Source organism: Enterobacter genomosp. O, from assembly GCF_001022965.1.
Classification (GTDB): Bacteria; Pseudomonadota; Gammaproteobacteria; order Enterobacterales; family Enterobacteriaceae; genus Enterobacter; species Enterobacter cloacae_L.
Window position 1 is genome coordinate 457,692 of record NZ_LECZ01000027.1, and the last position, 115,343, is coordinate 573,034.

The 115,343-nt window shown below is 57.5% G+C and carries 93 protein-coding genes and 3 pseudogenes (1 of these 96 only partly in view); 51 read left to right on the plus strand and 45 right to left on the minus strand.

The window, feature by feature from the left end; genetic code table 11:
* Positions 1-59: 59 nt before the first annotated feature.
* On the minus strand, positions 60-587 hold the full coding sequence (locus ABR39_RS21000; RefSeq protein ID WP_047348554.1) for a helix-turn-helix domain-containing protein: 528 nt from the start codon (positions 585-587) through the stop codon (positions 60-62).
* A gap of 14 nt (positions 588-601) precedes the next feature.
* Here ABR39_RS21000 and ABR39_RS21005 point away from each other — a divergent pair, with 14 nt between their 5' ends.
* Positions 602-1,846 (plus strand): benzoate/H(+) symporter BenE family transporter, encoded by a 1,245-nt coding sequence (locus ABR39_RS21005; RefSeq protein ID WP_072059269.1) that lies wholly within the window; start codon positions 602-604, stop codon positions 1,844-1,846.
* Here the strand turns inward: ABR39_RS21005 and ABR39_RS21010 are convergent.
* A complete protein-coding gene (locus ABR39_RS21010) occupies positions 1,826-2,698 on the minus strand; it encodes a helix-turn-helix transcriptional regulator (RefSeq protein WP_047348556.1) in 873 nt (290 codons plus the stop codon). The genes ABR39_RS21005 and ABR39_RS21010 overlap by 21 nt on opposite strands.
* A 173-nt stretch (positions 2,699-2,871) precedes the next feature.
* Here ABR39_RS21010 and ABR39_RS21015 point away from each other — a divergent pair, with 173 nt between their 5' ends.
* On the plus strand, positions 2,872-3,768 hold the full coding sequence (locus ABR39_RS21015; RefSeq protein WP_047348557.1) for a DMT family transporter: 897 nt from the start codon (positions 2,872-2,874) through the stop codon (positions 3,766-3,768).
* 34 nt (positions 3,769-3,802) lie between these two features.
* Here the strand turns inward: ABR39_RS21015 and ABR39_RS21020 are convergent, their stop codons facing one another.
* Both ABR39_RS21020 and ABR39_RS21025 read right to left on the minus strand, forming a co-directional pair.
* A complete protein-coding gene (locus tag ABR39_RS21020) occupies positions 3,803-4,477 on the minus strand; it encodes a DUF3313 domain-containing protein (RefSeq protein WP_047348558.1) in 675 nt (224 codons plus the stop codon).
* A gap of 135 nt (positions 4,478-4,612) precedes the next feature.
* Positions 4,613-6,208 carry an ABC transporter substrate-binding protein gene (locus tag ABR39_RS21025; protein ID WP_047348559.1) on the minus strand — a complete coding sequence of 532 codons (1,596 nt, stop codon included), beginning with the start codon at positions 6,206-6,208 and terminating at the stop codon, positions 4,613-4,615.
* A 111-nt stretch (positions 6,209-6,319) separates the two neighbouring features.
* Here ABR39_RS21025 and pepT point away from each other — a divergent pair, with 111 nt between their 5' ends.
* Entirely contained in the window at positions 6,320-7,549 is a 1,230-nt protein-coding gene (gene pepT / locus ABR39_RS21030) for a peptidase T (protein WP_047348560.1), read from the plus strand.
* On the opposite strand, the gene tehB is transcribed toward pepT, so the two are convergent.
* Positions 7,546-8,139, minus strand: a complete 594-nt coding sequence (gene tehB / locus ABR39_RS21035) for a tellurite resistance methyltransferase TehB (protein WP_082132665.1) — start codon at positions 8,137-8,139, stop codon at positions 7,546-7,548. The two genes, pepT and tehB, sit on opposite strands and share 4 nt — an antisense overlap.
* Positions 8,139-9,140: a dicarboxylate transporter/tellurite-resistance protein TehA gene (gene tehA, locus ABR39_RS21040; protein ID WP_047348562.1), complete on the minus strand. Its 1,002-nt coding sequence runs from the start codon at positions 9,138-9,140 to the stop codon at positions 8,139-8,141. The genes tehB and tehA overlap by 1 nt, the downstream gene beginning before the upstream one ends.
* A 122-nt stretch (positions 9,141-9,262) precedes the next feature.
* Between tehA and ydcK the strand changes: the two genes are divergently transcribed.
* Positions 9,263-10,243, plus strand: coding sequence for a YdcK family protein (ydcK, locus tag ABR39_RS21045; protein ID WP_047348563.1), 981 nt, complete (start codon positions 9,263-9,265; stop codon positions 10,241-10,243).
* Here ydcK and rimL read toward each other — a convergent pair.
* The 4 genes from rimL to ABR39_RS21065 all read right to left on the minus strand — a co-directional run bounded on the left by rimL (position 10,238) and on the right by ABR39_RS21065 (position 14,683).
* Positions 10,238-10,786 (minus strand): 50S ribosomal protein L7/L12-serine acetyltransferase, encoded by a 549-nt coding sequence (gene rimL / locus ABR39_RS21050; RefSeq protein WP_047348564.1) that lies wholly within the window; start codon positions 10,784-10,786, stop codon positions 10,238-10,240. The two genes, ydcK and rimL, sit on opposite strands and share 6 nt — an antisense overlap.
* A gap of 45 nt (positions 10,787-10,831) precedes the next feature.
* Positions 10,832-12,487 (minus strand): glucan biosynthesis protein D, encoded by a 1,656-nt coding sequence (locus ABR39_RS21055; RefSeq protein WP_047348565.1) that lies wholly within the window; start codon positions 12,485-12,487, stop codon positions 10,832-10,834.
* A 242-nt stretch (positions 12,488-12,729) separates the two neighbouring features.
* On the minus strand, positions 12,730-13,503 hold the full coding sequence (locus ABR39_RS21060; RefSeq protein ID WP_047348566.1) for a transporter substrate-binding domain-containing protein: 774 nt from the start codon (positions 13,501-13,503) through the stop codon (positions 12,730-12,732).
* A 10-nt stretch (positions 13,504-13,513) separates the two neighbouring features.
* Positions 13,514-14,683, minus strand: coding sequence for a pyridoxal phosphate-dependent aminotransferase (locus ABR39_RS21065; RefSeq protein WP_047348567.1), 1,170 nt, complete (start codon positions 14,681-14,683; stop codon positions 13,514-13,516).
* A gap of 114 nt (positions 14,684-14,797) precedes the next feature.
* Here ABR39_RS21065 and ABR39_RS21070 point away from each other — a divergent pair, with 114 nt between their 5' ends.
* Positions 14,798-15,640, plus strand: a complete 843-nt coding sequence (locus ABR39_RS21070) for a LysR family transcriptional regulator (protein ID WP_047348568.1) — start codon at positions 14,798-14,800, stop codon at positions 15,638-15,640.
* Here ABR39_RS21070 and ABR39_RS21075 read toward each other — a convergent pair.
* Together ABR39_RS21075 and hglS are read right to left on the minus strand one after the other, a co-directional pair.
* Positions 15,627-17,132, minus strand: a complete 1,506-nt coding sequence (locus tag ABR39_RS21075) for a carboxylesterase/lipase family protein (RefSeq protein WP_047348569.1) — start codon at positions 17,130-17,132, stop codon at positions 15,627-15,629. The two genes, ABR39_RS21070 and ABR39_RS21075, sit on opposite strands and share 14 nt — an antisense overlap.
* Before the next feature lie 43 nt (positions 17,133-17,175).
* The gene (hglS, locus tag ABR39_RS21080) at positions 17,176-18,519 is read right to left on the minus strand and encodes a 2-oxoadipate dioxygenase/decarboxylase HglS (RefSeq protein WP_047348570.1); all 1,344 of its coding nucleotides are present in this window, start codon (positions 18,517-18,519) and stop codon (positions 17,176-17,178) included.
* Between the two features lie 524 nt (positions 18,520-19,043).
* On the opposite strand from hglS, the gene ABR39_RS21085 reads away from it, so the two are divergent.
* The 8 genes from ABR39_RS21085 (at position 19,044) to ABR39_RS21120 (ending at position 25,584) form a co-directional block, all read left to right on the plus strand.
* Positions 19,044-19,229, plus strand: coding sequence for a general stress protein (locus tag ABR39_RS21085; RefSeq protein WP_004150795.1), 186 nt, complete (start codon positions 19,044-19,046; stop codon positions 19,227-19,229).
* Positions 19,230-19,324: 95 nt separating this feature from the next.
* Positions 19,325-19,819, plus strand: coding sequence for a ferritin-like domain-containing protein (locus ABR39_RS21090; RefSeq protein ID WP_023311678.1), 495 nt, complete (start codon positions 19,325-19,327; stop codon positions 19,817-19,819).
* Positions 19,820-19,842: 23 nt separating this feature from the next.
* Positions 19,843-20,046, plus strand: a complete 204-nt coding sequence (locus ABR39_RS21095; RefSeq protein WP_013096662.1) for a hypothetical protein — start codon at positions 19,843-19,845, stop codon at positions 20,044-20,046.
* Between the two features lie 25 nt (positions 20,047-20,071).
* Complete coding sequence (locus ABR39_RS21100; protein WP_047348571.1) at positions 20,072-20,578, plus strand: ferritin-like domain-containing protein; 507 nt, start codon at positions 20,072-20,074, stop codon at positions 20,576-20,578.
* A 17-nt stretch (positions 20,579-20,595) separates the two neighbouring features.
* The gene (locus ABR39_RS21105; RefSeq protein ID WP_047348572.1) at positions 20,596-21,468 is read left to right on the plus strand and encodes a manganese catalase family protein; all 873 of its coding nucleotides are present in this window, start codon (positions 20,596-20,598) and stop codon (positions 21,466-21,468) included.
* Between the two features lie 68 nt (positions 21,469-21,536).
* Positions 21,537-22,940, plus strand: a complete 1,404-nt coding sequence (locus tag ABR39_RS21110) for a cytochrome ubiquinol oxidase subunit I (RefSeq protein WP_047348573.1) — start codon at positions 21,537-21,539, stop codon at positions 22,938-22,940.
* Positions 22,940-23,950, plus strand: coding sequence for a cytochrome d ubiquinol oxidase subunit II (cydB, locus tag ABR39_RS21115; RefSeq protein WP_047348574.1), 1,011 nt, complete (start codon positions 22,940-22,942; stop codon positions 23,948-23,950). The genes ABR39_RS21110 and cydB overlap by 1 nt, the downstream gene beginning before the upstream one ends.
* Positions 23,951-23,958: 8 nt before the next feature.
* A complete protein-coding gene (locus ABR39_RS21120; RefSeq protein WP_047348575.1) occupies positions 23,959-25,584 on the plus strand; it encodes an alpha-amylase family protein in 1,626 nt (541 codons plus the stop codon).
* On the opposite strand, the gene ABR39_RS21125 is transcribed toward ABR39_RS21120, so the two are convergent.
* Genes ABR39_RS21125 through ABR39_RS21140 form a run of 4 tightly spaced genes read right to left on the minus strand, consistent with a single transcriptional unit; the run spans position 25,585 to position 28,075 of the window.
* The gene (locus ABR39_RS21125; RefSeq protein WP_047348576.1) at positions 25,585-26,568 is read right to left on the minus strand and encodes an SDR family oxidoreductase; all 984 of its coding nucleotides are present in this window, start codon (positions 26,566-26,568) and stop codon (positions 25,585-25,587) included. It abuts the gene before it with no gap.
* Positions 26,569-26,585: 17 nt separating this feature from the next.
* The gene (locus tag ABR39_RS21130) at positions 26,586-27,104 is read right to left on the minus strand and encodes a 2-oxo-tetronate isomerase (RefSeq protein ID WP_047348577.1); all 519 of its coding nucleotides are present in this window, start codon (positions 27,102-27,104) and stop codon (positions 26,586-26,588) included.
* An 11-nt stretch (positions 27,105-27,115) separates the two neighbouring features.
* On the minus strand, positions 27,116-27,562 hold the full coding sequence (locus ABR39_RS21135; protein ID WP_047348578.1) for a DUF421 domain-containing protein: 447 nt from the start codon (positions 27,560-27,562) through the stop codon (positions 27,116-27,118).
* Between the two features lie 9 nt (positions 27,563-27,571).
* The gene (locus tag ABR39_RS21140; protein WP_047348579.1) at positions 27,572-28,075 is read right to left on the minus strand and encodes a hypothetical protein; all 504 of its coding nucleotides are present in this window, start codon (positions 28,073-28,075) and stop codon (positions 27,572-27,574) included.
* 138 nt (positions 28,076-28,213) lie between these two features.
* Here ABR39_RS21140 and ABR39_RS21145 point away from each other — a divergent pair, with 138 nt between their 5' ends.
* The 4 genes from ABR39_RS21145 (at position 28,214) to ABR39_RS21160 (ending at position 33,753) form a co-directional block, all read left to right on the plus strand.
* Positions 28,214-28,603: a YdeI family stress tolerance OB fold protein gene (locus ABR39_RS21145; RefSeq protein ID WP_008502282.1), complete on the plus strand. Its 390-nt coding sequence runs from the start codon at positions 28,214-28,216 to the stop codon at positions 28,601-28,603.
* Positions 28,604-28,667: 64 nt separating this feature from the next.
* Entirely contained in the window at positions 28,668-29,549 is an 882-nt protein-coding gene (locus tag ABR39_RS21150; protein ID WP_047348580.1) for an SDR family oxidoreductase, read from the plus strand.
* A gap of 181 nt (positions 29,550-29,730) precedes the next feature.
* Positions 29,731-30,654 (plus strand): LysR substrate-binding domain-containing protein, encoded by a 924-nt coding sequence (locus ABR39_RS21155; protein ID WP_047348581.1) that lies wholly within the window; start codon positions 29,731-29,733, stop codon positions 30,652-30,654.
* A 714-nt stretch (positions 30,655-31,368) separates the two neighbouring features.
* Positions 31,369-33,753 carry a glucose/quinate/shikimate family membrane-bound PQQ-dependent dehydrogenase gene (locus ABR39_RS21160; protein ID WP_047348582.1) on the plus strand — a complete coding sequence of 795 codons (2,385 nt, stop codon included), beginning with the start codon at positions 31,369-31,371 and terminating at the stop codon, positions 33,751-33,753.
* A 119-nt stretch (positions 33,754-33,872) separates the two neighbouring features.
* On the opposite strand, the gene ABR39_RS21165 is transcribed toward ABR39_RS21160, so the two are convergent.
* From ABR39_RS21165 to ABR39_RS21175, 3 genes are all read right to left on the minus strand, one after another.
* Positions 33,873-35,564 (minus strand): methyl-accepting chemotaxis protein, encoded by a 1,692-nt coding sequence (locus ABR39_RS21165; protein WP_047348583.1) that lies wholly within the window; start codon positions 35,562-35,564, stop codon positions 33,873-33,875.
* 160 nt (positions 35,565-35,724) lie between these two features.
* Positions 35,725-36,843, minus strand: coding sequence for an S-(hydroxymethyl)glutathione dehydrogenase/class III alcohol dehydrogenase (locus tag ABR39_RS21170; protein WP_047348584.1), 1,119 nt, complete (start codon positions 36,841-36,843; stop codon positions 35,725-35,727).
* 31 nt (positions 36,844-36,874) lie between these two features.
* Positions 36,875-37,150, minus strand: coding sequence for a metal/formaldehyde-sensitive transcriptional repressor (locus ABR39_RS21175; RefSeq protein ID WP_003857256.1), 276 nt, complete (start codon positions 37,148-37,150; stop codon positions 36,875-36,877).
* Positions 37,151-37,346: 196 nt separating this feature from the next.
* Between ABR39_RS21175 and ABR39_RS21180 the strand changes: the two genes are divergently transcribed.
* Positions 37,347-38,213, plus strand: coding sequence for an AraC family transcriptional regulator (locus tag ABR39_RS21180; RefSeq protein WP_047348585.1), 867 nt, complete (start codon positions 37,347-37,349; stop codon positions 38,211-38,213).
* 566 nt (positions 38,214-38,779) lie between these two features.
* Positions 38,780-39,148, plus strand: coding sequence for an anti-adapter protein IraM (gene iraM, locus ABR39_RS25155; RefSeq protein WP_072059282.1), 369 nt, complete (start codon positions 38,780-38,782; stop codon positions 39,146-39,148).
* Positions 39,149-39,238: 90 nt separating this feature from the next.
* On the opposite strand, the gene ABR39_RS21185 is transcribed toward iraM, so the two are convergent.
* A complete protein-coding gene (locus ABR39_RS21185) occupies positions 39,239-40,162 on the minus strand; it encodes a LysR family transcriptional regulator (RefSeq protein ID WP_047348586.1) in 924 nt (307 codons plus the stop codon).
* Positions 40,163-40,251: 89 nt separating this feature from the next.
* Here ABR39_RS21185 and ABR39_RS21190 point away from each other — a divergent pair, with 89 nt between their 5' ends.
* The 3 genes from ABR39_RS21190 (at position 40,252) to ABR39_RS21200 (ending at position 41,919) form a co-directional block, all read left to right on the plus strand.
* Entirely contained in the window at positions 40,252-40,728 is a 477-nt protein-coding gene (locus tag ABR39_RS21190; RefSeq protein WP_047348587.1) for a GNAT family N-acetyltransferase, read from the plus strand.
* 130 nt (positions 40,729-40,858) lie between these two features.
* Positions 40,859-41,527 (plus strand): epoxyqueuosine reductase QueH, encoded by a 669-nt coding sequence (locus tag ABR39_RS21195; RefSeq protein WP_047348588.1) that lies wholly within the window; start codon positions 40,859-40,861, stop codon positions 41,525-41,527.
* A gap of 119 nt (positions 41,528-41,646) precedes the next feature.
* Entirely contained in the window at positions 41,647-41,919 is a 273-nt protein-coding gene (locus ABR39_RS21200) for a DUF883 family protein (RefSeq protein ID WP_047348589.1), read from the plus strand.
* A 29-nt stretch (positions 41,920-41,948) separates the two neighbouring features.
* Here the strand turns inward: ABR39_RS21200 and ABR39_RS21205 are convergent, their stop codons facing one another.
* The gene (locus ABR39_RS21205; protein WP_047348590.1) at positions 41,949-43,412 is read right to left on the minus strand and encodes an EAL domain-containing protein; all 1,464 of its coding nucleotides are present in this window, start codon (positions 43,410-43,412) and stop codon (positions 41,949-41,951) included.
* 277 nt (positions 43,413-43,689) lie between these two features.
* On the opposite strand from ABR39_RS21205, the gene ABR39_RS21210 reads away from it, so the two are divergent.
* Positions 43,690-44,574 carry a hypothetical protein gene (locus ABR39_RS21210; RefSeq protein ID WP_047348591.1) on the plus strand — a complete coding sequence of 295 codons (885 nt, stop codon included), beginning with the start codon at positions 43,690-43,692 and terminating at the stop codon, positions 44,572-44,574.
* 34 nt (positions 44,575-44,608) lie between these two features.
* Here ABR39_RS21210 and ABR39_RS21215 read toward each other — a convergent pair whose 3' ends face one another.
* The 4 genes from ABR39_RS21215 to ABR39_RS21230 all read right to left on the minus strand — a co-directional run bounded on the left by ABR39_RS21215 (position 44,609) and on the right by ABR39_RS21230 (position 67,498).
* A complete protein-coding gene (locus ABR39_RS21215; RefSeq protein ID WP_047348592.1) occupies positions 44,609-45,784 on the minus strand; it encodes an HlyD family type I secretion periplasmic adaptor subunit in 1,176 nt (391 codons plus the stop codon).
* Positions 45,781-47,961 (minus strand): type I secretion system permease/ATPase, encoded by a 2,181-nt coding sequence (locus tag ABR39_RS21220; protein ID WP_047348593.1) that lies wholly within the window; start codon positions 47,959-47,961, stop codon positions 45,781-45,783. Before ABR39_RS21220 ends, ABR39_RS21215 begins: the two co-directional genes overlap by 4 nt.
* A 73-nt stretch (positions 47,962-48,034) precedes the next feature.
* Positions 48,035-66,040 (minus strand): Ig-like domain-containing protein, encoded by an 18,006-nt coding sequence (locus ABR39_RS21225; protein WP_047348594.1) that lies wholly within the window; start codon positions 66,038-66,040, stop codon positions 48,035-48,037.
* A gap of 120 nt (positions 66,041-66,160) precedes the next feature.
* Positions 66,161-67,498, minus strand: coding sequence for a TolC family outer membrane protein (locus ABR39_RS21230; protein WP_047348595.1), 1,338 nt, complete (start codon positions 67,496-67,498; stop codon positions 66,161-66,163).
* A gap of 742 nt (positions 67,499-68,240) precedes the next feature.
* Here ABR39_RS21230 and ABR39_RS21235 point away from each other — a divergent pair.
* Positions 68,241-68,984, plus strand: a complete 744-nt coding sequence (locus tag ABR39_RS21235; protein ID WP_047348596.1) for a DeoR/GlpR family DNA-binding transcription regulator — start codon at positions 68,241-68,243, stop codon at positions 68,982-68,984.
* 13 nt (positions 68,985-68,997) lie between these two features.
* Positions 68,998-70,065, plus strand: coding sequence for an oxidoreductase (locus ABR39_RS21240; RefSeq protein WP_047348597.1), 1,068 nt, complete (start codon positions 68,998-69,000; stop codon positions 70,063-70,065).
* Between the two features lie 74 nt (positions 70,066-70,139).
* Here ABR39_RS21240 and cybB read toward each other — a convergent pair whose 3' ends face one another.
* Positions 70,140-70,670 carry a cytochrome b561 gene (gene cybB / locus ABR39_RS21245; RefSeq protein ID WP_047348598.1) on the minus strand — a complete coding sequence of 177 codons (531 nt, stop codon included), beginning with the start codon at positions 70,668-70,670 and terminating at the stop codon, positions 70,140-70,142.
* Positions 70,671-70,860: 190 nt separating this feature from the next.
* Here cybB and gap point away from each other — a divergent pair, with 190 nt between their 5' ends.
* The 3 genes from gap to ABR39_RS21260 all read left to right on the plus strand — a co-directional run bounded on the left by gap (position 70,861) and on the right by ABR39_RS21260 (position 73,764).
* Positions 70,861-71,862 (plus strand): type I glyceraldehyde-3-phosphate dehydrogenase, encoded by a 1,002-nt coding sequence (gene gap / locus ABR39_RS21250; RefSeq protein ID WP_047348599.1) that lies wholly within the window; start codon positions 70,861-70,863, stop codon positions 71,860-71,862.
* 261 nt (positions 71,863-72,123) lie between these two features.
* The gene (locus ABR39_RS21255) at positions 72,124-72,786 is read left to right on the plus strand and encodes a DUF1120 domain-containing protein (protein WP_047348600.1); all 663 of its coding nucleotides are present in this window, start codon (positions 72,124-72,126) and stop codon (positions 72,784-72,786) included.
* Positions 72,787-73,101: 315 nt separating this feature from the next.
* The gene (locus tag ABR39_RS21260; protein WP_047348601.1) at positions 73,102-73,764 is read left to right on the plus strand and encodes a DUF1120 domain-containing protein; all 663 of its coding nucleotides are present in this window, start codon (positions 73,102-73,104) and stop codon (positions 73,762-73,764) included.
* 64 nt (positions 73,765-73,828) lie between these two features.
* Here ABR39_RS21260 and ABR39_RS21265 read toward each other — a convergent pair whose 3' ends face one another.
* On the minus strand, positions 73,829-74,620 hold the full coding sequence (locus tag ABR39_RS21265; RefSeq protein WP_047348602.1) for a YdcF family protein: 792 nt from the start codon (positions 74,618-74,620) through the stop codon (positions 73,829-73,831).
* A 392-nt stretch (positions 74,621-75,012) separates the two neighbouring features.
* On the opposite strand from ABR39_RS21265, the gene ABR39_RS21270 reads away from it, so the two are divergent.
* The 5 genes and pseudogenes from ABR39_RS21270 to ABR39_RS21290 all read left to right on the plus strand — a co-directional run bounded on the left by ABR39_RS21270 (position 75,013) and on the right by ABR39_RS21290 (position 81,381).
* Positions 75,013-76,332, plus strand: a complete 1,320-nt coding sequence (locus ABR39_RS21270) for an MFS transporter (protein WP_047348603.1) — start codon at positions 75,013-75,015, stop codon at positions 76,330-76,332.
* 157 nt (positions 76,333-76,489) lie between these two features.
* Positions 76,490-78,142: an MFS transporter gene (locus ABR39_RS21275; RefSeq protein WP_047348604.1), complete on the plus strand. Its 1,653-nt coding sequence runs from the start codon at positions 76,490-76,492 to the stop codon at positions 78,140-78,142.
* A gap of 22 nt (positions 78,143-78,164) precedes the next feature.
* Positions 78,165-79,247 (plus strand): HlyD family secretion protein, encoded by a 1,083-nt coding sequence (locus tag ABR39_RS21280; RefSeq protein ID WP_047348605.1) that lies wholly within the window; start codon positions 78,165-78,167, stop codon positions 79,245-79,247.
* On the plus strand, positions 79,244-80,623 hold the full coding sequence (locus ABR39_RS21285) for an efflux transporter outer membrane subunit (RefSeq protein ID WP_047348606.1): 1,380 nt from the start codon (positions 79,244-79,246) through the stop codon (positions 80,621-80,623). The genes ABR39_RS21280 and ABR39_RS21285 overlap by 4 nt, the downstream gene beginning before the upstream one ends.
* A gap of 98 nt (positions 80,624-80,721) precedes the next feature.
* Positions 80,722-81,381, plus strand: a pseudogene (locus ABR39_RS21290) (O-methyltransferase).
* Between the two features lie 70 nt (positions 81,382-81,451).
* Here ABR39_RS21290 and hrpA read toward each other — a convergent pair.
* A complete protein-coding gene (gene hrpA / locus ABR39_RS21295) occupies positions 81,452-85,351 on the minus strand; it encodes an ATP-dependent RNA helicase HrpA (protein ID WP_047348607.1) in 3,900 nt (1,299 codons plus the stop codon).
* A 205-nt stretch (positions 85,352-85,556) separates the two neighbouring features.
* Between hrpA and azoR the strand changes: the two genes are divergently transcribed.
* Together azoR and ABR39_RS21305 are read left to right on the plus strand one after the other, a co-directional pair.
* Positions 85,557-86,162, plus strand: coding sequence for an FMN-dependent NADH-azoreductase (gene azoR / locus ABR39_RS21300; protein WP_008502313.1), 606 nt, complete (start codon positions 85,557-85,559; stop codon positions 86,160-86,162).
* Between the two features lie 90 nt (positions 86,163-86,252).
* Positions 86,253-86,939, plus strand: coding sequence for an RluA family pseudouridine synthase (locus ABR39_RS21305; RefSeq protein ID WP_047348608.1), 687 nt, complete (start codon positions 86,253-86,255; stop codon positions 86,937-86,939).
* A gap of 7 nt (positions 86,940-86,946) precedes the next feature.
* Here the strand turns inward: ABR39_RS21305 and ABR39_RS21310 are convergent, their stop codons facing one another.
* The gene (locus tag ABR39_RS21310) at positions 86,947-87,486 is read right to left on the minus strand and encodes a DUF2058 domain-containing protein (protein ID WP_023327414.1); all 540 of its coding nucleotides are present in this window, start codon (positions 87,484-87,486) and stop codon (positions 86,947-86,949) included.
* 354 nt (positions 87,487-87,840) lie between these two features.
* Between ABR39_RS21310 and ABR39_RS21315 the strand changes: the two genes are divergently transcribed.
* Together ABR39_RS21315 and ABR39_RS21320 are read left to right on the plus strand one after the other, a co-directional pair.
* Positions 87,841-88,815 carry a DUF1852 domain-containing protein gene (locus ABR39_RS21315; RefSeq protein ID WP_047348609.1) on the plus strand — a complete coding sequence of 325 codons (975 nt, stop codon included), beginning with the start codon at positions 87,841-87,843 and terminating at the stop codon, positions 88,813-88,815.
* 23 nt (positions 88,816-88,838) lie between these two features.
* Positions 88,839-89,870, plus strand: a complete 1,032-nt coding sequence (locus ABR39_RS21320; RefSeq protein WP_047348610.1) for a methionine synthase — start codon at positions 88,839-88,841, stop codon at positions 89,868-89,870.
* A 47-nt stretch (positions 89,871-89,917) separates the two neighbouring features.
* Here ABR39_RS21320 and ABR39_RS21325 read toward each other — a convergent pair whose 3' ends face one another.
* The 3 genes from ABR39_RS21325 to ABR39_RS21335 are packed head-to-tail and all read right to left on the minus strand — an operon-like array spanning position 89,918 to position 94,037.
* Positions 89,918-91,705 carry an aryl-sulfate sulfotransferase gene (locus tag ABR39_RS21325; protein ID WP_047348611.1) on the minus strand — a complete coding sequence of 596 codons (1,788 nt, stop codon included), beginning with the start codon at positions 91,703-91,705 and terminating at the stop codon, positions 89,918-89,920.
* Between the two features lie 23 nt (positions 91,706-91,728).
* Positions 91,729-92,472 (minus strand): ABC transporter ATP-binding protein, encoded by a 744-nt coding sequence (locus ABR39_RS21330; protein WP_047348612.1) that lies wholly within the window; start codon positions 92,470-92,472, stop codon positions 91,729-91,731.
* A complete protein-coding gene (locus ABR39_RS21335) occupies positions 92,469-94,037 on the minus strand; it encodes an ABC transporter permease (protein ID WP_047348613.1) in 1,569 nt (522 codons plus the stop codon). Before ABR39_RS21335 ends, ABR39_RS21330 begins: the two co-directional genes overlap by 4 nt.
* 221 nt (positions 94,038-94,258) lie before the next feature.
* Between ABR39_RS21335 and ABR39_RS21340 the strand changes: the two genes are divergently transcribed.
* A complete protein-coding gene (locus ABR39_RS21340) occupies positions 94,259-95,317 on the plus strand; it encodes an ABC transporter substrate-binding protein (RefSeq protein WP_047348614.1) in 1,059 nt (352 codons plus the stop codon).
* Here the strand turns inward: ABR39_RS21340 and ABR39_RS21345 are convergent.
* Both ABR39_RS21345 and ABR39_RS21350 read right to left on the minus strand, forming a co-directional pair.
* Positions 95,314-96,255 carry a LysR family transcriptional regulator gene (locus ABR39_RS21345; protein ID WP_047348615.1) on the minus strand — a complete coding sequence of 314 codons (942 nt, stop codon included), beginning with the start codon at positions 96,253-96,255 and terminating at the stop codon, positions 95,314-95,316. The genes ABR39_RS21340 and ABR39_RS21345 overlap by 4 nt on opposite strands.
* A gap of 52 nt (positions 96,256-96,307) precedes the next feature.
* Positions 96,308-97,249 carry a LysR family transcriptional regulator gene (locus ABR39_RS21350; protein ID WP_047348616.1) on the minus strand — a complete coding sequence of 314 codons (942 nt, stop codon included), beginning with the start codon at positions 97,247-97,249 and terminating at the stop codon, positions 96,308-96,310.
* A gap of 95 nt (positions 97,250-97,344) precedes the next feature.
* Here ABR39_RS21350 and ABR39_RS21355 point away from each other — a divergent pair, with 95 nt between their 5' ends.
* Positions 97,345-97,779, plus strand: a complete 435-nt coding sequence (locus tag ABR39_RS21355; RefSeq protein ID WP_047348617.1) for a DMT family transporter — start codon at positions 97,345-97,347, stop codon at positions 97,777-97,779.
* 3 nt (positions 97,780-97,782) lie between these two features.
* Positions 97,783-98,271: a DMT family transporter gene (locus ABR39_RS21360; protein ID WP_047348618.1), complete on the plus strand. Its 489-nt coding sequence runs from the start codon at positions 97,783-97,785 to the stop codon at positions 98,269-98,271.
* Between the two features lie 41 nt (positions 98,272-98,312).
* On the opposite strand, the gene ABR39_RS21365 is transcribed toward ABR39_RS21360, so the two are convergent.
* The 8 genes and pseudogenes from ABR39_RS21365 to ABR39_RS21400 all read right to left on the minus strand — a co-directional run bounded on the left by ABR39_RS21365 (position 98,313) and on the right by ABR39_RS21400 (position 104,193).
* Positions 98,313-98,846 (minus strand): DUF3833 domain-containing protein, encoded by a 534-nt coding sequence (locus tag ABR39_RS21365; protein WP_047348619.1) that lies wholly within the window; start codon positions 98,844-98,846, stop codon positions 98,313-98,315.
* Positions 98,843-99,367, minus strand: a pseudogene (locus ABR39_RS21370) (hypothetical protein). Before ABR39_RS21370 ends, ABR39_RS21365 begins: the two are co-directional and overlap by 4 nt.
* Entirely contained in the window at positions 99,364-99,849 is a 486-nt protein-coding gene (locus ABR39_RS21375; protein ID WP_047348620.1) for a DUF2878 domain-containing protein, read from the minus strand. The pseudogene ABR39_RS21370 and the gene ABR39_RS21375 overlap by 4 nt, the downstream one beginning before the upstream one ends.
* On the minus strand, positions 99,846-101,066 hold the full coding sequence (locus tag ABR39_RS21380) for an SAM-dependent methyltransferase (protein WP_047348621.1): 1,221 nt from the start codon (positions 101,064-101,066) through the stop codon (positions 99,846-99,848). Before ABR39_RS21380 ends, ABR39_RS21375 begins: the two co-directional genes overlap by 4 nt.
* On the minus strand, positions 101,063-101,785 hold the full coding sequence (locus tag ABR39_RS21385) for a DUF1365 domain-containing protein (RefSeq protein ID WP_047348622.1): 723 nt from the start codon (positions 101,783-101,785) through the stop codon (positions 101,063-101,065). The genes ABR39_RS21380 and ABR39_RS21385 overlap by 4 nt, the downstream gene beginning before the upstream one ends.
* A 1-nt stretch (position 101,786) precedes the next feature.
* Positions 101,787-103,046, minus strand: a complete 1,260-nt coding sequence (locus ABR39_RS21390; protein ID WP_047348623.1) for an NAD(P)/FAD-dependent oxidoreductase — start codon at positions 103,044-103,046, stop codon at positions 101,787-101,789.
* Complete coding sequence (locus ABR39_RS21395; RefSeq protein ID WP_047348624.1) at positions 103,043-103,762, minus strand: SDR family NAD(P)-dependent oxidoreductase; 720 nt, start codon at positions 103,760-103,762, stop codon at positions 103,043-103,045. Before ABR39_RS21395 ends, ABR39_RS21390 begins: the two co-directional genes overlap by 4 nt.
* Entirely contained in the window at positions 103,759-104,193 is a 435-nt protein-coding gene (locus ABR39_RS21400) for a nuclear transport factor 2 family protein (RefSeq protein WP_047348625.1), read from the minus strand. The genes ABR39_RS21395 and ABR39_RS21400 overlap by 4 nt, the downstream gene beginning before the upstream one ends.
* Positions 104,194-104,452: 259 nt before the next feature.
* Here ABR39_RS21400 and ABR39_RS21405 point away from each other — a divergent pair, with 259 nt between their 5' ends.
* Entirely contained in the window at positions 104,453-104,650 is a 198-nt protein-coding gene (locus ABR39_RS21405; RefSeq protein WP_023335609.1) for a hypothetical protein, read from the plus strand.
* Position 104,651: 1 nt separating this feature from the next.
* Positions 104,652-105,434: a hypothetical protein gene (locus tag ABR39_RS21410; protein ID WP_047348626.1), complete on the plus strand. Its 783-nt coding sequence runs from the start codon at positions 104,652-104,654 to the stop codon at positions 105,432-105,434.
* On the opposite strand, the gene ABR39_RS21415 is transcribed toward ABR39_RS21410, so the two are convergent.
* Both ABR39_RS21415 and ABR39_RS21420 read right to left on the minus strand, forming a co-directional pair.
* Complete coding sequence (locus ABR39_RS21415; protein WP_047348627.1) at positions 105,415-105,927, minus strand: GNAT family N-acetyltransferase; 513 nt, start codon at positions 105,925-105,927, stop codon at positions 105,415-105,417. The genes ABR39_RS21410 and ABR39_RS21415 overlap by 20 nt on opposite strands.
* A 36-nt stretch (positions 105,928-105,963) precedes the next feature.
* Entirely contained in the window at positions 105,964-106,302 is a 339-nt protein-coding gene (locus ABR39_RS21420; protein ID WP_047348628.1) for a winged helix-turn-helix transcriptional regulator, read from the minus strand.
* 90 nt (positions 106,303-106,392) lie between these two features.
* On the opposite strand from ABR39_RS21420, the gene ABR39_RS21425 reads away from it, so the two are divergent.
* Positions 106,393-107,172 carry an SDR family oxidoreductase gene (locus ABR39_RS21425; protein ID WP_047348629.1) on the plus strand — a complete coding sequence of 260 codons (780 nt, stop codon included), beginning with the start codon at positions 106,393-106,395 and terminating at the stop codon, positions 107,170-107,172.
* Positions 107,173-107,223: 51 nt separating this feature from the next.
* Here the strand turns inward: ABR39_RS21425 and ABR39_RS21430 are convergent, their stop codons facing one another.
* The gene (locus ABR39_RS21430; protein WP_047348630.1) at positions 107,224-107,787 is read right to left on the minus strand and encodes a TetR/AcrR family transcriptional regulator; all 564 of its coding nucleotides are present in this window, start codon (positions 107,785-107,787) and stop codon (positions 107,224-107,226) included.
* A gap of 119 nt (positions 107,788-107,906) precedes the next feature.
* Between ABR39_RS21430 and ABR39_RS21435 the strand changes: the two genes are divergently transcribed.
* From ABR39_RS21435 to ABR39_RS25160, 8 genes and pseudogenes are all read left to right on the plus strand, one after another.
* On the plus strand, positions 107,907-108,374 hold the full coding sequence (locus tag ABR39_RS21435) for a DUF1348 family protein (RefSeq protein ID WP_047348631.1): 468 nt from the start codon (positions 107,907-107,909) through the stop codon (positions 108,372-108,374).
* An 84-nt stretch (positions 108,375-108,458) separates the two neighbouring features.
* Positions 108,459-108,773: a PTS sugar transporter subunit IIB gene (locus ABR39_RS21440; RefSeq protein ID WP_047349060.1), complete on the plus strand. Its 315-nt coding sequence runs from the start codon at positions 108,459-108,461 to the stop codon at positions 108,771-108,773.
* A 196-nt stretch (positions 108,774-108,969) separates the two neighbouring features.
* Positions 108,970-109,584, plus strand: a complete 615-nt coding sequence (locus ABR39_RS21445; protein ID WP_047348632.1) for a TetR/AcrR family transcriptional regulator — start codon at positions 108,970-108,972, stop codon at positions 109,582-109,584.
* A 75-nt stretch (positions 109,585-109,659) separates the two neighbouring features.
* Positions 109,660-110,769: an efflux RND transporter periplasmic adaptor subunit gene (locus ABR39_RS21450; RefSeq protein ID WP_047348633.1), complete on the plus strand. Its 1,110-nt coding sequence runs from the start codon at positions 109,660-109,662 to the stop codon at positions 110,767-110,769.
* Positions 110,766-113,855: an efflux RND transporter permease subunit gene (locus ABR39_RS21455; RefSeq protein ID WP_047348634.1), complete on the plus strand. Its 3,090-nt coding sequence runs from the start codon at positions 110,766-110,768 to the stop codon at positions 113,853-113,855. Before ABR39_RS21450 ends, ABR39_RS21455 begins: the two co-directional genes overlap by 4 nt.
* Before the next feature lie 34 nt (positions 113,856-113,889).
* Complete coding sequence (locus ABR39_RS21460; protein WP_047348635.1) at positions 113,890-114,483, plus strand: TetR/AcrR family transcriptional regulator; 594 nt, start codon at positions 113,890-113,892, stop codon at positions 114,481-114,483.
* 74 nt (positions 114,484-114,557) lie between these two features.
* The gene (locus tag ABR39_RS21465) at positions 114,558-115,157 is read left to right on the plus strand and encodes an NAD(P)H-dependent oxidoreductase (protein ID WP_047348636.1); all 600 of its coding nucleotides are present in this window, start codon (positions 114,558-114,560) and stop codon (positions 115,155-115,157) included.
* 120 nt (positions 115,158-115,277) lie between these two features.
* Positions 115,278-115,343: pseudogene (locus ABR39_RS25160) on the plus strand (helix-turn-helix domain-containing protein) (its annotated part continues 183 nt past the right edge of the window); the annotation flags it as partial.

The window sequence follows — 115,343 nt, forward strand, 5'->3', positions numbered from 1 at the left end:
GTCAAAATGGCGGCTATTGTAGTCAGAAGTATGCGTCAGCGAAACAGTTTTGCGTAGCCTCAGCGGGGATAATGAATCAGGGAGTGAAAATGCACCGTCCGGTCGCTGCTGTTGCGGTAGGCATGCGGTTTATCGCCGGCAAAACGGACGCCCGAATCGGCGGAAATTGACTGCCATTCGCCGTCAATTTTCATCTCCAGTTCGCCGCTGATGACCACCACGTGTTCGATCACTCCCGCCTCGTGCGGCGTGGACTCGCTCAGGGCACCGGGTGCCAGCGTGATGGAGAAATGATCGAACCGGAGCGTCTCATCCCACGGGAAAAGCGGTTTAACCACCATCGCCTGCTGCTGCGGGTCAAACACCGCCTGGCGGTCCGCCTCCGGCGTGATGAACGTGGAAAACGGGACGTTCAGCCCCGTGGCGATTTTCCACAGCGTCGACACCGTCGGGCTGGATTCATTGCGCTCAATTTGCCCGAGCATGGCTTTGGAAACGCCGGTTTCGTCCGCCAGCTTCGACAAACTCCAGCCGCGCGCCTGACGCAGCGTTTTCAGCGTTGTTGCAAGATGTAGTGTGATGTCCATGTTCCCTCCTGGTGATGCGTAGCATACCACTTGTACGCTATAGCGCACAGTGTTACCTTATCGCGGACGCTATAACGCACAACGGAGTTTTCATGCGCTCTTCATCACATTTTGTTCCCACCGTACTGGCTGGGTTTGTCGCCGTTCTGGTGGGTTACGCCAGTTCGGCAGCCATCATCTGGCAGGCCGCGGCTGCGGCAGGTGCCAGCGCGCAGCAGATCGCGGGCTGGATGACCGCGCTGGGTATTGGAATGGGCGTCAGCACGCTAGCGCTTTCATGGTGGTATAAGGCGCCCGTGCTGACCGCCTGGTCGACGCCCGGCGCGGCGCTGCTCGCCACCAGCCTGCACGGCGTGACGCTGGCTGAAACGATCGGCGTCTTCATCTTTGCCAATGCGCTCATTTTACTTTGCGGCATCACCGGCTTATTCGCCCGGCTGATGAAGCTGATCCCCCATTCTCTGGCCGCCGCCATGCTGGCAGGCGTGCTGCTGCAGTTTGGCCTGCACGCGTTTGCGCACTTGGAGGGACACTTTCTGCTGTGCGGCAGCATGATTGCTGCATGGCTGATAGCAAAAGCGCTGGCTCCGCGCTATGCCATCGTGGTCACGCTGCTGGTGGGCGGTATCGTGGCATGGGCAGGCGGTGACGTTGTCACCGATAAGCTTACCCTCTCTCTGGTAATGCCTGAATTTATTGCCCCCTCCTTCACCTTTACCAGCCTGGTGAGCGTTGGCGTGCCCTTCTTCCTGGTGACCATGGCTTCGCAAAATGCGCCGGGCTTCGCCACGATGAAAGCCTCGGGTTACCCGCTGGCAGTCTCGCCGCTCATTATCGTTACCGGTGGGCTGGCGCTGCTGCTTTCGCCCTTTGGCGTCTTTTCCATCTGCATTGCGGCGATCACCGCCGCCATTTGTCAAAGCCCGGACGCGCACCCGGATCCCGCCAAACGCTGGCTGGCGGCCATTGCTGCCGGCGGGTTCTATCTGCTGGCGGGGATTTTCGGCGGCTCGATTACCGGGCTGATGGCCGCCCTGCCGCTCAGCTGGATCCAGACGCTGGCCGGTCTGGCGCTGCTGGGAACCATCAGCGGGAGCTTATATCAGGCGCTGAATCACGAAGCGGAGCGCGACGCGGCCATCGTCACGTTTCTGATGACCGCAAGCGGCGTCACGATCCTGGGGATTGGCTCGGCATTCTGGGGGCTGGTGCTGGGCGGCGTATGCTATGCCCTGTTTTCACGCGCTCGCCGCGCGTAGCTGCGACGGCGTCATGCCCGTCACGCTGCGAAAGCGGTTGCTAAAGTGGCTGGCGGAGTTAAACCCGCAGGCAAGGGCGATATCCGTCAGCGGCGTTGAGGTGTGCTGCACCAGGGCTTTCGCTTTTTCCATTCTCCTTTGCATCACGTACTGATGCGGCGCCAGCCCCGTCGACTGGCGGAACATGCGGGCAAAATGGTATTCGCTGAGGGCAGCCTGGGCCGCCAGTTCGGCCAGCGTCAGGGGCTGGCCCAGGTTCTCTTCAATAAAGGCCAGCACGTTGCGCAGCACAAACGGCGATAGCCCACCGGTGACGACCGGCAGCTTCCACTGCACGTTTGAGTAGTTTTGCAGCAGATGGGTCAGGAGTAGCGTAGAGGCCGTGCTCAGGGTGAGCTGGTTGGCGTGCTGCTGCCAGTCGCAGCCAAGCAAAAACTGGCGATACAGCGCGGTGATCTTCGGATCGCTGCCGAAAATACGTTCGTCCAGGGTCAGCGAAAGCGGCCGCTTGTCCCAGATTTTTTCGCCCACGTCGCGCAGGTGTTCATCGGTACAGTAGAGATGCACAAACGACAGATCGTCCCGGATATCCCACGTCGATTCGCTCTCTTTGGGCATCAAACAGAAACGGTCCGGCCCCCCGCCGTTCTTCCAGCCGCCCGGCGTTTTTTGGTAGCTTTCGTAACCGTCTGCCACGTACAGGCTAAGGGTGTGATGGTTACTTTTTACCGTTATCGTATCGTGCTTGTTGTACCACGCTGCCAGCTGAATACCCGAATTCAGAGAGACGGTTTCCCGCAGGACTGCATTCTGTTGGCAAAGCGTTTCAAAGGTATCGTAAGCGTGAGACATAACCGTTAGCGCGTGATGGACTGGAATGTCAGTCTAAGAAGAGTTGTCTTTCGTTGCCAGTCCCCGGGAAAGAAAAAAGCGCAAGATTTTGCAAGTCTGCCGCAAGCTGGTGAAAGCCCTTTATAAAATGCAGCGCCATACTGCGGGCTTCGGTGGTTTGAGAAGAGAACAATATGAACGCATTACTATACGGACTGGTGGTCATTATCTGGGGAACCACCTGGATTGCCATTTTCCTGCAGCAGGGCCCCGTGGCGGCGCCCGTCTCTATTTTCTGGCGCTTCGCCGTCGCGAGCCTCACGATGATGGTGGTATTACTCGCCCTGCGCCGCCTGCGCAAGCTGGCGCTGCGGGATCATCTTTTTTGCATGCTCCAGGGATGCTGCGTTTTCTGCTTTAACTTCTGGTGTTTTTACACCGCGGCCTCGCACATCAATACCGGGCTGGAGTCGGTGATCTTCTCCATGGCCGTGCTCTATAACGCCATTAACAGCTTTATTTTCTTCGGGCAGCGCCCACCCGCCCGTTTCTGGACGGCGGCGGCACTGGGCCTGGTCGGGATCGTCACCCTCTTCTGGGACGATCTGCTGGCCAGCGGCTGGAGCGCGTCGCTTCTGACGGGCATTGGTCTTTCCGCACTCGGTACCTACGGCTTCTCGCTGGGCAATATGATCAGCATGCGCCATCAGCGCAGAGGCCTTGAAACCATGACCACCAACGCCTGGGCGATGCTCTACGGCACGCTGGTGATGGGCTGCATTGCGCTCTTCAGAGGCGACAGCTTCACGCCGGAGTGGACCACCAGCTACATTGGCGCGCTGCTCTATCTGGCCCTGTTTGGTTCGGTGATTGCCTTTGGCGCGTACTTCACGCTGGTGGGACGCATTGGCCCGGGCAAAGCAGCCTACAGTACGCTGCTCTTCCCGCTGGTGGCGCTCTCCATCTCCACGGTGTATGAAGGCTACGTCTGGCATTTCAACGGAATTATTGGACTCTTGCTGATTCTGGGGGGAAATATGGTGATGTTTACCAAACCCGAAACCTGGTTCAGACGCCTGCGCACGGCGTAAATAAAACGGCCTGCATTACGCAGGCCGTTTTACGTTATTTTGCGGTCTTTTTCACATCAAACATGGTGGCGTCGGTCGCCATATCATCAACAACCTGCTTCAGCGTCGCAAAGGTCATCGGCGTATTTGCGTTATTCAGCTCTTTACCTTCACCTTTACGCACCACCTTCATGACCGGCTTGTTGGTAGCCGCATCGATCAGCTCACCTTCAAAGTAAAGGTGGGTATCCATGGTGCGATGTCCGGTTGCCATCTGCGTACCGGCAACCACCAGCGCAACAGGCACCACTTCATAGAACTGCAGTCCCTCTTTCTGCGAACTCACCCCGGTAATGGCACCGCGGAAAATCAGGCTATGTTTACCCGGCGTGGTGACAATCGGCTTACGGGTACCAATAGCGGTTTTCATTTTGTTATTGGTGTAATTCAACAGCTCATCAAGCGTTTTTTGACCAATCTGTGTTGTCGGTTTAGGCGCAGGATAATAAGTAATCGGCGTCCAGATAATACTGTCGTAATTAGCTTCGTTATAGGAAGGATCAACCCAACGCAGCGTTGGTTTACCCGTCGCAGACGTCGTCTGCTGTAATCCTGAATAGTCTTTTAAAAAGCCAGAATATTGTTCGGGAGCGGCGACTTTAGAAGAACAGCCCGCCAACGCCAACAGACCAGTAAGCACTGCAACTTTAAAAAAAGTTTGAGTACGCATGATAGTTTTCCATGTTATCTGCAAGTATGCATTTGAAGTTATAGCAAAAGACTGGTGGGTTTGTTGTGACAAAAAATGATGCGGGGAGCACAAATTGCGAAAAGACTGCCCGGACGCGTGCCGGGCAGTGAAAAATTACTGATTTATATCCAGCTGCCAGAACAGATGTTTGCCAAACGGGTCGATTTCATAGCCCTTCACTTCCTTGCGCACCGGTTCGAAAATCGTCGAATGCGCAATCATCACCGCGGGCATCTGGTCATGCATGATCTGCTGAGCCTGTTTATACAGCGCCACGCGTTTATCATGATCGGTTATCGATTTCGCCTCGGCGATAATGTTATCAAACGGCTTGTAGCACCATTTCGCCGAATTTGACCCGCCGTTTGCCGAGGTGCAGGTAAACAGCGGGCCAAAGAAGTTATCGGGATCGCCCGTAGCGGTCGTCCAGCCCATCAGCGCGGCCTGATGCTCTCCGCCCTTCACGCGTTTTAAATATTCGCCCCATTCGTAGGTGACGATTTTGGTCTGTACGCCGACCTTCGCCCAGTCCGCCTGAATCATCTCCGCCATGCGTTTCGCATTCGGGTTATAGGGCCGCTGGACGGGCATTGCCCATAAATCGATGCTCATGCCGTTGGCAAAACCCGCCTCTTTCAGCAGCGCTTTGGCTTTTTCTGGATCGTACTCGTAGTCTTTAAGCTCGCTGTCGGCGCTCCAGACGCCCGGCGGCAGCAGGTTCTTCGCCGCGGTGCCGGTACCGTGGAACACCGCGTCAATAATGGCCGGTTTATTGATGGCCATCGCCAGCGCCTGGCGAACTTTCACGTTATCCAGCGGCGGCTTTTGGGTATTGAACGCCAGGAAGCCGGTATTCAGCCCGGGTTTGCTCATCAGAGTGATATCTTTGTTGGCCTTCATACGCGGCAGGTCGGCCGGGTTCGGGAACGGCATCACCTGACATTCGTTCTTCTCAATTTTGGCAAACCGCACGGAGGCATCCGGCGTGATGGTAAACACCAGCCTGTCCAGCTTCGATTTCCCCTGCCAGTAGTCAGCAAACGCCGTGAACAGGATGCGGGAATCTTTCTGATACTGCGCCAGCTTAAACGGCCCGGTGCCGATCGGCGCCATATCCACCTTCTCTGGCGTGCCCGCTTTCAGCATCGCGTCGGCATACTCCGCTGAAAGGATCGAGGCAAAATACCAGGCCAGATCGGCGACAAACGGCGCCTCCGGGTGTGCCAGGGTAAAGCGTACGGTGTGGTCATCCACTTTATCAATGGCGGTGATCAGGCTGCCAAACTCCAGGCTTTCGAAGTTGGAGTAGCTGCCGTTCGAGACGTTGTGGTACGGATGGTTGACGTCTTTCTGGCGCATAAACGAGAAAATGACGTCATCGGCGTTAAAGTCGCGGGTCGGCGTGAAGGATTTGTTGCTCTGGAACTTAACGCCTTTGCGCAGATGAAAGGTGTAAACCTTGCCGTCGTCGCTCACCTCCCAGCGCTCTGCCAGGCTCGGCACCAGCTCCGTGGTGCCGGGTTTGAAATCGACCAGCCGGTTATAGACCGGCACGGCGCTGGCGTCCACGCTGGTTCCCGAAGTGTACAGCTGAGGATTGAAGTTTTCCGGCGATCCTTCGGAGCAATACACCAGCGTTTTTGCGGCGACAGCGGAACTGACCGTGAGTGCAGCAAGCGCCAGCGTGAAAGTTGCGAGTTTGCTTGTCATCATTTATTCCTGTCTTTTTAATTCGACGGCTAATTAATTCTTTTGCCATTTCATAAATAACATTAAAGTGAGATGGCAAACACCCGAAAAATAAATAAGGAACAAATCACTATGGGCTCGCCGCTTTCCAGACAATTAACGCACCGTTTTTTCCGCTATCTCGCCATCACCAGCCAGAGCGATCCTAAAGTGAAAACGCTGCCCTCATCGCCGGGCCAGCACGACATGGCGCGGGAACTGGCGCAGGAGCTGGCACGGCTGGGTTTAGACGACATTGTGATTGATGAATTCGCCACGGTGACGGCGGTCAAAAAAGGCAACGTGCCCGGCGCACCGCGCATCGGCTTTATTACCCATATTGATACCGTCGACGTGGGATTATCACCGGATATTCATCCACAAATATTAACGTTTACCGGTGAAGATCTCTGTCTGAATAAAGAAAAAGAGATCTGGCTGCGGGTGAAAGAGCACCCTGAAATTCTGGCTTACCCGAACGAGGAGATTATTTTCAGCGACGGGACCAGCGTATTAGGCGCCGATAATAAATCTGCGGTCACGGTGGTGATGACGGTGCTGGAAAACCTGACGGCGGAGCATCAGCATGGCGATATCGTCGTGGCGTTTGTGCCTGACGAAGAGATCGGCCTGAACGGCGCCAAGGCGCTGGACCTTAAGCGCTTCGACGTCGACTTCGCCTGGACCATCGACTGCTGCGAGCTGGGCGAAATTGTCTACGAGAATTTTAATGCGGCAGCCGCTGAGATCCGCTTTACCGGCGTGACGGCGCACCCGATGTCCGCCAAAGGCGTGCTGGTGAATCCGTTATTAATGGCAACCGACTTTATCAGCCACTTCGACCGCCAGCAGACGCCGGAGTGCACCGAGGGGCGTGAAGGCTATATCTGGTTTAACGGCATTCAGGCCGGGCAGAACGAGGCCGTTCTTAAGGCCAATATCCGGGACTTCGACAAGGACAACTTTGCTGCCCGCAAGCAGCAGATTGCCGACGTCGCCGCGCGGATTGCCGCCCAACACCCGACGGCCAGCGTGGAGTATCGCATTGAAGATACCTACAGCAATATCAGCAATGCGATTGGCGAAGACAGGCGCGCTATCGACCTGATGTTTGAGGCGATGGAATCGCTCGGCATCACGCCGAAACCGACGCCCATGCGCGGCGGTACCGACGGCGCGGCGCTCTCGGCAAAAGGGTTACTCACGCCGAACTTCTTTACCGGCGCGCATAACTTCCACTCGAAATTTGAATTCCTGCCGCTGTCGTCGTTCGAGGCGTCTTACCGCACCGCCCTGCAGCTCTGCCTGCTGGCCGCCCGTTAAGCGGGCTTGCGCGTCAGCATCGTGGCAAAGCGCAGTTTGATGCGGTTTCCGTTTTCGTCGGTGCGATGCAGTTCGCCGGGCTCTTCGTTGTACTTGATGAGGTCCCAGCCTTCATAGTAATTGCTCAGCTCACCGCTTTTGAACGCAAACGGGAAGCCGACGGTGCATGGGTAATCCACCGTATCCATGGCGGCGACAATCAGGTTGTAGCCGCCCGGCCGGGTGCAGCGCTGCATATTGGCGATAAGGCCCGGGATGGTACTGGCTTCCAGGAACATCAGCACCACGGTGGAGAGAATAAAATCGTACTCGCCGTCAAAGCTCAGACTGTTGAGATCTTTAATTGCGGTCTGAAGATTCTTAATCCCTTCTGCCGCCTTGATGCGCTCAATATTGTCGATGCTCATCGGGTTCTTGTCCCACGCGGTCACGTCGTAACCGTTGGCCGCAAGGTACAGGCTGTTGCGGCCGTTGCCGCAGCCCAGGTCCAGCGTTTTGCCCGGTTTAACCTTTTCCGCACTGAACAGCACTTCTGAGTGCGTACGGGTTAAGCCATATTTCTCTGTGAAGTAATTCTCATCAACGGTCATCATTTTTCCTCAGATTGCATAAGCAGTGCTTTATCAGTGCGAACCAGCAGTTTGCCCTGAAGCAGCAGAATCAATGTACGCACCAACAGCCAGCCAATAATGGCGTTGGTGAAGATAAACAGCGGCACGGCGATGGCGTGGAAAAAGCCCGCCGGACTGCTTTGTCCCAGATGCAAACCCGTGGTTGCCAGGGCCGATACACCAAAGGAGAAGCTCCAGAATGAGGCATTGAACGGCTGGGACAGGGTCCATGGGATCAGGCGCAACATGAACAGCAGCTGCAGCAGGCCATAGCCGAACAGCATTTTCGCAAACGTATCCGCCTGACCGCCATTCACGCTGAACCAGGCGCTACAGGCCACCAGCGCGGGCGCCAGCTGAATCCCGAGAGACGTACGCAGCGCGGCGGGAAGCTCTCCGGCGCTGCGAAGACGCTGCAGTATGACCGGCTCAAGGCTGAGCCAGGAAAAGACGCCCGCGCCGAGGAAGACCAGCCCTGCATCCTGAAACCCGAGGGCGCCGCACCCCATCGCGCTGATAAAATTGTTCGCCACCGTGGGCAGATATAATCCAGGCGTGGTCGCTTCTTGCGGATGTTTCCCGCGCCATAGCCCGGCGCTTTGCCAGGCGGAATACGCAAGTTGCACCACCACGCCAATGCCGAACAACGCCAGCGAAACCGGACGGAACCAGGGTACGAAACCGATGGCGACCAGCATCGTCGTGGCCGGGAAAAGGCTGACAAAACTGCTCGTCACCGGGTGCCGCATCTCTGCCAGCACGCTGCGCGGGAAACGGATCGCGCGCGTCAAAAACGCGACCGTTAACAGAAACCAGCACACCACCGCAAGGGCAACCAGGCTCTCCCCCGGCCAGCGCGTCACCGGCCAGAGGGTGCTGGCGTAGCGCCAGGCAAAGCCCATACCGATGATGCCAAGCACCATGCCAAAATACCCGGCGGGCAAGTTAAGCGCCTGTTGGGGAGTGTTAAATTTGCTCATTAATTTTAATTTTTAAAATGTATTTTAAATGCCATTTTAAGGGGTTTCTGCAGCGGATGCCAGCACAACGAAAGGCCAAAAGTTTGCTACGTTTAGTTGAGACGCCTATCAGAGACCGCACGATGAAAAAGTACCGACTCAGCGATGAAACCCGCCTCTGGCAGTGGAAAAACGGCGAGACCTCGCATTCCACCACGCTGCGGCAGATTATCGCCACGGCCGATTTTAACGACATCGTGGCCGGCACGAAGGGCGGCTGGATTGACGACGAGCGCGCCCTCTCGCAGGACGGCAATTGCTGGATCTACGATGAAAACAGCGTGGTATTCGCCGGCGCAGCCGTATCCGGCAACGCGCGTCTTACCCTGCCTTGCATCATTAGCCATGATGCGCATATCGGCGGCAGCTGCTGGCTGGATGGCGTGGAGGTGAGCCACGGCGCACGAATAAGTGACAACGTCACCATTCAGCAATCCTGCGTGCGCGGCGAGTGCCATATTTACGGTGAGGCTCGCGTACTGCATCACAGCGTGGTTATCGCTGCCAAAGGGCTGACGCCGGACCATGAACAGATCCTGCAAATCTACGATAAGGCGACCGTCAGCCAGTCGCGCATTGTGCACCAGGCGCAAATCTACGGCGAGGCGATGGTCAATTTTGCTTTCGTTGAGCATCGCGCTGAAATATTCGACAACGCCATCCTCGAGGGTAACGACCTGAATAACGTCTGGGTGTGCGACTGCGCAAAAGTCTACGGCAACGCCCGCGTGATAGCCGGTTTTGACGACGATGCCATCCCGACGGTGCGCTACAGCTCGCAGATTGCGGAGAATGCCGTTGTGGAAGGCAACTGCGTCATCAAGCACCACGTCCTGATTGGCGGTCAGGCCTGGCTGCGCGGCGGGCCGATCATGCTGGACGATAAAGTAGTGATTCAGGGACGCGCGCGGATCAGCGGCGATGTGCTCATCGAGCACCGGGTTGAAATCACCGACGATGCGGTGATTGAAGCCTTTGCCGGCGAGAGCATTCACCTGCGCGGCGAAAAAGTGGTTAACGGCGATCAGCGCATCACCCGCACGCCGCTGCTGGGCGCGTTATAGGGTATAAATTTTCCCGTAGAGGTTCACGTCGTCAAAGCGGCCGTTCAGGTATTCCGCTTCCCGCAGGCACCCTTCCAGAGTAAAACCGTTGCGCAGGGCAACGCTGTTGCTGCTCTGATTCGCGACTCGACACTTAATCACAAAACGGCGGATCTCCCCGCGCTCAGCGTAGTAGCGCATAAACGCCTGCAGTGACCGAGAAAGAATGCCCTGCCCCTGGTGGTCTTCATCCAGCCAGTAGCCGATGTACCCGGCTTTGTTGGTCGGTTCAATCGTATTGAAGGACAGCACGCCGACCAGCGCGTCATCCTTGAAGATTAAAAACATCTTGGCGTAGCCGCGCTGGTGCAGCATCTGGTTACTCTGCACGTTACGGCGGGTATCCTCTTCGCTGCCCGCGTGCTGCGCCCAGTCAAAGGCGGTTTGCAGAAAGGTTTTGTTTTTAACGACGAGGTTGTGCAGGTCGGCGGTGTAGCGCTCTTCGACGGCGCGAAGTTCGATAGCGTCAGATACCGGGATAATTTCGGATTTTGCTGCGGTCATTGCCCCTCACCCTAACCCTCTCCCACAGGGAGAGGGAATCGATCGTTAACGCATTACCCGGTCATCAACGTACTGACGTTTGTCCGGCGCTGGCGGGAAATACTGGTACAGCCAGGTTTCACTGATGGCATCGCCCTGGCAGCGCAGGAACAGGCGCATATCCACCGGCTCCGTCGAATCCGACGTCGGGTACCAGTCAAACAGAATTCGGTATCCGTCAAACGGCTCGACGTAGAGGATCTCAACCTGCTTCGCTTCACCGCTGGAGAGCGTAATCACCGGCTCGATACCTTTTGGCGCTGCGGCCTTCAGGTCGCCGCCGACGAAGTCGATGGCAAAGCGGCGGGCCCACACTTTCGGGTAATTCTCGCCCGGCGCCCAGCCTTCCGGGAACCCGCCCATACCGGTGCGGGTGGCAAAGACGTTGGCCAGCGGAGAACGCACCGGCGGCATGGCGCTCCAGTACAGGCGATATTTGAAGTCCAGCTCGTCGCCCGCCTTGACGGCTTTTTCCGGCTGCCAGAAGCAGACTACGTTATCCAGCGTTTCACCCGTCGTCGGGATCTCCATCAGGCCAACCGAGCCTTTCCCCCAGTCGTTGCGCGGTTCAACCCACAGGCTCGGACGCTTGTTATACCAGCCCATCACGTCCTGATAGTGCGAGAAATCGCGATCGAGCTGCAGCAGGCCGAACCCTTTCGGGTTTTTATCCATGTAGGCATTAAACTGCAGCTTCTGCGGGTTGTTCAGCGGACGACAGATCCACTCCCCGTTGCCGCGCCACATCGCCAGGCGATCGGAGTCATGGATTTGCGGGTGAATGGTGTCACACATGCGGCGTTCGTTATTGCCGCAGCTGAACATGCTGGTCATCGGCGCGATGCCGAGCTGCTTAATGTCCTTACGCGCGTAGAGGTGATTTTCGACCTCCATGATCACCTGGCTCTTCTCGCAGTGGATCACAAACTTATAGGCACCGGTGATGCTTGGGCTGTCGAGCAGCGTATAGACGGTAAACGTGGTATCACCCGGCTTGACGGTTTCAAACCAGAAAGAGGTAAAGTCCGGGAACTCTTCCGGCGTGTCGGTAAAGGTATCAACCGCCAGACCGCGGGCAGACAGGCCGTACTGATAGGTGTCGTCCACCGCGCGGAAGTAGCTCGCCCCCAGGAAAGAGACGATATCGCGACGCGCCAGTTCAGGGGCCTTAAAGGCGCGGAAGCCCGCAAAGCCGAGATCGCTTTGCCCTTCCAGCTGCTTTGTATCCACACCCGTTTCGCCGTAGCTGAACAGCTCCGGGCGGAAGTGGATCTCGCGCGCCATCGAGGTGGACTGGTCCAGCGAGAACATCCGCACGCGGCGGCGGAACCCCATCCCCATATGGAAGAACTGCACGTCCAGCTGACGCCCTTCAACGTTGTTCCACAGAGACTGTTTTTCATCGTACCGGATGGCGTTGTACGCCTGCGGCGTCATGGTTGCCAGCGTGTCCGGCAGCGGGCGCGGCGCGCCACCCCATGGGGTTTTCGCCAGGTCATGCGCCATGGATTGCAGTACGGAGAAGTCAAAACGACGGCTCTGACCGTCAGCGATGTCAGAGTCAGCAGCGTATGCCGCTTTGGAAAACAGGTAAGCAAGGCCGGATGTGCCGCTCAGGGCTGCCACTGCCAGCGAGCCTTTTAGAAAACGTCTGCGATTCATGCCTGGAAAAACGTCCTTATGGTCGTGTGAATGTGTTTCGCGCGCGGCGAAATGACGGCAAGAAAGAACGCACAGCCTAAACAAAAATGGTTAAGAATCCAATTGTTGGCCGGTGATTATCTGAACAAAGTGAGAAATATTTTCTGTCGACCAGAACGGCCCGAAAGTGGTGTAAAGAAAGCCTGGAAAATGTGTATAAAAATGCCCCGTCAGGACATCAGCTGACGGGGCCAATGAGGCGGTTATTTTACGCTGACATCGATACCCGGGAAGTACTTATCAGCGAGTTTAGCGATCGTGCCGTCGGCACGTACTTTATCAATCGCGGCATCAAGCTGCTTTTTGGTGGCCTCGTCCCCTTTACGCAGCCCAAAACCGATCCCACTGCCGAGGATAGTGTCGTCTGACACCGGTTTGCCGATAAAGCCAAACCCTTTACCCTGCGGCTTGCTGAGGAAACCTGCCTGCCCGGCCGCGGACATCACCAGCGAGGCGTCGATACGGCCATTCAGCAGATCGCCCCAGGCCATATTCTGATCTTTATAAGACACCACGGTGACACCCTGCTTTTCCCAGTGCTCTTTGGCATAGGTTTCCTGGATGGATCCCTGCAGCACGCCGATGGTTTTACCCTTCAGCCCTTCTGGCGTCGCCTCGACAGCCGTGCCGGACTTGCCGACGAGCTGCGACGGAATGCGGTAAATCGGCTGGGTAAAATCAATGCTCTTGCGGCGCTGCTCGGTGATGTTCATCGCCGAGTTGATGGCGTCAAATTTCTTCGCCACCAGCCCCGGGATCAGCGCATCAAATGAGGTTTCCACCCAGCTGCACTTCAGCGCAGCCGCTTTGCAAATGGCATTCCCCAGCTCAACGTCAAATCCTTGCAGTTCGCCCGCCGCATTGCGGCTCTCAAACGGTGGGTATTCCGCTTCCAGACCGTAACGCAGCTCGGTGGCCGCGAAGGAGGAAAAAGTACACAGCAATCCCATGCCGACAACTAACGCGCGTAATTTCATCTACAACTCCTCAGCGTGGTTTAACCCGACACAGGGCCTGGGCACCTGCCCGTAACGTCGCCTCATCTTTCGCAAAAGAGAGACGAATCAATTTATTGTCCGTACCGTCCGCATAAAACGCCGACAGCGGGATGGTGGCAACGCCGTACTCAACGATCAGCCGTTTCACCAGCTCGCTGTCGCGCTCGTCGCTGAACTGGCTGTAGTCCGCCAGCATGAAGAACGAACCGGCACTCGGCAACAGCGTAAACGGCGAATCGGCCAGCAGACCGTGCAGCAGATCGCGCTTGCGCTGGTAAAACGCCGACAGCGACAGCCAGGTTTGCGGGTCGACCATATGTTCCGCAAACGCGTGCTGCATTGGCGTATCGGCAGAAAACATTAAAAATTGATGGACTTTACAAATCTCGTCCATCAGCACCGCCGGGGCAACACAGTAACCCACGCGCCACCCGGTGACGTGATAGGTTTTTCCGAAAGATGAGATAATCACGCTGCGCTCCGCCAGCTGCGGGTGCGTGGCCATCCCGTGGTGCGGCTCACCGTCAAACACCACGTGTTCGTACACTTCGTCAGACAAAATAATAATGTCGGTGTTGCGCGTCAGCGCCGCCAGCTGCTGTAGATCGTCGGCGGAGAAGACCTGACCGCTCGGGTTGTGCGGCGTATTGATGATGATCATGCGCGTGCGCGGGGTGATCGCGGCGCGAACCTCGTCCCAGTTGACGGCAAAATCCGGCACCGTGAGCCTGATGGCGATCGGGGTTGCCCCCTGCAGGCGGACAATCGGCGCATAGCTGTCAAATGACGGCTCAAAGTAAATCACCTCATCGCCCGGATGCACCAGCCCGCTAATCGCCGAATAGAGCCCTTCGCTGGCGCTGGCGGTGACCAGCACCTCGCTGGCAGGGTCATATCGCGTACCGTAGAGCGTGGCAATTTTATCGGCAATGCGCTCTTTGAGCGGCTGCAGGCCGGTCATCGCCGCGTACTGGTTATGCCCCGCCTCCATTGCGCGAGTGACGCCCGCGACAAGCTTCGGGTCGCAGGAAAAATTCGGTGCGCCCTGAGAAAGGTTAATGGCGTTATGCTGCGCCGAGAGCTGGCCGATAACGGTAAAAATGGTGGTTCCCACATCTGGCAGTTTGGAGCGTGTTTGCACCGGCGTTCGTAAAGTCATCCTGTTACCCTTCTCATGGTCTTTGCATAACTATTCAAACAACAAGTTCGTTGTCGGGACAATCGAATTGTTGTCATAATAGCCATGAGAAAAATGCATAGCTGAGGGTTTTCCATGTCGCGCCGTTCGCTCCCGCTCAATGCCATCGACGCATTTTTAGTCACCGCGCGTCACCTGAATCTTACCCATGCTGCCGCCGAGCTTTGTCTGACGCAGGGCGCCGTGAGCCGCAAAATTGCCTCCCTTGAGGCGTGGTTTGGCTTTCCGCTTTTTGAACGCCACGCGCGCGGCTTACGCCTCTCTTCGCAGGGCAGCGCCCTGCTGCCGGAACTGCAGTCTGCTTTCGAACGCCTGCTGACCGTGGCCGATCAGGCCCGCAGCCAGCAAACCGTGATCCGGCTCAAGGCCCCCACCTGCGCGATGCGCTGGCTGGTGCCGCGCCTGCTGGAGGTGGAGCGCGAGCAGCCGGAACTGCAGATTGCGCTGACCACCACCACCGATCATAACGTCAATTTCAAAACCGAATCCTACGACGCGGCCATCGTGTTCGGCACGCACATGAGCGCAGGCGATCTGCTGTTCGAAGAGTCGCTTACCCCGGTGATAAGCCCGGTGCGGGAAGGTGCAGCGCTGGGATCGCTGACGTTTCTTCACCCGACCAGAGATAAGACAGACTGGTCGCTGTGGCTGACGAAACAGGAAGGCCCCGGCTTTGTCATGCACAAAAATCAACACTTCGACACGATGGATCTGGCGATCACGGCCGCCATTCAGGGGCTCGGCGTCGCCATTGCCGACGAAACGCTGGTGGCGGAAGATGTCCGCGCCGGAAGGCTGATGCGGCCCTTTGAGACAAGCATAAAAACCGGCGCAAGCTACCGGCTGGTGCTGCGCGAAACGCCTGGCGAGGAAAACGGGCTGGCGGCGTTTCGCGCGTGTTTGCTTAATCGAGGCTGACGTGGTGCTTCATCACCCGTTTAAAGAGGCTCATGCGGGCGCGCATAAAGCGGTTTTCAAGCCTGAAACCTGCATGTTTATTCACACCAATGCGTAGCAGAACGTCCCGTCCTTTGCGACACGCGGGCCAGTGCGTCGGCCCTGACAGGCTGTCGCGACGACCGGCGTCGCGCGCAAAGCTCACCCAGTAATCGGCCACCTGGGCAGCAAACTGCAGATCCCGCGCATTGACATACTGGCGCGAGGGTTCCACCTGGCCAAGCGTGTCGAAGACGTAGGGAATCTCGTTGCCGTGCCAGGCGCCGTTGACATAGGTGGCGTGCTCCGCTTCAGCGACATAGTCAAACCAGTAGCGCCAGCACAACCCGCCGACGCGCTGCTGGGCCTGCATCACCACATAGCCCATCGTCGTAAACGCCATGTCGCGGCACACCTGCCTGCCCAGCTCTTCATCGCCCTTCACGCCCGGATAGAGCAACTTAATCAGCCCTAGCCCGAAGCGGCGCTCCCGGCGCAGCTTCTGAATTTGCCCCGCGAGATCGATGCCAAACACCGCCATCACGCTGGCTTCATCGCTGTTAGAGCCAATCATCACCGGCACGGGGTGCTGGCGGGCGGCAAAAAAGACGTCCAGCATGGCCTCCGGCAGAACGCAATCTCCGGCGATGGGCGCCGGGGCCACGTTCAGCGGCGCGGTTAACGGCCAGAACGCGTCGGGTGGAATGGCGCGCAGCTCCTCGGCCGTTGCGTTCTCCAGGCCGAAATGGACGGCCAGGGCCTCTCCTTTCCGTAGCGCCTGCTCGCGCGGCGTGTCCGGCAAGGTATAGCCGCTTTGCACAATCGCCTTATGGAACAACCCTTCTGCCAGGGGCGATGCCAGCAGCGACAGCACGCTGCGCGCGCCGGCGGATTCGCCAAACAGGGTGATATTGGCAGGATCGCCACCAAACGCGGCGATATTGTCGCGCACCCATTCGAGGGCGGCGATCTGATCCAGCAGGGCAAAATTATGCACCACGCGATCTTCTTCCCCTTCCAGCGCCGGATGGGCGAAAAAGCCGAGGTGGCCGAGACGGTAATTGAGGGTTACGACAACCGCGCCGCGCGTGGCCAGCGCTTTGCCGTTATACGGCGGCAGGCCACCGGCGCCCAGGGTAAACCCGCCCCCGTGCAGCCAGACCATAACCGGAAGCGGCTCTGCCCGGTCGACAGGAGACCAGACGTTAAGATAAAGACAATCTTCAGAAAACTGGCCCGGATCGCCGCCGCCCAGCTCCTGACAATACTCGCTGCTTTGCCAGCTTGAGGGCGAAAAAGCCGTGGCCTCGCGAAGCCCCTCCCAGCGCGCAGGCGGCCGGGGCGAGCGCCAGCGCCACTCACCCACGGGCGGCTCGGCGTAGGGAATACCGCACCAGCGGTGGACGTGTTCATCGGTTAAACCAGACAGTGCGCCCTGGCGCGTTTCAACCACAGGGGCGGAAGGATTTTGCATAACGACCTTATTTTTTCCATCACACCCCAGCAGAGTAACGATTTCAGAGCAAACCGCAACGCTGTTTGCTGCGCGTTTCAGCCTCCTCATAGAGGGTAAACTCGTTATACACCGGGCAGCCGAGCGCCGCTTCAAACGCATCGCGGCTGGCATTGCCGTGGCTGCGCGCCTGGGTTTCATTCCCGAGATTGGACTGGAATATCCCGGCGGCGCTGACCGGCAGGAAATCTTCATAGGTGATCGGCTGGGCAATCACCCATCCGCGCTCGATCAGCGGCTGCGGATCGTCGCCGGGACGGAACGCATGACGATGGGCTTCTCCGGCAGGCGTCAGACGGTAGCGGAAATAGGCCAGCTCCTGGCGGCGCATTAACAGCTCGCTGTCCGGGAAGGCGCTAAACATCTCCCGCAGGTGCAGCTGGTGCGTCAGGTTATCTTTACCGGTGCCGGCCTGGGCGAGCAGGCTATCGTACAGCTCGCGGCCTTTCGGGGTCAGCGCCACGCCGCGCTGCTCAATCTCACCGAAGCGCGCGGTGTGGGTACCCTGATGTTCACCGGCAAACAGCACCGGCTCTTCCAGCGCCTTGAAGCTGGTTTGACGCAATAAAACGGGAACCTCGCGACGAGGCGGCCCTTCAATCAGAACTTTAGGTTCAATGCCGTACTTCGGCATCAACTCCTGCACCCGGTCAATATCCAGCGTGCGCGGCGTGAGGTGGTTAATGTGGCAACCCGGGAAGCAGACCACATCGGCAATCAGGCGGTGCTCGTTGTGCAGCGCCTGATAGGTTTCCCGATCGACGGTCGCATGACGGTGCCAGCGGAAGGTTTCCAGCGCTTCCTGCACAAACTCGTGCGCCTGCGCGTCAGTGAACTGCCCTTCTGCTTCATACAGGTCGAGAAGCGCCAGACAGCGCGGGGTAAAGATGTTCCGGTGAGACAGGATCTCCGCGGCACGCTCGCGCAGCGCGACGTTATCAATCAGTTCGAGGCGCAGCAGCGAGGTAAAGATACGAAACGGGTTACGGCACAGCGCGGCATCATCAATCGGGCGAAACGCCGTGGAGTGAACCGGCACCCCCGCCTGAGAGAGATCGTAATAGCTGACCGGGTACATGCCCATAATGGCAAATATACGTCTCAGGGTGGAAAGTTCCTGCGCCGTGCCCACGCGGATCGCCCCGTGACGCTCCACGTTCAGGCGTGCAAGCTCATCGGCATTTGCCAGATGTTCATGTAATAGTGGGTTGTTTTCCAGAATCGCCAGGTTGACGTCCGCAACCAGTTCAAGCAAGGTGCCGTACTGTGGAACTTCCTGCTGGTACATCGCCGACATAGCCTGCGAAAAGTGTTCCCGAATGTCATCAGCCGTGATGGTGTTCGCCATGATGTCATGCCTCCAGTGAATATTACCTGGAGTGTAGAGAAACCCGTTCCTTCCGGGGGGAAGAATTTCTGAATTGTGATCTTAAGACGACAGTGGTCAAACCGTGTGCTATGGGCACTCAGAACGGGTCGTACCGGAACCGCACTTTCGTCTCGTTCGCTTCTCCCGCTTTTTTATAATTACTTAGGGTTTCGCTTTCTAGCTAAAAAGGAGTAATTTCTGACTGCGCACTGTCTAAAAAATAATCGGAATGAGTGCCCCTTAATTTTTATCTTCATCTTTCAGCTTTTTAGCGACAACTTAGGATTAATCTGAGCATTTGTTTACAAGTCCTTCCCGCTCATCCATATTTCCGCCCGAAGCGAAGCGCAAATTTACAAATATTTAAAAATAACGCAGCCGTGAATGACGAATTGCATTTGACGCACACCGCACAGCGACTAGAGTTATTACTCGAACGACGAGTGATACGGAATATTTTCGTATCGAACTGACATAACCAATATATTACTGTGAGGTTTAATATGGCAGAGCATCGTGGTGGTTCCGGTAATTTCGCTGAAGACCGTGAAAAAGCATCAGAAGCTGGACGTAAAGGTGGCCAGCATAGCGGTGGTAATTTTAAAAACGATCCGCAACGCGCATCTGAAGCGGGTAAGAAAGGGGGACAGAACAGTCACGGCGGAGGCCGTAAATCTGATAACTCCTGATCTTATTTAAAACTCTTTTAATAAAACCAGAGAGCATGCTGCGGGCTGAAAAGCTCGCAGTACCCTTTCACTATTTTACCGGAGCGTAATATATTATGAATATGAAAAGCGTCGAGGATGTCTTTATTCATCTTCTGTCGGATACCTACAGTGCGGAAAAACAGCTTACCCGCGCGCTGAGCAAGCTTGCCCGCGCCGCGTCGAGCGAGAAGCTCAGCGCAGCCTTTACCGCACACCTTGAAGAGACGCAGGGCCAAATTGAACGTATTGACCAGATCGTTGAACAGGAAGACGGTATCAAGATCAAGCGTATGAAATGCGTAGCGATGGAAGGCTTAATAGAGGAAGCCAATGAAGTCATTGAAAGTACGGAAAAGAATGAAGTACGTGATGCCGCGTTAATTGCCGCTGCGCAAAAAGTGGAGCATTACGAAATAGCCAGCTACGGTACCCTTGCCACACTCGCTGAACAACTGGGCTATAAAAAAGCCGTTAAACTTCTCGCCGAAACGCTGGAAGAAGAAAAAGAAACCGATCTTAAACTCACCGACCTGGCCGTTGGAAATATTAACCAAAAAGCGCAAAAATGACGCTATAACACAGGTTAAATAAAATGAGCATCAGTCCCAGGACAATTAAACGGTGCCATTTAACGGCAGCTATAATATGGTTCATTCTCGCCATCCCCTCCGTAATATGGTGGAAGAACAGCGTGCTATGGGTCATTATTATCAGTATTTACGCTAATATTGTCGGCCACTTATCTGGCTACAGTGCCGCGCGTGCTGATCAGGCTGCTGAAAGTGAGACCAAATAAGCGAACCCATTATGAGGATACAATGATGAATCACGTAGAACACTACCATGACTGGCTACGCGATGCCCATGCGATGGAAAAGCAAGCCGAATCTATGCTGGAATCCATGGCCAGCCGTATCGATAATTATCCTGATGTTCGCGCCAGAATTGAGCAACATATTAATGAGACAAAACGGCAAATTACATTGCTGGAGGAAATCCTCGACCGTAATGATATTTCTCGTTCGGTTTTAAAAGACTCGATGAGCAAAATGGCGGCGCTGGGTCAATCCATCGGCGGCATGTTCCCTTCTGACGAAATCGTGAAGGGTTCGATCAGCGGCTACGTGTTCGAGCAGTTTGAAATCGCCTGCTATACCTCCCTGCTGGCGGCGGCCAAAAAAGCGGGCGATCTCGCTTCGGTGCCTGCTATCGAGACCATTCTGGCGGAAGAGCGTGAAATGGCCGACTGGCTGATCCGTCATATCCCGGAAACGACGGAACAGTTCCTGCTGCGTTCAGACGCATCGGGTGTCGAAGCGAAAAAATAACCCACAGGAGAGTGAGCATGTTTCGACACGTCAAACAATTGCAATACACGGTTCGCGTTGCTGAACCCAACCCTGGCCTGGCCAATCTTTTACTGGAACAGTTTGGCGGGCCGCAGGGCGAGCTGGCCGCTGCCTGCCGCTACTTTACGCAAGGCCTGAGCGATGACGATCCGGGCCGTAAAGATATGCTGATGGATATCGCGACCGAGGAGCTAAGCCACCTCGAAATCATCGGTACCCTGGTCGGTATGCTGAATAAAGGCGCGAAAGGCGCGCTGGCGGAAGGGGTGGAAAATGAGGCCGAGCTGTACCGGTCGATGACCGAAAACGGCAACGACAGCCACATTACCTCCCTGCTTTACGGTGGCGGCACCCCGCTGACCAACTCTGCGGGCGTGCCGTGGACGGCGGCCTACGTCGACACCATCGGCGAGCCGACGGCGGATTTGCGCTCTAACGTGGCCGCCGAGGCCCGGGCAAAGATCATTTATGAACGGCTGATCAACGTGACCGACGATCCCGGCGTCAAGGATGCGCTGGCGTTTCTGATGACGCGTGAGGCGGCGCATCAGCTCTCCTTTGAGAAGGCGTTGCAGTCCATTCGTAATAACTTCCCACCGGGAAAACTGCCGCCAATCGAGGAATTCACCAACAAGTACTACAATATGTCAGAAGGTGGAGAGGTTCGCGGAAGCTGGAACAGCGATAAACATTTCGATTACGTTGAGTCCCCTCAGCCTGCCGTTGATGGCGGAGACGGCAGCGCAAGCGTGACGCTGACGACCGAACAGGCAACCCTGGTCAAGGCGATGTCTGCCCGCACGAAGTCCGATCCACACGCCGACCCGCTGACCGGTGCCGAGCTGGGCGCAGGTAAGCAAAAACCGTAATCGGTTTTGCCGGGCAGCCCTAAGCTGCCTGGCAATTCTCGTGCCCCATCGTTTCAGAGGTACGGACCATGTTCGAACTCGATGCATTTCATCTGGCCAGAATTCAGTTCGCTTTTACCGTCTCGTTCCATATCCTGTTTCCCGCCATCACTATCGGGCTCGCCAGCTATCTGGTGGTGCTGGAAGGCATGTGGCTGCGCACCAGAAACGACGTCTGGCGATCGCTGTACCACTTCTGGCTAAAGATATTCGCCGTTAACTTCGGTATGGGCGTCGTGTCCGGGCTGGTGATGGCGTACCAGTTTGGCACCAACTGGAGCGGATTCTCCCAGTTCGCGGGCAGTATTACCGGTCCCCTGCTGACGTATGAAGTGTTAACCGCCTTCTTCCTGGAAGCGGGCTTCCTCGGCGTGATGATGTTCGGCTGGAATAAGGTTGGTCCGGGCCTGCATTTCTTCTCGACCTGCATGGTGGCGCTCGGCACGCTGATGTCGACCTTCTGGATCCTTGCCTCCAACAGCTGGATGCACACGCCGCAGGGCTTCACCATTCAGAACGGCCAGGTTATCCCTGAAGACTGGCTGGCAATCGTTTTCAACCCCTCCTTCCCGTACCGTCTGATCCATATGGCTATCGCCGCCTTCCTGAGCAGCGCGCTGTTTGTCGGCGCATCGGGCGCCTGGCACCTGCTGCGCGGTAACGATACCCCCGCCATCCGGACCATGTTCTCCATGGCGATGTGGATGGCGCTGCTGGTTGCGCCCATCCAGGCCGTTGTGGGCGATATGCACGGCCTGAACACGCTTGAGCATCAGCCGGCAAAAATTGCCGCCATTGAGGGGCACTGGGAAAATCCGCCCGGCGAGGCCACCCCGCTGCTGCTGTTTGGTCTGCCGGATATGGAGGAGGAGCGCACCAAATACGGGCTGGAGATCCCCGCCCTCGGCAGCCTTATCCTGACGCACAGCCTTGATAAGCAGGTCCCGGCGCTGAAGGACTTCCCGAAAGAGGATCGTCCAAACTCGACCATCGTTTTCTGGTCGTTCCGCGTCATGGTCGGGATGGGGCTGCTAATGATCACCCTGGGCCTGGTCAGCGTCTGGCTGCGCTATCGCCATCGGCTTTATCACTCGCGCCCGTTCCACTGGTTTGCCCTCTGCATGGGGCCCGCCGGTCTGCTGGCGCTGCTGGCGGGCTGGGTAACCACCGAAGTGGGACGTCAGCCGTGGGTCGTCTATGGCTATTTGCGCACGATCGACGCGGTCTCGCTGCACAGCACCCTTCAGATGAGCATCAGCCTGCTGGCGTTCTTTGTCGTCTATTCGTCGGTATTCGGCGTGGGCTATGTTTATCTCATCCGGCTGATTAAGAAAGGTCCACAGCCTGTTGATACGCTGACGTCAAATACCTCGGGCACGCCCGCACGTCCACTGTCTGCCGCCGAGTCTGTTCCGGAAGAGGAGAAAATCTGATGGGCGTCGATATCTCAGTTATCTGGTTTGCCATCATCGTGTTTGCCACGCTGATGTACATCATCATGGATGGCTTTGATTTGGGGATCGGCCTGCTGTTTAACTTCGTGGGCGATGCCAGAGAGCGTGACGTGATGGTCAACAGCGTGGCGCCCGTCTGGGACGGAAACGAAACCTGGCTGGTGCTCGGCGGCGCGGGCCTGTTCGGCGCGTTTCCGCTGGCCTATGCGGTCATTATTGATGCGCTGACCATCCCTCTCACCGCGATGCTGATCGGCCTTATCTTTCGCGGCGTCGCCTTTGAGTTCCGCTTTAAAGCCACGCCCTCCCACCGCAAATTCTGGGACTACTCCTTTGCCGGCGGTTCCCTGCTCGCCACCTTCAGCCAGGGGGTGGTCGTGGGTGCCGTGATTAACGGCTTCGACGTAGAGGGGCGGCGGTTCGTCGGCTCTGCGCTTGACTGGCTCACCCCCTTCAACCTCTTCTGCGGTATCGGGCTGGTCGTCGCCTACGCGCTGCTGGGCACCACGTGGCTCATCATGAAAAGCGAAGGCGCGCTGCAGGCCCGCATGCGCGAGCTGACCCGCCACGTGCTGCTGGCACTGGTGGTGGTTATCGCCGTGGTGAGCATCTGGACGCCGCTCGGCTGGCAGTACGTGGCCGACCGCTGGTTTACCTTCCCTAACTTCTTCTGGTTCCTGCCGGTTCCTCTGCTGGTCGCGCTCTTCAGCGTGCTGATCTGGCGCCTGACGCGCAACCCGGACAGCCACGCGCGCCCCTTCCTGCTGACGCTGGGGCTGATCTTCCTCGGGTTTAGCGGGCTCGGCATTAGCCTCTGGCCGAACATTATTCCACCGCGCATCACTTTGTGGGAAGCCTCGGCGCCGCCTGCCAGCCAGCTGTTTATGCTGGTTGGGACATTACTGATTATTCCGGTGATTCTGGTCTACACCGCCTGGAGCTACTACGTCTTTCGGGGCAAGGTTTCTGATACTGAAGGTTACCACTGAGGGATGCTATGACGGACTGGCATACGCGAGCCATTATTTATCAGATTGATACCGCACTATTTTATGATTTGAACGGCGATGGCTGCGGGGACATCGCCGGAATAGCGGCCAAGCTGCGCTATATTCGCCGCATGGGGGCGACGGTCATCTGGATCACCCCGTTTTATCTCACCCCCTTTCTCGACGAAGGCTACGACGTCAGCGACCATCTCCAGGTGGATCCCCGCTTCGGAAAACTGGCCGATATCATCGCCTTTATCGAACAGGCACGCGAGCTGGGCATGCAGGTCATTATCGAGCTGCTGATCCAGCACACCTCGGACGCACACCCCTGGTTCCAGCAGGCCCGCCGCAGCCCGGCGTCACCCTATCGTGATTATTACCTCTGGTCTGATAACGACGAGGACGACACGCCGCCCATGTTCCCCGGCGTGGAAAAAAGCATTTGGACCTGGGACGACGAGGCGGGACAATACTATCGGCACATGTTCTATCGTCACGAGCCGGATCTGAACCTGACCTCTCCCGCGGTGCTGAAAGAGATTGAGAACATCATTCTTTTCTGGCTCAAGCTGGGCGTGTCGGGTTTTCGTCTGGATGCCGCCTCCCACCTCACCACGCAAGCGGGAAACGGTGATGAAAAAAAGGGTCTGTGGATCCTCGAACATATGCGCCGTCTTATTGAGCAGCACAACCCGGAGGCGATCCTGCTGGGTGAAGTTGACGTCGAGGTGGAAACCTATCGCGACTACTTCGGCAATAATGACCGCCTGAATCTGGTGCTGAACTTCTGGCTCAACAAGTATTTCTACGTCAGCCTGGCAAAGAAAAGCGCCCGGCCGCTGCGCAATGCGGTGAAGAAAATGATCGTCCCGCCTGACTCCTGCTGTTTTGCCAACTGGCTGCGCAACCATGACGAGCTGGACCTGGAAGGGATTAGCCAGAAAGATAAGCAGTTTGTGCTCGACACCTTCGCCCCTGATGAAGAGATGAACGTCTACCAGCGCGGGATCCGCCGCCGCCTGGCGCCGATGCTGAATGGCGATCGGAAGCGGCTGGCGTTCTGCCATGCCGTGCTCTTTTCCCTGCCGGGCGTCCCGGTGATGCGCTACGGCGATGAGATAGGCATGGGCGACGATCTGGAGCTGGAGGAGCGCTATGCCGTGCGCACCCCCATGCAGTGGGCAGGGTCACAGGGGGGCGGTTTTTCCGCCGCCGATCCGGATAAATTTATTGCCCCGATTATCGACCACGGCCCCTACCGCTATCAGAAAATCAACGTGGCCGATTCGCTGCTCCACCGCAACTCGCTCCTGCACCGGATTATTGATATTGCCAATACTCGCTCGGAGTTTCCCGAGATTGCCGTTGCGCCGTTTCGTCTTATCACGATCGATGATGACGCGGTGCTGGGGATCTACTACGAGACCGACGAACGCAGCATCCTGACCTTCGTTAACTTCAGCGACGAGCCGGTGCAGTTCACCGCGAAGGGGATCCGCAACGCCACCTGGACCGCCTGTCTCGCGGACAAGCGCTACGATGATGCGCTGATTTGCGGCAAAACCGTTCAGCTCACGCTTGGCGGCTACGGCTATCGCTGGTTCTGGACGCACCGTAGCGCGCTGCGCTGATTATTTCCGGCGGGCGATCAGGCGCGTTAGCATAATCCCCGCCACCGCGAGAGCCCCTAACGCCACTTTACCCGGCATACCGGAAGTGACGGACGACGCGCGGTTTTTCGCCTCGTCAGTGAAGCGCCCATGGATTTTGTGCAGGTCGTTAACCGGACGATCGAGATAGTCCTGGCGATCCGGCGCGTTCAGATCGTCGGTCATCTGACCTTCCCAGGCTTTTTTCACCATCAGCCGGTCAAGAAAGCCGGGGAAGAGAAACTGACCGACTATCGACTGGATGGTGCTGCTGCCCACCCACAGCTCCCGTACCGGTTTTTGCGCCACCCTGAAAATGGCGCTGGCAGCGACTTCAGGCTCAAATACCGGCGGCACAGGGCGCATCGCCCAGGCGAACTTATTTCTCGCCCATTCGAACTGCGGGGTATTGAGCCCCGGCATCTGGACCATCGAAAGCTGAACCCGGCTGTTCTCATGCATCAGCTCGGTACGCACCGCATCGGTAAACCCGCGGATCGCCGCCTTGGCCCCGCAGTAGGCTGACTGCAGCGGAATGGATCGGTAGGCCAGCGCCGAACCCACCTGGATAATCACGCCCCTGTCGCGGGGAACCATTAGCTCCAGTGCGGCGCGGGTGCCGTTCACGTAGCCAAGGTAGGTCACGTCAGTGACGCGGCGAAACTCGTCCGCCGTGAGGGTACGAAACGGCGCCAGGACGGCCCCCATGGCATTATTCACCCAGACATCAATCGCGCCGAGGCGATACTCAATCTCGTTAGCGGCATCCACCACCGCCTGGCTGTCGGCCACATCCGCCTGCACGGCGTGTGCATTGACGCCAAACCGCCGTAGCTCTTCCTGCGTGGAGTGCAGGCTTGCTTCATCCCGGGCGATAAGCCCCACATCGTAACCTGCCTTTGCAAAGCGCAGCGCCGTGGCTTTTCCCACGCCCGCCGTTCCGCCGGTAATCACTATGACAGCCATACAACCTCCGCGTGCGTTTAGCCGTTATTCCCGTCCGACAACGTTGTCACCAGTTCAGCCAGCGAAAAATGCACCGCTTTTTCCACCACGTCCTGACAGTCGCCGGAAAACAGTACGGTGCGGGTTTTCGTCTGGCCACGTATATTCCAGGCAAAACAGACCGTCCCCGCCGCCGTGCCATCGTCGCCCCCTTCCGGGCCTGCGTATCCGCTGATGGCGATGCTGATATCAGCCTCGGCAATGTCGCGGATACTGGCGGCCATCTCGGTGACGGTCTGTTCGCTGACGGCGGTATACCGCGCGAGCGTCTCAGGACGAACGCTGAGGATCCGCTCTTTCGCGGCATCGCTAAACACGACCAGGCCGACGTCATAAAAATCGGCGGTGTTCTCTTCCGCACAAAGCGCCACCGAGAGCTTTCCTCCCGTGCAGGATTCGGCCGTGGTTAAGCGAAGCCCGAGGTCGGTTAATTTGCTCGCCAGCTTTTTCGTCAGTTCACCCACGGTATTATTGTTGTCGTGAAAAAGATTGCTCATCTTGCCGCCTCTTATTTCTCGAAAGGAATGATTGAAATATGCCCATTGCGCTCAAGTATGGCATATTTGATTTTGCTCATTTCCGTAATGCCATTATTCTGACGCGCTGACACCAGAATATCATCGCAAGATACGTCGACTCTTTTAAGTTTATCTGCTAAAGGGACGCCGTTCTCAACCAGAATCACGGGGGTGCCATCAAGGATATTCTCTACCGGGGAAAAATATTTCTTCATCAGTCCGAATATAATATCAACTACCACCAGGGTGGTAATCGTAATCATCGCACCGGTGACGGAAAAATCTTGTCCCAGAAGCGCCTGCTGCGTGGCCTCACTAATAATTAAGAGCAGAATGAGATCAAAACTGGTCATCTGCAGCAGCGCGCGTCTCCCGGCCACTTTAAATACCACCATGAGGAACAGATAAATAGCCAGCGCGCGAAAGACCATATCCATATCAGCCTCCTACGGGTAAATAAATTGCCAGATGGTCATTTCCGGCTCGTCGTTTATACGGATGACGGTATTCCATTTACCCGCGAGGGAAGGCGTCGTAAAGAACAACACAGAGAAGGTGTCCGTCTTTTTCAGATTGTTGTAGACAAAATAGAGGGTATTCCCGCGGCTGAACATGCTGTCCGGCTGCGGCCAGACGCTTCCCGGCTCATACGCTTCGCTGCTCTCGCTGGTCATACTGAGGGTATACTTCCCCTCCGTTTGCACCGGAAACATCAGCTGCATCCGCGTCTCTGTCTCGCGTCGTCCGAAGCGTTCGTAGTTTATGGTCAGTGAGTTAGCGGAATTCGTTTTGGCCGTGTCGCTCACCATTCCGCTTGAAAACAGACCGGCAACGGCGGCGACGATAATAGCCAACAGAACAATAAAACCAACCTGACGAAATGCGTATTCAAACGTCAGCAAACGATAACTTTCATCTATCCCGGGTAACTTTTCATTTTCACGCTTCATGGCCGCCGTCACCGTTTCGCTTATTATCCGATAATTTTGATTTCTAACGCGAATGTTTTTAGGACTTATCACATTTGCCACATAAAGGAATAGCAACAATACTTAATAAGTCAAGACAACCAAAATGAAGGATATCAGATGAAATTATCACTTATTTCCGCTTTTTTGATATTTCTGGTTCCGGCCGCATGGGCAGATAATAACGGCGGGTTACAAAAAGGTGAAGCACCGCCGCCACCGCACGCTCTCGACAGCGGATATCGCGGAACCGACGACGCGCGAATTATGACCATCGATCAGGCAAAACAACTGCACGATGGTGCAACAATTTCACTGCGCGGTAATCTTATTGACGGTAGCGGCGATAAGTTTGTATTTCAGGACAAAACCGGAAAAATCGACGTTATTATTCCCCAGGCAGTTTTCGACGGCAGAACGGTAAAACCCGATCAGATGATCAGCATCAACGGTTCGCTTGATAAAAAATCATCGCCTGCCGTCGTCCGTGTCGATCGTTTGCAGAAATAATTCAGCGAAGCGTTAACGCTGCAACTATCCATCAAATCTCACCCCTTGGCTTAAGGAGTCAGCTATGAGTGATACACAACGTAAGAACGCTTACCCGCAGCCCCCGTTCCCGGAACAGCCGCAAACGCCGCCGGGACTGGCATCCGAAATGCAGCCTGTACCCGATCACGGGGAAACAAGTTACAAAGGGCATGGTCGTCTTGCCGGCAAAAAAGCGCTGATTACCGGGGGCGATTCCGGTATTGGTCGCGCGGTGGCGATCGCCTATGCCCGTGAAGGGGCTGATGTGGCCATTAACTATCTGCCGGAAGAAGAGAAAGACGCGGTTGAAGTCATTGACCTGATCAAAGCGGAAGGCCGCAAGGCCGTCGCGCTGCCTGGGGACATCCGGGACGAAACCTTCTGTCAGAATCTTGTTGAAGAAGCCGTCTCGAAGCTGGGCGGGCTGGACATTCTGGTGAATAACGCCGGCCGTCAGCAGTTCCGGGAATCGTTAGAAGAGCTGACCACCGAAGATTTTGACGCGACGTTTAAAACCAACGTGTATGCGCCTTTCTGGATCACGAAGGCGGCGCTGCGCCATTTGAAAGCGTCGTCCGTTATCATCAACACCTCCTCCGTTCAGGCGGTGAAGCCCAGCCCCGTACTGCTGGACTATGCCCAGACGAAAGCCTGTCTCGCAGTATTTACCAAATCCTTAGCCAAACAGCTGGGGCCGAAAGGCATTCGCGTTAACGCGGTCGCCCCTGGCCCTTACTGGACGGTGCTGCAATCCAGCGGCGGCCAGCCGATGGAAAAAGTGAAGGAGTTCGGTGGCGATACGCCGCTGGGACGTCCGGGTCAGCCGGTGGAGATTGCCCCGCTGTACGTCACGCTGGCCTCGGATGAATGTTCCTTTACCTCCGGTCAGGTGTGGTGTTCTGACGGCGGTGACGGCGTAATCTAAACCGCTTAGCTATTCCCCCTCCGCAATGAGCAATAAATGAACAAGGACGTTCACTTTTATCCCCTGCCGAAAAATCTGTTGTAACTCAAACAGATCAAATGTTAAAAATATTTTGCTATCAGGTTATCAAAATTAAACAACTTAACTTGTCACCCGCATCGCTCTGTTTTTAACATCGCCTATGGAAAAAAATGGTCTGTTCAGTCAGCGCATACGCTTGCGCCATTTGCATACATTTGTGGCCGTCGCTCAACAGGGAACGCTGGGGCGTGCGGCTGAAACTCTTAACCTGAGCCAGCCCGCGCTCTCGAAAACCCTCAACGAGCTGGAACAGCTTACCGGCGCCCGGCTTTTTGACCGCGGTCGGCTGGGGGCGCAGCTAACCCTCGTGGGCGAACAGTTCCTCACCCACGCCGTCAAGGTTCTGGATGCGCTCAATACCGCAGGCCAGTCCCTGCACCGAAAAGCAGAGCAGGCCAGCGAGGTCGTGCGCGTGGGGGCTCTTCCAACCGCGGCGCTGGGCATTCTTCCGCCGGTCATCGGCCAGTTCCACAAGCAGCAGCGGCATACCACCATTCAGGTTGCCACCATGAATAACACTATGCTGCTCGCGGGGTTGAAATCGGGCGAGCTGGATCTCGGTATCGGCCGAATGTCCGACCCGGAACTGATGGGCGGTCTCAATTACGAACTGCTGTTCCTGGAGTCCATGAAGCTGGTGGTGCGTCCCGATCACCCTCTTTTGCAGGACACCGTCACGCTAAGCCGCGTCACGGAGTGGCCTGTTGTGGTTTGCCCGAAAGGAACCGTCCCGCGCCAGGCCGCCGAAACATTGCTGCAGATGCAGGGATGTACGCTGCCTTCAGGCTGTATCGAAACGCTTTCGGCCTCGCTTTCACGCCAGCTCACGCTGGACTATGACTACGTCTGGTTCGTGCCCTCCGGGGCGGTGAAAGATGATTTGCGTCAGGGAACGCTGACCGCCCTGCCGGTGACCGCCCCCGGCGCCGGTGAACCTATCGGTATTTTGACCCGGGTGGATACCCCGCTTTCTGTTGGTGCGCAAACGCTGCTGAGCGCCATTCGTAAATCGATGCCGGTCTGAGATCTTTCCCCACCTGACCCTCTCCGAAAGGCTGAGGGTTCTCCAGTAATTTTTTTACCTGAAGCGATGTACGCTGTCTCTGGAAAATGAATACCTTACAGCGATATCCTGGTCCGGCTGTAAATCGCCGAAGCGTTTCCGTAAGGCCGGGGCGAGGCGCAGGGATGCGCCGAGAGGGCGTGGCCTGCAGGGATGCAGGCTCATGCCCGACCCGATAGCCTGAAGGAATAAGCTGAGGGTACCGCGAAGCGGCGATTTACCGCCGGGAGCCCGGGTCGCCAGGGTGGTGGCGATTGAGCCACCCTGGCACGTTCACCGGTCATGTCGTTACAGAGTAGCAAGGAACATAAAGTGAACGGAATGACCACCTGAGCCGTATGTTCCCCCTCACCCCAGCCCTCTCCCTCAATGGAGAGGGGGTTATCTGTGCAGGCATTATTTTATGGGAAACCCTCAGCGACAGAGGGGCAAGGGTACTGCTCCGCCCTCTAATCAAATAATGCGAAATCATTCATTAACAATTGCGTAAAACAATTTAACAGTTTTATCATAGCCGCGAATTCACCAAATGGTTCGCACGCTATTTGTTTAAGGTGATTTCAACCGCATTCAATGCGTTCAACACCGTAAAAAGCATTATCCCCCGACATCTTATTACCCAATTGGTACACACCAGCACAGTTCTGATACATCGGGGGGTTTAAGGAGACAGAAATGGCATTTGGCAGCGCGCCGCGCGGGATACCTCGTATTCTGCAGTGGCTTCTTGCCGGACTGATGATACTCATCGGTCTGGCTGTCGGCGGGTTAGGCTTTAAGCTCGCCACCGTGGGCGGAAGTAGTTACTTCCTGATTATGGGCGTGGTGATGGTGATTGCCGCGATCCTGATTTTCCTCAATCGCACCAGCGGGATCGTGCTTTACGGCATCGCCTTTATTGCCTCGCTGTTCTGGGCGGTAAGCGATGCGGGCTGGGATTTCTGGCCGCTCTTCTCGCGCCTGTTTACCTTTGCCGTTCTGGCCTTCCTCTGTGCCATCGTCTGGCCTTTCCTGCGCGCCGCGAACACCGGTACTGCGGTTCACAAAGCGCCAGCGTTTGGGATCGCGGCCGTGCTGGCCGTGGTTATGCTGGTCAGCCTGGGCTGGATGTTTAAGCCGCAAACCCTCGTGGCGGCAAACGAGCCCGTGCCGGTTAAACCCGTCGCACCCGGCGAGCAGCAAAAAAACTGGGAGCACTGGGGCAACACTACGCACGGCGACCGCTTCGCCGCGCTGGACCAGATTAACAAGCAAAACGTCAACGACCTGAAGGTCGCCTGGGTTGCGCACACCGGCGATATTCCGCAGAGCAACGGCTCCGGCGCGGAAGATCAAAACACCCCGTTGCAGGTTGGCGACACGCTCTATGTCTGTACCCCGTACAGCAAAGTGCTGGCGCTGGACGTGGACTCCGGTAAAGAAAAATGGCGTTACGATTCCAAAGCCACGGCGCCTAACTGGCAGCGCTGCCGCGGTCTGGGCTATTTTGAAGATCGCTCAAGCGTGACGACATCACAAGCAGAAATGCAGCCTGCGGCCTGCCCTCGCCGCCTGTTCCTGCCGACCACCGACGCCCGCCTGATTGCCATCAACGCGGATACCGGCAAGGTCTGTGAAGACTTTGGCGACCATGGCACCGTTGACCTCAGCGTCGGCATGGGCGAGATCAAGCCGGGGTATTATCAGCAGACCTCCACGCCGCTGGTTGCCGGGAATGTCGTTGTCGTCGGCGGACGCGTGGCGGATAACTTCTCCACCGGTGAACCGCCGGGCGTGGTGCGGGCATATGACGTTCACACCGGCAAGCTGGCCTGGGCGTGGGATCCGGGTAACCCGAACCTGACCGGCCTGCCGCCGGAAGGCCAGACCTACACGCGCGGTACGCCGAACGTCTGGTCTGCGATGTCTTACGACGCTAAGCTGAACCTGATCTACCTGCCAACCGGCAACGCCACCCCGGATTTCTGGGCGGGCGAGCGCACCGCGCTGGACGATAAGTACAGTTCTTCCATCGTCGCCGTTGACGCGACCACCGGTCAGGTCCGCTGGCATTTCCAGACCACCCACCACGACCTGTGGGACTTCGACCTGCCTTCCCAGCCGCTGCTGTACGACCTGCCGGACGGTAAAGGCGGAACCACGCCTGTGCTGGTGCAGACCAGCAAGCAGGGCATGATTTTCATGCTTAACCGCGAAACCGGTAAGCCGGTGGCGAAGGTTGAGGAACGTCCCGTTCCGGCGGGTAACGTTGAAGGTGAACGCTACTCTCCGACCCAGCCGTATTCCGTTGGCATGCCGATGATTGGCAACCAGACGCTGACCGAGTCCGACATGTGGGGAGCGACGCCTGTCGACCTGCTGCTGTGCCGCATTCAGTTTAAAGAGATGCGTCATCAGGGCGTCTTCACCCCGCCGGGCCTCGACCGGTCCCTGCAGTTCCCCGGCTCTCTCGGCGGGATGAACTGGGGCAGCGTCTCCGTTGACCCGAACAACAGCCTGATGTTCGTCAACGATATGCGCCTGGGACTGGCAAACTACATGGTGCCGCGCGCTAACGTGGCGAAAAACGCCAGCGGCATTGAGATGGGTATCGTTCCGATGGACGGCACGCCGTTCGGCGCAATGCGCGAACGCTTTCTGTCGCCGCTGGGCATTCCTTGCCAGAAGCCACCGTTTGGCACCATGTCGGCGGTTGACCTGAAAACCGGCAAGCTGGTGTGGCAGGTTCCTGTCGGCACGGTAGAAGATACCGGCCCGCTCGGCATCCGCATGCACATGCCTATCCCTATCGGAATGCCGACGCTTGGCGCATCGCTCTCTACCCAGTCCGGCCTGCTGTTCTTTGCCGGCACTCAGGACTTCTACCTGCGCGCGTTTGATACCGCCACCGGGAAAGAGATCTGGAAAGACCGCCTGCCGGTCGGCAGCCAGTCCGGTCCGATGACCTACGTATCGCCGAAAACCGGTAAACAGTACATCATCATTAACGCCGGCGGCGCTCGCCAGTCGCCGGATCGCGGTGATTACGTTATCGCCTATGCGTTACCCGATAAGAAGTAACGGATGAAAAAAGGGACCGAAAGGTCCCTTTTTTTTGCCCGGTGGCGCTTCGCTTACGCGGGCCTGCAAATACAAGTAGGTCGGGTAAGGCGAAGCCGCCACCCGACACAACACGCCACTCAGAACGTCTCCCAGTTATCCCCGGAAACCGCTGCCGCTGGACGCAGCGGCGCGTTCTTCGCCACTGGCGCAGACGTTACCGCGCGCCCTTGCTTCGCGCCGCTCAGACGAAACGCGCCGACCGCCTCGGTCAGACGCGCACCCTGCTCTTCAAGAGACGCCGCCGCGGCGGAGGCTTCTTCCACCAGCGAGGCGTTCTGCTGGGTGACCTTATCCATCTCGGAAATCGCCTGGCTGACCTGCACGATACCGCGGCTCTGTTCGTCGGACGCGGCCGCAATTTCCAACATGATGTCGGTCACGCGCTTAACCGCATCGACGATCTCATTCATGGTATGGCCGGCGGCGACAACTTCACCGGAGCCCTGGTCGATCAGCGAAACCGATTCGTTGATCAGGCTTTCAATCTCTTTAGCGGCATTCGCACTGCGGCTTGCCAGGGTCCGCACTTCACTTGCCACCACGGCAAACCCGCGCCCCTGCTCGCCCGCGCGCGCCGCTTCGACCGCCGCGTTCAGCGCCAGGATATTGGTCTGGAACGCGATGCTGTTAATTACGGCGGTAATCTCAGAGATCTTCTTCGAACTGCTGGAGATATTGCCCATGGTTTTAACCACTCCGGAGACCATCTGACCGCCGCGGCTGGCTTTGCCGGAGGCATCTTCCGCCAGCTTGCTGGCATGGTGGGCGTTATCGGCGTTCTGCTTCACCGTCGCGGTCAGCTGCTCCATGCTCGCGGCGGTTTGCTCAATCGCCGCGGCCTGCTGCTCGGTGCGCGAAGAGAGATCGGTGTTACCGGCAGAAATCTCGCTGGTACCGCGGTAGATCTCCTCCGCACCCTGACGTACGGTGCCCACGGTATTTTCAAGCGAGTGCTGCATGGTTTGCAGATCGCGCGTCAGGCGGCCAATTTCGCTGCGTCCGGCTACGTCGTCCGGCATCGTCAGGTCGCCTTTGGCGATATTTTCGATACGCTTCGCGGCTCGCTGCAGCGGGTTGATCACCGTGCGGCGCAGCACAACAAAGGTCATCGCCGTCAGCACCAGCGCCAGTGCAAACGCGCCCACCATAAACATCAGGCCCAGCTGCGTGCGGCTGTGCGCCTGTGCGGTCAGCGCGCTGGCACGGTCGGTACGGATCTTAATCGCCTTCAGCAGCACGGCGTTGTACGCGTCATCCAGCGGGCGCGCCGTTTCGTTTTCGTGGTTGATGATCGCTTCGAACATGCCGTTTTTGGCGAATTTCACCATCGGCTGCATCCCCGCAACATAGGCGTCGTAGCGCGCCTTGAGATCCGCATCCAGCGCCTGGCCCTCAGCGGTACGCACGGCACGATTCATATAGGCGGTAAAGCTATCCTGGGACTGCTTAATCCGCGTTTCCGCCTCGCTGATGTTCTGCTTCATAGCATCCATCTCCGCGATACGGCTTGCCGCACCGGCGTGGATCAGATTGATACGCGCGGTTCGCAGATGGTTTGAGCTGTTCGACAGCCCCATACGCACCTGAATTTCGGATGTGACATCCTGCTGGTCGCGATCGGCCTGAAGCAGGAAATACCCCGCCAGGCCCGAGCTCAAGGCAAAGAGCAGAATAATGCCACCGAGAATGGAGGAAAACAGCGGAACCAGCCTGATGTGATGCAAGAAGCCCAGCTTGCGCTGCGCCGGCATCGAAGTAGTGTTGTCCATGACCGTCGACTCTCTTGTAGGTAAGATGCGTAAAAACACGCCTGTCAGATAGTCATCGGCACGGTTGGGATTTAGATTACGGCTAAAAACGCCGCACTGGTCACACTTTAGAGAAGATTATTAAAGAAACGCCAGCGGCTAAAAACCGCTGGCGGAAGAGTTACTTGTCGCCGAAATGAATAACGGTGCGGATGGATTTTCCTTCGTGCATCAGATCGAACGCGTCGTTGATCTGCTCCAGCGGTAAACGGTGAGTAATGAACGGATCGAGCTGAATCTTCCCAGCCATGGCATCTTCAACCATGCCCGGAAGCTGGGTACGGCCCTTCACGCCGCCAAAGGCGGAACCGCGCCATACGCGCCCGGTGACCAGCTGGAAGGGACGGGTTTTAATCTCCTGACCCGCACCGGCCACGCCAATGATGATGCTCTCGCCCCAGCCCTTGTGGCAGCACTCCAGTGCAGAACGCATCACGTTAACGTTGCCGATGCATTCGAAGCTGAAATCAACGCCGCCTTCGGTCATCTCAACGATGACATCCTGAACCGGTTTGTCGTGGTCTTTCGGATTCACGAAGTCGGTCGCGCCCATTTCACCCGCCAGCTTGAATTTCTCCGGGTTGGTGTCGACCGCGATGATCCGACCGGCCTTCGCCTGGACCGCGCCCTGAATCACCGCCAGACCAATACCGCCGAGACCGAACACCGCCACGGTATCGCCCTCTTTAACTTTTGCCGTGTTGTGCACCGCGCCGATGCCGGTGGTTACGCCGCAGCCCAGCAGGCAGACTTTATCCAGCGGCGCCTGCGGGTTCACCTTCGCCAGCGAGATCTCCGCGCAAACGGTGTATTCGCTGAAGGTGCTGGTGCCCATGTAGTGATAAACAGGCTCGCCGTTGTAGGAGAAGCGGGTGGTGCCGTCCGGCATCAGCCCTTTCCCCTGAGTGGCGCGAACCGCCTGGCAGAGGTTGGTCTTACCGGATTTACAGAACTTACACTCGCCGCATTCCGCGGTGTACAGCGGGATCACGTGATCGCCGGGTTTCAGGCTGGTCACGCCCTCGCCCACTTCCACCACAACACCGCCCCCTTCATGGCCGAGCACCGCCGGGAAGACGCCTTCCGGATCGTCACCCGACAGCGTAAATGCATCGGTATGGCATACGCCGGTATGGGTGATTTTGATCAGCACTTCGCCTTTCTTCGGCGGTGCCACGTCGATTTCAACGATTTTGAGCGGCTGGCCGGGACCAAATGCAACTGCAGCGCGAGATTTCATATTGTCTTCCCTTATTGTGAGATGTGTGGGTTTATTTTAGATAAGAGCGCAGCAAATGGCCGACTTCTGCCATGCGTACGGCTCGCTGATCCGGCGTCGTTTCCCCCGTCACCAGCTCATCTTTGAGGTGAATTTCAACCATTTCGCCCATCAGGCCATTAGCAGCCCCGCGCACGGCGGCAATTTGCTGCAGGATGGCCAGACAGGGGTCGCCCGACTCCAGCGCGCGTTCAAGGGCATCAACCTGCCCGCGAATGCGGCGGACGCGAGTCAGAATACGTTTTTTATCTTCGGGTGAATGCGGCATACGCCCTCCTGATACTATAGGGGGGTATGGTACATATTTTATTACCGCGATGTAAACCTTAAGATTTCTGGGGTGAGATAAAGCAAGAACACGATCGCAACTGCCAAAAAAACGTCGCCAATAATGAATTTGATTAGCAAGATCGGTCAGGATTCTGGCCCACCGGTCAGGCAAAGTGGGTCATCAGGAGGATGCAATGAACGATACAAACAATATGGCGTACCGCGAGCGCTTCACGATGGTGTGCGACTATATCGCCCTCCATCTCGATGAACCGCTCTCGCTGGAGAGGCTCAGCGCGTTAGCCTGCTGTTCACCTTATCATTTTCACCGTCAGTTTCTGGCGTTCAGCGGCCTGCCGCTGTATCGCTATATCCAGTGGCTACGCCTGCGTCGCGCTTCATGGCGACTGGCGTTTAATCCACAGGATAAGGTGATTGATATTGCGCTCGATGCTGGATTCCAGAGCCCTGAATCGTTCAGCCGCGCCTTCAGAAACGCGTTTGGAAAAAGCCCGCGTCAGTTTCGGCAGCAGCCGGACTGGCTAAGCTGGCACGAGCGCGTACCGAAAATGACCTTTCAGGAGCAAAAAACGATGGAAGTTAAGATTGTCGATTTTCCCCAAACCCGAGTAGCGATGCTACAACACCGTGGCAGTCCCAATCGGGTTAATGACAGTGCGGCGAAATTCATCGCCTGGCGTAAAGCTACTGGCTTATCGCCAGTACGCGAAAGCAGCACGTTTGGTATAGCGTGGGACGATCCGGCGACTACGCCTGAAGAAGCCTTTCGTTTCGATATATGCGGCAGCGTTTTTGAAGCGATACCGGAAAATACGTTCGGGGTTGGCAACGGTGTAATTGATGGGGGCCGTTACGCCGTTGGGCGTCATTCTGGCTCGCTGGATAACATATCCACCACGGTGTGGGCAATGTTCCGGGACTGGCTGCCCGCAAGCGGCGAAACGCTGCGTGATGCGCCCGTGTTCTTCCATTACATCAATTTTATTCACGAGGTGCCGGAACATGCGCTGCAAACGGATATCTACCTGCCGATAAATTGATTATCCCTTGTTCACCACCTCTTCTGCCGGGTAGCGCTACGCTTGCCCGGCAGTATCCTGGGTTTCATCGAATCCAGGTTCGGGCATTCCCTTACATAAGTAAATCTGAATAGTTTCTCTCCGAAATGCACGCATGTAAATTCGAATTCAGCCATTTTCTATAGCAAAGCAAAAAGAAGCCGCCTGTAGCAACCTTTATTCGGCGGAATCGATAAGCAACATTAATAATAATGCAAAAAACCTTATAAACCTTACACCAGGTAACGTGTTGAAATGAAATGGTTTCAGTCATGATTAAATTTTCTTTAATAATCCAGGTCTATACAAAATCTTATTTTCCGCATTCATAATCTGTAAGCGGTCAAAATCGAACCACTCCTCGCTCAAGTCAGGTAAATAAATCAAAATAATTATCTAAACCATATTGCGCAAACCATTGTTATATATAGATAAAAATCGCACAAGCGCAAAATAACGATCAATATCAATGGGTTACATCATTGATCAATACCCGATCACGTGCTACACCTAAATCCAGGTAAAAATATTTCATGGAGAAAAGCATGATGTCATGGCGAGTATTAAGTTCTGTCATTTGCCCTAACACAGGAATCGTTTATTCGCACATTGTTGGCTTGAAATTATTAAGATTAATAATTTGGTACGAGAGTGACATCTATCTTTTGCCAGGAGACAGAATACATACGACAAAAAATGGAATTTTTGTAAATGGCGTATTCAACCAAATATCCCTTTATAACGTCTCACCATACAACGAGAACCTGTGGAATGAGATAAAAAACAAAATGGCCTGCCCGTTTAATAAGAACCTGGATGCTGAATGCTGCTCATATGCTGAGTATTGCAATGCGCGCAAATGCCCGCACGGATTTGAGACCACTCCTTTAATAATAAGAGTTCCCCGCGATAGCTAATTATTTACTGCATTAACGAACGCTTGCGGAAGGCGCGAAGTCATTTCTTAATACGTATACCATTAATCATTAATCATTAATCATTAATCATTAATCATCCTGTTGCGCCAGCGACTTCAGCTCCTCCTTAAGCCAGCGGGTCGCGCCCCGCTGGCCGCTGCGTTTATGCGAGTAAATTTTCACTTCAAACGTGCGTATCGGGAACGGTAAGGCAAATATCCTGAGATCCGCTGCTGCAACCAGCTTCTCAGCGGCGTACCGGGGGATCGCCATCAGCAGATCGCTTTCCGCTACGATAAACGGCGCGCTGAGCATCGACGGCGTTTTGATCGCGATTTGTCGGGTATACCCCAGCTGCTCGAGCCGCACATCCAGAACGCCCTGCTTCTCATTCCACGGCGTCACCACCAGGTGGCGGGCCCCGAGATAATCCTCCAGCGTCAGCCTCGTCCGGCTCGCGTTGCTAATGACCACATACTCATCTTCAAACCAGCCGATCTCTTCCAGTTCCGGATGGCGGATATCATCCTGGGTGCTGAAACCCAGCGCCAGATCCACCTCGCCCGCCAGCAGTTCCGTCAGCGCCGGGCTGTGCGGCAGGTAGCGCAGTTCAAAACGTAACCCCGGGGCTGCAAGCTGCAGCCTGTGCATCAGGGCCGGGAAAATACAAAGCGCGGTAAAATCCGTAATTGCAATCTGTAACGTCTCGGTGCTGCTGCCCGCGTCAAACTCCGGCTGCGGGGCCAGTTCGTGATTAAGGAACGCCAGTGCGGAAGCAATGGAAGGCGCAAGCTGAGAGGCATACACGCTGGGGGACATGCGATGCCCTTCCCGAAAAAACAGCGGGTCATTCAGGGTGGCGCGCAAACGCGAGAGCGCATGGCTGAGGGCGGATGTGCTCATCGCCAGCTCATCGGCGGCAAGCCGAACGGAACGGTGGCGGAAGATGGCATCGAAAACGGGCAGCAGGTTTAAATCAAGGCGTCTCAGCGCCGGATGCATAACATTCATCATTTGTTGATTTCATTGCACTTAATTCTTCGGACAATACTCCGTATGCTTAACGCCATCAATCGAACGCACGCAAAAAAACAGGATAAACAATGAGCATCACCATTCGTCAGGCCCGCCCCGAAGATGCAGCGGCGATATACGCCATGATTTACGAGCTGGCGGTGTATGAAAAAGCGCCGGAAGAAGTGGTTACCACGCCGGAGGAGATCCGGGAAACGCTCTTTGGCGCAGGGACTAAAACCGAGGCGTTGATCGCGGAGTTTGACGGCAAGATTGCCGGCTATGCCGTGTTCTTTACCAGCTATTCAACCTGGCTCGGACGCAACGGGATTTATATGGAAGACCTTTACGTGTCTCCGGAGTATCGCAGTAAAGGCGCGGGCAGAGCGATGCTGAAACATATCGCGCAGCTGGCGGTAACGCGGCAATGCGGTCGCCTTGAATGGAGCGTGCTTGACTGGAACCAGCCCGCCATCGACTTTTACCTGAGCATTGGCGCGCTGCCGCAGTCCGAATGGGTACGCTATCGTCTTGATGGCGAAGCGCTGCTGAAATTTGCCGAATAACAGCCTCTTACTGCGCGAAGATCCCGGCCGGGCGGGATCTTTTCCTGCGCCGCCCCTGTCCGTGCCGCCTTAAAAGATGCTGAGTCTGTGCTACCATTCCATAAATTTCATAAACATATTGCAGAACGCCATGACGACAGCCCCCTTTATCCGCCCTCAGCTCACCCTGCCAGACGGTGCCGACAAACTGCTGCTGCACTCCTGCTGCGCCCCCTGCTCGGGTGAAGTGATGGAGGCCATCCAGGCCTCGGGAATTGACTACACCATTTTTTTCTATAACCCCAATATCCATCCACAAAAGGAATACCTCATCCGCAAGGAAGAGAATATTCGGTTTGCGGAAAAACACGGCGTGCCCTTTGTTGATGCTGATTACGACACCGATAACTGGTTTGAGCGCGCGAAAGGCATGGAGTGGGAACCCGAGCGCGGCGTCCGCTGCACCATGTGCTTCGATATGCGCTTCGAGCGCACGGCGCTCTATGCGGCAGAAAATGGCTTTAGCGTCATCAGTAGCTCGCTGGGGATCTCCCGCTGGAAGAACATGCAGCAGATAAACGACTGCGGCCAGCGTGCGGCAGCGCGCTATCCGGGCATGATCTACTGGGACTACAACTGGCGCAAACAGGGCGGTTCGTCCCGCATGATTGAGATCAGCAAGCGGGAGCAGTTCTACCAGCAGGAGTATTGCGGATGCGTTTACTCGCTCAGGGACAGCAACCTGCACCGCAAGTCTCAGGGCCGCCCGCTTATCCGCATTGGCACCCTGTATTACGGTCAGGATGAGAATGAGAAATAACGGGTTTGCGACATAGAGATATATCCGAAAACAGCCGTATCGGATGACGAAATTAGCCTTTCGTCTCTCACATCTGCAAAGAGAGGCTATCCTTTAAGTGTCAACACAAGGAGGCAAAAATGTCTGATTTCGGTACCGATAAAAACACCCAGTTCGCTGAAGACAAAGCAAAAAATAAACTTGATGAACTTGCAGGCTCAGCGCAGCAGCAGTTTGGTGAATTTGTTGATTCACCAAAGCATCAGGTAAAAGGCGCGGCAAAAAAATATGCAGCCCAGGCCAGCGACGCCGTTTCTGATGTTACTGAAGCGGTTAGAAATAACCCCCTCACCGGCCTCGTTGCAGCGGGTGCAGTGGGTATTGTTCTCGGCCTGTTGCTGGGTCGAAAATAAATAAAGGCCCTTCGGGGCTTTATTTTTTCTTAGCTGAACATGCGGACCATGCGGTCCAGTTCTTCCTCTTTCACGGCTCGCGATAAATAATAGCCCTGAAAGTTCTTGATCCCCATCGCAGCTAATTTTTCAAACTTTTCCTCACTATCTACCCCCTCGGCAATGCAGTCCGTTCCGGTCATATCGCTATAAATCTGTATCGCTTTGATCAGATTATAGTCGTTGTCATTTGCCACAAAATGCTCGACGATGTCCCTGTCCAGTTTGAGCCCGTCAAAATGTACCTGCCGCACCGGGAACATGGTTTGGTGATTAGAGAAGCAGTCATCCAGAAACAATCTACACCCCGTATTGCGTAAATGCCGCATGGTTTCAGGGATCCTCTTGTCCTTCGTGACGTCAATATCCTCTGCAAATTCAAAGACCAGCTTTTCGGCCCACTGTGGTTTGAGCAACATACTGATAGCTTTACGCGCCATATCCGGTAAGGCATTCCCGGAAGCTAGCCGAGGGGGAATGTTAACCGAAAAATAATATTTCCCATTATATTTATTAATCCCAGAAACGGCAGCATGAATGACTAACGCCGTCATTTTTAGCCATATTTCATAATTGCAAATATCGGTCAAAAAATTGGCTGGCTTGACAATTTTACCGTTTTTATTCCAGCGAATAAGAATTTCAAACCCTACCCCTTTTTTATCACGATCGGTAATGATCTGATAGGCAGGAAATATCTCTTTTTTATGTAATGCTTTAAAAATCTCCACTTCTTTATCCGTAAACCCAGCATTTTGACTCTGACGCTTAATGCTACCTTCCGCTTTAAAGTTGTGAGGATCGTGCAACCAGCGTTTAATCAAATGTAATTTCAGCACACCTTCTTTGCGATGTGTATATACCGTTTTATTGGAAAGCGCCATTTTGTCGCATAATTGTTTGACAGACATACCGCGGTAGAAATGCAACAAAACGTCTATCTCTCTTCTTGTTAACCACTTTAGATTTTCTTGCGCAGAAATAGCCTTATTGTAATCGCGTAATAGGCGCGAGCGATCGTTAAATCCATTATGGTGCGTGTCGAAACAGCTTATAATGTCAGAAATGCTGGCAATACGAATTAATGATAACTGATGGGTGTTATTTAAAAGACTGCCCAGCGTGCGATATAACCAGCCGTCAGGTATATCACCATACAGCGTGACGCGTCGAATAACCGGAAGCACATTAAGGAGGGATGCCAACCGCTTCAGGCTCTCCAGAAGATTGATAATACCTTTACCAAGAAATACCACGATGCGAGCATTATGATTTAAAAGGATATTTTCCACATCCTGTGGCGATACCTCGTCTCCGTTAAAGTGAATATGCGACGCCTGTATTCCGTACTTGTTAAGCATCAGACTATATCCCTGGAACGTGAAACCGCAGGCTGAGATGACAAATGATTGTTCATCGCAAGCCCCATTTACGAGAGAAACCTTGTGGGTCATAACCTGCTCCTGGGCACCAAAGCGCCATTTCTAATTTTGAATGCGTAAAATTTAATGCATATGCTGTGAATATTAATTTTAGCGTACCAACGCCGGGTAAGAAACAGTTCTCAGCGGAACATCTTTGCGTTTATCACCTGATGCCACATAGCCCGCAAATATACTTTTCTTTTCAAATAACCTCGGTAAATACTTCCTTCTCAGGGTATAATGAAAATTCCGAAAAAGAAGACTGGATACTTCATCTATCGGCTCATTCAAATACGAGAAAAACGCTATGGATAATCATATCTCATCCAGGGCCTTGCTACATCGAAGGGATGTTATTAAGAGCAACCCGCGATTCGGCGAGGCAATATTAGAGCACTACACAATTAATGACGCCATCTACAAAAAACAACCTTTGTTCTACAAGACAATGCTGCAGGAATCACGATTCAATATTATTCTCTCCATGTGCTGCTTTATTTTTGGGAATCAGGCCGAATCCGTTTCAGAAATTAAAGAGTTATGTTCTCGCTATAAGATAGCCAGCCCCAACAGCGTTATTGCGATCATTACCATACTCAGAACTACCGGGCGCATCCGGACCTGGCGCTGCACGGAAGACCGACGCAAAACCCGAATCGCGCCAACCGAGAAAGGGTTGAATGAACTTAAGCGTTATATGTCCGGCGCATTTTTGCCGGTGAGTATTCTTTACCCGACATTTAATATCAATGTTAACCTGCTGGATAATGACGCATTAAGAAATAATTTCTTCCGCCGCGCGGCTGAATATCTCTTTCGGGGGTTGACGTTCAGAAAGGTGTTGCCTGAAGTGGGATTATTTATCGATAAGGACGGGGGGCGAATGATTATGCTCTATATTTACCTGCAGGCCATGAAAAACAAATCCGCTCACGGTGCAATCATTACCTATTCAGCCAGCACGCTCGCCAAAGAATTTTATGTTTCGCGCATCCACGTCAACCGGATTATTAAATCGGCACAGGAGGCGGGTTATCTGAAAGATCGCGGTGATGGTCGGATGTCGATATACCCGGCGTTTATCGAACTGGTCGAAAATTACGCCGGATTATATTTTGCCTACGTCACGCACTACATTAACGTTGTACCTAAAGAGCGACGCCATGCTCATCACATGACGTCAACGGTATAAGCAGCAGGCGTTCGGCATCCCGAACGCCGTTTTCCTATCTTTCCCGCAGCGCCTCTTTTGCCTTATTCAGCGGTTTCAACAGATAATCCAGAATCGTTTTGCTGCCCGTTTTTATATCAACGGTGGCAATCATGCCCGGAAAGACGGGGAAGTCTTTACCCTGCTTATTGGTCAGATGGTTGCTGTCGGTACGGATATAAACGCGATAGTAGTAAACATCTTTTTTCACCTCGTCCTGCAGGGTGTCCGGGGAAATCATGGTCACTTCTCCTTCCAGCCCACCGTAAATGGAGTAGTCATAGGCCGTAATTTTCACCAGCGCTTTCTGGCCTGGATGGATAAACGCCACGTCGCGCGGCGAAATTTTCGCCTCAACCACCATCTGGTCGTCTAACGGGACCAGGCTCATCAGCTTGCCGTTCGGCGGGATAACGCCTCCCACGGTGGTGACGTCAATATCCTTCACGATGCCGCGCACCGGGGCATTGAAGGTCAGCCTGGTCAGGGAGTCTTCGCGCCCTTTCATCACCGAACGCTGGGCTTCAATTTCCGCATTGGCTTTCGCCAGCTCCTCACGGGCGCGAACGTAATACTGGTTTTTCATCTCGGTGATTTTATTCTCAAGCTCGTTTTTTTGACGCTCAAGACGTAACACCTCAACCTTGCTCGCCGCCCCCTGCGTTACCAGCGGACGAGTGAGCGATAGCTCGCGCTGAACCAGCTCGGCGCCCTGCCGTAATCCGGCCAGCCCTTTTTCGAGGCTTTCGCGACGGGACTGGTAAAGCGCCGTTTCCTGTTTGACCAGCTCAACGTCGTCATCCAGCTCGTCGGGGAACGCGAGTTCCGTGTCGTTCACTTCGGCCTTCAGGCGCGCGGCGGTAGCCATCGCGGCATTCAGACGAGACTCACTCTCCAGCACGCTTGACTCGGTTTTCGTCCGGTCAAGCTGCGCGAGCTGCTGTCCGCGTTCGACAATATCGCCTTCGCGCACCATCAGGCTGTGAATAATGCCGCCTTCCAGGGACTGAATCACCTGCTCGTGAGAAGAGGGGATCACCTTGCCGCTGCCGGTCGTCACTTCATCAAGGTCAAACAGGCTCGCCCAGGCAATAAACACCGCCAGCAGGGCGAACAGCGACCATGCTACCAGTGACGAGCGCGGCAGGCGTGGCTCTTTCAGACGACTATTGAAACGCGAGAAATCATTCATGCCGCACCCTCCTCTGCAACCGCCGCCGGCTTCATGGTCACGGTACGCTGCGCGGCTTTCTGCGGCGCCATACCGTGCTGATGCAGGATCGCATCGCGCGGGCCGTCCATCACCACCTTGCCGTTTTCCAGCACGATGATGCGGTCGACCAGGTCCAGAATCGGCAGGCGATGCGTCGCCACCACCAGCGTGCGGCGTTTACCCAACCATTTGTGAAGATGCTGAATAAACTGCTTCTCGCTCATTTCGTCCAGCCAGGCGGTAGGCTCGTCCAGCAGCAGGATAGTCGGGGAAGTGATCAGCGCGCGCGCCAGCAGCAGCGCCTGTCGTTGGCCGCCCGACAGGCCAGCTCCGCCCTCGTTGATGATGTAGTTCAGCCCCATTTTCTGCTTGCGCACAAACTCCAGCGCGCCGCTGTTGACCAGCGCCTGATGAATCTCGTCGTCGGTAGCTAACGGGTTGCCCATCACAATGTTGTCGCGAACGGAGCCAAAGAACAGACGGGCCTGCTGGCTCAGCAGCTGCATGTCGCGACGCACGTCGGCCGGGTCGAGGTGATTAAGGGCAATATCGTCCAGCAGAATGCTGCCCTGCTGCGGCTCCTGCATGCCCGCCAGAAGCTGTAACAGCGTGCTTTTCCCCGAGCCATTGCGCCCGAGCACCGCCACGCGCTCTCCGGCGCGGATCTGCAGCTTGCTGATGTTGAGCACGGTGAGCTTCTCATCCTCGTCGTAGTAAAACCCGACGTCTTCGAGCGCATAGTCGCCGCGCAGGTGGGCCTTGTGCACCTTCTTGCCGTGCTGCGGGTCGTCAATCGGCCGCTGCATCAGGTCGTCCAGCCCCTTGCGGGCTACTTTCGCCGACTGCCAGCGCGAGAGCACGCCAGAAATCTGCGACAGCGGCGCAATGGTCCGCGACGCCAGGATCGAGGTCCCCACCAGCGCCCCGGTGGTCATATCACCGCTGATGACCAGGTAGCAGCCCACCAGCAGCACTACCGCGTAGACTATCGACTGCACCTCCTGCGTCCAGGTCAGCAGCAGACCCGTCAGCCAGCGCTGCTTCATACCGACGCTGGCGGCTACGTCGTTGGTGTTATTCCACTGGTTCTGAAAACGCTGCTCGGCGCGCATCAGCTTGATGTCTTCAATGCCCTGCACCGCCTCCACCAGGGTAGCGTTACGAATGGCGGATTCGCGCATCCCTTCGCTGGAGAGCTTGCCCAGCGGGCGCTGCACCAGCAGGCCGGGAATGAGCAGCAGCGGTACGGCGAGCAGGACCACCAGCACCAGCGGACCGCCAATCATCCACAGAATAAAGACGAACAGCAGGAAGAACGGCAGATCGGAAATCGCCGCAATGGTGGTGGAGGTAATCAGCTCGCGCACCGACTCCAGCTCGCGAATTTGAGCGATAAACGATCCGGTTGATTTGGATCGCGCGCCGTTTTTGATCCGCAGCGCGTGGGCAAAAACGCGTTCGGAGATGCGCAGGTCGGCGCGTTTCCCCACCACGTCGGAAATATGCACGCGCAGCATGCGCATGATGAATTCAAACAGAATGGCAATCATCACGCCGCCAAACAGTACCCACAGCGTGGCCTCCGACTGCGACGGGACCACCCTGTCATAGACCTGCATGGAGAAGACCATGCCGGAGAGCGCCAGCACGTTGGCAACCAGCGCCACCAGCATAATGTCGCTGTAACGTCGCCAGTCCTTCAGCGCCAGCTGCCAGAACCAGTTTTTCTCATACGGTTTGATGTAGTCATCCACGCGGGCATCCGGCGTGGATTCGAGCGGGCGCAGCACCATCAGCCCTTTTAGCCGTGGCCCGAGCTCGTCACGCGTCAGCGTCGTCTCCAGCCCCGCGTCGCCGCTGAACTGCAGGCTGACGTTGCCTTCGCTGTCCATGCGGTTAATGACCGCAATCTGGCCGCCGGTGAATTCCGCCAGCAGCGGCAGGCGCCACGGGTCGAGGGATACCGCTTCAGCCGCCACCGCACGCATCCCCAGCCCAAGCTGGCGCGCCATCTCCTCCAGCACCTGCTGGCGCGGAGACTGGCTTTCATGGTTAATCGTGACCCGAACATGCTCCGCCGAAAAGTCCAGCCGATAGTGCTTCGCGATGATGAGCATGCCCTGCAGCCAGGGTTCGTACTGTGGATGTGTCTTCATAATCTCCGGGTTAACGCAATTCGTGTAAAAGAAACGCCAAAAGGCCGCGGGGATCGCTCCCCGCGGCGTTGTTTTACGCAATTAACAACTGATGGTTCGCCAGCAGCGTCGCCAGATCCGTCTGCACGCCGTTCAGCGTCACCAGGGTGGTTGGCGAGAACTGGCCGCCGGTACCGTCCAGGTCAACCTGAATCTCGGTATTGCTGCCGTTCTGCACCACGCGGATGTAATCGGTGATATTGCCCGCGCTGCTGTCCAGCGTGGCCACGCCGTTCACGTAGCTCGCCGAGCCCGTGCCGGTATAGCCGCTGTCGGAAAGCAGATCGCGCAGGTCAATGCGGTCCGTGTCCGCGGTCCCTTCCCAGGTGCCGACCGTAAAGCCATTCACCACGTCGTGACCGTTACCGCCCGTCGCATCCGAGGCGTTGATCAGCTTATAGAGCAACGTATCGTGACCGCCGCTGCCGATATTGAAGGTGTCATTCCCGCCGCGCCCTTCGAACCGGTTATCACCGCTGTTGCCGGTAATGACGTCGTCGAAGTCGGAGCCGTTAATGCCTTCAATGTTCAACAGACGCGTGGTGCCGAACCCGGTGTCCTGCGCCGTTGAGAGACGCAGATCGACGGTAATGCCGGACGTCGCATTGCGGTAATCCACCACGTCCATCCCGCCAGTGTTGCTCCAGGTGTCGTAGTCGGAATGGGTATTCCAGCCGCCGGAGCCGTTATAGGTATAGGTGCCGTCCTCTGCGATAAAGGTGTCGTTATACCCTGTCCCGGTAAGGGTCCCGCTGTGGCCGCCGGTGGCCGCCTCGGCCGTCAGGACGTAACCCTCTTTGCCGTTGCCCGCCTCCAGACCGCTCCAGGTGACGTTATCCGACACGCCGTTGGTGATCTTCAGGATCTCAGCCGAATAGGTTTCATTCGGATCCAGCCCGTAGAAGCTCACCAGCGCAGAGGTATCGTTCGAGCCAATACCAGACTGGGCGTTGATGATCTGCGACGCCACCAGTACGCCCGCGGCGTTGTACAGATTGACCGTGTTGCCGTAGTAGGCGTTGATGCCCTCGCTGTCGACAATGTGCAGGTGCATCGCGGTGCCGTCAGCAATGGTTTTGCTGTTTTGCACCAGCACCACCTTGCCGTTCTGCTGCGATACCAGCAGATCCTGCGCGCCGTCCCAGTTGTAGTCCACCGCCGCCACGCCGGTGACGTTCGCCAGGCCCGAAGCCAGCTGGCTTGAGGTCCAGGTAGAGCCGTAACCGTTGTTGGTGAACAGGGTCGCCGTCTGCGAGCCGCCGTAGGTGCTGAGCTTGATGATGTCCATCTGCCCGTCGCCGTTCCAGTCCACCGCCACCGACAGATACCCTGCCGTGGCGTTAGAGGCTTCCACCGCGCTCTTGGTGGCAGAGAGCTTTCCGGTACCGTCGTTGTAGTAGATCACCCCGCCGTTGTTGTTGTAGCTGCTGCCCAGGTACAGATCCATGTAGCCATCGCCGTTGAAGTCCGCCCACGTCATGGATGCCGCCGTGGTAGTATTCGAGGCATTGGCCACAAACACGTTCGTCAGGTTCTGACCGATAGAGAGCGTGCCATTGCCGTTGTTGTTGATCACGGTTAACGAGTACGCGCCGCTACGGTTGGTGTGCTGGACAATGTCTACCGTGCCGTCGTTGTTCAGGTCGACGCCGGAGATTTCGCGCCCGGAATCGAACTGACCGTAGAAACCGCCTTCGCCACCGGTGCCGTCCGGCGACAGAACGCCGTTGTTGTTCACCAGATAGGTCAGTGAGTCCATGCCGGCATCGCCGTACGCCAGATCCAGATAGCCATCCCCGGTTTTATCGTAGGCAATGACGCCGCCGTACCAGATGGTGGTCCCCATCGCCAGCTGGCTGGCGTTATAGGTGCTGCCATCATAGGTCCACATCACCTGCGTAGAGCCAGCGTAGGTATTTTCCGTCGCGAAGATATCCTGCGTGCCGTTACGGTCGAAGTCAGCGACGGTCTGGCTCACCACGTAGTAGCCGCGGGTGTTGGTCAGCGTATTTCCGGCATAGGTCGAGCTATCGCTGCTGGAGTAAGACTGGCCGTTAGCAATGATATTCCACAGACCGCTACTGTTCATGCCGAGGGTCATGGTGGAGTTGTTGCTGTTCCCTGCCGTGGTTGCCCAATCGGTATTCACCGAGGTGGTATCTATCACCAGGCTACCTGTCGCCGTGCCGGTGGTATTACCATTACCTGCGCTGCTCTTCACCTGCGCCGTGACGCTGTAGCTCGACACGCCCAGCGCATCGCCGTCCGGGATCTGCAGATACCAGGTGTTGTGATCCGGGTCGACCACCACCGCGCCGCCCGTCTGCGAGGTGTAGGTTTTTCCGTTCACCGTCACCACCAGGTATTCGCCGTTCACCAGATCGGCAGAAACCGTGCCGTTGATAATCGGCGTGGTGTCTGACGTGGTCTGCGCGGCAATCGCCGCCGTGGTGGTCGGAATGCTGGTATCGACGTTCAGCACAAACCCGTCCGATTCCGTGTAGTTACCGGCCCTGTCGGTGACGCGCACGATGTAGGTGTGGTTGCCGTCGCTCAGGCCGTTGTCCTGGAAGGACCAGCTTGCGCTGCCGTTCATGGTCACCTGACCGAGCAGGATCCCGTCACGATAGAGCTGAACAATTTCACCGTCGTCCGGGGCGCGGTTAAGCGTGCCGTTGATCAGCGGCGAGTTATCGTCCGTTGCCACCGCGCTGCCAAAGGTGCCCTGACGCTCGCCTTCGCCGTCGGTATAGCTCACTACGCTGCCGACCGTGGTTGGCGGCGTGGTATCCACCGTGACGACCTGAGACGCGGTAGATCCGACGTTGCCCGCCTGGTCGATAATCCGCACCTGGTAGGTGTAGTCTCCGTCAGGCAGATCGCGGGTATCGGTGTAGCTCCAGCGCAGGTTGGTGACCGTGGTATCGAGCCAGGTATTCCCGCCGTCCAGACTGATCTGCACGCGCTCGTCGCTCGCCAGCGCGCTGCCCAGCGAACCGTTGATGGTCAACGTGGTGTCCATGGTGATGAAATCACTGCCGGACTGGCCGGTATCCTCGCTGATGCTGTCGATGGTAACGCCGTACTGCGGCGCCTGAGTGTCCACCGTTACCGCCTGCGACGTAGTTGCCCCGACGTTCCCCGCCTGGTCGACGACCCGCACCAGGTAGTTATGGCTGCCGTCGGTCAGGGTACGCGTGTCGCTGTAGCTCCACTGGGTGCCGCTCACGGTGGCGTACACCCAAGTGCTGCCGCCGTCCATGCTCACCTGCACGAATTCACCCGCGCCGAGTTCTGCGCCGAGCGTTCCGTGCAGCGTGTACGAGGTCGAGCTGGTCAGGAAGTCGTTGTTGTCGAAGCCGGTATCGACGGTGATGTTATCCACGGTCACCGTAATTGCCGCATCCGGCGCGACCGTATCGACCGTCACCTGCTGATGGGCGCTGGCCCCCACGTTACCGGCGGCATCCACCACGCGAACGTAGTAGTCATAGGTCTGGTTAGCCAGCGTGCGGCCGTCCACGTAGTACCAGCTGTTGCCGGTGACGATGACGTTCTGCCAGGTCACGCCGCCGTCGATGCTGATCTGCGCGTATTCCCCGTCGGCCAGCGTTGCGCCGAGCGAGCCGTGCAGCGTCAGGGACGTATCGTTAGTGATAAAGTCGCTGCCGCTCAGGCCGGTATCGTCACTGATGCTGTCAATGGCGATGGTTTTGCTGGCATCAGGTGCAACCGTATCAATGGTCACCACCTGGCTGGCGGTGGCGCTGATGTTCCCCGCGTCGTCAATCACGCGCAGCTGGTAGTTGTAATCCCCGTCGGCCAGCGTGCGGCCGTCGACGTACGTCCAGCTCAGGCCACTGACGCTGACGTCGGTCCAGGTTACGCCGCCGTCGAGGCTGATCTGCGCGTGGTCGCCGCTGCCCAGCGCTGCGCCGAGCGTCCCTTTCAGGCTGATCTGGTTGTCGCTGGTGATAAAGTCGCTGTCGGACAGGCCCGTATCCTGCGTAATGGAATCCACGGTAATGGTCGCCGCCGCAGGCTTCGTCAGATCGATAATCACGTCCTGGCTGTCGGTGGCCCCCACGTTCCCTGCGTTATCGATCACGCGCACCTGGTACTGGTACATACCGTCTGTCAGGGTGCGGCCATCGGTGTAGCGCCAGGTGGTGCCGGTCACGGTCAGGTCAATCCAGGTGGTGCCGCCGTCGAGGCTGATCTGCGCCTTCTCGTTATTGCCGAGCTGCGCGGTCAGGGAGCCGTTGACCACAACGTGGCCGTCGTTGGTGATGAAATCGCTCGCGCTCAGGCCGGTGTCGTTTTGCAGCGAGTCAATGCCGATCCCCATCGACGGCGCGGTCAGATCGACGGTCACGGTGTGGTTGTCGCTGGCGCTGTTGCCGATGGTGTTACTGACCTGCGCGTGAATCACGTACGAACCGCCGTCCGCCAGCGCGGTCACGTCTGTGCTGCCGAGCGTATAGCTCCAGCTGCCGTCATTCTGCACGGTCGCCGTATAGGTTTTACCGTTCAGCGTAATGGTCACCGTCTGGCCCGCAGGCGCGTCGGTGGTACCGCTGACAAGCAGCGGCGTGCCGTGCTCGGCGGCATTAACGATGTCGTCCTGCGCAAAGGTGTTGATGGCGATGGTCGGTACGTCGCCGTTCAGCGTCACGTCGTGCGTGGCGCTACCCGGGTTACCCGCCTTATCGCTCACCGTAGCCGTAATGGTGTAATCCCCGTCGCTCAGGCCGAGGAAGTCGCGGCCCGGCACGAAGACCGACCACGAACCGTCGGCACCAACGGTCGCCTGATAGCTGTGCCCGTTGAAGGAGACGGTCACCGTCTGGCCCTGCTCCGCCGTGGTGGTGCCGCTGATGGTCTGGCCCGCCAGCTGCTCGGCGTTGTTGACGATATCGTCATCGGCCACGGTGCTGATGGTGACGGTTGGCGCCACGGTATCCACCGTTAAGGTGTGCGTGGTTTGACCGTTATTACCCGCGTTGTCGTTCACCGACGCGGTGACCGTCAGCGCGCCCTGACCCAGGGCCGCCAGGTCGGCGGCAGGAACGTCTAAGGTCCAGGTGCCGTCGTTTGCCACGGTTGCGGTGTAGGTTTTGCCGCCCAGCGTCACGGTGACGGTCTGGCCCACCTCGGCGCTGGAGGAGCCGTGAACCGTCAGCGGCTGCTGCGCTTCCGCCGCGTTAAGCACGTCGTCGCCGGACAGCGTCGCAATGCTCACGACCGGCGCGGTGGTATCCACGCTGATGGTATGCGTTGCCGAGGCGCTGTTGCCCGCGCTGTCCTGCGCCGAAACGGCCACCTGATAGCTCGCACCGTCGGCCAGCGCGCCCACATCGGCGGCAGGAACGGTTGTGGTCCATGAGCCGTCGCTTTGAATGGTAGCCGTGTAGCTCTTACCGTTCAGCGTCACGGTAACCTGCGTGCCGCTGGCGAACTGCGCGCTGGAGCCGTTAATCACCAGCGAGGCGCCCGCCTCTGCCGCGTTAATGACGTCATCGCCGCTGAGGGTGTTAACCGTCAGCGCCACGGAGGCTGTGTTGACCACCACGTCATGGGTCTGGGTGCTGCTGTTGCCCGCGCTGTCGGTAATGGTCGCGCTGAGGGTCACGGTGCCGTCGGTCAGCGCAGAAATCACGCTGGCCGGGACGCCCACGCTCCACTTACCGCTGGCGTCAACGGTAGTGGTGTACTGGTTCGATCCGATGGTGATAACCACCTTATCGCCGACGTTCGCGCCGGTTGCCGTACCGCTGACGATCTGCGCCTGCGCGTGCTCCACGCTGTTAATAACGTTATCACCCGCCACGACGTTAAAGCTGACGGTCGGCGGCGTGGTATCAAGCGTAATCACTTTACCCGCGCTGCCCGGGTTACCTGCGGCGTCGCTCACGCTGACCTGCACGGTGTAACCGCTGTCCGCCAGGGCGGACAGATCGGTACCAGGAACATTGACGCTCCAGACGCCGCCCTGCTGTACCTGGGCGGTATAGCTCTTACCGCCGAGCGTCACGGTCACCGTCTGCCCGACTTCTGCCGTGGTGGTGCCGGAGAGGGCCACGCCTGCGGACGCCTCGCTGGCATTGATCACGTTGTCGCCTGCGACCGTATCAATGGTCACGGCTGGCGCGGTGGCGTCCACGCTGTACTCGCGGCCTGCGGACGCGCTGTTGCCGTTGACGTTGGTCACGCTCGCCTGCACGCTGGCGTCGCCGTCCTTCAGGCCCGTCAGATCCGCAGACGGCACGGTGGCCGTCCAGTTACCGTCAGCATCCACTTTCGCAGTGTATGACTTGCCGGCAAAGGTAATGGTGACGGTCTGGTTTTCCTCCACGTTTGAGGTGCTGCCGGACAGCACCAGATCCGCACCTTTCTCCGCCGCGTTAATCACGTCGTCTGTGGCAATCGCATCGATGCTGATAGCCACTGCTGACAGATCGACAGTCACGTCATGGCTGATGGTCACCGGATTGCCCGCGCTGCTCTGGCCTGCAACGGTGACGGTCACCGTGCCCGCTGCCAGGGCCCCGACGTCTGCCGCCGGGATCGCCGCGCTCCATGTGCCGTCTGCCAGCACGGAGGCCGCATAGGTTTTGCCATTCACGGTTACGGTAAGCGTGGTGCCCACCGCCAGCCCGTCGCTGGAACCGGTGACGATCAGGTTCTGGCCATGCTCGATGCTGTTAATCACGTCATCGCCCGCCACGGTTTCAATACGCAGGCCCGGCAGGCTGGCGTCTATAGCGATTTCGCGCTCGCCCGTTCCCGTATTGCCGTGGCCGTTGGTCACCGTCGCCGACACCGTCAGGTCGCCGTTGCCCAGCGCCGTCAGGACGGATTGCGGCACGTTCACGGACCAGGTGAGATCGCTCTGCACCGTTGCGGTGTAGCTGTTGCCGCCGATAGTCACGGTTACCGTGTTGCCCGCTTCCGCGTTCGCTACCTTACCGCTGATGGTCTGACCCGCGGCCACTTCCGCCGCGTTGATGACGTTGTCACCCGCCACGGTGTTGATGGTGACGGTCGGCAGCGCGGTGTCCACCAGCAGGTTCGCGGTGTTATTCACGCTGTTGCCCACGCCGTTGGTCGCGGCTGCGCTCAGGGTATAGTTCGCTTCGCCCAGACCCGCGAGATCCGCTGCCGGAACGGTCAGGTTCCAGGTACCGTCCGCCGCCGTCGTGGCCGCGTAGTTTTTACCGTTGAGGGTCACGGTCACCACGGTGCCTTCCGCCAGGTTGGCGCTGGTGCCGCTCACGCTCAGGTCCTGACCTTTCTCCACCGCGTTCAGTAAGTTATCTCCGCTGATGGCGTTGAACGCCACCGATGGAAGGCCGGTATCGACGGTCACGTTATGGCTGCCGGTACCGGTATTGCCCGCCGCGTCGGTCACTGACGCCGTGACGGTCACGGTGCCGTCGCTGAGGCCGGAAATCACGCTCGCCGGTACGCCCACGCTCCAGTTACCCGCCGCGTCCAGCACGGTGACGTAAGTCTGGCCGCCAATGGTGACGGTGACCTTATCGCCCGCTGCCGCGCCGGTAGCGTTGCCGCTGATGATGTGCGCCTGAGCGTGCTCAGTGATGTTAATCACGTCATCGCCCGCTACGGTGTTGATGGTAACCGCAGGCACGGTCACGTCCACCGTCAGGTTGTGGTCAACGGACGCCAGGTTACCGGCTTTGTCGCTCACGCTTGCAGTGACGGTCACGCTGCCGCCAGCGAGTGCGCCCAGATCGGCGGACGGAACGCTCAGCGTCCAGGTGCCGTCTGCGCTGACCGTTGCGGTGTAGTCCTTGCCGTTCAGCGACACGGTCACGGTCTGTCCCGCCTCGGCGGTGCTGGTGCCGGAGATCGCCAGGTCAGACTGCGCTTCAGTGGCGTTCAGAATGTCGTCGGTCGCCAGGGTATTAATGGTCACGGACGGCGCGGTCGCATCCACGCTGTACTCGCGGCCCGCCGACGCGCTGTTGCCGTTCACGTTGGTGACGCTCACCTGCACGCTGGCGTCGCCATCCTTGAGGTGTGCCAGATCCGCAGACGGTACGGTACAGGTCCAGTTACCGCTGTCGTCTACTGTCGCGGTATAGATTTTGCCGTTCAGGCTGATGGTCACGGTTTGCCCGGCTTCCACGTTAGTGGTCGCACCGGACAGCACCAGATCCGCGCCCTTCTCCGTCGCGTTAATCACGTCGTCGGTGGCGATGGCGTTGATGCTGATGGCAACGGTCGCCAGATCCACCGTCACATCGTGGCTGATGGTAATCGGGTTACCCGCTGAACTGTCGCCGGTAACGCTGATTTTGACGGTGCCTTCCGGCCACGCGCTCACGTCGGTGGACGGGATCGCCGCACGCCAGGTGCCGTCCGCCAGCACCGTGGCCGCATAGTCTTTACCGTTGACGGTGACGGTCAGCGCGGTACCTGCGCTCAGGCCGTCACTGGATCCGTTCACGATCAGGTTCTGTCCGTGCTCAATGGTGTTGATCACGTCGTCACCCGCAACGGTGTCCACGCGCAGGCCCGGCAGGTTAGCGTCGATAGCGATTTCGCGCTCGCCGGTGCCGGTATTTCCGTGGCCGTTGGTCACGGTCGCCGTCACGCTCAGGCTGCCGTTGCCCAGCGCGGTCAGCACGTCAGACGGCACGTTCACGGACCAGCTCAGATCGCTTTGCACCGTTGCGGTGTAGCTGTTGCCGCCAAGGGTGACGGTCACGGTGTTGCCCGCTTCCGCATTCGCCACGGTACCGCTGATGGTCTGGCCCGCCGCCACTTCCGCAGCGTTAATGACGTTATCGCCCGCCACTGTATTGATGGTGACGGCAGGCAGCGCGGTGTCCACCAGCAGGTTCGCGCTGTTGCTCACGCTGTTGCCCACGCCGTTGGTGGCGGTCGCGTTAAGGGTGTAGTTAGCCTGACCCAGCCCGGCCAGATCCGCCGCCGGAACCGTCAGGCTCCAGGTACCGTCTGCCGCCGTGGTAGCCGTGTAGTTTTTACCATTCAGGGTCACGGTCACCACGGTGCCTTCCGCGAGGTTGGCGCTGATGCCGCTGACGCTCAGATCCTGACCCTTTTCAACCGCGTTCAGGACGTTGTCATCGCTGATGGCGTTGAAGTTGACCGATGGCAGGCCGGTGTCGACGGTCACGTTATGCGTGCCGGTGCCGGTATTGCCCGCCGCGTCGGTGACCGACGCCGTGACGGTCACGGTGCCGTCGCTGAGGCCGGAAATCACGCTCGCCGGTACGCCCACGCTCCAGTTGCCCGCCGCGTCCAGCACGGTGGTGTAAGTCTGGCCGCCAATCGTGACGGTGACCTTATCCCCCGCGGCCGCGCCGGTGGCGGTACCGCTGATGATGTGCGCCTGAGCGTGTTCCGCCACGTTAATCACGTCATCGCCCGCCACGGTGTTGATGGTCACCGCAGGCACGGTGATATCTACCGTCAGGTTGTGGTCAACGGACGCCGGGTTACCCGCTTTGTCGCTTACCGATGCGGTGACGGTCACGCTGCCGTCGGTCAGACCCGCAAGATCGGCCGCCGGAACGTTCAGCGTCCAGCTACCGTCGGCGCTCACCGCAGCGGTGTAGTCTTTGCCGTTCAGAGAGACGGTCACGGTCTGGCCCGCTTCGGCTGTACTGGTGCCGGAGACGGTCAGGTCAGACTGCGCTTCGGTGGCGTTCAGAATATCGTCGTTTGCCAGGGTATTGATGGTTACGGACGGCGCGGTTGCATCCACGCTGTACTCGCGGCCTGCGGACGCGCTGTTGCCGTTGACGTTGGTGACGCTCACCTGCACGCTGGCGTCGCCGTCTTTCAGGCCCGCGAGATCGGCGGACGGTACCGTGGCGGTCCATTTACCGTCGGCATCGACTGTGGCGGTGTAGCTCTTGCCGCCGAAGGTGATGGTGACGGTCTGGTTTGCTTCCACGTTCGAGGTGGTGCCGGAGAGCACCAGATCCGCGCCCTTCTCGGCCGCGTTGATCACGTCGTCTGATGCAATGGCGTCAATGCTGATGGCGACGTTCGCCAGATCGACAGTCACATCGTGGCTGATGGAAACCGGGTTACCGGCGCTGCTCTGGCCGGCAACGGTGACGGTGACCGTGCCTGCTGCGAGAGCACTCACGTCTGCCGACGGGATCGCGGCGCTCCAGGTGCCGTCTGCCAGTACGGTAGCCGGATAGGTTTTGCCGTTTACGGTCACGGTCAGCGCCGCGCCCGCCGCCAGCCCGTCGCTGGTTCCGGTGATGATCAGGTTTTGAGCATGTTCGATGCTGTTGATCACGTCATCGCCCGCCACGGTATCCACGCGCAGGCCCGGCAGGTTCGCGTCTATAACGATTTCACGCTCGCCCGTTCCAGTATTGCCCACGCCGTTGGTGACGCTGGCGGTCACGGTCAAATCACCGTTACCCAGCGCGGTGAGCACCGATTCCGGCACGTTAACGGACCAGGTGAGATCGCTCTGCACCGTTGCGGTGTAGCTGTTGCCGCCAATCGTCACGGTCACGGTGTTGCCCGCTTCAGCATTCACCACCTTACCGCTGATAGTCTGGCCGGCTGCCAGCTCCGCCGCGTTAATGACGTCGTCACCTGCAATGGTGTTGACGATTACCCCCGGCAGAACGGATTCCACGTTCACGGTGTGTGACGTGCTGGTATTGTTGCCGACGCTGTCCGTTGCCGATGCGGTAACGGTGTACAACGCTTCACCCAACGCGCCAACCTGATCCGCCGGAACGGTAGTCGTCCATTTCCCGTTGCTATCGACCATCGCGCTGTACGCTTTGCCATTCAGCATCACGGTTACTACCGCGCCTGCCGCCAGGCCGGAAGCCGTACCGGAGATCGTCAGATCCTGGGTTTTCTCGGTGTTGTTGATCACATCGTCACCGGAGACGGTGTCGATGGTCAGCACCGGGGCGCTCAGGTTCACCTCCACGCCATGCGTGGCGCTGTTGCTGTTGCCCGCTTTATCGGTCAGCGCCGCGGTGATGGTGTAATCCCCGGCGGCGAGAGCGGTGACGTCCGCCGCAGGCACGCCCACGCTCCAGTTGCCGGACGCGTCCAGGGTGGCGGTGTACGATTTGTTGTTGAGGGTAACGGTGACCACGTCACCCGCCGCCGCGCCGGTCACGGAACCGGTGACAATCAGGGCCTGAACATGCTCGGCGCTGTTGATCACGTCGTCGTCGGAAACGGTGTTAATGGTCAGCTGCGGGACGGTGGTATCGACCAGCACGTCACGATCCGCTGAGGCCGGGTTGCCCACCTTATCAGACACGGCGGCGCTGATGGTGTAGTTGCCGTCGGTAATCGCACCGAGATCCGCAGACGGCACGGTTACGTTCCAGCTGCCGTTCGCCTGTACGGTGGTGGTGTAGTCCACGCCGTTCAGCGTCACGGTAACGGTCTGGCCCGCTTCGGCGTTGGTCACGCCGTTAACGACCAGATCCTGCTGCGCTTCGGCCGCATTGATGATGTTGTTGTCGCTGACAATTTCAATAGACACCGTCGGTGCGGTGGCGTCCACGCTGTACTCGCGGCCTGCAGACGCGCCATTGCCGTTCACGTTGGTGACGCTCACCTGGACGCTGGCATCGCCGTCCTTCAGACTGCCCAAATCGGCGGACGGTACGGTCGCCGTCCAGTTGCCGCTGGCATCAACCGTCGCGGTGTACGACTTGCCGCCGAAGGTGATGTGAACCGTCTGGTTTTCTTCCACGTTGGTGGTTGTGCCCGACAGCACCAGGTCCGTGCCTTTCTCGGCCGCGTTAATCACGTCGTCGGTGGCGATGGCGTTTATGCTGATGGCAACGGTCGCCAGATCCACCTTCACGTCGTGGCTGATGGAAACCGGATTGCCCGCCGCGCTCTGGCCGTCCACGGTCACGGTGACCGTGCCCGCATTCAGCGCGCTGACGTCTGCCGCCGGAATGGCCGCCGTCCAGGTGCCGTCCGCCAGCACTGTTGCGGCGTAGGTTTTGCCGTTGACGGTGACCGTCAGCACAGAGCCGCTCGCCAGCCCGTCGCTGGAGCCGGTAATAATCAGGTTTTGCGCGTGCTCAATGCTGTTGATCACATCATCGCCCGCCACGGTATCGACGCGCAGGCCCGGCAGGTTGGCGTCAATAGTGATGTCGCGCTCGCCGGTACCGGTATTGCCGTGGCCGTTGGTGACGCTGGCTGACACCGTCAGTTCGCCGTTCCCGATGGCGGTTAAAACCGTAGACGGCACGTTCACCGACCAGCTCAGATCGTCCTGAACCGTCGCGGTATAGGTATTGCCGCCGACTGAAATGGTGACAGTGTCACCGCTCGCCGCGCCGCTCACTTTGCCGCTCAGGGTCTGCCCGGAAGCCACTTCCGCTGCGTTAATGACATCGTCCGTGGCGACAGGGTTGATGGTGACCTGCGGCAGCGCGCTGTCGACCAGCACGCTGTGGTCGGCGCTCGCGCTATTGCCTGCGGTGTCGGTTACGCTCGCCGTCACCACATAGCTCGCTTCGCCCAGCGCAGAGACGTTTGCCGCCGGAACGGTGACGCTCCAGCTGCCGCTGGCGTCAGCGGTGGCGGCGTAGTTAATGCCGTTCAGGGTCACCGTGATGGTGGTGCCTTCCGGCTGGTTGCTGGTGCCGGAGAGCAGCAGATCCTGACCTTTCTCTGTCGCATTGATCACGTCGTCAACCGCCAGGGTATTGATGGCAACCACCGGTGCGGTCAGCGAGACGTCAAATTCATGCGTGGCGGTGGTGCTGTTGCCGGCTTTATCGGTGAGGGTCGCAGAAATCGTCTGGTCGCCGTTTGCCAGCGCGCCCACGTCCGTCGCCGGCACGCCCACGCTCCAGCTGCCGGACGCATCCAGCATGGCGGTGTAGTCTTTACCGTTCAGGGTCAGGGTAATCACGTCGCCCGCCTGCGCGCCCGTGACCTTACCGGAGACGATCAGCGCCTGGCCGTGCTCGGCAATATTCACGACGTCGTCGCCCGCAACGATGTTGAATGAAATCTGCGGTACGGTGGTGTCGACCAGCACCGAGGAGCCCGCGCTGGCCGGGTTGCCCGCTTTATCGGCAACCGTTGCCGTCACGGAGGCATTACCGTCCACAATGCCCGCCATGTCTGCCGCAGGAACGTCGAGCGTCCAGCTGCCGTCCGCCTGCACCTGCGCGGTGTACTGATTGCCGTTGAAGGTCACGGTGACCGTCTGGCCCGCTTCGGCGGTAGACGTCCCGCTCAGGGTCAGATCCTGCGCCGCCTCTGCCGCGTTCAGCATATTGTCATGGCTGATGGTGTTGATGGTCACCGTCGGCGCGGAGGTATCGACGCTGAATTCCTGCGCGGAAGACGCCGCGTTGCCGTTCACGTTGGTGACGCTGGCCTGCACGCTGGCATCGCCGTCCTTCAGGCCGCTTAAATCGGCTGCCGGAACGGTGCAGGTCCAGTCGCCGTTGGCGTCTACCGTGGTGGTGTAGGTTTTACCCGCGAAGGTGATAGTCACGGTCTGACCTGCTTCAACGTTGGACGTGGTGCCGGAAAGCACCAGGTCCTGGCCTTTTTCCACCGCGTTGAGCACGTTATCGTCGGTCACGCTGCTGATGCTGATAGCGACAGGCGCGAGATCGACATCCACGACGGTACCAATAGCCACCGGGTTGCCGGAGGCATCATGCGCGCTGGCGCTGATGTTCAGCGAGCCGTCGGCCCACTGCGACACGTCCGCCGCAGGCACGGCCGCCTGCCAGGTGCCGTCCGCCAGTACCGAGGCAGAATAATCCTTGCCGTTAATAGTCACGGTGACGGTGCTGCCCGCCGCCAGATCGGTGCTGGTGCCGGACACGATCAGGTTTTGACCGTGCTCGATGACGTTAATCACGTCGTCGCCCGCCACGGTATCGATGCGCAGGCCCGGAAGCTGGGCGTCAATGGTGAAGTCGAGAGAAGACGAGCCGGTATTGCCGTGCGCGTTGGCCACGCTGGCGGATACGGTCAGGTCGCCGTTGCCGAGTGCGGTAAGCTGGCTCTCGCTTAACGGCAGGCTCCAGGTCAGATCGTCCTGCACGGTAGCGGTGTAGGTCTGACCGCCAAGGGCAATAGTGACAGTGTCACCTGGCGCTGCGTTCGCCACCTTACCGGTCAGGGTTTGCCCTGCGGCCACTTCCGCCGCGTTGACGATATTGTCGCCCGCCAGCGTATTAATCGTCACCACCGGCAGCGAACTGTCCACCAGCACATCATGTGAGGTTGAGGCGCTGTTGCCTACGTTATCTGTAACGCTCGCCGTCACGGTGTAGTGGGCTTCTCCCAGCGCGCTTACGGCCGAGGCCGGGACGGTCACGCTCCAGTTACCGCTGGCGTCGGTAGTGGCGGTGTAGTTGATGCCGTTCAGGTTAACGGTGACGCGTGTTCCTTCCGGCTGATTGCTGGTGCCGGAGAGCAGCAGATCTTCACCCTTCTCGGTCGCGTTAATCACGTCGTCCGCCGCCAGCGTGCTGATGGCGATAACAGGCGTCACGGTATTCACCACCACATCCAGGGAACTGCTTCCGGTGTTGCCGGACCGGTCGGTCACGGAGACGTCGATGGTCCAGGTGCCGTCTGCCAGACCCTGCACGACAGACGCCGGCAGGCCAAGGCTCCAGTTCCCCGCCGCATCCACCACGGTGGTGTAATCGACGCTGTTAATGGTGATGGTCACCCGATCGCCCGCTGCCGCACCGGTAACGGAGCCGCTCAGGATCTGCGCCTGCGAATGGGCGAGCTGGTTAACGGTATTGGTGTCGGTGACGAAATCGTTAATGGTCACCTGCGGTACGGTGGCGTCCACCAGTCCCACGCGATCGGCGCTGCTGCTGTTGCCCGCCACGTCGCTCACGGTTGCGGTCATGGTAACGATGCCATCCGTCAGGGCACCCACGTCAGCCGCAGGCACGCTCAACTGCCACGTACCGTCCGCCTGAACCGTGGTCTGGTACGTTTTGCCGTTCAGCGTCACGGTCACCGTCTGTCCTGCTTCCGCAGTGCTGGTACCGCTTAAGGCTAAATCCTGCTGCGCTTCAGCCGCATTGATGATGTTGTCGTCGGTCAGGTTATCGAGCGTAATCGCCGGAGGCAGCGTATCGACCGTAACCACGCGCGACGCATCGGCGCTGTTGCCGCTGACGTTAGTGACGCTGACGCTCACCTGCGCGCGCCCGTCGATCAGAGTTTCCATGGCGCTGGCGGGTACGGTCAGGCTCCAGGAACCGTCCTGCTGCACCTGCGCGGTAAAGGTCTGGTCGGCGAATTTCACCACCACGGTCTGCCCCGCTTCTACGCCCTGCGTCTGTCCGGAAAGGGTTAAATCACTCCCTTTTTCAGCCGCATTCAGCAGGTCGTCGCCGGAAACGGTATCAATGGTGACCGCCACGGCGTTCAGATCGAGTTCAATCGGGTGTTCAGCCGCAACGGTATTGCCCCAGGCATCTACCGCGCTGACGCTAACCGTCATGCCGCCCGCCGTCCAGGCCTGCAGGTCCGCCGCCGGAACGCCGATCTGCCAGTTGCCGCTGGCGTTAACCGCGGTAACGTATTCAACGTTGTTAATGGTGACGACAATCTGCGTCCCCGCGGCCAGATGGGTACTGGAGCCGGTGACGCTCAGATCCTGCTGCTGTTCAATGGCGTTGATCACGTCATCGCCGGAAATGGTGTTGACGCGCAGGCCCGGCAGCTCCGCGTTGATATTGATATCACGCTCACCGGTGCCGGTATTGCCGTGCGCGTTGGTGACGGAGGCGCTGAAGGTCAAATCGCCGTCGCCGAACGCCTGAAGATCCGCTGACGGGATTTTCACGCTCCATGTCAGATCGCTGCCAACCGTCGCAGTGTAGCTCCTGCCGCCTACGCTAATCGATACGGTATCGCCCGCCGCCGCACCGGTAACACGACCGCTGAGGGTTTGATCGACGCCCGCTTCGGCGTTATTGACCAGGTTGTCGCCCGCAAACGTATTGATAATGACCTGCGGCAGCACGGTGTCCACCAGCAGATTCGCTTCGGCAGAACCGCTGTTACCCACGCTGTCGGTGCCGCTGACGCTCACGGTATAAAGGGTGTTCGCCAGATTCAGCACGTCAGAAACCGGCACCTGAACCGTCCAGATACCGTTTTCAACCGTGGCCTGATAGTTAACGTTGTTTAACGTGACGGTGACGGCGCTGCCGTTCGGCAGGTTGCTGGTGCCGCTCAGGCTCAGGGGCTGCATGGCCTCCTGCGCGTTCAGGACGTTATCCTGGCTGATGGCGTCAATCGTGAATTCCGGCGGGTTGCCGCTCAGCGTCACGCCGTGCGTCGCGCTGCCGGTGTTGCCCGCGGCATCAGTGACGGAGACAGAAATCGTGTGGCTGCCCTCACCGAGCGCGCCGATGACGGAGGCAGGAACGCCGACGCTCCAGCTGCCGTCGGCAAGCACCACACCGGTGAAGGTCTGTCCGCCAACGGTCACGGTCACCACGTCGCCTGCCGCCGCGCCGCTCGCCTTCCCGGAAACGATCTGCGCCTGGCCCTGCTCGCTGGTGTTCAGAATGTCGTCACCCGCGACGGTGTTGATCGTCACAACGGGAGGGGCGGTATCAACCGTGAAATCGGCGGTGGTGGAAGAACCGTTACCCGCTTTGTCGCTGACGTTGACCGTCAGGGTGTACCCGCCGTTAGCCATCGCCTGCACTTCACCGGCAGGAAGCGTGACGGACCAGGTGCCGTCGCTGCCCACGGTAGCCGTGTGATTTTTACCGTTCAGCGTGACCGTAACAATCTGGCCCGCTTCCGCATCGGTTTTACCGCTAATCGTCAGCGGCTGATTATGTTCAGCGGCGTTAATGATATTGTCCTGCGCGATTGCGTTCACGGAGAGCGCAGGCGCAACGGTATCAACGCCAATCGTCTGGCTGCCGCTCACGGTGTTCCCCGCCGCGTCTTTGCCGCTGACGTTCACCGTCCAGGTGCCGTCTCCCAGCGCCTGCGCGTCTGCCGCAGGCACTTTTACGCTCCATGCACCGTTTGCACCCACTTCAGCCGTATAGGATTTGCCATTCAGGGTGACGGTCAGTTCAGTGCCCTGCGCCAGGTTTTTGCTGGCGCCGGAGAGCGTAAAGCCCGCGGATTGCTCGCTGGCGTTAAGCACGTTATCGCCCGCCGTGGTTGCCAGCGTAATGGCGGCTTCAGCGGTCGAGACCGTCACGGTGATGCTGCCTGCAGAGGTCGTTTTACTGCCGTCGATCTGCACAACGGACCAGGTATGCTCTCCGTCCGTCTGGGTCGGTAATTTTACCGTCCAGGCGCCGTCTTTACCGACCATCGCGCTGGCGATGGTGCTTCCGCTGCTGTCTTTGATCTGGATGGTCGCGCCCGGCTGGCCGGTTCCGCTAAAGGTCGGGGTGTTATCGTCCGTGATCGCATTTGCACTCAGCACGCCCTGCCTGTCGCCCGCACTGTCCGTCAGCAGGAACGTCGGCGTGGCGCTTTCGACTTCTTTTGTATTATCAATGACTTTAGTTTTAGTTTCGCCATCACCACCATGTGCCAGCAGTGCCCCGATGGCACCGCCGCCTAACGCAGCGCCCGCAATCCAGCCCCACGGCGCGTCGCTTAAGACACTTCCCTGCTCGAGAAAAGGTTCAATGCTGCTAATCGGTGTGGCCTGTGCGGTGAGCTCGGTCACCGCAGCGCCTGACGCTTCCCCGGCATCGGCAAAAGAAATATGCGTCAGTTCCTGACGATCGTTGAACACCAGCTCCGACTGATTATGCGTTTCAGGATCTTCAACAAAATAGTTATTGCAGCGAATTACGCTGCCATCTTTCATATAAATGAGGAGGTCTTTCCCCTGGCGGACATAGCGCGCAACATCCTGAGCCGAACCCTGGATTTCAATCACGCTCGGGGAGGAAATAGATACCGACAGATTTCCCTCGCCGGTTAATTTCGTTTTCTCCGCCGTTTTGCGAATGATGACATCAACAACTTTTACGTTACTCATATTTCTCTCCTTGCAGGTGCACGGATCCCTGTGGATATGTCCACAAGATGGATGTAGCTATCCCTGGGAAAATCACCCATTATTATCAGACTTATTTCGCGCAGAAAGGCGCGTCTTTTTTTAACTCAAATCGGGCAATTTCTCGGCGGCGCTTTTTTCAATTCCAATAAGCGGCATAAGATTATCTATCGCAGATGCGTAATTAATCGCCGAGCTCCAGCCATCATATTCAGCCATTATTTTCGCTGAGGTGGCTTGCCATACATCCTGCTCAACGCTGAGCAGATCGTTAATGCTCCGCTTGCTCAGGGTATATTCTTTTTTATAGACAGCGCGGGCGCGTAACGCATTTTCAAGCTGTAACGTGCCGGCTTCCATTCTCCCGCGCGCGCCCACCCAGTCGGCCTGCGCAACGGAGGCTTTTTGCAAAACATCAAATCGCGCCTGGTCGACCTGAGATGATGCCATGGCCCGCGCCCCTTCGGCCTGCCGCACGCGCGCGGACACCGCGCCTCCCTGATACAGCGGCGCGTCAATATTGAGCTGTATCTGGTCGTCCCAGTATGACCGGTTGTCCGACTCATAGCGGGTACGTCCCCCTTTCAGGCTTAGCGTCGGCCAGTGCTGAGATTTGGCCGTTTCCACACCATACTGCGCCGAGCGCTCCATGTTCTGCGCCGCCATCACCGCCGGAATCGCGGCATAATCGATGCGATTGAGCGAATCTTGTTCGACGGCAAGCGTCTCCGGCACCGGGGCGTACCTGTCAGCCTGCATACCGGTCAACACCGCAAGCCTGGCGCGGGCGCTGTTGAGTGCGGCGTTATATTGCGCGACCGTTGCCTGCATTCCAGCGATACGCGTGCGGGTCTGGAGCTCATCAGAGGTGGAGCTCACGCCTGCATCCGCGCGGAGCGTGGCCAGCTGCTCAACGTCTTTCAGCGCCTGAACGTTCTCTTTCGCCGCCTGTAGCAGATCGCTATAGCGTTTCACTTCCACGTAGCTGAGGGCCGTTTTCTCCGCCACATCAGAGAGCGTGCTCATTAGCTGGAAACGGTAGCTATCACGCTGAGCCGTAGACTGGCTAATGCTGTTGTTGGTCTTGCCAAAATCGTAGACCAGCTGCGTCAGGCTCAACCCCCAGGCCGCTGAATTTCGCAGCGATCCGCTGGAATCTGTTGTCTGACTGTGGCCCGTACTGCCGTTTAAGGATATTTGCGGCATCCAGCCACTGCGTGCTTCATCTATTTGTGCCTGACCTATTCCCAGCCGGGCAGCCTGTTGACTCACAGACGGGTCGCGATCGATGGCGAAAAGAATACTTTCCTTTAACGTAATCGAGGAAACCGGAGCAAAGCCAGACTGACCGATATTGGCGGTAGCCATATTCATCGCCAGAGAAATTAACGCCAGTGCAGTCGGAAATCTGATCAACATATAATGTCGCAATATAGTCATTTTATCTCTTTACTCTGAGTGATGCTCAAACACGTTACCCAAAAGAGGTACAGATAATCAGACAAATATCTTTTTTATCTCCCGCGTCGAATTTCAGATATAAGCTCCCCCTGCCCATTTCCACAGGAAATGAGAATCAGCTGAAGCCCTATATGAATTTAGGAATTGACTTACTTTTTAAACTGGTTTGCAGCATAACAAAATGTGGTATAGGCAACTACACCCACAATGTTAATGTGGTGTTACAAATAAGAAAAATCCTGCGGTTTCTGAACAAATCCACTTAAGATGCATTTCAAATAAAATAAATAAAGTCATTGTTATTTAAATTAAATTTCAAAATCGGCAGGTGTACATATTTGTGTTAATTTCAATGCGGGTCAGACACAAAGATTTTCAAAGAACTGTCAACTTACGTAATTAGCCTCACATTTACGACATTAAATCCCACGAAACAAACAAAATGCAAAATTTAAATTCGAAAGTAAATTTCACCATGGTATTACATGCTAAAATTAGTGGATATAATGGTTATATAGCCCGAATAGTTTAAAAAAACATAACAATAACATCGTGGTTAACATTCCAAAACGCATTAATTATATTTGATCAATATAATTTCAATAATCACTCAGTGGACATTTCCCCTGCACGCCCTGTTCTGACGTCGTGTTGTGCTTCCTTCTGCGGCCAAATGCTGTATTATGCAAACTATTGCGACATTTTGCAGGATTACAGCCCCATGCACAAAACCGCACGTCAACGCTACGTCCTTGACATCCTCAGCGAGCAAGGTCAGGCCAGCATCACCGAACTGGCAGAAAAGCTACAGGTTTCAGCGGATACCATCCGTCGGGATCTCACCGACCTGGAAAACCAGGGCCTGGCACAGAAGAACCACGGCGGGGCCATCGCACTCAACCTCTCCGCCATGAATCGTCAGGGCCGCAATACGCTGCTGCCGGATGCCAAACAGCGTTTAGGAAAACAGGTCGCGCAGCAGGTTCCACCGGGCTCTACCCTGTTTCTGGATGCCGGAAGCACGGTGATGGCGGTCGCCACCTTTCTTAAGGGGCCGCTTACCGTCATTACCCCTTCCCTGGATATCGCCCAGCATTTTAGCGACCGGGAAGATATTGAGCTGATCCTGCTCGGCGGGAAATGGGACCAAAAGCAGCGCCTGTTTGCCGGAAGCGCCACCCTGTCGCTGCTGTCCCGGTATCGGGCAGATATCGCTATTCTCGGGGCGTGCGCCATTCATGCCGAGCTCGGTTTGAGTGCCGGTAAAGAAGCGGACGCCGAGGTTAAACGCGCAATGCTCGCTGCCAGCCGTGAGCGCTGGATTGTCGCCGACCATCTGAAGGTCAACCGCTGCGAACCTTATCTGGTTTCCGGGTTATCCACCCTTCATCAACTCTTTTTAGATCGTCCCTGGCCCGAGCTTGGGGACCATAGCGCATTGCAGGTCACGGTATGCGCGCAATAACGTGGAGAAGGTCATGAGTAAAGTTCAAACAATCAACGTTGCGCTGATCGGGTATGGATTTGTGGGTAAAACCTTCCATGCTCCGCTGCTCCAGTCCGTGGACGGACTTAAGCTGGCCGTCGTCTCTTCCCGGGATGAAGAGAAGGTTAAACGCGACCTGCCTGACGTACAGGTGGTGGCGACCCCGAAAGAGGCCATTCAGCATCCTGATATCGATCTGGTGGTGATCGCCTCCCCCAACGCCACGCACGCCCCGCTGGCGACGCTTGCTCTTAACTCAGGTAAACACGTGGTCGTGGATAAGCCTTTTACCCTCGACATGCAGGAAGCCCGCGACCTGATCGCGCTGGCGGAAGAAAAGCAGCTTCTTCTTTCCGTCTTCCACAACCGCCGCTGGGACAGCGATTTCCTCGGCATTAAGCAGATAATCGAGCAAGGCACGATCGGCAAGATTAAACACCTGGAGTCGCATATTGACCGCTTCCGCCCGGAAGTGCGCGTGCGCTGGCGCGAGCAGAACGTTCCGGGGAGCGGCCTGTGGTTTGACCTCGGCCCTCACCTGATCGACCAGACGCTGCAGCTCTTTGGCCTGCCGCAGTCGGTGCAGGGGAATATTGCAACGCTGCGCGACGGCGCGGAAATTAACGACTGGGCGCACGTGGTCTTAAACTACCCGGAGCACAAGGTTATTCTTCACGCGAGCATGCTGGTGGCTGGCGGTACCGCACGCTTTACCGTCCACGGGGACAAGGGCAGCGTGGTGAAGGCCAGAATCGATCAGCAGGAAGCGCAGCTGCTCTCAGGCGTCATTCCCGGCAGTGAAGCCTGGGGCGAAGACAGCGACAGTATGGTGTTCTATGGGGCTGACGGCGAGCCGCAGACGATTACCACGCCGAAAGGGGATCAGCGCCAGTATTACTTCAACGTGCGTGATGCGTTACGTGGGGAAATCACGAATCCTGTCCACCCTGTTGGGGCATTAGCGGTGATGGCCGTGCTGGAAGCTGCGGTGAAATCGTCGGAGACCGGGACAACGCAGACGCTGGCGTTAACGGCTGAAGAGCGTGCTCTGGTGCGTTAAAAAACAAGCCGGGTGGTGCTGCGCTTACCCGGCCTACAAACGGCTCTGCTGCGCCATCCGGCAAAAGTTAAAGACTACTGACGCTTTTTCGGCATCATGCGCAGGAGGGTATTATCTTTCCAGAAGTAGTGATGCATCAGCGCCGCCGCCGCGTGCAGGCCAATCACAAAATAGCCCAGGTTCGCCAGCGTTTCATGCCACTCTTTTAGCGTATCCACCAGGTCAAAATTGGACTCCGCCGCATGCGGCATCACCAGGCCAAAAGCAAACCAGTCGCTGCCCCGGTTGTACATCATCACAATGCCAATCAGCGGCAGCGCAATAAACAGCAGATACACCACCAGATGCCCCAGATGCGACATACCCGTTACCATGGCTTTAGGCTTCGGTTGAATCGGCGGCGCGCGGAATTTCAGACGAACCAGCAGACGCGTCACCATCAGCACCAGGATACTGATACCGCAGGAGACGTGGATCATATTGATCGTCGGACGGGCGGTGCGCGGGAAGAAGCCTTTGAACTCCATGGCGCAGTAGGCGACGATGATTAACAGAAACACCAGCCAGTGGATGCCGATTTGCAGGCTTGTATATTTAGTGCGCATGTCATTTTCCGATTAGAAACAGTTATCGCGCCAACATAATCCCCTTTCCTTAAAAATTCATTAACTTTTCTGTATGGTTTTTCAAATACTTCCCCCCCGCATGAAGCATCTTCAATTGCCGCCCTGCCCGTCATGGTCTAAGCCTGGATGAGTTCAAACTGTCGCATCGACACGTTTACAGGAGAACACCATGAGTAAAATTGGCATTAACGGATTTGGACGCATCGGACGCCTTGTGCTTCGTCGCCTTCTTGAAACCCAGGACAGCAATACCGTCGTCGCCATCAACGACCTCACCTCGCCCAAAGTGCTGGCCTATCTGCTCAGGCATGACTCAAACTACGGTGGCTTCCCGTGGAGCGTGGATTTCACCGAAGACGCGCTGATTGTGGATGGCAAAACGATCGCGGTATACGCCGAAAAAGAGGCCAAACATATTCCGTGGAAAACCGCAGGCGTGGATATCGTCGTTGAATGCACCGGTTTTTATACCTCTGAAGAGAAATCCAGAGCGCATCTGGACGCGGGTGCCAAAAAAGTGCTGATCTCCGCGCCTGCGGGTGAGATGAAAACCATTGTGTTTAACGTGAACGACGACACCATTGACGCCAGTGACACCATCATCTCCGTCGCCTCCTGCACCACCAACTGCCTCGCCCCGCTGGCAAAAGCCCTGCACGACGCCTTTGAAATTAAAGTCGGTACCATGACCACCATTCACGCCTACACCGGTACGCAGGCGCTGGTGGATGGGCCTCGCGGGAAAGATCTTCGTGCCTCGCGCGCGGCGGCAGAGAACATCATTCCCCACACCACGGGTGCCGCAAAAGCCATTGGCCTGGTGATCCCGGCCCTCAGCGGCAAGCTGAAAGGCCACGCGCAGCGCGTGCCGGTGAAAACTGGTTCGGTGACCGAGCTGGTGGCGATTCTCGGCAAGAAAGTGACCGTTGAGGAGATCAATGCCGCGTTGAAAAAAGCGACCCAGGGCAATAAATCCTTTGGGTATACCGATGAGGAGATCGTGTCGTCGGATGTTATTGGCTCGCATTATGGTTCGGTGTTTGACGCCACGCAGACGGAGGTCAGCGAAGCTGGCGAGCTGCAGCTGGTGAAGGCCGTTGCCTGGTACGACAACGAGTATGGCTTCGTGACGCAGCTGGTCAGAACGCTGGATAAATACGCCAGCCTGTAGTGCTTGTGCGGATGGCGTTCGTCATCCGCCTGTTTTTTGCGCAGTAGTATTTGCAACGAAAATACATTTCTGATTATTTCCTTAAAATATTAAGATCTTCCTTAAAATAATCTTAAAGATGCCTTTAAATTATATAAATTTTCAACCATCACATTCCGCCCTATTATGCGTTTCAGATTATCAGCGCCCTGTTTGACAATCTTTTACGGCTTATTGCCATTAAACATTTAATATTTGAATCAAACTCGTTAAGGAACAACGATGAAAAAAGTCATTCTGGCTACCCTGGTAGCACTCGCCAGCGCATCTGCTTTTGCTGAACCCACTGCTGTTCTTAAAGTGCATGGAACATTGACCAACTCAGCCTGTACGGCAGAGATGGGGAACGGCGGCGTTATCGATTACGGCTATATTCGTCTCGGCGAATTATCCGCGACATCGAATAACAAACTTGGGCAAAAGCAGATCCCGGTGACCATTACCTGTTCTGCAGCCACCAAAGTGGGCTTTACCATTTCGGATAACCGCGGCGACAGCAATGCGCAGCTTCCGGTTGATATCGGAGGCAATCTTAACCAGTCGGTTAAATATTATACCTACGGTGTAGGCAACACGACGGAAGGAGTAAAAATCGGTAACTACGGCATGTGGATGACGGATGTTGCGGCAGATGGCAAAACCGTGGATTCAATCGCGAACAACCACGACTGGGCTTCAACCAGCTGGAAAAAAACCGGCATTCCACGCAGCGATGCGTTCCAGACCATCGCTTTTGCGGATACCGGCACCACAACGCCGCTGGCTATCACCAATGCCACCTTTAATTTCAACACTAACCTGATCATCAGAGATACCACTACCCTGGCCATCACTGATGACACCGCCCTGGACGGACAGGCAACCATGACGCTGGTGTATCTTTAATTAATGACCCTGTACATGCCGGGTAACGTGAGTTATCCGGCCTTTTTTATTCCTTCCTATTGATATTCATTTATTAATTGTTTCTACCTGACCCCACTAATATATTCACATACCAAATATCCACCATCAATACATCCTTTTCAGTGAATTAAATAAGTTCTTCTACATACTATTTTTAAAATTAATAAATATCCAGCGGATGTTTCAAAAAATATTATATCGCCTCCAGTTTTCAGCCGACACATTAATGGCTGTTGTCAGGCTGATGGTATTGATGATTAAAAACTCCATGTAATAGCTCGTTAAGGAACAACGATGAAAAAAATTCTTCTGGCTACCGCTGTAGCCCTCGCCAGCACATCTGCTTTTGCTGACTCTACCGCCGTAATGAAAGTCAAGGGTACCCTCACTAACTCTGCATGTACGGCAGAGTTAGGTAACGGCGGCGTGATTGATTACGGCTATATTCGTCTCGGTGAATTATCTGCAACCACCAATAACATAATCGGTCAGAAGCAGATCCCAGTGTCCATTAACTGTACTGCGGCCACCAAACTGGGCTTCACAGTGACGGATAACCGTGGCGACAGCAATCCGCAGCTGCCGGTGGATATTGCAGGGAACGCCAACCAGACGGTGAAATACTATACCTATGGTGTCGGCAAAACGACGGACGGCGTGAAAATCGGTAACTACGGCATGTGGATGACCGATATCACTGCGGATGGCAAAACCGTCGATTCCATCGCCAACAACCACGACTGGCCGTCAACCAGCTGGAAAAAAACCGGTATCCCTCGCAGTGATGCATTCCAGACCATCGCTTTTGCGACGACCGGCACTACAACCCCGCTGGCCATCACCAACGCGACATTTAATTTCAACACTAACCTGGTGATCCGTGATACCACCACGCTTGCCGTCACTGACGATACCGCACTGGATGGCCAGAACACCCTGACGCTGGTTTATCTGTAATCGTTTACGCTTTATTCATACCGGGTCAGCGGCTAACGCTGGCCCGGTATTTTTGCGCCATTACTCACATCAATGAGCGGCTCGCGAGGGCATCAGTCAACGTGGCGTCATTTCGTAAGATGCGCCATGCCGCGTCAACCTCCTCAGGAAACGTCACGTGCGCAATAAAGTCTCGTCCCACCGGGCCGTAGCCGTTCGCGTCGTCCCGCAGACGCGGCAGTTCTCCCAGCAGCAATGACAAATAACGTTCTACCGGCCAGAGCCCTTCGCTATTGCCGGTAAACGCCAGCCCGTCTTCACTGTTTTGCAGCACAGGCGTCACGCCGGGATGACTAATCCATTCCGGTGAAACGGCTTCATCCCGGCACTCGCGGGCGAAGGTCGCCATCGTGCGGCGCTGCATTGTCGGGTCCTGAACCACGAGGACGCGCCCGGCGTTCAGACCCTTTTGCTTCATCATGTGCCAGCTAAACCGGGCGTTCTCGCCGCAGTTCGTTGACTGATCGTCTATCAGAATTTTGTCTGCCGGAATATTCCAGAACTCACGTGCGATATCGGCGAGGATTGCCGCCTCGGACCGTCCTGTGGTGGGCAGCGCGTTATAGCGCGGGTGTTGCGCGACGGCGGCATAAAGGAAGGTAGTGGAGTGCCCGATACCGCCGCTTATCAGCAGCGGGACAGCCTGTTCGGCCGCTATCTTACAGGCGGCATCGATTGTAGGGATGATCGCATTCCCTGCCAGGATCACGGCATCAACAGGCTGACTGCGGCGATCGTCCTGCGCAAGCCACGTGCCTACGGTGTTGACGGCATTCAGCGTCAACTCGGGCAGAGAAGGAAAAAGTGCCAGCGTCATCGTTACCTCCTTACTGCGTTTACGTTCAGAGTACTGCACGCGTCAAGGCTGAACAGGGGATCATTCCTGAAGCCCAAACGCCTGTCACTCTGCATTTTCTGGCATTTTATTGAAATAACCAGAAACATCCAAAAACAATTGGGTTGCACCTGCATGTTATGCTTTTGATTATCCGACATACAAAACATCATGCCAGTCAAACCGCATGCCAAAGCACCAGTCGCTGCTAATTTCACCGTGATCTGACCAGTTCAGCCCCCGCCTTGCTTGCCAAATGCCCTATCCAACCCTAAGTTGCTTAACAATTTCACAACCTTTTTATTACTGCGGGTTGCACCTGAAGCGCGCCAGGTGACACCGCGTTCATCCTCTCTGTGGCGGAGCTTAAGGTCATGACACAACATGAAAGTACAACGACGGTTTTACGCAAAAACAAAAAGGTATTAATTGCCAGCCTCACCGGCAGTTCCATTGAATGGTTTGACTATTTTCTCTATGGCACCGCCGCCGCGCTGGTGTTTAACAAGATTTTTTTCCCGATGGTCGACCCGGTTATTGGGCTGATCCTCTCTTATCTTTCGTTCTCGCTCACCTTTTTTATCCGCCCTATTGGCGGGGTCCTCTTCGCCCACATCGGGGACCGTATCGGGCGCAAAAAAACGCTGGTGCTGACGTTGTCGTTAATGGGCGGTGCAACCGTCATGATTGGACTGCTCCCCACCTATGAGATGATTGGCATGTGGGCACCCGCCCTGCTGATCCTGATGCGCATCATTCAGGGCATGGGCATTGGCGGAGAATGGGGCGGCGCACTGCTGCTGGCGTATGAATACGCGCCCGAAAAACGTAAAGGCTTTTTCGGCAGCATTCCGCAGGCGGGCGTGACCATCGGTATGCTGATGGCGACCTTTATCGTCTCGCTGATGACGCTGTTCAGTGAGGAAGATTTTCTCTCCTGGGGGTGGCGCATCCCGTTCCTGCTCAGCTCAATTCTGGTCTTGATCGGGCTGTGGATCCGTAAGGACATCGACGAGACGCCTGATTTCCAGAAAGTAAAACAATCGGGCCAGGTGGCGAAAGCGCCCCTGCGCGATACCCTGAAACACCACTGGCGCGAGGTGCTGATTGCCGCCGGTCTGAAGGTCGTCGAAACTGCCCCGTTCTATATCTTCTCGACGTTTGTGGTGAGCTATGCCACCACCACGCTGACGTACCAGAAATCGCAGGCGCTGGAAGCCGTGACCCTGGGCGCGCTGGTTGCCACCATTATGATCCCGTTGATGGGGCTGCTCTCCGATAAAATAGGTCGTCAGCGCATGTATGCGGTTAGCGTCTTCGTGCTCGGCTTGTTTATCGTCCCGTGGTTTATGCTGCTCAATACCGGCACGACCTGGGGCATTGTCCTCGCCACCGTCATCGCGTTTGGCGTACTCTGGGCGCCGGTAACGGCGGTACTCGGCACTCTGTGCTCTGAAATTTTCAGTGCCAACGTGCGCTACACCGGCATCACCCTCGGGTATCAGCTGGGAGCCGCGCTGGCAGGCGGAACCGCCCCGCTGATCGCCACCGGTCTGCTGGCGAAATACGACGGCGACTGGGTGCCGGTAGCCTGGTATCTGGCGGTGACAGTCGTAATCTCGCTGGTCGCCATTTTCTGCGCCAGCCGCGTGAAGCGAACGCCTGATGTTCAGGCACAACCTGACCACATCTGACCTTTCAGCGGCCCTTCCCGGGCCGCTCTTTTTGTTCAAGCGTCCTCTCAACATTTGATTAACATGCATAAATCATATTCACTTGAATTATGATTTGCGGCAGACGTAGAATCGCGTGCCCGTTAATTCTTTAATTTTTTCAAAGGTAAACAACGTTATGCGCCTGCCCGAACGCGATCCTTATGCTCCTCGCGAGTGGCAGCCACACGAGAAACCCGCCCTGCTGGGTTCGCCTTCCACGCCGGAGCACAGCACACCCAAACGGATAGCCTACGGCATCGTGGGCCTACTGGTATGCCTGACGGGAGCCCTGGGAAATGCGGTGGTCACCGCCAACCTGCAAAATTTGCAGGGGACCTTCGGCGCCTGGTCTACGGAGATCGCCTGGCTGCCGGCGGTCTATGTTATGACCAACATATCCATTAACTTGCTGCTGGTTAAATTCCGCCAGCAGTACGGTCTGCGCGCCTTCACGGAAGGTTTTCTGGTGCTGTACGTGCTGGTCACCTTTTTCCACCTGTTTGTTAACGACTTGAGCTCGGCGCTGATGGTTCGCGCCGCGCACGGGATGGTGGCCGCCGCGCTCAGCTCGCTGGGGATTTACTATCAGATCCAGGCCTGGCCTGCGAAGCATCGCCTGAAGGCGCTGACCATTGGCATTACCGGGTCGTCGCTCGCCATTCCTCTGGCCCGCCTTTTTTCAACCGAACTGCTGCAGCTCGACGAGTGGCGCGGGCTCTATTTCTTCGAACTGGGGCTGGCGCTGATCTCCCTGGCCTGCGTGATAGCCTTAAAGCTGCCACCTGGCGACCGACGCAAGGTCTTTGAGAAAAAAGACTTTATCACCTTCTTTTTAATGGCCCCCGGTATGGCCCTGCTCTGCGCAGTGCTCTCTTTAGGCCGTCTTGACTGGTGGTTCGAGGCGCCGTGGATCGGCTGGTCTCTGGCGCTATCGCTGGTGTTAATTGTGTCTGCCATCGTCTTTGAACATAACCGCACCAACCCGCTGCTGAACACCCGCTGGCTGTCGAGCGGCAGTATCGTTCGTCTGGGGCTGATCATGCTGCTGATCCGTATCGTGCTCGCCGAGCAAAACACCGGCGTCATCGGCTGGCTGCAGTACGTCGGGTTACAGAACGAACAGATGACGCATCTGGCGTGGTCCATTTTCGCCGGTATCGTCTGCGGGATCGTCACCAGCTGTCTGACCATCAAGCCGACGAAGCTGGCGTGGCCGATAATTACCTCGCTGGCGCTGATGATTGTTGCCTCGCTGCTCGACAGCCAGTCCAATAACCTGACCCGGCCGGATCAGCTGATGCTAAGCCAGTTCCTGCTGGGCTTCGGCAGCGCCTTCTTCCTGGCGCCCGCGATGCTTGCCGCCATTGGCGGGGTGATCGCCGACCCGCGCAACCTGGTCAGCTTCTCGGTGATGTTTGGCATGAGCCAGAACCTCGGCGGCCTGCTGGGCTCCGCTATCCTCGGCACCTTCCAGACCTGGCGCGAGAAGTACCACTCCAGCCTGCTGGCGGACCAGCTCACCACGCTGAATCCGCTGGTCAACGAGCGGATTCAGCTTTATACCCAGATGTACAAAAGTCTGATTGGCGACAGCGCGCTGCTGGGCACCCAGGCGATAACCCAGCTGCAAACGGTCACCGCGCTGGAGGCGAATATTCTGGCTTACAACGATACTTATCTTCTGACGGCGAGTATCGCTGCCGCCACGCTGGTCTGGATTTTATGGCGCTTGCTGCGCCTGCGCATCACTGCCCGTATGGCGCTGAAGAACGCCACCGGCAACAAATAATTGAAATATTTCTGGAGAGTTTATGAGTCAGCAGGATGCCGCTAAAGAGCAGGCCAACACCCGCAAAAATGTGCGCATTGTTTCCGTTTTCACCGCCGCTGCCATCGGTATTGTCGGCGTACTGGCGATCCTTTACGCGTGGCAGCTCCCGCCGTTCACCCGTCACGCGCAGTTTACCGACAACGCTTACGTGCGCGGTCAGACGACGTTTATCAGTCCGCAGGTCAATGGTTACATCACTGAGGTGAATGTTCAGGACTTTGTGCAGGTCAAAAAAGGCGACCTGCTGCTGCAGATTGATGACCGTATCTATCGTCAGCGGGTGCATCAGGCCGAGGCGCAGCTGGCGATGAAAATTGCCGCCCTGAACAACAACCTGCAGCAGCGTAAAAGCGCTGAAGCCGTCATCGCCAAAAATGACGCCGCGCTGAAAAACGCCCGCGCCCAGAGCCTGAAAACCCAGGCGGATTTAAAGCGGGTGAAAGAGCTGACGTCTGACGGCTCGCTCTCCATTCGCGAGCGCGACGCGGCGCTGGCCAGCGCCGCCCAGGGCAGCGCGGATATCGACCAGGCGAAAGCCGCGCTCGAGATGTCGCGTCAGGATCTGCAGACGGTGATTGTGAACCGCGGTGCGCTGGAAGCGGATGTAGAAAACGCCAAAGCGGCGCTGGAGCTGGCGCAGATCGACCTGCAAAACACGCGTATTGTGGCCCCGCGCGACGGTCAGCTCGGCCAGATTGCCGTTCGTCTCGGGGCGTATGTGACCGCCGGGACCCATCTCACCACCCTTGTGCCGCCGCAGCACTGGGTGATCGCCAATATTAAAGAGACCCAGCTCGCGGAGCTGCGCGTCGGTCAGCCGGTGAAATTCACCGTCGATGCCCTCAATAACAAAGCGTATCAGGGCCGCGTGGAGAGCATCTCTCCGGCAACCGGCGTTGAATTCAGCGCCATCACGCCGGATAACGCCACCGGGAACTTTGTCAAAATCGCCCAGCGTATTCCGGTGCGTATCGAAGTGCTCGGCAAGCCAGAGGCGTCCGCGCTGCTGCGTCCGGGCATGTCGGTGCAGGTGACCATTGATACGCGGGAGGCGAAGCAATGACCCTTCGCCCGATAGCCGCGCTGGTGGTGGCGGTCATGCTGGCGGGATGCCAGTCCGTCGATGTCAAACCGGCGCAGCCGACGCTGCAGATCCCCACGCAGTGGCGCACCGCCTCAGGCCCTGCCAGCCCGACGGAGCAGCTCTGGTGGCGCAATTTTCATGACAACAACCTGAACCGCTACGTGGACCAGGCGCTGGGTCATAACAGCGATGTCCTGATCGCCCGCGAACGGATAAACGAGTATCAGGCGCGGGTCTTTGCGGCAGACGGCAGCCTGTTCCCCTCTCTCGACGCGGGCGTAACGGGGACGCGCGCCCGTTCGCAATCCGCCGCAACCGGGCTGCCGGTCTACGGCACGCTGTACAGAGGAAGCCTGACGGCGAGCTATGACGTTGATATCTGGGGCGTCAACCGCAGCACCTCGCGCGCTGCCGAAGCCTCGCTGGAGGCGCAAAAAGCCGCCGCCGCCGCCGCGGATTTAACCGTCGCCTCGTCCGTGGCATCCGGGTATGTCACTCTGCTTTCGCTTGACGAACAGCTGCGCGTGACCCAGTCCACGCTGAAATCGCGCGAAGAGGCATTTAACCTCGCGAAGCGTCAGTTTGAGACGGGCTACAGCTCGCGCCTGGAGCTGATGCAATCGGATTCCGAACTCCGCTCAACCCGGGCGCAGGTTCCGGTGCTGCAGCACCAGATCGCACAGCAGGAGAATGCCCTGAGCCTCCTGCTGGGAAGCAACCCTGGCGACGTGGCGCGCAGCGAAAGCTTTGCGGCGCTGACGCCGCTGAAGCTGCCGTCGCAGCTGCCTTCTACGCTTCTGAATCGCCGGCCAGATATCGTTCAGGCCGAGCGACAGCTGGTGGCGGCGGATGCCTCGCTTGCCGCGTCGCGCGCCAGCCTGCTGCCGTCGATCAACCTGACCGCAACCGGATCGATTCAGGATCGTACCCTTTCAGGTCTGCTGGACAACCCGCTTCAGCTCTGGAGCGCAGGGGGAAGTATTCTTGCTCCGCTCCTTAACCGTCAGGCGCTCAATGCGCAGGTGGATATTTCTCAGTCCCAGCGTAACCAGGCGCTGTACGCCTATGAGAAAACCGTGCGGAACGCGTTTGCCGAAGTGAACAACAGCCTTGATGCGATTACGCGCTATCAGGAACAGCTGACGGAGCTGCTTGCCCAGCAGGATGTGGCCCAGGAGACCCTGCGCATTGCGCAGAATCGCTATCGCAACGGCTATTCCTCATACCTGGACGTGCTGGACGCGCAGCGCACGCTGTTCTCGGTCCAGACCAGCGTCGTGCAGGTGAAAAATAACCTGCTGCTGGCGCAAATTGATTTGTATAAAGCGCTGGGCGGCGGCTGGGCCAGTGCCTGAAAACCTGCCCGGTGGCGCTTCGCTTACCGGGCCTGCATTTCGCCCCGTAGGCCGGGTAAGCGAAGCGCCACCCGGCGATGCCCCTCAGGAGACAATCTATGCAACAACAGTGGTCCGCAGTCGATAATTTCATGATTTCTTCGCTTATTCCTGAAGATGACGTGCTGAGTCAGGTCCTGGACAACAACAAGCGCGCCGGGCTGCCCGAACACGATGTAGCGGCCAATCAGGGGCAGCTGCTGGCGCTGTTCGTGCGTATGACGCAGGCGCGGCGCGTTCTGGAGATCGGTACGCTGGGTGCTTACAGCTCCATCTGGATGGCCCGCGCGCTGCCGCCTGACGGAAAGCTGATCACGCTGTAAGCCGATCCCACGCATGCCGAGGTTGCGCGCAAGAATATCCACCTCGCGGGGCTAAACGAGCGTATTGAACTGATTGAAGGTCCGGCCCTGAACTCTCTTGAGAATTTCGGTGACGTTCCGCCGTTCGACCTGATCTTTATTGATGCCGATAAGCCAAACAATCCCGGCTATCTGGAGTGGGCGCTGCACTACTCCCGTCCTGGAACGTTGATCATCGGCGATAACGTGGTGCGCGAGGGCGAAGTGGTAAACGGGCAAAGCGACGACGCGCGCGTGCAGGGCGTGCGTCGGTTTATCGAGATGATTGGGGATAACCCGCGTTTAACCGCCACCGCGCTGCAAACGGTGGGGGTTAAGGGGTGGGATGGGTTTACGCTGGCAATGGTGAACAGGTGAAAATTGTGCGGCCAGATGCCCTCACCCCGGCCCTCTCCCACAGGGAGAGGGAGAAAACCGGGCAAGGGATTTAACCAGAAATCTGCTCCATCGCCTGCAGGATACGCTTATCCGAAATCGGATACGGCGTACCGAGCTGCTGGGCGAAGAAGCTGACGCGCAGCTCCTCGATCATCCAGCGGATCGCCTGAACGTCTTCGTCGCGGCGCGCTGGCGGCAGCTTGTTGAGCCACTGCTGCCACGCCTGCTGCACGCTTTCCACTTTCAGCATCTGCGCGCGATCGCGGTGTGGGTCGATGGCCATCTTCTCCAGACGTTTTTCAATCGCCTGCAGATAGCGCAGCGTATCGCCGAGACGGTTGAAGCCGTTGCCGGTGACAAAGCCGCGGTACACCAGCCCCGCCATCTGCGCCTTCACGTCCGACAGCCCCAGCGCCATGGTCATATCCACGCGCCCTTTCAGGCGCTTGTTGATATTGAACACGGCGGTGAGGATCTGCTCAACCTGTTTGGCAATCTCTACCACGGTATCGTTCAGCTCCGCGCGCACCTTTTCATGAAGTTGTGCAAAGCCCTCTTCCGTCCAGACCGGGCCGCCCGCCTCGTGAATGAGTTTGTCCACGCCGCAGGAGATACAGTCGTCAATCAGATCCAGCACTTTGCCGTACGGGTTAAAGTACAGCCCCAGCTTGGCTTTGTTCGGCAGCTTCTCGTGCAGATACTTAATCGGCGACGGAATGTTCAGCAGCAGCAGGCGACGCAGCCCGCGCCACATCATCTGCTGCTGTTCCTGCGGGTTATCAAACAGCCTGATCGCCACGCTGTCGCGCTCATCCACCAGCGCCGGCCAGGCTTTGACCTTATAGTTACCGCGCTTTTGCTCGTAGCTTTCCGGAAGCTGACCAAAGCTCCAGATGTGCAGCCCGCTCTGCTCGATGCCGTCGTCCGCCACCGCAGAGAGCGTCTCCTGGACTTTGCCTTTCAGCGCCTCCTTCAGCTCGCTCAGAGAACGCCCTTCCAGCAGCTTTTTGTTTTTATCGTCCACCACGCGGAAGCTGATTTTCAGATGATCGGGCACCTGATCCCAGTTCCAGTCGTCGCGGTCGATGGTGGTGCCGGTCATGCGGCGGAACTCGCGCTCCAGCGCATCCAGCAGCGGCAGCTCCAGCGGCGTGACGCGGCCTAAAAAGGCTTCCGCATAGTTCGGCGCGGGAACAAAGTTACGGCGCACCGGTTTCGGCAGGGATTTGATCAGCGCAATCACCAGCTCGCGGCGCAGGCCTGGGATCTGCCACTCAAACCCGCTCTCATCCACCTGGTTTAGCAGCGGCAGCGGAATGTGAACGGTCACGCCGTCCGCGTCGGCCCCCGGCTCAAACTGATAGGTCAAACGCAGCTTGAGGTTGCCCTGATGCCAGAAGTTCGGGTAGTCGAGCTTGCTGACCGACTCCGCCCCCTCTTTAATCAGCATGCTCTTTTCGAAGTTGAGCAGGTCCGGCGTCTCTTTGCTGGCCTTCTTCCACCAGCTGTCAAAGTGGCGGGCGGAGATCGCTTCGTGGCTGATGCGCTGGTCGTAAAACTCAAACAGCGCCTCGTCGTCCACCAGAATGTCGCGGCGGCGGGACTTGTGCTCAAGCTCTTCCACTTCGGCGCGCAGCTTCAGGTTTTCGCGGAAGAAGACGTGACGCGTCTGCCAGTCGCCCTCCACCAGCGCATGGCGGATAAACAGCTCGCGGCTCAGCGCCGGATCGATCTGGCTATAGTTCACCTTACGCGCGGCCACCACCGGCAGGCCGTAAACCGTCACTTTCTCGGTGGCCATCACCGCGCCCTGCGCGCGCTCCCAGTGCGGCTCGCTGTACGAGCGCTTCAGCAGGTGCTGCGCCACAGGCTCAACCCACTCCGGATCGATACGCGCGGCAATGCGTCCCCACAGGCGGCTGGTTTCCACCAGCTCCGCGACCATGGTCCATTTCGGCGGCTTCTTAAATAAGCCGGAACCGGGGAAGATGGAGAAACGGGCGTTGCGCGCGCCGGTATACTCCTGCTTCTCTGCGTCCTTCATCCCAATGTGGGACAGCAGGCCGGTCAGGAGTGCGATATGCACTTCGCGGTACTCCGCCGGCTCGCTGTTGACCGGGATCCCCAGCTCTTTCACCACCTGGCGTAGCTGGGTGTAGATATCCTGCCATTCGCGCACGCGCAGGTAGTTGAGGAAATCCACGCGGCACTGGCGGCGGAACTGATTCGAGGAGAGCGCTTTCTGCTGCTCGCCGAGGTAGTTCCACAGGTTCACGAAGGCGAGGAAATCGGACTCTTTGTCGTGGAAGCGACGGTGTTTTTCGTCAGACGCCTGCTGTTTGTCCATCGGACGCTCGCGCGGGTCCTGAATGGAGAGCGCCGAGGTGATGATCATCGCCTCGCGCACGCAGCCGTGCTTTTGCGCTTCCAGCACCATACGCGCCAGGCGCGGGTCGACCGGCAGCTGGCTGAGCTGGCGGCCCAGCGGCGTCAGCTTATAGACCGTCGCCTGCTCGTCGGTGGTAATCGCCCCGAGCTCTTCCAGCAGACGTACGCCGTCCTGAATGTTGCGTTTGTCCGGCGCTTCCACGAACGGAAATGCCGCGATGTCGCCCAGCCCCAGGGCGGTCATCTGCAGGATAACGGACGCCAGGTTGGTGCGCAGAATTTCCGGGTCGGTAAACTCCGGGCGCGACAGAAAATCGTCTTCGGAATAGAGGCGAATACAGATCCCTTCCGACACGCGGCCGCAGCGGCCCTTACGCTGGTTGGCGGATGCCTGGGAGACCGGCTCAATCGGCAGGCGCTGGACCTTGGTGCGGTAGCTGTAGCGGCTGATGCGCGCGGTGCCCGGGTCGATAACGTATTTGATCCCCGGCACGGTCAGCGAGGTTTCCGCCACGTTGGTCGCCAGCACGATGCGACGCCCGCCGTGCGGCTGAAAGACGCGGTTTTGCTCGCTATTCGACAGACGGGCATACAGCGGCAGAATTTCGGTGTGGCGCAGGTCGCGCTTGCTGAGCGCGTCGGCGGTATCGCGGATTTCGCGCTCGCCGCTCATGAAGATAAGTATGTCGCCCGCGCTTTCGTTGCCCAGCTCGTCAACGGCATCAAAAATGGCCTGCAGCTGGTCGCGCTCGGTATCATCCGCCTCTTCAACAATCGGGCGATAGCGCACCTCCACGGGATACGTGCGGCCTGACACCTCGATAATCGGCGCATTGTTGAAATGCTTCGAGAAGCGTTCAGGGTCGATGGTCGCGGAGGTGATGATGATTTTCAGATCCGGACGACGCGGCAGCAGCTCTTTCAGGTAGCCGAGCAGGAAGTCGATGTTCAGGCTGCGCTCGTGCGCTTCATCAATGATGATGGTGTCATACTGCATCAGCAGGCGATCCTGCTGAATTTCCGCCAGCAGAATACCGTCGGTCATCAGCTTGACCATCGTGTTATCGCTAACGCGATCGCTGAATCGCACCTTGTAACCGATGCAGCCGCCCGGCTCCGTTTGCAGCTCTTCGGCAATACGGTTTGCGACGGTACGCGCCGCCAGACGACGCGGCTGGGTGTGGCCAATCAGCCCTTTGATCCCGCGGCCGAGCTCCATACAGATTTTCGGCAATTGGGTGGTTTTCCCCGAACCGGTTTCACCCGCGACAATCACCACCTGGTGGTCGCGCACGGCCTCGAGGATGTCCTGTTTCTTCTGGCTGACGGGCAGGTTTTCCGGGTAGGTAATCGCCGGACGCGCGGCTTCGCGCAGCACAACTTTCCCTGCCGCCTGTTCAATCTCTTTCGCCATCTCCTGGTAAATGGCCTGTTGAGCATCAGGATTTTTAACCTTCTTCACGCCGTGCAGACGGCGGGCAAAGCGCTGTTTATCGCGCAGCGTCAGAGAATCAAGCTGTTGCAGGAGCATCGGGAAGGTTAATTTTTGTTGTTCTGTCATAGCGTTAAAGGGCAGTACACGCCCTGATAAACTCTCTTTTTAATGATTGCTATAGAGTACCACATTGACGCCTTTCGCGCCTTATTCAAAAAATTCGAACATAGGCTTCGATATATTGCGCTATCTCTGTGGCAGGATTGTGAATAGAGTGTCAACAAGCAACGGGGCAACCCCCTTCAATCAAATGCAACAACAGGAATCACCCATGAGCAAAGTATTAGTTTTGAAATCCAGTATTCTGGCAGGTTACTCTCAGTCTGGTCAGCTGTCTGATTACTTCGTTGAACAGTGGCGTGAACAGCATTCTGCTGACGAAATCACCGTGCGTGACCTGGCTGCAAACCCGATTCCTGTGCTGGATGGCGAGCTGGTTGGCGCGCTGCGTCCAAGCGATGCACCGCTGAGCCCGCGTCAGCAGGAAGCCCTGGCCCTGTCCGACGAGCTGATTGCTGAGCTGCAGGCTCACGACGTTATCGTGATCAACGCCCCAATGTACAACTTCAACATCCCTACCCAGCTGAAGAACTACTTCGACCTGGTGGCTCGCGCTGGCGTAACCTTCCGTTACACCGAGAACGGTCCTGAAGGTCTGGTAAAAGGCAAACGCGCTATCGTGCTGACCAGCCGCGGCGGTATCCATAAAGATACCCCAACCGACCTGGTTGCACCGTACCTGAGCCTGTTCCTGGGCTTCATCGGCATCACTGACGTGAACTTCGTGTTCGCGGAAGGCATCGCTTATGGTCCAGAAGTGGCGACTAAAGCGCAGACCGACGCGAAAGCCGCCATCGACAGCCTGGTAGCAGCATAAGACTTCGCCCTCTCACCGCCCGGTGGGAGGGTTTTTATTTTCCCCCGCATTTCGTTATCATCCGCTCCCACTTTCCAGCCGGGCGGCCTGATGTCTGCGATTATTGATTCTTTTATTGCCCCACCGTGTCACGACGACATTGAGATCCTCTGGCAGGATGAACATCTGCTGCTCATCAATAAGCCTTCCGGCCTGCTCAGCCTCTCGGGCAAAAATCCGCAAAACCGCGATTCCGTCCACTATCGTCTGGTCCAGACCTTCCCCGGCTGCACGCTGGTGCATCGTCTGGATTTCGGCACGTCCGGGCTGATGGTGGTTTCGCGCAATAAGACCATCAACGCCGCGCTATGCCAGCAGTTCAGCCAGCGCAGCGTGGAGAAAGGCTATAGCGCCCTGCTTTGCGGACATCTGAAAAACGATGAGGGAATCATAGACGCGCCGATTGCTAAAGATCCGGCGCTGTTTCCGCTGATGTCGATCTGCGCCATCAGCGGAAAGCCGGCTCGCTCCCGCTACCGGGTCTTGGAGCGGTTTTATCAGGGTGCAGATCTGCCGTTAACGCGGGTGATGCTTACCCCGGAGACCGGGCGAACCCATCAGCTGCGTATTCACTGCCAGCAGCTGGGACACCCGATTCTGGGTTGCGATCTGTATGGCGGTCTTGAAGCGCCGGGAACGGAAGACGCGCCCCGGCTGATGCTGCATGCCAGCGAGTTGAATTTTATTCATCCCGTGAGCGGAGATCCGGTTAACGCCCGTCACGCCGCCCCGTTCTGAAGGGGATTTACCACATTAAATCGTCCGGGATTTTGAAGTCCGCGTACGGATCGTCTTCATCCTGCTCTTCCTGGCTAAGCGCGCTGTTTAATACGATGCTGTCAGCATCGCGCTGGGCAATTTTGTCCGCCACCACCGCCGGGATAATCGCGTATTCACAGTCGCCGCTGGCGTTGATGACCAGGCGGGCAATCGCCAGACGGCCGTTGATCAGCTGAGCCTGGGTTTGCTTATCGACCTCGATTTTTTTGATCAGATTACCGTCGGTGAAGTTAAAGGTGATGTTGCCCCTTGAAACGGTGATGCGGTTCATCTCAATCAACTGCTTCACCTGCGCCTTAAACTCTTTCGCCAGCACGGCCTGCTTCTGCTGCTCGCTCAGCAGCTTGTCGCGCTCGATCTGCGCTTTCTTATTCTCTTCTACCGCTTCCCGAGCTTCACGTGCCTGAACGCGTGATTTCTTTGCCGTGCGCTGAACCTTCGCCGCCTTTTTGCTGCTGACCAGGCCCGCTTTCAGCATCTGCTCTTGTAAGGTGAGTTTTGTCATGATCTTTCTAAACCGGTTGGAAATTTTGGGGATTATAGCGGGAATTGAACGGAAATAAAAAATCCCTACCCCCCTACAGCCGTTTAACGACGACGGCAACGTGCATATCGCAGACATATCACCATCTTCGCCCGGCGGCGCTGTGCTTGCACGGGCCTACAAACGACGCTGAATCGTAGGCCGGGTAAGCGCAGCGCCACCCGGCAAGAAAGGCAGCAATACCTCGAGCATTACACTTCATGAACTTCCCTCATGTTGCAGTGAAATTAAGTCACTTCCCCTGCGCCGCGGGCTCAGGCATAAATTATGCATCGGTAACTTCTTAGCAACATGAACTTAGGATGCATAACCACAATGAGCAAAGCTTTCACATATACCCTTAAGCGCAGTTGCTTCGATGAGAATTACAACCCGTCAGAAAATACGCGTACGACCACCAACTTTGCCAACCTGGCGCGCGGGGAAAAGCGTCAGGAAAACCTGCGCAATACGCTGGTGATGATCAACAACCGCTTTAACGCCCTGGCGCGCTGGGATAACCCAAACGCCGATCGCTACGCGGTTGAGCTTGAAATTATTTCAGTCGACCTGAACATTGGCGCGGAAAAACCGTTCCCGGCCATCGAGATACTGCAAACCTATATTGTCGACAAAAAAAACAACCTGCGTATTCCCGGTATCGTCGGGAATAACTTCTCGTCTTACGTGCGGGATTACGATTTCAGCGTGCTGCTGCTGGAGCACAACAAGAACCAGCAGCACTTCAGCATTCCGGAAAAGTTCGGCGAACTGCACGGCAATATTTTCCGCCACTTTGTGAAGTCACCTGAATACAAAGAAAACTTCAGAAAAGCGCCGGTTATCTGCCTGAGCGTTTCCAGCAAGGATACCTACCGCCGCACGGGCAATCAGCATCCTATTCTCGGGATTGAGTATCAGCCGGAGGGCGAATCCTTAACGGAACAGTACTTCGCGAAGATGGGCCTGAGCGTGCGCTATTTCATGCCGGAGAACAGCGTGGCGCCTTTCGCGTTCTTCTTCACCGGAGATTTACTGAGTGATTACACCGATCTCGAACTGATCGGCACCATCAGCACGATGGAAACCTTCCAGAAAATCTATCGCCCGGAGATTTATAACGCTAACTCGGCGGCGGGGCTGTGCTATCGACCGGATCTGAACCAGCAGGATCACTCATTCACAAAAATTGTGTATGACCGTGAAGAGCGAAGCCGCCTGGCGATTGAACAGGGCCGATTTACCGAAGAGTACTTCATCAAGCCTTACAAACACATTCTTGAGCAGTGGTCTAATAACTACACGCTTTAATACATCAAAAAAGGTCTTTTATTATGAAAACATTGCTCCCGACTTCTACCGCTGGCAGCCTGCCGAAGCCAACCTGGCTAGCACAACCTGAAACGCTCTGGTCCCCCTGGAAATTACAGGATCGGGAATTGCTGGCGGGTAAACAGGATGCGCTGCGCCTGTCCCTGGATGAGCAGATCCGTGCGGGTATCGATATCGTCAGCGACGGGGAACAGACCCGCCAGCACTTCGTCACCACCTTTATTGAACACCTGAGCGGCGTGGATTTTGAGAACCGCCAGACGGTGCGCATTCGTAACCGCTACGACGCCAGCGTGCCGACCGTGGTCTCTGCCGTCGCAAGGCAGAAACCGGTCTTCGTGGACGATGCAAAATACCTGCGCCAGCTTACGGATAAGCCGATTAAATGGGCTCTGCCGGGGCCGATGACCATGATCGACACCCTTTGCGACGCGCACTATAAAAGCCGCGAAAAGCTGGCCTGGGAATTCGCTAAAATCCTCAATCAGGAAGCGAGAGAATTAGAGGCCGCAGGCGTCGATATTATCCAGTTTGATGAGCCGGCGTTTAACGTCTTCTTTGACGAAGTGAACGACTGGGGCATCGCCGCGCTGGAGCGCGCCATCGAAGGGCTGAAATGCGAAACCGCGGTACACATCTGCTACGGATACGGCATCAAGGCCAATACGGACTGGAAAAAGACGCTCGGCTCAGAATGGCGCCAGTATGAAGAGGCCTTCCCTAAGCTGCAGACCTCTAACATCGACATCATCTCCCTGGAGTGCCACAACTCCCGCGTGCCGATGGATCTGCTGGAGCTGATCCGCGGTAAAAAAGTAATGGTCGGCGCGATCGACGTGGCAACCAACGCCGTCGAAACGCCGGAGGAAGTGGCCGATACGCTGCGTAAAGCGCTGCAGTTTGTCGACGCCGACAAACTGTATCCGTCAACCAACTGCGGCATGGCTCCCCTCTCCCGCGAGGTTGCTAACGGCAAGCTGAGAGCCTTAAGCGCGGGCGCGGAGATCGTCAGACAGGAGATCCTGGCGAAATAACCGTCCGGTTTCCGGGTTAGGCGTAAACGGCCTCGCCCGGAGAGCCGTCATGCAGAAAGATCTCTCAGCCAGCCGTGCACGCTTTCTGAAGTCAGATGCGCTGGTGCCCGCGATATCTCATTCCCTCCCCTGAGCGCCAGCAGCGCAGGCAGGCCGCGCACGCCGAGGCGGGTGGACAGCGCCGGGTTCAGGTCAGCGTCGAGATAGCGCGTATCAAGCCGATCGGTCAGCGGGATGACCGCCTCCTGAGCCAGAATATGCCAGAGTTTTCGGCAGTGTACGCAGCGTTCTGCGCCGACAAACAGCAGCACCGTCCCCTCCTGTTCCAGCTCGCTTTCATCCTGAACCGGCCTGAACCGGCTCTCCGCCACGCGGAACAGTTTCGGACTGCGGAGAAGCGTATCGTTATCCGTCGCGACGCACAGCGCATCGGCACCTTTACTGTAGGGCTGCACCCCGGCGACCCGAACCACGCTTTGCGCCGGGCCCGCAGCAGCCGCACCCGGCTGTCGCAGCGTTCGCACGTCCACCGGCTCAATTGGCGTCTCAACCGGCTGGCCAAGCTGCGGGATCCAGGCGTAGGGAATGCGGTACGCGCGGTACACCATATTGTTGTTCAGCGTTTTTCCCCACCAGGGAGAGATATACTCCCAGACGATTTCATGATCCCGCGTCACCTCGAAGATCCGTCCGTTTGATCCTTCGTTAATCAAGGTATTGCCGTTCTCCAGGCGCTGCATATTGCTGATGTAAGGGCTGTAGAATCGGTAGGAATCGGTCGGCTGGGGCAAGTTTGCCTCGTACGGCGAGTAGCGCCACTCGATGTCCAGCGTGACGGGGTTGATTTCCAGGATCCGCGAATAATCTCGCCAGGCGTTTTTCACGCCGTCCGCCGAGGCCGGATTTGGCGCGCCGTACCCGGCCCAGCCGCCGTTGTCAAAGATAAGGATATTACCCGCCCCGGGCAGGCCGTGGGGGATCATATGGGCGTGATGCTGGCCGATAATCCAGCCGATGTGTTTAAGCTCCGGCTTGCTGTAATCGGGCCCCAGCTGCCAGACGATGCGTCCGCTACGCTTATCAATAATGGCGATGATGTTCGACTCTCGTGCATCCCAGATAATGTTGTCGGGATGGAAGCGTTCATCTCCTGCGTCATACCATCTGTTCGGCCCGAGCGCCGACATCGAGTTGATATGCATCCAGTCGCCCATTCCGCCGCCGCTGGCGCGCATGTTCGGGTTATTGTAAAGCGCGGTTTTCGCCGCGTCGTCGAAGCCCAGCTCGTGGAAATGGTCGCTGCAGCGCCACTCCCACACCACGTTACCCTGCCAGTCGACTTCGATGATGGTGTCATCCAGCAGGAGCTTGTCTGAAATTGCCTCGTTGACCAGATTGGTATGGGCGAGGATCAGCGTATTGCCCCCGTCGACCTGCGGCTCCAGACCCGGCGCATAATAGCCAACCGGATTGCCCGCGCGCTGATAGTCATGATGCGCCCTCGCCATCCAGCGCGGCTCGTGGCCCGGATCGCCGATTTTTTCGTAGCGGTCAAATTTCCAGGTGACGTTCCCCTCCCAGTCCACCTGAATCAGGTCAAGCATGTCCTGCATTCCGTAGCGCGGGTCGCGTTCGCCGCTGTGTCCGAGGATAGCCCCACCGGGCAAGATCTTGTTCGGAAAGCCGTGCAGCTCCGGCCATTCCCGCACTACCGTGCCGTTCATGTCCACCAGTACGGCACCGTGTTCAGTGGCCTGAAAAAGCGTATAGCCGCTCCAGGCGCGCGCCGGATCGTACAGCGTTGCGCCGGTGGGAAAGACGGAAGGATGTCCCATGTTATTACTCCTTAATTGAATGGTCAGGATGAGGTAATCAGGTTTCGTATCTGGCGACAGGCTGCCGCGAAGGCGGCATCGTCACGCTGGCGAGGATGAGGCAGCGCCAGGCTAACCACGTCGCGTATGCGTCCGGGGCGCGGGGAAAGCACCACGATCCTGTCCGCCAGCGCTACCGCCTCCTCAACGTCGTGAGTGACCAGCAGCGTGGTGGTGCCTTCACTCTGGTGGATGTGCAACAGCTCCTGCTGCAGGGTGTGGCGCGTCAGCGCATCCAGCGCGCCAAAAGGCTCGTCCAGCATCAGTATCTGCGGGCGCGCCACCAGGCCTCGCGCAATGGCCACGCGCTGGGCCATGCCGCCGGAGAGCTGCGCGGGGAGTGCGTTGGCAAATTCAGCAAGCTGCACGCGCGCCAGCATCTCCTCTGCGCGCTGGCGCCTGGCCGCCCGGCTGAGTTTTTCATCCGCCAGGCCCAGCATGACGTTGTCAATGACGCGCAGCCAGGGGAACAGGCGAGGCTCCTGAAAGACCATGCCGCGCGCCTTGCCCACGCCGCACACCCGCTCGCCGTTGACGCGGATTTCACCCTGCGTGGTGGGTTCCAGGCCAACCAGCATCCGCAGCAGGGTCGACTTTCCGCAGCCGCTGCTTCCTACCAGCGCGACCAGCTCACCGGCGGCGATATCAAGACTAAAGTTCTGCACGGCGGTTACCTGCTGCCAGGATTTACGCACCTGCTGAAACGAGACCAAAGGCGTGTTGCTCATGATGACTCCTGTACGCGCCAGCGGGTGGCGCGGATTTCCAGTAAACGTCCGGCTTTATCCAGCGCTGCGCCGGTAATTCCGACGAGCACCATGCCGCAAAGGATGGTGGGCATGTCCAGCAGCTGCTGGGCATTGATCATCAGGCTGCCAATCCCGGTTCCGGAGGACATGAAATATTCCGCGCCAATATTGCCAAGCCAGGCGTAAATCAGCGCCAGCCGAAGACCGGCAAAGATACCGGGCGCTGCGCCGGGCAGAATCAACGTGCGCAGACGCGTCAGCCCGCTTAAGCGCAGCACCCGGGCCACCTCGTCCAGATGCGGATTACGCTGCAGGACGGCCTGCAGGGTGTTGAAGAACATCGGGAAAAATGAGGCCAGGGCAATAAACACCATTTTCCCGCCGTTATCATTACCGACCCACGCGGTCAGAAGCGGCAGCCAGGCGAACAGGGCAATATGGCGCAGGACGTTGAGCGTCGGGGTGACGATCTCGCCGGCGCGGGGGCGCAGGGCCAGCAGCAGGCCGCATAAAAGTCCCGCAGCTATTCCCACGGCACCGCCAACAACGGTGCGCTCCAGGCTCGCCAGCATGGCTGACGCCAGCTCTCCGCTCGTCGCGCCCTGCACAAAGCGCGCGACAACCGCCTGCGGGGATGAAAACAGCGCGGCATCAATCCAGCCCCACTGGCTTGCGACCTGCCAGAGCACCAGCAGCGCGGCTGGCAGCTGAAGCGCCTGCCAGCTGGCCTGCGGCTTCCAGGCGAGCCGCCCGACGGCAGCCTGGGGCCAGAACACCAGGCGCGAACCGACACGGCTGGCCGCCCAATCCATTACCATGCCGCTCATGCCGACGACGGCAATGGTCACAAAGACAATATCCAGCTGGAACAGCTGACGTCCCCAGACCATCAGGTAGCCAATGCCCTCCGAGGAAGCCAGCAGTTCAACCACAATCAGCGATACCCATGCCTGCGAAAGCGCCAGCCTGAGGCCGGTAAACCAGCCCGGCAGGCTTGCCGGGATCACCAGCCAGCGCAGGCGCTGCCAGCGGGAAAAGTGCATCACTTTTCCGGCCTCGCTCAGCGCCTCGGGCACGCTCGCCACCGCCTGCTGCGTATTGAGGGTCAGTGGCACAATCGTGCTTTTGATGATGACCGCCAGCTTCAGGCCGTTATCAATCCCGAAGAGCACCATAAACAGAGGGATCCAGCCCAGCGTCGGGATCTGCGCCAGCGCATAAAAGAGCGGCTCAACGCGGCGGGCCACGCCGGGTACAAGGCCAAACAGCGCGCCCAGCACGGTACCGATGATTGCTCCCAGCAGCAGGCCGAGCGCCAGATGCTGCAGGCTGAAGGCCCACTGCGCCAGCAGATCGCCGCGCAGAAGCGATAGCGCCGTGTCAGCCACCACGCCGGGGGCAGGCAGAATTTGTTCAGGCATCCACCGCGCAAACGCGGCGACGTACCACAGCAGCAGAAGTAACGCGGGCATAAGCCACGGCCAGCCGTTAAGCCGGATCCCCGGCGTGCCGGAAGGTGCAGTTTTTAAAATCATTTGCGACATAGCGGTTCACTGATTAACGAGCCATGCCGCTATCAAAACCCCTCTTACGGCCCGTCGTCATTGCGTTACGCGAATAATCCCGATGCAACAAATGCATGTGAACCTGCCGGGTGCACGGACGCTGATTTAGCTTTTTTTCACCTGTCCTTTTCCACTTAAAGCATTTAACAGCCGGGCGACGAGGTCTTTAGGGTGAGAAAAAACAACAGGAGTCACTCGTTATGATGAAAGCTTTTATCAACCGCACCCTGCTGGCGCTGGCAGCCGTGATGGTGCTGACGGCGAACGCCAGCGCCGATCCGCTGCGCACCATACGTATCGGCGTACCGGACCAGAGCGCAGGCAGCAAACCCTTTATCGGAGGCCCGCTCGGCATGGCGTATATGCGCCATCAGCTGGAGGACGTGTTTAAACCGCAGGGCGTTAGGGTTGAATGGCAGTTCTTCAAGGGCGCGGGTCCGGCGGTGAATGAGGCACTGGCTAACCAGCAGCTTGATTTTGCCTGGCTTGGCGATCTTGCGGCTATTATCGGAAAGGCAAACGGCCTTCCGACACGCCTGCTGCTCGGCAGCCGCGGGTCCGAATCCTACCTGGCGGTGACCCGAGCCTCGGGTATTCGCTCTTTGGCAGACCTGAAGGCGAAACGGGTCGCGGTCTATCGCGGCACGGCGGATCAGCTGGCGTTTGACCGCGCCCTGCGCACGGCGGGGCTTACGGAACGCAGCCTGCAGGTGATTAATCTCGACTGGAATGCCGGTAAGGCGGCGCTGGCCGCTGGCCGCGTGGATGCCGTCTGGGGCGGCGTATCGCTGCTTGCCTTACGCGGCGAGAAAATAGACGTGGTGGCCAGAAGCGGCGACTCTGGCCGCCAGAATACGACGCAGGCTGCGCTGCTCGGTACGCAGCACTTTATCGACGCGTGGCCGCAGGCTACCCAACAGATCGTCGACGTTCTGGTGAAAAATGCTGCTGAGATAAGCGAGCCCTCCAGCCGCAACGCCTGGTCCGCTGAAATGGCGCAGCAAAGCCAGATCCCCCAGGCGCTCTTCCTGGAAGAGCTCCGCCCCGACGACCTTAACTTTACCACCTCACCGCGCATCGACTCGTTCCTGACGGACAGCTTCAGCCAGAGCGTTGAACAGGCGCAGGCGTCTCGCCTGATCCGCAGCGCCTTTGATGCCCGACAGTGGGCCGAGGGAAAATTCGTCGAACAGGCGCTCATCGCGCTGAAGCTGGAAGCCCGCTGGCCGCAGTACGATGCCGAAGGTCAGCCGCGCTAAACCTCCTCCTGCTCCAGCAGTTGAAGAGCATGCTGGCGGTCAACGTGGAGAATAATGTCGATCATCTTCTCGACCAGCGGCGGCTGGGTCGCATGAACCGGGGAGATAATCCCAAACCGGGTCTGCATCAGGCGCCACTCTTCCGGCAGATCGCTGAGCTCCAGCTTGACCAGGCGGTGGCTCTGCTGGCAAAGCGCAAAGCCGTCCTCGCTGGCGAAGCTGACGGCGTGCGTATGGGCCAGCGTAGAAAGCAGCGCATAAATGTGGTCACACTGAATTGCCGGCGAAAAATCCTGCTGCTCGCTCAGGGTTGCCAGCACTTTGCGCACGCCGGGCGGCAAATAGGGTGCGGCAAACGGATAGCGGAGCATGGTCTGGACGGAGACGGGTCCCTCCTTCGCCAGCGGGTGATCGGCGTGGCAGATAAAGAAGCAGCGCTGCGGGCTCAGCGGCTGAACGCGAAGCTGGGGATCGAGTTCGGCCTGCCAGCTGTCGGCGACGACGAATGGATAGTGGCGAGAAGTCAGCGCCTGATGGAGGGCAAACCAGTTATCAACCTGAAACCTTACCTTCGCCTGGGGCATGCTGCGGTGGAATGCCCCCACCGCGGCGGGGATCAGCCGCGCCGACGGTGCCGGGCCGCAGCCGAACATCACCTCGCCGGTGAGCGCCTCCTCCGCCTCGCGCATCTGGCTGCTGAGCTCAACGTTCAGGGCCTGAAAGCGGCGAGCGTAAGGAAGCAGCGTTTGTCCGTGCAGCGTCAGGGTGGGAAGCTTGCTCTGGCGATCGAATAAAGGATGCCCCACGCTCTGCTCCAGCGTCTGAATGCTTCGGCTAAATGCGGACTGCGAGAGGCAAACCGCCTCCGCCGCCCGGTTAAAACTGCCGTATTCAACCAGCGCGACAAAGTTGCGAAGTTGGCGAAAATCAAGGTGCATGGCCGAATCGTCCTCTGTTGATATCCCTTAACACTACTGGATGCCGGACCCGTCACGCAATCCCGGCTTGCCAGTACGGCGGCGTGCCAAAACGCTCGACGTAATAATCAATCACCGCCCTGACGTTCAGGGGCGGATGTCGGGCATCGGGATAGATCGCCGCGATAGCCTGTTGTTCCGTATTAATCGCGCACTCCAGCGCGGGCAGGAGCGGAATCAGCTCGCCGCGCTGGAGCTGCTCGCTCACCAGCCAGTCAGGAAACAGCACAATACCCATCCCGCCCAGCGCCGCGGCCAGTAACGCTTCCGCATTATTCGAGGCCATCAACGGCGTCACGGGATAGTGTGTCCACGCCTCGCCCGCTCTGCGCAGCAGCCAGCGGTTCGGCCCTGACGATCCGCGATAGACCAGACAGCGATGGCGGTTCAGATCGTCCGGCCCTTCAGGCGCACCGTACTTACGCACGTAGTCTGGCGACGCGGCCAGGTGATACACCAGCTGCCCGAACACCCGCGCGTGAAACGAGGAGTCCGTCAGAACGCCAATCCGGAAGATAACGTCGGCGGCATCCCGGTGCGGGTCGATAAAATCATCGGTCAGCGTCAGCTCTACGCTGAGGCGCGGATAGCGTTCCGACAGGCCTAGAAGGCCGGGGGCAATGTGCTTCTGGCCGAAAAACACCGGTCCGTTAATGCGGATCGCGCCGGACGGCTCCGCCGCGCGCGCGTCCAGCTCTCGTCGCGCCTCTTCCAGGTTTTCCGCCATCGACCGGGCATAGCGAATAAAAAGATGGCCGCTTTCCGTGGGGATGACGGCCCGGGTATTGCGGTAGAAAAGCTGCTGCCCGAGGGCATCCTCAAGCTGGTGGATCACGCGCGATATCTGCGAGGCCGATATCCCCTGCCGCCGCGCCACAACGGAGAAGTTCTGAGCTTCATACACGTCAATGAAGATCAGCAGCGCGCGGATGTTGATGTTGCTGGCGTCAACCATTAATGCATATCCTGCAAAGGTGTTTCCAGCATTATGGCATTTTTCTCACTGAGCTCGCGACGTAATCTTCTTCGCCTGTAAACGGAGGAAGAATAATGCAGTTTGTTTTGATTTTACTGGTGATTGCCGGCGGGATGGGCCTCTCCGTCGAGGCGGGATTACTGGGGCCGCTGGGCGGCGAGGTCGGGGATTTATGGGCGACGTTCAGCATTTTCGGCGTTGGCGCAGCGCTGACGTTTCTGCTGATGCTGTTTTTCAGCCCGCGCAACAGTCCATCATTTTTTACACAGCCCTCCTGGCAACTGCTCGGCGGGGTGCTTGGCCCTGTTTACGTGGTCATTCTGACCGTGGCGACACCCGCCATCGGCATCGCCATGACCATGATTGGCATTTTGGCCGGTCAGGTTTTTAAAAGCCTGATCATTGACCACTACGGTCTGCTTGGTACACCGCACAGGAGGATAAACGCGAAGCGCATTATCGCTCTGGGATTCATCATTGCGGCACTGGTTCTGGTCGCACAGGGGTAACGTATGACGCTGATTATGATTTTTCTCGCCGTTTGCGGCGGCGCGACGCTGAGCATTCAGGCCGCAATCAACGGACAGCTCGGCAGCAGCGTGGGCGTTTTTAAAAGCGCATTTCTGACGTTTTCCGTCGGCGCGCTGGTGACCGCCCTGCTCATTTTCTTCTTTGAGCCTAAGCAGGCCGTCACGCTGCTGGACGTGCCGAAATGGCAGCTCCTCGGCGCGATGTTTGGCGTGCCCTATATCGTGATAATGGTCCTTGCCGTGCAGCGGATCGGTACCGCCGTTGCCACGGTCGCAGTCATCTTCGGCCAGCTCACCATGAGCATGCTGATTGATAACTTTGGCTGGCTGGGGAATGCGGCCATTCCGTTTTCGACGAGCCGTCTGGGGGCGATTATCTGCCTGGGGATTGCGCTTTTCTTCATTTACTCGGGCAGTAAAGCCCGCCCAGCGAGCACGGACATCCCCTCGCCCCTTCGGGGAGAGGGTTAGGGTGAGGGGAACATACGGCTTTAGTGATCATTCCGGTCACTTTACGTTCCCTGCAACTTTGTAAAAAACAGCGTCACCGTGGCGACGGTGACGCCAAATTTCTTCATCTCGGTTTTATTAAACAGATGGGTCTCATCCTGCAGATACATCCAGTCGTCAAACTTCAGTAGCCAGGTGCTCCCGCTGGCTTTTACGTTCATGCTGTAATGCCAGTTAAAGGCGTTGCCCGAGCCTTGCCCCGTGGCAACCCCTTCGATATCCCCTGCCGTTCCCTCGTAGCGATCGTTCCCCACGCGCCGGATATGCCATACCCGCTGCTGCTTCTCGCCGTCGTCGTAAACAAAGTGCTCATTGAGCGTCAGCGTATCGCCGATAACGTCCCCGGCGATCTCCACGTGAAAGCGGCGGATCTGTTTGCCGCTGCGATCCTGCACCATCCCCCACGCTTCGGTTTTGCCCTGGAAATAGTGGAAGATATCCAGCCGCGGCTGCTGCTGGCGATACTCGCTCACCTCGGTGCTACAGCCTGCCAGCAGCATCGTAAACGCCAGCGCCAGGGTCAGAATACGTTTCATTTTTGGCCTCCGATTAACTGCTGACGCAGCTCAGGATATTGCGTGCGGGGATCGAGCCAGATGGCCAGAAAGCGGGTGCTGAACGCCTCTGACTGTCGCGGGCCCAGTGGAATAAACGCTTTCCGGGTGGCCGGCTCGCGATACCAGAACTGCCCCTGCCCGTCATTGAGGACAAAGGCCAGCTGCGAGCCCGGCCGGACATCCGGCCACAGCGCCTAGAGCATCCGCAGCCAGGCTTCGCTTTGCGGCTCCTGCGCCAGGATCCCCTGCGCCTGCCACTGGTCGCGCGTGGCCTCGACCAGCTCATCGCGATCGATGTCGCGGGCGTAGGTAATAATCAGCGCCTGATTCGGGTTCCCCTGGCCGTAACGCCCGTCGGGGGTAAGCAGCTGAGAGGTATAGACGGTGAAGGGTCCCCAGGTCAGCGTGGCGTCGCCCACCTTGCGCCAGGCCAGCCAGTCGGCCGCCTGGGCCGCGGGCGTGACGATCGTTAAACAAAGCAGCAGAACCACAGCTCTCATTTTTGTCTCCCCATCAGCAGGTGGAAAAACAGCATCAGCACCAGCCAGCCCGGCGCCATCCAGCTGACGACGATAAAGGTCGGCTCCAGAAACGTGATGCCGCCCAGCCGCTCGCCGAACAGATAGGCCACCGGCCCTCCCGCGGCGGCCAGCAGGGTCAGCAGCCAGCCGGGTAACGTGGTGGTACGCGTCAGCTGCGTCCAGACGGTGGCGAACATCAGCCACAATGCCACCATCCATAGCGGCATCAGGGACTCGCCCGTGAAGGCAATGAGCCCGGTCAGGGCCCAGAGCGCGTCCAGCAGGCTACCCGCCGCCGCCAGCCCGATGGCGTAAAAACGGTATGCAGGCGGTAACAGCAGGCATGCCAGGATCGCCAGCGCAAGCCAGATAATCAGGCCCTGTTCGCGAAAGAGCACCACCAGCGCCCAGTAAAGATCGAACGCGACGGCCAGCAGGAAGACCTGAAGGTAGCGTCTCATACGCGCTCGGCGGTGAGTTGCACCACGCTAATGGTGCGGGCGTTAAACCCGGCTTCGCAGTAGCCAAAGTAGTACAGCCACATCCGGCGGAACCGTTCATCGAAGCCGAGCTTTTCAATCTCCTGCCAGGCATGAACAAAGCGCTGCCGCCAGTGGGCCAGCGTGCGGGCGTAGTCCGGCCCCATGTCGAAGAGATTGCGCACCACGAAGTCGGTGTGGCGCGTCATCAGCTCATTCATCGCTGTAATGCTTGGCAAAAAGCCGCCGGGGAAAATGTAGCGCTGGATAAAATCGACGCTTTTGCTGTAGTCGCGATAGCGCTGATCCTGGATGGTGATGGCCTGAATCGCCATCCGTCCTCCCGGACGCAGCCGCGTCTGGCAGGTGCGGAAGAACACCGGCAGATAGCGCTCGCCTACGGCCTCAATCATCTCTATCGAGACCAGCTTGTCGTATTGCCCGGTGAGGTCGCGATAGTCGCAGAGCAGCACCTCAACCCGATCCTGCAGCCCGGCGCGGGCGATCCGCTCCGTCGCCCAGACGTATTGCTCCTGCGAGAGCGTAGTGGTGGTCACCCGGCAGCCATAATGGCGGGCTGCGTATTCCGCCATCGCGCCCCAGCCGGTGCCGATTTCCAGCAGGTGATCGCCCGGGCTCAGCGCCAGCTGTTCACACAGGCGCGCCATTTTGGCCTGCTGGGCCGCCGTGAGATCCTGCTCGTCAGCGGTAAACAGCGCGCTGGAGTAGAGCAGCTCTTTATCCAGGAAGTGGCTATAAAAGGTGTTGCCCAAATCGTAATGGGCCGCAATATTTTCGCGCGCCTGCGCCCGTGAGTTTCGCCGGGTCCAGTGGCGCAGCCGCTCCAGCGGCCTGCCGAGCAGGCGAAACCCTTTTTCCAGACGGCCAAGCACCTCGCCGTTGAGCGCCAGCAGTTCCAGCAGCGGCGTGAGATGCGCGGTTTCCCATTCGCCATCCATCCAGGCTTCTGCCGCGGCAAGGCTGCCGCCCGTTAAGACGCGCCAGTAGACGCCGGGCGAGAGGATCTGCACGTCGGCATGCAGCGCGGAGGATGTCTCGCCAAAATGAAAGGTCTGCGCCCCTTCTCGCAGCGTGAGCGAGCCGCCGCGAATGCCGCTTAACAGCCTGAAAAGCAGCCAGCGTGCGATGCGGACGTTGCGCGGGATATCGGGTTCTAGCGCAAAGACGGGATCGGTCATGAGCGTTCACTCCTGCTGACGGGATGGTTATATAGCGGCATGCGCTTGAGCCACAGGCGCAGCGCCTGCCAGTAAATGGCGAAAACGGTTTTCAGGGTCATCAGCGGGATGCGCAGCAGCAGCGAGCGCAGCGCCGGGCGGGTCAGAGGCGCCCGGCGCAGGGCCAGCGTGGCGTCAAACACCTTCGCTTCCTGATGATTTTCAATGTGCATATGTAGCGTGTTGTCCGGGCTGTTAAAGCGCCAGTGGTAGATCATGTCCATCGGGTTGAAGGGGGAAACGTGAAACGCTTTTTCCGTGGGCTGCGCATCCTGCCCGTTGACGGCATAGTAATGACGCTCATTCCACGGCGTATTGCGGACCTCAGCCAGCACCCAGCGCAGGGTTCCCTTCCCGTCATAGCAGTAGTAAAAATTGACCGGATTAAAATGCAGCCCGAAATAGCGCAGCTGCGTCAGGAGCATAACCCGCCCGTCCGGACGTTCCCCGGTCAGGCTCTCCAGCCTGCTCAGCGCGTTCTCCTTAAGCGGCGTGCCGAGGGGATAGTCCGCGTCATGGAACGAGGCGGCGGCAAAGCGATTGCGCCGCACGCCGACGGAGGCCAGCAGCGGCAGTTCATCCAGATCCAGCCAGGCCATAAACACGCTGTAGCTAAATTCATGGGTTTTCGGCTGAAGGCGACGGTGGCGTAATACGCCGTGATAGAGGCAGCTGTTCATCTCAGTTCCCCTCTCCGGCCGCTATCGCATTGACCACGTCCAGCGCGCTGCGCACGCCATCTTCATGAAAACCGTTGTACCAGTAAGCCCCGCAGAACCAGCTCCGCCGCTGACCGTTGATCTCCCCGCGGCGCGCCTGCGCCCGCCAACTTTGCGGGTTAAACAGCGGATGTTCATAGATAAAGCGTTGCCAGACGAAGCGTTCGTCCACCGGCGTCTCCGGGTTGAGGGTGACGCAGAACAGCGGGCTGCCCGCAGGCAGCCCCTGCAGAATGTTCATGTTGTAGGTCACGCAGGCGCTGGCCTGCTCCCGATCGCTGAGGCGGTAGTTCCAGCTGGCCCATGCCCGCTGGCGCACCGGCAGCCAGCGCGGATCGCTGTGCAACACCACCTCGTTGCGCTGCCAGCCGATATCGCCCAGCACCTCGCGCTCTGCGGGGGTCGGGTCGCTAAGCATGGCCAGCGCCTGGGCGGAGTGGCAGGCAAAAATCACCTGGTCGAAGGTATGGCTGGCATCGTCGAGCTGGAGGGTGATGCCATCCGCATGGCGTTTCACACGCTGAACAGGCGCGTTCAGGTGCAGCGTCAGACGATCGCCCAGCTTGTCGAGCATCGCGCGGATATACTCCCGCGAGCCGCCGGGGACGACGTACCACTGCGGGCGATGGGTGATATCCAGCAGGCCGTGGTGGTCAAAGAAGCGTAAAAAGAGCGGCAGCGGGAAACGCTTCATCTCCTGCAGCGAGGATGACCAGATGGCGGCCCCCATCGGCAGAATGTAGTGGCGCGCAAAAAACGGCGTGAAGCCATGCTGGTCCAGAAACGTCTGCAGCGTGGCGTTAGGGTCCACCTCCCCGTCCAACGCCGCTTTCGCCAGGCGATTGAAGCGGACGATCTCGCCCAGCAGCCGCCAGAATGTTGGATTCACCAGGTTTCGGCGCTGGGCAAAGAGCGATGTCAGGGTGTGACCGTTGTACTCAAGCCCGGTCGCGGGATTGTGTACCGAAAAGCTCATCTGCGTTTTTTGCCCGCTGATGCCCAGCTCGCTGAGCAGGCCCATAAAGCGCGGATAGGTGCGGTCGTTGTAGACGATAAACCCGGTATCGATCGCATAGGTGCCCTGCGGCGTCGTCACGTCAACCGTTGCGGTATGCCCACCGGGCACGGATCCCGCTTCAAACAGGGTCACCTGATGGTGCCCGGCCAGCCGCCAGGCGCAGGTCAGCCCGGCGATGCCGCTGCCGATAATCGCAATCTTCATGAACGCACCATCCTGCGCAGCAGCGCGCGCTGCAAAAACGCGGGTAGCCCGGAGAGCAGCCGCAAAATGAAGCCAAACCCGGACGGAAACGCGATGTGCATTTTCCCTGCCGCCAGCCCGGTACGGATCGCCCTAACCGCCTCGTCGACGTTCACCCTGCCCGGCATGGCAAAATCGTTTTTCCGCGTCAGGGGCGTATCAACAAAGCCCGGCGAGACAACCGTGACGGCAATGCCTTTTGGCTCCCAGTCGAGGTGCAGGCTCTCGGCAAACCAGCTCAGCGCCGCCTTGGACGCGCCGTAGGCCTCCGCGCGGGGAAAAGGCAGCCAGTGGGCCATCGAACTCACCAGGACCACGCGGTTGCCCGCAACCAGCTGCGGCTGCAGCGCCTCAAGGCAATTCACCGGGCCGAGGAAATTTGTCGCCATCACCCGCTCCACCAGCGCCGCGTCCACCACGCCCTGCTCGAGGTATTCGCAGGTCCCGGCGCAGAGAATAATCAGATCGGCATAGCTGCCGGTCAGAGCCTGGCGACAGGCGTCCCTGTCTGTCATATCGAACAGGCGAACGGTGAGATTGGGGCAGGTTTGATGCAGGGCTTCCAGGCGTGCCGGATCGCGCCCGCAGGCAATCACATGGTAGCCGTCAGCGGAATAGGATTTTGCCAGCCCGGCACCGATGCCCGAGCTTGCCCCGGTAATCAGCACCGTCTTCATGATTTGACCCTCCGCTTCACGCCGCGCACCGCCCAGCCAAGTAGAGGAAGATGTTCGTAGATCATCTCTCCCGCATCGTAGTAGTCCCGCTGGCGCGTGATGAGATCGTTTTCCGTCTCCACCACTGAACACCCCGGCAGTTCGAGCGGCTCTCCTCCGGCAATGCGCGTGTGCGACCAGTGCATCACCCAGGTCACAGCAAAACGGCTGTCGCTGCACAAAGGCGGATCGATGGTAAAACGGCAATGCTCGACGTTAGCCAGCAGATGGGTGAAGTAGCGCTGAAGCGCGAAAATCCCGTCATGCTCGCCAAACGGATCGATAAGCGTGGCATTTGAATGATAAAGCCCAGCCAGCGCAGACGGCGGCTGGCTATCCAGTGCGGCGTAGTACTCAACAAACCGACTCACGACAGAGGGCAAAGTGCTCATGGGTCACATCCTGGCTGTAAACAACGTGGCGTTATCGCATAATTAAAACTTACACAATTAACGTTATTTGTCCAAGTTTGTGGCGATTTATTTTTTATTTTAAATAAATATCAATCGGTTGAGACGAGACAAAAAGAGAGGGTTTTGCAGGCCGAATAAGGCGTAGCCGCCACTCGACCTTAACTTTCAGGTTATCCTTAAGGCAAACTCGCCGGGCATCTTCCAAGCTTATTCTTTTTAATTCATAAGGATGCCTGACATGAAACGTTTCTTTCTCTCCCTGTTCTCCAGCCCCGAATCCTTGCTTCAGGTAATGAGCCAGCAGGAAATTATTGAAGCCGTCGAAGATGGCGATCGCATCATCATCGACCAGGACGGGAACGCCTCGGTGAACTACAAAAGCAACGAGGTGCGGCAGGATTTTCTGCGTCACGTCGACACGCTGAAGAGGGCCTGATATGGGAACGGCGATATTTATGGTGCTGATGGTATGCGGGTACTGGTACACCAGCCGCGACCTGTCGACCCGCTTTAAAATCAAGCGTTCCTTCGGCTGGGACGTCTATTTTCTGGTTGCGCTGTATGGCTGTATTTTCGTTCTGCAGGGCGTGATTGCCACGGGGCTGCTCTGGCTGCTGCTGCTCGGCCTGTCCGCCGCTAACAACGCTTTCCACTTCGCCTCACCGAAATATACCGACTGGCAAATCGACTTTATGAACTGGAGTTTTTTAGGCATTCAGGCGCCGGTGGTGGTTATGCTGGCGTTTGCCATCCTGTTTTGCCTCTACCGCTCTAACTGGGCGGGCAGCGCCAGGCTGGACGGTGAAAGCCGGAAAAAGCTCTACAAACGCCTTGCCCAGTCGAGCGGGATAGAACAACTGCTGTACCAGTGCATGGAGCAAGGCGAGCTGGCGCAGGTCACCCTCCGGTCGAGGCGGATTTACATCGGCATGATCCACACCGCGACGCTGGAATATGAAAAAACGGCGAATATCGTGCTAATCCCGATGTTAAGCGGGTACAGGGACGAGAAGACGATGAACCTGCGCATCGAGAATAATTACAGCAGGTGGTATGCGGAGCACGACATTACGCTCGACTCGGAACCCCGCAGCGCGATGTCATTCCGAAAGGTGATTTTACTCAATCAGATTGAGAGCCTCTCACTGTTCGATCCCGCCAGCGCCAGCGCGCTGTCGCTGGCACAGCAGGACACGCTTTCTAAAGAGGCATCCCCATAATTCTGAGAATGCTCTGCTGAGAAGCGGTTGCGAAAACAACGTCCTTCAGGCAGAGCATGCCCTGCTTTTGATAGAACCGGAAGGCGCCCGCGTTCTGCTCAAGCACTTCCAGCCAGAGATAGGTTTTCCCCTTGCTTCGGGCCATATCGATGATTTCGTTGAACATGACCTGCCCATAGTTCTTGCCGGTTTCAGCAGGATCAAGGTAGAGCTTGTTGAGGAGCACGCCCTGCCTATCCGTTTCTGGAATCTTGGCCTCCCAGGTCACTTTCATGAACCCCACGGGGCGGTCAGTTTCTGCCACCAACCAGGAAACCTGGCTCTCGGTCAGGCTCTGCTCAATGACGGAAGAGGCATACTCGGCGTCCAGGAAGTCCTTCATCTCTGCGTCTGATACCCACAGATGCTGAAAATGGGCGGGATAGATGCGGTATCCCAGCTCGCTTAAGCGTGCTGCATCGGCCCCGGTGGCCTGGCGAATACGAAACGTCATGGGGTTCTCCTTGCTAATAAACCTCGCTGACCCGCTTTACATGCTAGCGTAAGTCTCGCGTTTTTCTGCCCATTTCAGCATGGCATCAAGCGCTGGGCACAGTGCCTGCCCCCATTCGGTGAGACGATATTCCACTTTCGGCGGCACCTGAGGGTAGACCATCCGAGAAACGATACCGTCGGACTCGAGTTGTCGAAGCTGCTGCGCCAGCATCTTCTGGGAAATACCGGGGATCAGTTTTTCGAAATCAGAGTAGCGCTGCACTTTCCCGTCGAAAAGATGAAAAAGAATGATTAATTTCCAGCGGCCTTCCAGCAGCCGTAATACTTGTTCCACGCCGCTTGCAGCAGATTCAGGACTATATAACTTACTCATAATTTAGTAACTCACTTTTTCGTGCGTACTAGTAAATTTATCAGTCTATGTTGAATATACCTGTACTGTAAATAACGGGAGTTATAGGTCATGTCATTAGTTATTGATTTCACAGGTAAACGCGTGCTTGTTACCGCTGGCACAAAGGGGCTCGGAAAAGCAGTCGTCGGGCTTTTAAAACAACTCGGTGCAACGGTATTCACCACGGCGCGCCACGAACCCGATCAAAATATCGCAGATGCTTTCGTAGCCGCTGACCTTACGACGGTCGCGGGATGTACCTCAGTTGCATCAGCGGTTCAGGAACAGATGGGAGGTGCCGACGTGATTATCCATGTTGCAGGCGGTTCAACCTCACCTGGCGGCGGTTTTGCTGCGCTTGGCGAAGAAGCGTGGCAGCAGGAGCTCAACCTCAATTTGTTGCCTGCCGTACGCTTAGATCGCGCCCTGCTTCCAGGAATGCTCGCGCAGGGAAATGGGGTGATTATTCACGTGACGTCTATTCAGCGCGAATTGCCGTTACCGGAATCAACAACGGGTTATGCGGCGGCTAAAGCAGCCCTCTCAACCTACAGTAAAAGTCTTTCAAAGGAAGTCTCGCCGAAGGGTATTCGGGTGGTGCGCGTGGCACCCGGCTGGATCGAAACCGAAGCTGCGGTGGCGCTAGCTGAGAGGCTGGCAACCCAGGCAGGAACAGATTACGAAGGCGGTAAGCAGATCATTATGAAATCGTTGGGTGGAATACCGCTCGGACGCCCTGCCAAACCGATTGAAGTGGCTAACCTCATCGTCTTCCTCGCGTCATCTCATGCTGCGAGTATTACCGGCACTGAATTTGTAGTTGACGGCGGTACCATCCCGACAGTGTGACGCGGGTGCTTAATCGGCTCGGGATGAGGGCTGATTAAGCACAGGGGAATATTATTGGCCCGTCAGTTTTTCTAAACCTGTTTTTAACGCGTGTATTACCATGTCTGAATCCATTCCCATTTGTGCATGAATAATCGCCCCGTCAACAAGCATCATGATGTCATTACAGATCTGTTCATCCGTTATACCGGTGAGCATGCCGATTTTTTTCTTTGTTTCTGCTTTATGGTCGCGGCAAATCTCTTTAATTTCACTTTCAATATCTTCGGATTTTGCCTCTGCGCTGGCGTTAATAAACGCGCAGCCGTGAAACTCGGGCGAAACAAACCATTCATGAAGCGTTGCGGATAATGCACCAGACGCCGTCAGGCCTGCGTCGAGATGTCGACGCAGCGTGGTTTCAAACCAGTTAATCCATATTTCATGCCGGTACTGTAAATAGGCAAGAATAAGTAAGCTTTTACTCGGAAAATGGCGATAAAACGTCACCTTCGTCACTTTCGCCTCTTTAATCAGCGTATCTACCCCCGTCGCTTTGAAACCCGTGGAATAAAATAGATCGTGCGCCGTAATTAATATTTTATCCCTGACGCTGATTTTTTTATCGTTACTCATGACGGGTGTATTCACTTTTCGGCAGCCTCTAAAAGGAGTGTTGACAGCGTTATTTTTCAGGCATAGATTAGCGCAAGTAGACAGACCTGTCTACATAATAACAGACAGAGGTAATCGCAATGAACGCACGCCCTCCTTTACCGCCCTTCACGCGTGAAAGCGCCATCGAAAAAGTCAGACTGGCAGAAGACGGCTGGAATAGCCGCGACCCGGCGAAAGTCGCGCTGGCCTATACGCTGGATACCCAATGGCGCAACCGCGCGGAGTTCGCCACCAACCGTGAAGAGGCGCAGGCGTTTCTGGAGCGGAAATGGAAAAAAGAGCTCGATTATCGTCTGATTAAAGAGCTCTGGGCGTTTACGGATAACCGCATCGCCGTTCGCTATGCCTATGAATGGCATGATGATTCCGGCAACTGGTTCCGCTCTTACGGTAATGAAAACTGGGAGTTTGAACCGGACGGACTGATGAAGCGCCGTTTTGCCTGCGTAAACGATATGCCGATAAAAGCCGCTGAGCGACTGTTCCACTGGCCGCTGGGCAGACGCCCGGACGATCACCCCTCATTGAGCGATCTGGGGTTATAGTTTTGTCACCAAAATAAGAGATAGCGCGCATTTCGGTGACAACCTCAGGACTACCCTATGAGCGGTTTTCAGGAGGAACAAAATATGAAAAAGCTTCTGATATGTTGTTTGTTCGGTAATACCGCAAACGCTCTTGCCAAAAAAATGCAGTCCCTGGCAGAACAAGAAGGCTACCCACTGATGATTAGCGCCGTTGGGCTGGATAACTTCGCCAGCGTCGCCCCCGCTTTTGACGGTTTTCTTATCGCGCCGCACATTCAGTACAAACTCGATGAGATACACGCAACGGTGGGCAATACGCGTTCAATCGCCATCATTGAGAGTCTTCCCTACGCGTCTCTGGACGCGAAGAAGGTGTTCAATTTCGTGAAGGAGCAAATGCCTGAACTGGCTGCCTGACAGACAAGGCCGCATCGCTATTGCGGCCTCCTCGCCCCCGCAGACAGATAGATGCCATAGAGCGCGAAAAACAGTGATACACTTTCCCCACCTGGTTTATCGTCCCGTCTGAACGGCTCACGACGAAAACGAATGTAACCAAAATACGAAATGGTCACTCATTGTCAATCGTAGCCCGTCACGCTAAGCTTAAATAATGACTAAAAATATGAACGCCCCATCAACGCGTGGTCCCCTTGACCACTCTGTCAGAGAGCAAATCGTCGAAGCGGCTTTTGAGCACTTCGGCCACTATGGCTATGAAAAAACCACCGTGGCCGAACTGGCTAAATCCATCGGTTTTTCAAAGTCCTACATTTATAAATTTTTCGATTCCAAACAGGCTATTGGCGAGGTGATCTGCGCTAACCGCCTGGAGTTGATCATGGCGGCCGTGCTTGCGGCCATCAAAGATTCGCCGTCAGCAAGCGAAAAACTACGCCGTCTTTTCAAAGCGCTTACCGAGGCAGGCAGCGAGCTGTTTTTCCACGATCGTAAGCTTTACGACATTGCCGCCGTTGCCGCACGCGAGCAGTGGCCGTCGACTGAACGGTATGCAGAAAGCCTGATGAAGCTGATTGAGAGCATCATTATCGAAGGCAGGCAGGCCGGCGAGTTCGAGAGAAAAACGCCGCTGGATGAGGTCACCCAGGCCATCCACATGGTGATGTGCCCTTATATTAATCCCGTACAGCTGCAGTACAACCTCGAGACGGCCCCCGCTGCGGCGGTGCTGCTCTCTTCGCTGGTTTTAAGAAGCCTGGCCCCCTAATTTGTGACCATTGACTTTATTGGTCACTAGTCAGAGAATGCGGATACCGTCCTGTTACGTCGATAAGGTTTCCCCATGCTCAGGCTCACTTCAGCCCGCGTTGCCGTTTGTCTCCTGCCGTTTGCCCTGGTGGCGTGCGGCGATAATTCCGCGAGTGACGATCCGCGCACTCAGCCACCGCTCGTCAGATCCGCCTCGGTCGAGCTTGCGAACAATACCGACCGCGCCTTTACGGGGGTGGTGGTCGCCAGAACGCAAAGCGATTTAGGCTTCAGGGTTCAGGGAAAAATCCTCGAACGCCTGGTGGATACCGGGCAGACCGTCAAGCAGGGTCAGCCGTTGCTGCGCCTCGATCCGGTTGACCTCAAATTACAGGCCCAGGCGCAGCAGCGCGCGGTGGATGCCGCCCGGGCGCGTGAGCGAAAAGCGTCCAGCGATGAGGCGCGCTATCGCGGCCTTGTGGCATCCGGCGCCGTGTCTGCTTCGGAGTATGACCAGATCAAAGCCGCGGCCGATACGGCCAGGGCCGAGCTCAGCGCGGCCCGCGCGCAGGCTAACGTGGCGCAAAACGCCACCGGCTACGCCGTACTGCTGGCAGATTCAGACGGCGTGGTGATGGAAACGCTCGCCGAGCCGGGCCAGGTCGTCAGCGCCGGTCAGGTGGTGATCCGGCTTGCCAGAGCGGGACAGCGTGAAGCGCTTGTGCAGTTCCCGGAGACCTTGCGCCCTGCCGTCGGCAGCGAGGCGCAGGCTACGCTGTATGGCAACGAAAAGCACCCGGTCACCGCAACGCTGCGCCAGCTCTCTGATTCAGCGGACGCCGCTACCCGCACCTTTGAAGCACGATACGTCCTGGAAGGGGCCCTGGCCAACGCGCCGCTGGGGGCCACCGTCACGTTGAACATTGCAGACGCGAAAGCGCAAGGCCAGGTCATGCAGGTTCCGCTGGCCTCGCTCTACGATGCGGGCAAAGGCCCCGGCGTCTGGCGCATTTCCGCTCCGCCGGCAAAGGTCGCCTGGACGCCCGTCAACGTGCTGAGCGTGGGTGAAGCTGCGGCGCAGGTCACGGGCGGCGTGAAGCCCGGCGAGAAGATCGTTGCGTTAGGCGCGCATCTTCTGCACGAGGGTGAAGTCGTCAGGCTTGCCGTACAACGCGATGCCACCCGCGCGGAGAACACGCCATGAGCGGAAGCCGCTTTAACCTGTCAGCGCTTGCCGTTCGCGAGCGTTCAGTCACGCTGTTTCTGATCGTTCTCGTGACGATTGCCGGTATTTACGCCTTTTTTGGGCTTGGACGCGCGGAAGATCCGCCCTTCACCGTAAAGCAGATGACGGTGATCACCGTCTGGCCGGGTGCCACCGCGCAGGAAATTCAGGATCAGGTTGCCGAACCGCTGGAGAAGCGCCTGCAGGAACTCAAATGGTATGACCGGACGGAAACCTATACCCGCCCCGGCATGGCCTTTATCACCCTGTCATTGCAGGACAAAACGCCGCCCGCTGAGGTGCAGGACGAGTTCTACCAGGCGCGCAAGAAGCTTGGAGACGAGTCCCAGCGTCTTCCGGCGGGCGTCATCGGCCCGATGATGAATGACGAATTCGCGGATGTCACCTTTGCCCTCTTTGCCTTAAAGGCGAAGGGCGAGCCCCAGCGGCAGCTGGTGCGCGATGCCGAAGGCCTGCGCCAGCAGCTTCTGCACGTGCCTGGCGTGAAGAAAGTCAACATTATCGGCGAACAGGCCGAACGGATTTATATCTCCTTCTCGCACGATCGTCTGGCGACGATGGGACTCTCGCAGCAGGATATTTTCAATGCGCTTAACAGCCAGAACGCGTTAACCGCTGCGGGTGCCATTGAGACCCGGGGCGCGCAGATATTCATCCGCCTGGACGGTGCCTTTGATGAACTGCAGAAGATCCGCGATACGCCATTTGTTGCTCAGGGGAAAACGCTCAAGCTCTCCGATGTGGCAACGGTTGAGCGCGGCTACGAAGATCCCCCGACGATGCTGATACGCAATCAGCACGAGCCCGCCCTTCTGCTGGGCATCGTGATGCGTGAAGGGTGGAACGGCCTGTCGCTGGGTAAAGCGCTGGATGCGGAAACGGCAAAAATTAATGATGCCCTTCCTCTCGGCATGACCCTGACCAAAGTCACCGACCAATCCGTGAATATCCGCTCGTCGGTTGATGAGTTTATGATCAAATTCTTCGTTGCCCTGCTCGTGGTGATGGTGGTCTGTTTTGTCAGCATGGGCTGGCGCGTGGGCGTGGTGGTGGCGGCGGCGGTCCCGCTGACGCTGGCGGTCGTCTTCGTGGTGATGGAGGCCGCGGGGATTAACTTTGACCGCGTCACGCTGGGCTCCCTGATCCTCGCCCTCGGCCTGCTGGTTGATGATGCCATTATCGCCATCGAAATGATGGTGGTGAAGATGGAGGAAGGTTACGACAGAATCAAAGCCTCAGCCTACGCCTGGAGCCATACCGCCGCGCCCATGCTGGCGGGTACTCTGGTGACGGCCATTGGCTTTATGCCGAATGGTTTTGCCCAGTCGACCGCCGGGGAATACACCAGCAATATGTTCTGGATTGTCGGTCTCGCCCTGATTGCGTCGTGGTTTGTCGCCGTGGTGTTCACCCCTTATCTGGGTGTGAAGATCCTGCCGAACATTCCAGAAGTAGAAGGCGGACATGCCGCCATCTATAACACGCCCCGATACAACCGTTTTCGCCAGCTGCTTGGCCGCGTTATCGCCAGAAAATGGCGGGTGGCCGGCTCCGTGGTCGCCATCTTCATCCTGGCCGTGCTCGGCATGGGGCTGGTGAAAAAACAATTCTTCCCGACCTCCGATCGCCCGGAAGTGCTGGTTGAGGTGCAGATGCCCTACGGCACCTCAATTGCCCAGACCAGCGCCGCCTCTGCGAAAATAGAAGCCTGGCTGAGCAAGCAGCCGGAGGCCAAAATCGTTACCGCCTATATTGGTCAGGGTTCACCGCGTTTTTATCTGGCAATGGCGCCCGAGCTTCCCGACCCTTCATTTGCGAAAATCGTGATCCTGACGGACAGCGAGACGTCTCGCGAGGCGCTGAAGTTCAGGCTCAGGGAGGCCGTCGCCAGCGGCCTTGCGCCCGAAGCCCGCGTGCGGGTGACGCAGCTGGTATTCGGCCCCTACTCTCCCTTCCCGGTCGCCTGGCGCGTATCGGGGCCGGACGTCGATACCGTGCGCGACATCGCGGATAAGGTAAAAGCCGTGCTCCAGGCAAGCCCGATGATGCGAACCGTTAACACCGACTGGGGATCGCGGGTGCCCGTTTTACATTTCACCCTCGATCAGAACCGCCTGCAGGCCACCGGCTTAACCTCCAGCACCGTCGCCCAGCAGCTCCAGTTTCTGTTATCGGGCGTGCCGATTACCGCCGTGCGGGAAGACATTCGTTCGGTAGAGGTGATGGGCCGCGCGGCAGGCGATATCCGCCTCGATCCGGCAAAAATCGAGGGCTTCACCCTTGTAGGTAATGCGGGACAGCGCGTTCCGCTGTCTCAGATCGGCAAGATTGAGATCGGCATGGAAGACCCGCTTCTGCGCCGTCGCGATCGCACCCCCACTATTACCGTGCGGGGCGACATAGCCGACAATCTTCAGCCGCCGGACGTGTCGACCGCCATAATGAAACAGCTCCAGCCGATTGTTGATACGCTGCCGGCCGGCTACCGCATCGACATGGCGGGGTCGATTGAAGAATCGGGCAAAGCCACGCAGGCCATGTTGCCGCTGTTCCCGATCATGATTGCCCTGACGCTGCTGATCATCATTTTGCAGGTGCGTTCTCTTTCGGCGATGGTAATGGTGTTCCTTACCGCTCCGCTGGGGTTGATTGGCGTTGTGCCGACCCTGCTGATCTTTAATCAGCCGTTCGGCATCAACGCCCTGGTGGGCCTGATCGCCCTGTCAGGCATTCTTATGCGCAATACGCTGATTCTGATCGGGCAAATCGATCATAACCAGAAGGACGGCCTCGATCCGTTCCAGGCGGTGGTTGAAGCGACGGTCCAGCGTGCGCGTCCGGTATTACTGACTGCCATGGCCGCCGTGCTGGCGTTCATTCCCCTGACGCATTCCGTATTCTGGGGAACGCTGGCCTGGACGCTGATCGGCGGAACGCTGGGCGGAACGATAATAACGCTCGTCTTCCTGCCCGCGATGTATGCGATCTGGTTCCGGATCCGCCCTGTGGAACAACGCGTGCAGCCCACCACGGAAAACGTGTAAACTACCATCGGTAGATAACTATATTGAGGAAAGCATGGTTGTTAAGCGCTTAAGAAAAGAGGACCGCCGCGTTCAGCTACTGGAAGTTGCGCGTGGGATCGTCCGCCAGCAAGGCACGGAGGCACTGACGCTGGGCTATCTGGCTGAACGGGCCAACGTGACAAAGCCTATTCCCTACGATCACTTCGGCGATCGCGAAGGGCTGCTGATGGCGCTGTACCAGGATTATAGCGATCGGCAGCTGGCTAAATTCCGTGAGACGCTGGCGGTAGACAGCAAAACGCTGGAAAAGACAATCCGCTTTTTCAGCGCTGCCTATATCGATTGCGCGATTACCGCCGGCCCGGAAACCGGGCCAATCGCCGCGGCGCTGTCCGGTTCCCACGCGCTGCAGACGTTCCGGGAAGCCTGCGTGGCCGAATGCGCCGACTGCCTGCGCACCGCGCTTTCTCCTTTTATCGTGCTGAAAGGTGTCCAGGGTGAAGCGGTGCTGACGGCCATCATTGGTGCGGCGGACGCGCTCAGTACCGCCGCGGGTAACGGCGTGCTCGCCCGAAATGTGGCGGAAGATATGCTCAGCGGCGCCATGTCCGGCGTGCTGGAGACCTACGCCAATAGCACAAAATGATCGTAGCAGGCGGATTGACACCTAAGTTACCAATAGTAATATAGGTGTCAATTCACTCCCCTGTTGAGGTTTCTATGTCTGCTACAAACATCATCAAGAATGCGCTGATCGTGACGGCTCACCCTGTCGAAAATTCGTTATCTCATTCACTGGCAGATCGCATTGCCGGAAAGCTTCGCGAACAAGGTATGCAGGTCGAGATTGCCGACCTGCATGCCGAAGGCTTTAATTCGGCCATGACTCGACCCGATCTGGATTTGTATCACGGTGATGCCAGCGCCCTCCCCGACGATATTCTACACGAGCAGCAGCGCGTCGAGCGTGCGGATATGCTGGTGTTTGTCTTCCCGGTGTACTGGTGGTCGGTTCCCGCGCTGTTGAAAGGCTGGTTCGATCGCGTACTGACCCTAAACTGGGCGTACAAGGTGGCAGAAGATGGCCGGATTGTCGGTAATTTACGTGACGTTCCCGTTCACCTTATCGCTACTGCCGGCACCGACGCTAGCGGGTTCGATAAGCATGGTTATTCAACGGCGATGCAGACGCAGATCGTCGAGGGCGTCTTCGGCTTCTGCGGTTTGAAGAACGTTACGCTCGATATCCTTTATCAGGCTGATACGGCGACGCCTGCTCAGGTTGAGGATTTCCTGCAAAGCCTCGGCAATATTAAATAATATCAGCCAGTGAACTTTATATCATCCGGGCGCAACGCTGACGTTGTGTAGCACCAATATTATAATGTCACTTTTTGCGGCATATAAGGATACAACCTTCGCTGCAACAAGGACATCCGGATGCTGGTGACTGTGTCAGATATAGAATTAAACCGCGTTAACGTCATTCAGGCGGTCTGTGAAAAG

Excerpts from the sequence above, each read along its gene's own strand:
- ABR39_RS21000 (WP_047348554.1), bottom strand. The coding sequence starts at position 587 with ATGGACATCACACTACATCTTGCAACAACGCTGAAAACGCTGCGTCAG.
- ABR39_RS21005 (WP_072059269.1), top strand. The coding sequence starts at position 602 with ATGCGTAGCATACCACTTGTACGCTATAGCGCACAGTGTTACCTTATC.
- ABR39_RS21010 (WP_047348556.1), bottom strand. The coding sequence starts at position 2,698 with ATGTCTCACGCTTACGATACCTTTGAAACGCTTTGCCAACAGAATGCA.
- ABR39_RS21015 (WP_047348557.1), top strand. The coding sequence starts at position 2,872 with ATGAACGCATTACTATACGGACTGGTGGTCATTATCTGGGGAACCACC.
- ABR39_RS21020 (WP_047348558.1), bottom strand. The coding sequence starts at position 4,477 with ATGCGTACTCAAACTTTTTTTAAAGTTGCAGTGCTTACTGGTCTGTTG.
- ABR39_RS21025 (WP_047348559.1), bottom strand. The coding sequence starts at position 6,208 with ATGACAAGCAAACTCGCAACTTTCACGCTGGCGCTTGCTGCACTCACG.
- pepT (WP_047348560.1), top strand. The coding sequence starts at position 6,320 with ATGGGCTCGCCGCTTTCCAGACAATTAACGCACCGTTTTTTCCGCTAT.
- tehB (WP_082132665.1), bottom strand. The coding sequence starts at position 8,139 with ATGACCGTTGATGAGAATTACTTCACAGAGAAATATGGCTTAACCCGT.
- tehA (WP_047348562.1), bottom strand. The coding sequence starts at position 9,140 with ATGAGCAAATTTAACACTCCCCAACAGGCGCTTAACTTGCCCGCCGGG.
- ydcK (WP_047348563.1), top strand. The coding sequence starts at position 9,263 with ATGAAAAAGTACCGACTCAGCGATGAAACCCGCCTCTGGCAGTGGAAA.
- rimL (WP_047348564.1), bottom strand. The coding sequence starts at position 10,786 with ATGACCGCAGCAAAATCCGAAATTATCCCGGTATCTGACGCTATCGAA.
- ABR39_RS21055 (WP_047348565.1), bottom strand. The coding sequence starts at position 12,487 with ATGAATCGCAGACGTTTTCTAAAAGGCTCGCTGGCAGTGGCAGCCCTG.
- ABR39_RS21060 (WP_047348566.1), bottom strand. The coding sequence starts at position 13,503 with ATGAAATTACGCGCGTTAGTTGTCGGCATGGGATTGCTGTGTACTTTT.
- ABR39_RS21065 (WP_047348567.1), bottom strand. The coding sequence starts at position 14,683 with ATGACTTTACGAACGCCGGTGCAAACACGCTCCAAACTGCCAGATGTG.
- ABR39_RS21070 (WP_047348568.1), top strand. The coding sequence starts at position 14,798 with ATGTCGCGCCGTTCGCTCCCGCTCAATGCCATCGACGCATTTTTAGTC.
- ABR39_RS21075 (WP_047348569.1), bottom strand. The coding sequence starts at position 17,132 with ATGCAAAATCCTTCCGCCCCTGTGGTTGAAACGCGCCAGGGCGCACTG.
- hglS (WP_047348570.1), bottom strand. The coding sequence starts at position 18,519 with ATGGCGAACACCATCACGGCTGATGACATTCGGGAACACTTTTCGCAG.
- ABR39_RS21085 (WP_004150795.1), top strand. The coding sequence starts at position 19,044 with ATGGCAGAGCATCGTGGTGGTTCCGGTAATTTCGCTGAAGACCGTGAA.
- ABR39_RS21090 (WP_023311678.1), top strand. The coding sequence starts at position 19,325 with ATGAATATGAAAAGCGTCGAGGATGTCTTTATTCATCTTCTGTCGGAT.
- ABR39_RS21095 (WP_013096662.1), top strand. The coding sequence starts at position 19,843 with ATGAGCATCAGTCCCAGGACAATTAAACGGTGCCATTTAACGGCAGCT.
- ABR39_RS21100 (WP_047348571.1), top strand. The coding sequence starts at position 20,072 with ATGAATCACGTAGAACACTACCATGACTGGCTACGCGATGCCCATGCG.
- ABR39_RS21105 (WP_047348572.1), top strand. The coding sequence starts at position 20,596 with ATGTTTCGACACGTCAAACAATTGCAATACACGGTTCGCGTTGCTGAA.
- ABR39_RS21110 (WP_047348573.1), top strand. The coding sequence starts at position 21,537 with ATGTTCGAACTCGATGCATTTCATCTGGCCAGAATTCAGTTCGCTTTT.
- cydB (WP_047348574.1), top strand. The coding sequence starts at position 22,940 with ATGGGCGTCGATATCTCAGTTATCTGGTTTGCCATCATCGTGTTTGCC.
- ABR39_RS21120 (WP_047348575.1), top strand. The coding sequence starts at position 23,959 with ATGACGGACTGGCATACGCGAGCCATTATTTATCAGATTGATACCGCA.
- ABR39_RS21125 (WP_047348576.1), bottom strand. The coding sequence starts at position 26,568 with ATGGCTGTCATAGTGATTACCGGCGGAACGGCGGGCGTGGGAAAAGCC.
- ABR39_RS21130 (WP_047348577.1), bottom strand. The coding sequence starts at position 27,104 with ATGAGCAATCTTTTTCACGACAACAATAATACCGTGGGTGAACTGACG.
- ABR39_RS21135 (WP_047348578.1), bottom strand. The coding sequence starts at position 27,562 with ATGGATATGGTCTTTCGCGCGCTGGCTATTTATCTGTTCCTCATGGTG.
- ABR39_RS21140 (WP_047348579.1), bottom strand. The coding sequence starts at position 28,075 with ATGAAGCGTGAAAATGAAAAGTTACCCGGGATAGATGAAAGTTATCGT.
- ABR39_RS21145 (WP_008502282.1), top strand. The coding sequence starts at position 28,214 with ATGAAATTATCACTTATTTCCGCTTTTTTGATATTTCTGGTTCCGGCC.
- ABR39_RS21150 (WP_047348580.1), top strand. The coding sequence starts at position 28,668 with ATGAGTGATACACAACGTAAGAACGCTTACCCGCAGCCCCCGTTCCCG.
- ABR39_RS21155 (WP_047348581.1), top strand. The coding sequence starts at position 29,731 with ATGGAAAAAAATGGTCTGTTCAGTCAGCGCATACGCTTGCGCCATTTG.
- ABR39_RS21160 (WP_047348582.1), top strand. The coding sequence starts at position 31,369 with ATGGCATTTGGCAGCGCGCCGCGCGGGATACCTCGTATTCTGCAGTGG.
- ABR39_RS21165 (WP_047348583.1), bottom strand. The coding sequence starts at position 35,564 with ATGGACAACACTACTTCGATGCCGGCGCAGCGCAAGCTGGGCTTCTTG.
- ABR39_RS21170 (WP_047348584.1), bottom strand. The coding sequence starts at position 36,843 with ATGAAATCTCGCGCTGCAGTTGCATTTGGTCCCGGCCAGCCGCTCAAA.
- ABR39_RS21175 (WP_003857256.1), bottom strand. The coding sequence starts at position 37,150 with ATGCCGCATTCACCCGAAGATAAAAAACGTATTCTGACTCGCGTCCGC.
- ABR39_RS21180 (WP_047348585.1), top strand. The coding sequence starts at position 37,347 with ATGAACGATACAAACAATATGGCGTACCGCGAGCGCTTCACGATGGTG.
- iraM (WP_072059282.1), top strand. The coding sequence starts at position 38,780 with ATGTCATGGCGAGTATTAAGTTCTGTCATTTGCCCTAACACAGGAATC.
- ABR39_RS21185 (WP_047348586.1), bottom strand. The coding sequence starts at position 40,162 with ATGATGAATGTTATGCATCCGGCGCTGAGACGCCTTGATTTAAACCTG.
- ABR39_RS21190 (WP_047348587.1), top strand. The coding sequence starts at position 40,252 with ATGAGCATCACCATTCGTCAGGCCCGCCCCGAAGATGCAGCGGCGATA.
- ABR39_RS21195 (WP_047348588.1), top strand. The coding sequence starts at position 40,859 with ATGACGACAGCCCCCTTTATCCGCCCTCAGCTCACCCTGCCAGACGGT.
- ABR39_RS21200 (WP_047348589.1), top strand. The coding sequence starts at position 41,647 with ATGTCTGATTTCGGTACCGATAAAAACACCCAGTTCGCTGAAGACAAA.
- ABR39_RS21205 (WP_047348590.1), bottom strand. The coding sequence starts at position 43,412 with ATGACCCACAAGGTTTCTCTCGTAAATGGGGCTTGCGATGAACAATCA.
- ABR39_RS21210 (WP_047348591.1), top strand. The coding sequence starts at position 43,690 with ATGGATAATCATATCTCATCCAGGGCCTTGCTACATCGAAGGGATGTT.
- ABR39_RS21215 (WP_047348592.1), bottom strand. The coding sequence starts at position 45,784 with ATGAATGATTTCTCGCGTTTCAATAGTCGTCTGAAAGAGCCACGCCTG.
- ABR39_RS21220 (WP_047348593.1), bottom strand. The coding sequence starts at position 47,961 with ATGAAGACACATCCACAGTACGAACCCTGGCTGCAGGGCATGCTCATC.
- ABR39_RS21225 (WP_047348594.1), bottom strand. The coding sequence starts at position 66,040 with ATGAGTAACGTAAAAGTTGTTGATGTCATCATTCGCAAAACGGCGGAG.
- ABR39_RS21230 (WP_047348595.1), bottom strand. The coding sequence starts at position 67,498 with ATGACTATATTGCGACATTATATGTTGATCAGATTTCCGACTGCACTG.
- ABR39_RS21235 (WP_047348596.1), top strand. The coding sequence starts at position 68,241 with ATGCACAAAACCGCACGTCAACGCTACGTCCTTGACATCCTCAGCGAG.
- ABR39_RS21240 (WP_047348597.1), top strand. The coding sequence starts at position 68,998 with ATGAGTAAAGTTCAAACAATCAACGTTGCGCTGATCGGGTATGGATTT.
- cybB (WP_047348598.1), bottom strand. The coding sequence starts at position 70,670 with ATGCGCACTAAATATACAAGCCTGCAAATCGGCATCCACTGGCTGGTG.
- gap (WP_047348599.1), top strand. The coding sequence starts at position 70,861 with ATGAGTAAAATTGGCATTAACGGATTTGGACGCATCGGACGCCTTGTG.
- ABR39_RS21255 (WP_047348600.1), top strand. The coding sequence starts at position 72,124 with ATGAAAAAAGTCATTCTGGCTACCCTGGTAGCACTCGCCAGCGCATCT.
- ABR39_RS21260 (WP_047348601.1), top strand. The coding sequence starts at position 73,102 with ATGAAAAAAATTCTTCTGGCTACCGCTGTAGCCCTCGCCAGCACATCT.
- ABR39_RS21265 (WP_047348602.1), bottom strand. The coding sequence starts at position 74,620 with ATGACGCTGGCACTTTTTCCTTCTCTGCCCGAGTTGACGCTGAATGCC.
- ABR39_RS21270 (WP_047348603.1), top strand. The coding sequence starts at position 75,013 with ATGACACAACATGAAAGTACAACGACGGTTTTACGCAAAAACAAAAAG.
- ABR39_RS21275 (WP_047348604.1), top strand. The coding sequence starts at position 76,490 with ATGCGCCTGCCCGAACGCGATCCTTATGCTCCTCGCGAGTGGCAGCCA.
- ABR39_RS21280 (WP_047348605.1), top strand. The coding sequence starts at position 78,165 with ATGAGTCAGCAGGATGCCGCTAAAGAGCAGGCCAACACCCGCAAAAAT.
- ABR39_RS21285 (WP_047348606.1), top strand. The coding sequence starts at position 79,244 with ATGACCCTTCGCCCGATAGCCGCGCTGGTGGTGGCGGTCATGCTGGCG.
- hrpA (WP_047348607.1), bottom strand. The coding sequence starts at position 85,351 with ATGACAGAACAACAAAAATTAACCTTCCCGATGCTCCTGCAACAGCTT.
- azoR (WP_008502313.1), top strand. The coding sequence starts at position 85,557 with ATGAGCAAAGTATTAGTTTTGAAATCCAGTATTCTGGCAGGTTACTCT.
- ABR39_RS21305 (WP_047348608.1), top strand. The coding sequence starts at position 86,253 with ATGTCTGCGATTATTGATTCTTTTATTGCCCCACCGTGTCACGACGAC.
- ABR39_RS21310 (WP_023327414.1), bottom strand. The coding sequence starts at position 87,486 with ATGACAAAACTCACCTTACAAGAGCAGATGCTGAAAGCGGGCCTGGTC.
- ABR39_RS21315 (WP_047348609.1), top strand. The coding sequence starts at position 87,841 with ATGAGCAAAGCTTTCACATATACCCTTAAGCGCAGTTGCTTCGATGAG.
- ABR39_RS21320 (WP_047348610.1), top strand. The coding sequence starts at position 88,839 with ATGAAAACATTGCTCCCGACTTCTACCGCTGGCAGCCTGCCGAAGCCA.
- ABR39_RS21325 (WP_047348611.1), bottom strand. The coding sequence starts at position 91,705 with ATGGGACATCCTTCCGTCTTTCCCACCGGCGCAACGCTGTACGATCCG.
- ABR39_RS21330 (WP_047348612.1), bottom strand. The coding sequence starts at position 92,472 with ATGAGCAACACGCCTTTGGTCTCGTTTCAGCAGGTGCGTAAATCCTGG.
- ABR39_RS21335 (WP_047348613.1), bottom strand. The coding sequence starts at position 94,037 with ATGTCGCAAATGATTTTAAAAACTGCACCTTCCGGCACGCCGGGGATC.
- ABR39_RS21340 (WP_047348614.1), top strand. The coding sequence starts at position 94,259 with ATGATGAAAGCTTTTATCAACCGCACCCTGCTGGCGCTGGCAGCCGTG.
- ABR39_RS21345 (WP_047348615.1), bottom strand. The coding sequence starts at position 96,255 with ATGCACCTTGATTTTCGCCAACTTCGCAACTTTGTCGCGCTGGTTGAA.
- ABR39_RS21350 (WP_047348616.1), bottom strand. The coding sequence starts at position 97,249 with ATGGTTGACGCCAGCAACATCAACATCCGCGCGCTGCTGATCTTCATT.
- ABR39_RS21355 (WP_047348617.1), top strand. The coding sequence starts at position 97,345 with ATGCAGTTTGTTTTGATTTTACTGGTGATTGCCGGCGGGATGGGCCTC.
- ABR39_RS21360 (WP_047348618.1), top strand. The coding sequence starts at position 97,783 with ATGACGCTGATTATGATTTTTCTCGCCGTTTGCGGCGGCGCGACGCTG.
- ABR39_RS21365 (WP_047348619.1), bottom strand. The coding sequence starts at position 98,846 with ATGAAACGTATTCTGACCCTGGCGCTGGCGTTTACGATGCTGCTGGCA.
- ABR39_RS21375 (WP_047348620.1), bottom strand. The coding sequence starts at position 99,849 with ATGAGACGCTACCTTCAGGTCTTCCTGCTGGCCGTCGCGTTCGATCTT.
- ABR39_RS21380 (WP_047348621.1), bottom strand. The coding sequence starts at position 101,066 with ATGACCGATCCCGTCTTTGCGCTAGAACCCGATATCCCGCGCAACGTC.
- ABR39_RS21385 (WP_047348622.1), bottom strand. The coding sequence starts at position 101,785 with ATGAACAGCTGCCTCTATCACGGCGTATTACGCCACCGTCGCCTTCAG.
- ABR39_RS21390 (WP_047348623.1), bottom strand. The coding sequence starts at position 103,046 with ATGAAGATTGCGATTATCGGCAGCGGCATCGCCGGGCTGACCTGCGCC.
- ABR39_RS21395 (WP_047348624.1), bottom strand. The coding sequence starts at position 103,762 with ATGAAGACGGTGCTGATTACCGGGGCAAGCTCGGGCATCGGTGCCGGG.
- ABR39_RS21400 (WP_047348625.1), bottom strand. The coding sequence starts at position 104,193 with ATGAGCACTTTGCCCTCTGTCGTGAGTCGGTTTGTTGAGTACTACGCC.
- ABR39_RS21405 (WP_023335609.1), top strand. The coding sequence starts at position 104,453 with ATGAAACGTTTCTTTCTCTCCCTGTTCTCCAGCCCCGAATCCTTGCTT.
- ABR39_RS21410 (WP_047348626.1), top strand. The coding sequence starts at position 104,652 with ATGGGAACGGCGATATTTATGGTGCTGATGGTATGCGGGTACTGGTAC.
- ABR39_RS21415 (WP_047348627.1), bottom strand. The coding sequence starts at position 105,927 with ATGACGTTTCGTATTCGCCAGGCCACCGGGGCCGATGCAGCACGCTTA.
- ABR39_RS21420 (WP_047348628.1), bottom strand. The coding sequence starts at position 106,302 with ATGAGTAAGTTATATAGTCCTGAATCTGCTGCAAGCGGCGTGGAACAA.
- ABR39_RS21425 (WP_047348629.1), top strand. The coding sequence starts at position 106,393 with ATGTCATTAGTTATTGATTTCACAGGTAAACGCGTGCTTGTTACCGCT.
- ABR39_RS21430 (WP_047348630.1), bottom strand. The coding sequence starts at position 107,787 with ATGAGTAACGATAAAAAAATCAGCGTCAGGGATAAAATATTAATTACG.
- ABR39_RS21435 (WP_047348631.1), top strand. The coding sequence starts at position 107,907 with ATGAACGCACGCCCTCCTTTACCGCCCTTCACGCGTGAAAGCGCCATC.
- ABR39_RS21440 (WP_047349060.1), top strand. The coding sequence starts at position 108,459 with ATGAAAAAGCTTCTGATATGTTGTTTGTTCGGTAATACCGCAAACGCT.
- ABR39_RS21445 (WP_047348632.1), top strand. The coding sequence starts at position 108,970 with ATGACTAAAAATATGAACGCCCCATCAACGCGTGGTCCCCTTGACCAC.
- ABR39_RS21450 (WP_047348633.1), top strand. The coding sequence starts at position 109,660 with ATGCTCAGGCTCACTTCAGCCCGCGTTGCCGTTTGTCTCCTGCCGTTT.
- ABR39_RS21455 (WP_047348634.1), top strand. The coding sequence starts at position 110,766 with ATGAGCGGAAGCCGCTTTAACCTGTCAGCGCTTGCCGTTCGCGAGCGT.
- ABR39_RS21460 (WP_047348635.1), top strand. The coding sequence starts at position 113,890 with ATGGTTGTTAAGCGCTTAAGAAAAGAGGACCGCCGCGTTCAGCTACTG.
- ABR39_RS21465 (WP_047348636.1), top strand. The coding sequence starts at position 114,558 with ATGTCTGCTACAAACATCATCAAGAATGCGCTGATCGTGACGGCTCAC.